The organism is Aminipila sp., from assembly GCF_032051575.1.
Lineage (GTDB): Bacteria > Bacillota > Clostridia > Peptostreptococcales > Anaerovoracaceae > Aminipila.
Genome location: NZ_DAMBYD010000010.1, coordinates 1 through 115343, shown reverse-complemented (window position 1 = coordinate 115343; position 115343 = coordinate 1). Strand labels below are relative to the sequence as shown.

Sequence of the window (115343 nt, the reverse complement as noted above, 5' to 3'; positions counted from 1 at the left end):
GAAAGATTGCTTGTATATCTAGAAAATAGATTCCGTAAGTTTGAAAGAGGTGTTTAGATGATTGAAATAAAAAACCTAAATAAATATTACAAAAATAATCACGTTTTAAAAGATATTAATCTTAAGGTTGAAGAAGGGAGCACAGTAGCATTAATTGGGCCTAGTGGCTCAGGAAAGTCTACTTTGCTTCGTTGTATTAATCTATTAGAAACACCAACAGACGGAGAAATCTATTTAGATGATATTGTGGTTAATGCACATAAAATAACAAAGCAGAGTATACATGAGGTTCAACAAAATACAGGAATGGTTTTTCAAAATTATAATTTATTTGCTAATAAAACTGCACTTGAAAATATAGCAGAAGCCTTAATTGTTGTAAAAAAGATACCTAAGAAAGAAGCATTTAAACGAAGTGAATTATTGTTAGAAAAGGTAGGACTCTCTGATAGAGCAGATCATTTTCCATCTGGATTATCTGGAGGACAACAGCAGCGTGTAGCTATTGCAAGAGCGCTAGCAATTAACCCAAAGGTCATATTATTTGACGAACCAACTTCTGCATTAGATCCAGAGCTCGTAGATGAAGTACTACAGGTTATAAAGAATGTTGCAAAAGAAAAAATTACCATGATAATTGTAACTCATGAGCTTGAATTTGCAAGGGATGTAGCTGATAAGATTATTTTTCTAGCAGATGGAGTAATTATTGAAGAAAATAACTCAAAAGATTTTTTTAATAATCCTAAAGAAGAACGAACAAAACAGTTTCTAGAAAGATTTAGAAGAGTATAAATCTCCTCATATTTACACTATCCTTTAATTGAATTAAATTTATAAGCTGATAAAGTAATTTAAGATATCAATTGTCAGCTTTTTTATTTAATTGGAAAATTTTCAATTTTCTATTATTCTATTAACAGGAACCAATAATGTTATGCCCAAGCTTATCTGGATTATAATGAATATACTCATGTTGCTATTTCTTTAGATAAAGAACTTAATTATATGTAATCATATAAAACTTACATAAGTTCTTCACATTTTTATCATATATTACATTATGATTATGTAACGTAATAAATTGAAAGGTAAATTAAGATGTTAAGTAAAATGACACTATGGGATAAAATATTAATTTTCTCATTAATAGTAATAAGTTTTGCGTGGTTAGGATTAGCTTTTTTATTTAATTCAAAAGAAGGAACTAAAATTGTTGAAATTAAAGTATATGGAAATTTGGTAGAAAAATTAACTTTAACTGAAAATACTAAAGATATTTACAGCTTTGAGTTTGCAGAAAACACTGGTTATATAGAAGTTAAAGATGGAGCAGTGAGGATGCTGGAAATGGATAAAGACATATGTCCTGATGGTATATGTTCAAAAACAGGATGGGTAAAGGAAGCGTATGAAGTTATTGTTTGTATGCCTAATGGAATTACTGTTAACATAAAAAATAATGAAAATAATAAAGAAAAAGATAACGACATAGATATGGTTGCATAAAAATAAGACCTCTTAGGTCTTATTTTTTCATTGGTTATATCTTTACGGGGGACTAAATTGCTTAATAATCATAACAATTCGAAATCCTTAATATAATTGTACATATTAATTATGGAGAACTTATGAAGAAAAAACACATTAAACATATAAATTTTCTTCACAATAACTACATGATTTATTATTAAAATAATGGTGTATAATATAACCAAATATAATATAATTTTGGTAGTATTAAATATTAGATAAAAAAGAAAGTTAATAAGGTGAAAAAAATGAATGAGAAAATATTAGTTGTTGATGATGAGATTAACCTTTTAAATGTCATAAAAGATTATCTTTTGCGAGAAACCTATGAAGTTTTTACTGCAAGCCGAGGAAATAAGGCTATAGAGCTATTTCATGAAATAGAACCTGATTTTATAATTCTTGATTTAATGCTTCCGGATATTTCAGGAGAGGAAATATGCAAACTAATCAGAAAGGAATCAGATGTACCTATTTTAATGCTAACAGCAAAAAGTAGTGAAGATGATAAGGTTACAGGTTTATATATAGGCGCAGATGATTATTTAACAAAACCATTCAGTCCTAGAGAGCTAGTTGGCAGGGTAAGAGCAATTCTCAGGAGAACTAAAGGCAATTCTGAATTGACTGATGCTTTAGAATTTAATAATAAAGATTTGTTTATTGATATACCTAAACATATTGTTAAGAAGGCAGGACAAGAAGTAAGTTTAACACCAAATGAATTTAAGGTATTATTAACTCTGGCACAGAATCCGCACAAGGTTTTTACCAGAAGTCATTTAGTGAGTCTGGCTTTTGGTTATGATTTTGATGGATACGATCGTACTGTGGACACTCATATTAAAAATTTGCGACAAAAAATTGAGGGTAATGTTAAAGAACCTAAATATATTGTAACTGTGTATGGTGTCGGATATAAGTTTGAAGGAGAATAAGATGATAAAAATAAGCGAACAATTACGAAAGTATTTTGTAATAATTTCAATATTGTCAATTGCATTTATTACAATTACTTCAAATATAAGTATAAATTATTTTTTTTCAGATTATATTAGGGATTCAAGAAGCAGAGATGATTTAAAAGTAGTTCAGTATGTGGAACGTGTCTACAGCGATTATAAAGAATTAAATTCCCATTCTTTAATGAATATAATGCATTATGCTTTCAGTGAAGATGTTGTAATTCAAATAAGGGACAAGAATAATAATATAAGTTGGAACAGTAGTACATTTGGAATAATGTATGGGATGGTAGATGAATACAGCAGTGATGAAGGTAAATTTTCGTTTAGAAGTTATCCTTTGACATACAATAACTCACAAATAGGAACTATAGATGTTGGACGACCAAAAAGCATTATATCTAATATAGAAGATGAAAAGTTTTTAATTACAATAAACAGTATTTTTGCAATTGCATCAATTTTGACATTGATTATTGCTTTTCGTTCAAGTAATAGTATATCTAAGAAGTTTTTAAATCCTATATATGTTATTAAGGAAAATGCAAAACTAATTGAACAAGGAAAATATAAAAACCTAAAGGAAGTAGAAACAAACACTGTTGAGTTATATGAATTATCCATATCAGTTAAAGAACTTGCAGAAAGGTTGAATAGCCAAGAATCTCTAAGAAAAAGAATGACTACAGATATAGCTCATGAGCTGAGAACACCTTTGGCTGCAATTCAAAGTCATATAGAAGCTTTTCTGGATGGAGTATGGGAACCTAATGATGAAAAGCTATCTGTTATTCATGGAGAAATAATAAGGTTAACAAAATTAATTAATGAATTATCTGAATTATCAATTGTGGAAGATGATGAGATAAACCTGAAATTAAGCAATGTAGATATATCTTCAACATTGAATAATATAATAGAAAGCTATGAGCCTATGTTTTTAGATAAAAATATTAATATAGATAAAAATATTCAAAATGATGTTAATTTTATGGGAGACATTGATTATCTAAAACGTATTTTCGTTAATATTATTTCTAATGCAATTAAGTATACAAATGAAAATGGGTCTGTCAGTGTTTCTTTAGAGCAAATAAAAGATAAAATTAAAATAATTGTAAAGGACACAGGTATTGGAATCCCAAAAGAAGATTTAAAATATATTTTTGAAAGGTTTTATAGAAGCGATTTATCAAGGAATCGTCATACCGGGGGAACTGGTATTGGACTTACAATTACAAAGGCATTGGTAGAAGCACATGGAGGAACTATTAAAATCGATAGTGAAGTTGGAAAGGGAACTAACGTAATAGTGGAATTTAATAGATAAATTATAACCCCTTATACTAATAAATCAAAATTAGTTATAAGGGGTATTTTTTTAGCCCGATGTATTATTGTTTGTATTTTATTCCAGTATTTTTGCTATATTATTAAACAAACTGTTATCATAAAATTCAATTAATCCATTATCAACAGCTAAAGCTATTTTATGGTCAATTGGAAGCTTTGCCAAAACCTTTATATCATGCTTATTAGCAATTTCTTCAATATGACTTTCTCCAAAAATATGATATTCTTTATTGCAATCAGGACATTTGAAATATGACATATTCTCAATTAAGCCAATGATTGGAACATCCATCATTTTTGCCATCTTAACTGCTTTAGATACAATCATTGAAACTAGTTCCTGTGGGGAGGTAACAATTATAATTCCATCTAAGGGTATAGATTGGAATACTGTAAGCGGAACATCTCCGGTTCCAGGAGGCATATCTATGAACATATAATCAATATCTTGCCAAATTACCTCTTTCCAAAATTGCTTAACAACATTATTTAAGACGGGTCCTCTCCAAATAACTGGATCCGTGTCGTTTTCCAATATTAAATTAATAGACATTATATCAATACCGGTTTTGCTTGTGACAGGCAATAGTCCATTTTCATTTGCCACTGCTTTTGTATTAATTCCAAAAGCTTTAGGTATTGAAGGACCGGTTATATCAGCATCGAGTATTGCTGTGTTATGACCTCTTTTGTTCATGGTTACAGCCATCATAGATGTCACAAGAGATTTGCCAACACCGCCTTTACCGCTTACTATACCAATTACTTTTTTGATACTGCTTAGTTCGTGAGGCTTTTCGGTAAAATCTATTTTTTTATTATTTACACTCATAACTTACTTGTATGATGTATTTAGTAATAAATACATCAATACTCTCCTTTCTTTCTCAACTTTGATATAATCAATATTAACACTGTGGACTTTTTATAACTAACTATAGCTTAGACTATTCGAAGGAGTGTATTGCCACAGTTTTATCTGAATTTTTTATAGTTGGATAAGCCTCTGAGCTTTTATGTCACGCAAGTTTATTATGATAAAACTAGGTGGAACATCCACAGTGAATAATATTAAAGGAGATGATCTCTTATGATCTATGTTGGCATTGATATTGCCAAACTAAACCATGTTGTATCAGCAATGAGTGCTGATGGTGAAATCATATTTGAACCCTTCGGTTTCACTAATGATAATTCTGGTTTTCAAAAATTACTTGATAATCTTTCTTCTTTAGATAAAGAAGAAATGTTGATTGGTATGGAATCAACCGCTCATTATGCTGAAAATCTTACATGCTTTCTTTTCTCTAGAGGATTTAATATCTGTATCATTAATCCGATTCAGACAGCTGCTCTTAGAAAAACAAACATTCGTAAAACAAAAAATGACCGTGTTGATACTTACTTAATTATCAAAGCACTAATTATGAATCAGTATCGTCTGTTCACTCAACGTGAATTGCAATCTTTAAAATTAAAAAACCTTTGTCGCTTTCGTCAGAAACTTATGAAGGCAAGAACAAAGGTTAAAATTCAACTTGTTACCTATGTGGATCAACTCTTCCCGGAGTTGCAATACTTCTTTAAATCCGGTATTCACATTAAATCATGCTATGCTTTGCTTAAGGAATGTTCTAATCCCGACAGAATTGCTAATATGCATCTCACAAGGTTAGCGAACCTTCTTTACAAGACCTCTAGGGGCCACTTCAATAAGCAATCAGCCATTGCTTTAAAAGAGCTTGCATGTAATTCTGTCGGTACCAAAAATGATACACTATCTTTACAAATTACGCAATCAATAATTCAAATTGAATTATTTACAGAACAGCTTGACGAAGTAGAAAACACTATTAATGACATTATGGATTCAATGGATTCTGTTATTAAAACTATCCCTGGTATCGGTAACCTTAACGGTGGAATGATTATCGGTGAAATTGGTGATATCCATCGCTTTGAGAGCCCTTGCAAGCTGCTGGCATACGCAGGACTTGATCCTTCTGTTTACCAGTCTGGCAAGTTTAATGCCTCTCATACTCAAATGTCTAAACGTGGTTCTAAACTTCTTCGCTATGCTCTTATTAATGCTGCATGGCAATTAACTTTAAACAACAAGACCTTCAAAGATTACTACGATTTGAAAATTTCTCAGGGTCGTGGTCATTACAATGCTTTAGGTCATGTTGCTCATAAATTGGTTCGTGTTATTCATAAAATCATGATTGATAACGTTGAGTTTAATTTAGCTTAGTCCAGCCTACTACTATATTCAATTTTTTTAAGCATCCCATTGATGCTTTGTTTGCTATACACTTTTTTAGTCTAACTTTTTTTGAAAAAGTCCTATTTTTCTATTGACAATTCATAGTTGGTCTCCTTATTTTTGATATTTTTGTACCTATATTTATAAATAACATAAAATTATGTTATTTATATGGAGAAGTAAAACTTATAAAGATATATATATATATTTTTTAATAATCTTGATACAATCTTCATAATTGTTTGCTAGTATTTAAATATCACCGCAGAGGTGGGGTGGTAAAGGAGGTTTTATATTGAATACTATTCATACGGTTAAATTAAAACAAAGTAATATGCTTTGTAACAGGTGTTTAACAAATGTAGTTAAAGCTCTCAGCCTTATAGAAGGTATACAAGAATTAAATGTAAATCTTGATAAAAAATTGGTTAAGATTACTTATGAAAATGATAAATTATCAAAAAAAGTAATTCGAGAAATTATAAATGATTCAATAGTACACGGGAAAGTTGACAAAAAAATATATATTGATAATAGAGCTTATAGAGAAAGTTAGGGTATACATTATGGATTATAGAAATGGAAACCTGAATCTGTAGTTACTGCATGGATGAATTCTGAAGGTCATAGAGCAAATATTATGTCCCCTGACTTTTCCAGAATAGGTGTGGGTTATGTTACAAATTCCAGCGGAACACCTTATTGGACACAAGTATTTGCTGACTAATATTAACAATGCTAAGATTTAAGTTGTAATAATAAAAATGAATTTATAGTTCGTTTGATATGCTCCTCTTAAGATAAACAGTTGAACTAATATGTTTATTTAAGGAGGGGCATTTTTAAATAAACAGCATTGTAAACAAAACTTTTTATTTACATATATTAAATTAGAACTTAAGGAAAGGAGGTTTAATAAATTGAAATGATTGATGCAACTAAACCTTACAGAGCTAGAAATAATATAATTAAAAAGTTAGAAACAAATAATGAAGCTGTTGTGACTGGATTTTTAGAAGTTATTGTTTTGGAAGATGAAAGCGGCATTCCAATAGGTGGTGCAGAAGTAAGTGTATATAGATTTAGTATAAGGGGTATTAATGTAACTGCAGGTGAAGAAGTTTTAATTGTAACTCATACTACAGATGAAAATGGTAAAATTCAGATCATAGAGCTACCTGTATTACATGGACCAGATATTAGTAATGAATCAGATTTTGTACACCTGCAATATCATATGACTGTTAATGCCTTTGGATATTATCCTATTACTGTTATTAATATTGAAATTTTTCCTGATATAACAACTCTTTTTCGTGTAAATATGTCTCCAATAACAACAAGACAACCTCGAAGTGAATTTATTATAATTCCTGAAAAACACCAAATTTAACTTAACATGATTGCTTAAAAATATAAAAAAGTAATGTCTATGGTGTTGATTGTCAAGTAAAATTGGCCAATAGGGTCTATGGTAATCTTGCGATTATGTTCGAAGGAAGGATTTAATATTCAAAAAAGGGGCTTCATTCATATTGCAACAGCCCCTTTACATGCGATAAATCTAAGCAAATAATGCTTTGGCTTTACTTGCATATGCTCTAGAAATTATCGTAGAAAGTGATTTTACAGAGATTATTCAACAATCTTAATCTTAAAAATTTTAATAATAGCAAAATTAAAATTTACGTTTAATTTTATTCATTATAAAACCACTTTCAGGTAATGTAGGCATTTTTGTCAAACTAAAACTTAAATCTTGTTTAGGAACTTCGTACTCAATTTTATTGATAGTATTATTAAAGATGTAAGATCTAATAAGCTTCATGTTGAAGAGAATACAGCACTTTATTCTTTTGCATATTATAAGGATATTGACGGTAAACAATTGAGCGACAATTTGGCAGCAATTGAACTTATTAATGTTCTAAGACCTATTATAGCAATTTCCACTTATATTACATTTACAGCTTTAAATAAAAGAAACTATAGAGATATATAGCTAAGTAATATAAAATCTATAAAAGGAAGGCGTATAAAATGAGTATTTTTAATAGAATCAGCAATATATTAAAGGGTTATGCGAATAATGCTTTGGATTCCTTAGAAGATCCCAAAGTAATAGTAGAACAAGCTATAAGGGACTTAGAGGAAGTAAGAAAGGAAACTACTGATGCAGTTGCAAGCTGCATGGCAGAAGAAAAAAGGTTAGAAGCATTGCTGGAAGAAGCAAACAATAAAACAGCATTGTGGCATAATCGAGCTGTTAATGCTTTGAAGTCAGGTAATGAAGAAGATGCTAAAAATGCATTAGATGAAAGAAATAACTTTAAAGCTCAAGTAGAAAGACTTACATCTTCTTATATTGAGCAAAAGGAACAAGTTGAAATACTGAGAGAAAGTCTTGATGAAATAAATGACAGAATTGAAGAAGCAAAGAGAAGAAAAGAAAATATTATTGCACAAGACAGAATTAATGAAGCTAATATTAATGTAAATAAAGTTTTAACTAAAACTTCTAAAAATAATGTATTTGAACAATTGGATAAAATGGAGGAAAAAGTAAATTCTCAAAAATATAAAATTGACTCTCTAAGGGAATTAGAAAAAAAAGATAAAGATAAGGATTATTCAAAATACGATAATATATCATCAAATGATAATTTAGCTTCATTAAAAAAAGAGATATTTGGTGAAGAGGTTAATTCTGATTTAGAAAAACTGAAAAAAGAAGTTGAAGGATAATCATGAATAATATCTATGTTGAAGAATATATAACAGATGAAGAAAGAGACAGAGCATATGAATTTATAAGGATGCTTCTCAAAGCCCTTCCCATAAAAAGTGATATAAAAAAAGGTGAGGTAGAAGGCGTAAATGTTATGCTTAAATATCATAAGACAAAAATGAAAAATGAAGCTAATTTTTATATTGATATAAACGGTGAATTTTACACCGCTAAATATATTCATTCAAAATTAAACCATTACAAAACTTCAATAACCAATAGATTAGCAGCATTTATATTAAATAACAAAGATGCTGTTGAAGAATTTATAATGAATTAATAAAGGGAACATGTTATAAAGGAGGGAATATATCCCTCTTTTATAGATAGAGTCCATTATTGCCGGAGGTAGAAATGAAATATATAATTATTATAATTGCAATATTAGTTATTTGGCTAATTACAATGTACAACGGTCTTATAAGAAAGAAAAACTATATCAAAGAAGCATGGGCAACAATTGATGTTCAATTAAAAAGAAAAACAAATATACTTACAAATTTAGTCGATACAATAAAAATGCAAACAAAGTACGAAAGTGAGACATTGGAAAAGATAGTTTCTATGAGAGTTAAAATGGTGTCATCATCTAAGGATGAGGCAATGACAGCCAATGACAAGGTTTCAAAAATGATTCCTTCAATTATGGCTATTTCAGAAAGTTATCCGGAATTAAAATCAAATCAGTCTTTTTTACATTTAATGGAGGATGTGAAGAATGTAGAAGATAAAATTGCATACGCAAGAACAAGGTATAATACAACTGTTACAATCTTTAATACAGCAATTCAATCATTTCCTACTTCAATTTTAGCAAATATGTTAGGTTTCACTTCAGAAAAAACATATGAAATAAGTGATGTAGAAAGGGAATATTCAGATAACTTAAGAATCAGTGAATTATAAAATATATAAGAAATAGTAGAAGTAAAAGAATTAAAAGAGTAGAAGGAGATATTATGTCAGAAATAAAAAGGCCTGTTATTATATATGAGCAGGTTAGAAAAAATCAAATAAAAACAGTCCTTTTAATTGCCTTTTATATAATAATTATACTTGTTATGTCATACACCATAGGATACTATGCAGATAATATGGCTTTTGGAATTGGTATAGGTGTTTTTATAGTATGTATTCTAATGCCTGTTCAAATTTTTACAGGTACAAAAATGGTAGGTTCCCGTACAAATTGGAAGGAAGCGAATATGTCAAACCCTAATGAAAGCCGAATAGCTAATTTAGTTGAAGGTTTGTCTATTGCAGCTGGTATAAAGGATACTCCTAAGTTATATATTATACCAGCGAATATACCAAATGCATTCGCAGGTGGATTATCCCTCAAAAATGCTTATATAGGAGTGACAACAGGTCTAATTGAAATACTTGATGAACCAGAAATGGAAGGTGTTCTGGCTCATGAAATGTCACACATAATTCAAAGAGATATACTCGTTTCAACAGTGTCAGTTTACCTTATGAGTGCAGCAATAGTATTAGGAACTATATTGTATAGAATATCCAGATATAATATAGTTTATGGTGGAAGAAATAGTTCAAGATCAAGTGACTCAAGAGATAATGAAAATTCAGCAGAAACTTTAGCGTTGATAGCTTTGGCAGGAATGTTTTTATCTTATATTATAAGGTTTGTAGCACAGATTATAAATCTTGCAATATCAAGAAAAAGGGAATATATTGCTGATGCAAACGCAGTTAGGCTTTGCGGATATTCTGAAGGTATAGCTAATGCATTAGAAAAAATACAAAGTCATTCACCTGAATATTCTAAAGAACAGGTTGATAATTTAGGCGGAGATGAGATGCTCGGTCTTTATATATTTAATCCTAAACATTGGATATTGCCACTATTTTCAACACACCCCCCAATAGAAGAACGAATAAGAATTTTGAGAAACATTTATTAGATATACTAGTGACAATTATTACATTTATCGACATTTTTCACGTTCTAATATTAGTTTCATATTATAGTATATAATAAATATTAAAGAAGTAAATAATTTTACAAATAGTCAAACATATAAAAATTTGAGCAGCTTTCATACATTTGCATTAGTTTAAATTTTTTGCAAATTAAAAATATAATAAAATAATGTATAAATTCTATAGATATTCAAATAATAAATATGTAAATTATTTAAAAATTAAAGGAGAAATATCTATGGGTATTGTTACAAATAAGAATAATAATATGCAAGCATGCATAGATGCTTGTACAAAATGTTCACAAGCATGTTATGAGTGTTTCGATGCATGTTTAAATGAACCTGATCTTAATGCGAGAAAAAATTGTGTAAGTATGCTGGTTGAATGCGCTATGATGTGTCAAATGTCAGTTGCGACAATGTCAATGGGTGGTCATTTTTCTCATGAACACTGTCAAATATGCGCTAAAGTCTGTGATAAATGTGCAGAAGAATGTGATATGTTCAAAGATGAACATTGCAAAAAATGTGCAGACATTTGCCGTATGTGTGCAGAAGAATGTAGAAAAATGGCTAGTGCTATGTCTATGAGATAGAACAGTCTTGCATGCTCCTGGTTAATAATATCAGGAGCTGTTTTTATATTTATCACTAAAATTAGGAAGAATTTCAGTGATAAAATGTTAATAGGAGAGCAATATGATTGAATTAAAAGAAAAAAGTAAATTAATTATAAATACGGATAAAATATTTTATAGGTCTTTTTTGAAAAATATTTTCCACATTCCATTTGAAATAAGATTTTGGGATGGTGAGGAAGAAAAATATGGAGAAGGGGACAGTAAGTTTAAGTTGATTTTTAACTGCCCATTATCAAAAACAAAATTATTAAATGATCCATCTTTGGCATTAGGCGAGGCTTATATGACAAATGAGATAGATATAGATGGTGATTTACAAAATATTATAGAGTATTTATATCAAAATAAAAAATCCGTTTTACATAACGATTCTGATAAACATATAAGAAATAATATAAAAAATAGTAAAGATAATGTCCATTATCATTATGATATTGGAAATGAATTCTATAAATTATGGTTAGATGATACCATGACTTATTCTTGCGGATATTTTAAGTCTCCATGGGATTCATTATACGATGCTCAAAAAAATAAAACAAGTCATATTTTAAGGAAGCTAAATATAAGTAAAGGTCAAACACTATTAGATATAGGCTGTGGATGGGGAGAATTAATTTTAACAGCAGCTAAAGAGTATAACGTTAAGGCAATGGGAATAACATTAAGCTCTGAACAATTTAACAAAGTTAAAGAAAGAATTAGAACGGAAGGGTTAGAGAATCTTGTAGAAGTTGAATTGCTGGATTATAGAGAGATAAAAAATAAAAAATTTGACAGGATTGTAAGTGTAGGTATGATTGAGCATGTTGGCAAGGAATTATTACCTGAATACTTTTCAAAAGTTAAAAATTTATTAGATGAAGATGGAATATCTTTACTTCATTGTATAACTGGTATTAATGGTGATGGTGTGAATTCTTGGATAAATAAATATATATTTCCCGGTGGATATATACCTACAATTAAAGAATTAATTACATATATGGCAGATGAAGAATTTTATTTGTTAGATGTTGAAAGTTTAAGAAGACATTATGGAAGAACATTGGAGCACTGGTCGAGGAACTTTGAAATTGCATTGCCTGAAGTAATGAAGAAGTATGATGATAAGTTTATTAGAATGTGGCGCTTATATTTGAACGGATGTGCTGCATCTTTTAACAGCGGTAATATAGATATCCATCAATTTTTGTTTACTAAAGGTGCTAATAATAACTTGCCCTGGACTAGAGAGTATATATATTTATAATAATTATATTTCAAATATGATTCTCTTATAAAACTTATTTATTTAAACCTATATGATATTGTGCATCATGGCGAAGAGTGGTTCTTTAAAATGGAATAAATAGTGATTTTTATAATAATTCAATATAACTTCATAATTGTATAGTACAGTTATGAAGTGTTTTTTTATTTTAGTTTATAAAAATGGTTATTCCATACATTGAGAGTTGTTCATCATTGAATAAATAATTTTATGATGTATCATAACTTCTCCATAATTGAATGATATATTTATTAAAACTTAGAACTAGTGCTCTAGTTCTTTTTATAATAATTTAATGGAGGTTTATATGAGTAACATTATTCATATTGATTTTAAATCAAAAAAGACAATCTATTTATACTTTTCTGTATTTTTGACAACAATGGCTCTTTTTATATATGAGACGCTACTTACAAGGTTATTTTCAACACTATTATCACCAGGGCTAGTTTTTATTATAGTATCCATGGCTATTCTTGGCAGTGGTATTGGAGCTATTTTAACATATAAGTATATAAATGAAAATAATTCTATAAAGTTGTTAACAGGCACTTCGATTTTATTGCCTATAATATTTATTGGAGTTATATCTATTATGTATTTTTTGCCCTTTAATCCAACGGCATCAATTTATTTACCGGCTTCAATTTTACCATTCATAACAGGTGGTATTATAACTTCAATTGTATTTAAGGAAATGGCTAGCCAAAGCAATAAATTATATTTATTGGATTTACTTGGAGCAGGGTTGGGAAGCTTGCTTGTTATAAAAATTATGAATTCATTTGGATTTGTTCTAAGTGTTATTATTGTCTGCATAATAGCAGCAATATCTGCAGTAAGTATCAGCTTATATTGTAAAAAAAAAAACCATTAATAATATCTTCAGTTTTTTTGATTTTAATGAGTGTACTATTTATTAATAACAGTCTTATAGAAGACATTGAAAATAAATTTTATGCTTACTACACAAATCCTGAGAAACTAGTAGGAAGCTATAAAGAAACTGCTGGAAACACTGAAATTATCTTTTCTAATTGGGATGCCTTATCTAGAACAGATGTTATTAAGGTTGAAGGAAGAGATGAATTGTTAATTGCCACAGATGGGGGTGCAGCAGCACCTATAATTAAATTTAACGGAGATTTAAAATCAGTTGAACATTTGAAATATGATGTAAATTATATTCCATTTGCATTTGGAAAAAATGATAAATCCCTTGTTATTGGTTCAGGTGGAGGAAATGACGTACTTTATTCGCTACTTGGAGGTAATAAAAAAATTGATGCAGTAGAAATAAATCCATCAACTATAGAAGCGGTCAATAAATTCAAAGAATTTAATGGGGATATATATAATTATCCAGGAGTTAACTTATATATCCAGGATGGAAGATATTTTATTGAAAACATCAACGAAAAATACGATAATATATATCTTTCAAAGGTGATGACAAATTCTATTGAAAATACAATGTATTCGCTGGCAGAGTACTATATATATACAGAGGAAGCAGTAAATCAGTATTTTGATCATTTAACTGAAAACGGTAAATTGACATTCGTAGCTCACAATACATTAGATTTAACCAAGATTGTTAATACCGGCATTAAAGTATTACTAGACAAAGGCATCAAAGAAGAAGATGTAAATAATTATATTACTATAATTAATGGTGCAAGGATAGGACAAAACAGTGCCCACGGCAGTATATCAATGCCAGTTGTAATTTTTAAAAATGCACCTTTCAGCTCTGCGGAATTAAATTCTATTATAACAGTGGCAGAATCTCAAAACAGGGATATAATTCAAATGCCTGGTTATGAAATTGAACCGTATAAGTCATTAAGGGAAGGAAAGATTAATTTTGAACAGCTATTAAGCGGTTTTGGACATAATGCAAATCCTATTACGGATGATAAACCATTTTTTTACAACTATACTAAGTTAATTCCTTTAGAAATGATTTTAATATTAGTAATAATATTAGCATTTGCATTATACATTAAAAAGAAATATATAACAGAGTTAGAAACTAAAAAAGCTTCAATATATTTTGGAGCATTGGGCATAGCGTATATGTTAGTAGAGATTCCGCTGATACAAAAGACAGTATTGTACTTTGGAAGCTCATCTATTGCTTTTAGTTTTATATTATTTAGTTTATTAATCAGCAGCGGCATTGGCAGTTTGGCAAGCGGTAGTAAAATAATTGAAAAGTTAACAAAGAAATTACCTTATTTCATTCTTTTATCAGGTGTTTCGATTTTATTAATTCAAGTAAAACTAAGTGATGTTTTACTCCTAACAAATAATTTGAGTTTAACCTATAAACTATTAATTATATTTATATATTTATTCCCTATGGGATTTTTCATGGGAATGGGATATCCTACAGGGATTAAAAAAGTGAACAGTCTAGATAAACAAGAAAGTTTAGTTCCTCTTATGATTGCGATAAACGGAATTTTTTCTGTATTTGGGTCTACATTAGCAGTAGCTCTTTCAATGATGTTTGGTTTTAGTGTTACAGTCTTTATTGGTGCAGCTATCTATATAATTTTATATTTTTTAAATCCTTTAAAAGTGATAACAACTCATTAATTTAGAAGATAATATATAATTATCTATATTTACAAATTAAATAGACATTATAAAAGAAAAATGGTTTAGAATTATTTGAAGGGTATAAAATTATTCATGAAATTTAAAATGGACTTAAAAGTCCTAAGTAGTAAATGTTCATAAAATAATATATAAGAATCTAAGGAGAATATTATGAAAAAAATGCAGATATTTGAACCAGCAATGTGCTGTTCTACAGGTGTGTGTGGAGTGAATGTTGATCCAGAACTGATTAGAATATCAACTGTTCTTAATACATTAAATAAAAAAGGAATGGAAGTAGAAAGATTTAATTTATCAAATGCACCACAAGAATTTATTAAAAATACTGTAATAAATAAATTAATTAATGAAAAAGGCATTGATGTGCTTCCTGCAGCGCTATTAGATGGAGAATTAGTTATAATAGGAAGATATCCAACCAATGATGAAATGGCAAATTTTTTTGATTTATCTGTAAAAGAATTTGGTTTTCAGCCAAAGGTTTTAAGAGCAAGCAGAAAAAAATCGGGCGATTACGGTTGTGATGGGGGAGATTGTTGTTAGGAGAAATTATATGGAAATTTTCAATCTTAAAAATATAAAACTGACTAAATATTTATTTTACACCGGCAAAGGCGGTGTTGGAAAAACTTCTACCGCTTGTGCAACTGCTGTAACTTTAGCGGATATGGGTAAAATGGTATTATTAATAAGCACTGATCCAGCATCTAATTTACAAGATTTGTTTAAAACAGAATTAAATAACAAAGGTGTACAAATTAATGAAGTTCCAAATCTTACAGTTGCTAATCTTGATCCAGTGCAAGCAGCTGCAGAATATCGTGAAAGTGTAATAGCACCATATCGAGGATTGATGCCTGAATCAGTTTTAAAAAATATGGAAGAACAGTTATCAGGTTCTTGTACTATGGAAATAGCAGCATTTAATGAATTTTCAAATTTCATTACAGATGAAAAAACAAAGCAGGAATATGATTATATAATATTTGATACTGCTCCTACAGGTCATACTTTAAGGATGCTGCAGCTACCATCTGCATGGAGTAACTTCATAAGTGAGAGCACTCATGGGGCATCATGTTTAGGACAGCTTTCAGGACTTGAAGAAAAAAAGGATGTTTATAAAAAAGCAGTTGAAACTTTATCGGATGGAAACTTAACAACTCTAATATTAGTTACTAGACCTGAAGTTGGACCCATAGCAGAAGCTAAAAGAGCTTCAATGGAGCTATCTGAAATAGGTGTAAAAAATCAATCATTGGTGATTAATGGGTTATTTACTGAGTATGATGATGAAATATCAGAAAGTTTTTATAATAAGCAGCAAAAAGCATTGTCAGAAATGCCAGAGGAATTTAAAAATATAACAACCTATGTTATACCGCTTAGGGCTTATAATATTAGTGGTGTGGAATATGTAAGATCATTTTTAGAAGAAGATAAATTTAAATTAAACGAAGAAAAAATAAATGCTGAGTCTTTAAAAGGATTAAGAGATATAATAGATGAATTATATAATAGAAACAAAAAAGTTATTTTCACTATGGGAAAAGGTGGAGTAGGTAAGACTACAACAGCTGCAGCAATTGCATTAGGATTGGCTAAGAAAGGAAAGAAGGTTCATTTAACGACAACTGATCCTGCTGCGCACCTTGATTTTGTTATCAAAGAACAAAGCGGTATCACTATGAGTCACATAGATGAAAAAGAAGTGCTTAAAAAATATCAAGATGAGGTTTTATATAAAGCGAACGAGACATTGTCGGAAAATGATATTGCGTATGTAGAGGAAGATTTGCGTTCGCCTTGTACGCAAGAAATTGCAGTATTTAGGGCATTTGCAGATATAGTTGAAAAAGCTGAAGACGAAGTTGTAGTAATAGATACTGCACCAACAGGTCACACATTGCTTTTATTAGAATCAACCCAAATTTACAATCAAGAAATAACACGTTCTCAAGGTTACATTCCGGAATCAGCAAAAAAATTATTACCAAGGCTTAAAAACTCTAGTGAAACTGAGGTAATAATTGTTGCTTTACCAGAAGCAACTCCTGTTTACGAAGCATTGAGGTTAGAAGAGGATTTAAAGCGTGCAGGCATATGTACAAATTGGTGGGTTATAAATTCTTCCCTTTATAAATCAAAGACTACAAATAAATTGCTATCTGAAAGAGCAAGTAACGAAATAGAGTGGATAAATAAGGTTGGGGAACACTCAAAAGGAAAATTTGCTGTTATCGGTTGGAGTTCTGACGAAATTAAAGGTGAAAAATTAAATGATTTAATTAAGTGAATTTTAATTGTGTAGTTTATTAGAAAAGTAAGGTGCAGAAAACAGCGAAAGAATGTACGATGTTTAAAGATGACCATTGTAAAAAATGTGCAGACATTTGCCGTATGTGTGCAGATGAATGTAGAAAAATGGATGGTGCAATGGTTTAAATAGTATTAGTACCATTTTTATTTATACGGCTCTTGATAATGTTTTTATCAAGAGCCTTTTATTAACATACAAACTTACTGATTTAGAATAGTTTGATTATAAAATTAATTAATGGGTAATATTAAAATAAATTAAATTTTACTAGTTTAGAAAAGTTAGGAGGGATTGTATGCATAATCATAATAACAATGATAAAAGCAATAATGAGGTTTTAGTCCATAGTAATATGAAACATACGCAAGATAGAAATATGGAACAGAACCATATGAATCATGAACATAATGAACGTGAACATTTGAACCATGGAAGCCATGAACATCATAAAAGTCATCATGAAAGTAATCATGAAAACAATGAAAACCAAGAAAACCATCATGACCATCATGCTATGATGGTTCAGGACTTTAAAAAAAGGTTCTTTATATCTTTAGTATTAACCGTTCCTATCTTGATTCTTTCACCTATGATACAAATGTTTATGGGGGTAAATTGGAGATTCAACGGTGATCCTTATGTATTGTTTGCTCTTTCAACTATACTATTTTTTTATGGAGGTAAGCCGTTTTTTGAAGGTGCTAAAGATGAATTAAAACAAAAATCACCTGCAATGATGACCTTAATAGCACTTGCAATAATAGTTGCATATGTTTACAGTTCATTGACGGTATTTATATTAAAGGGCAATGATTTCTTTTGGGAATTAGCTACTTTGATAGTAATTATGCTTTTAGGACATTGGATTGAAATGAAGTCAGTAATGGGTGCTTCAAAGGCTTTGGAGGAATTAGTAAAATTAATGCCAGAGACAGCACATCTTATTAAAGACAACGGTGATATTGTTGATGTTGTTGTGAAACAATTAAAAGAAGGGAATACAGTATTAGTTAAGCCTGGTGAGAAAATTCCAATAGATGGGATAGTTTATGACGGAAATTCTGATGTTAATGAATCAATGATTACTGGAGAATCGGTACCAGTAGAAAAAAAGGCAGGAGATGAGATAATCGGCGGTTCTATTAATGGTGAAGGATTATTAAAATTTAAAGTTAGTAGAGTTGGAGATCAAACCTTCCTGTCACAAGTTATTAAACTTGTTCGTGAGGCACAGGCTTCAAAGTCAAAGACTCAAACCTTAGCTGATATTGCTGCTAAGTGGTTGTTCTATATAGCTGTTACAGCAGGAACTATAACTTTTGTTGCATGGATGATAATTAGTGGAGATTTAAGCTTTGCGATTGAAAGAGCAGTAACGGTAGTGATTATTTCTTGCCCGCATGCACTTGGCTTAGCTACACCGCTTGTTACTTCAATGTCTACAAGCATTGGAGCTAAAAGAGGATTGTTAATTAGGGACAGAGCAGCTTTTGAAAATGCAAGAAAATTAGATGCTGTAGTTTTTGACAAGACGGGTACTTTGACAGAAGGCGAATTTGGTGTTACTGATGTTTTTGAAATAGGAATACCTAAGAATGAATTATTATCAATAGCATATTCCCTTGAGTCAAATTCAGAACATCCAATTGCTAAAGGAATTGTAAGAGAAGGTAAAAAATTAAACCTTGAAATAAAAGAAGTCAAGGATTATCAAAATATTACAGGACAAGGATTAAAAGCAACGGTTGACAACAGAAATATTATGATAGCAAGCCCTGGTTATATGAGAAGAGAAGGTGTATCATTTGATGAAAGTCAATATGAAAAACTTGCCGGAGAAGGAAAGACAGTAGTATTTGTAATAGAAAATAAAAAACTTATCGGTTATATTGCCTTATCAGATATTATAAGAGAAACTTCCAAAGAAGCTATTGATACTTTAAAAGTTATGAATATTGAATCTATAATGCTTACGGGAGATAATCAAAAAGCGGCTTCTTATGTTGGAAAGAAGCTTAATTTAGACAAAGTAATTGCAGAAGTTTTACCTCAGGATAAATCAAATAAAGTAGATGAGCTGCATAACGAAGGAAAAATGGTAGCCATGACCGGTGACGGAGTTAACGATGCACCAGCATTGGCCAAAGCAGATTTAGGAATAGCAATTGGTGCTGGTACGGATGTAGCAATTGAAACTGCAGATATTATTCTTGTTAAAAGTAATCCACTGGATGTAGTAAATATTTTAAAATTATCTAAAGCTACATATTCAAAAATGATTCAAAACTTGGTATGGGCGACTGCTTATAATGTGGTCGCGCTACCTTTAGCAGCAGGTATATTGTATAATCAGGGAATAGTTATAAGTCCTGCCTTGGGAGCAGTATTAATGTCTTTAAGTACAATCATTGTAGCTATAAATGCAAGGCTGTTAAAAATTGATTAAATTTGATTTTAAACCTATTAATGAAAATGATATTTAAAGAATTCATATAATAAAAAATAAGTGAAATAAAAAAATCAATAATACGAGTGATATTAGGTTTTATTGATTTTTTTATGGAAAAATGCATCATGATACTATATAATATTTAAATAAGAGCTAACAAATAATAGTATTTGGAGGAATATCATGAAGATAAAAGTCTGTGTAGGTTCATGCTGTACATTGCTGGGTTCAATGGGAATTTTAGATCAGATTGATGACTTAAAGGATATTATCAATAATGATGCAGACAACTATAGCGATGAAGAATTGGAAGTAGAAGTAATTAAGTGTTTAGGATTTTGCAAAGATGAGATAGAACAGGCAGCACCTGTAGTAGTTATAGATGACGAGACTATGTTTCATGCAACAGGTCAGACTGTCATGGAGAAGATTGTTAATAAAATGAGAAAGTGACAGAAAGAAACTTGGAGGACTAATTTTTATGAAAGAAAGCTATGTTAATCTAATTAACATTAGGAGACAAGTATTTACAAAAATTGCCAAAATGGCATATGATGAAACTGATTTAAGCGAATTGGAAAAATTATCATTTGATATTTTACCTGGAGAGGTAGCTATATATAGAGATAGTATATTTAGAGAAAGAGCAATAGTAGATGAACGACTAAGGTTGACATTGGGGTTAGATGTAAGAAAACCAACGGAGTATCATCGTGTTACTGATGGAATTTCTGAAGCAAATGTTGATGAAACTCAATTTATTGAGCCCTTAGTAAATGTCATTACCTTTGCGTGTGAGGCATGCCCGACTAAGTCTTTTTATGTTACGGACAATTGTAGAAAGTGCCTAGCCCATCCTTGCACTAATGTATGTCCAACAAATGCAGTTTCTATTGGTAAGGAAAGAGCAATTATTGATCAGGATAAGTGCATTAAATGTGGTAGGTGTAAGGAAACCTGTCCATATAGCGCAATTGTAAAGTATGAGAGACCTTGTGCTGAAGCATGTGGTGTTAATGCAATTGATAGTGATTATTTAGGTAGAGCTCAAATTAATGCAGCTAGATGTGTATCTTGTGGGAATTGTATTATTCAGTGTCCATATGGAGCTATTTCAGATAAGTCCCAAATATACCAGCTTGTAAAAGCGTTGAAGAAAAATAATCATATGTATGCAATTATTGCTCCGTCATTTTTGGCTCAGTTTGGACCATTAGCGTCTCCAATTCAAATATTCGAGGGTATTAAGCAACTAGGATTTAAAGATGTAGTTGAGGTTAGCCTTGGAGCAGATATTACAACTCTACGGGAAGCAAAAGAATTTCTTGAAAGAGTACCTAGCGAAAATCCTTATATGGGAACAAGTTGCTGCAATTCTTGGACAATAATGGTTAAGAAGTTGTTTCCGGATCAATACCAATATATATCAGATTCTTCTTCTCCAATGGTAGAGACCGCTAAGTATATTAAGAATAAGGATCCTGAAGCAAAAATTACATTTATAGGTCCTTGTATTTCTAAGAAGTTAGAAGCATTACGAGAAGATGTTAAAGATTATGTATATTTTGTAATAACCTTTGAGGAACTTATGGGTATGTTTGTTGCTAAGGGAATAGAATTATCAGAAATAGAGGTATCAAAAGAAATACAGGATGCTTCTACACTCGGTCGTGGCTATGCCATAGCAGGTGGAGTAGCTGAAGCAGTAAAAAATACCGCTCAAAAAATTGACCCTTTTAGAGAGATAAATGTTGAAGGTGCATCTACTTTGCATGAGTGTGTAAAACTTATGAGGTTGGCAAAGGCAGGGAAAAAGAACGGATATTTACTTGAGGGTATGGCGTGTTTTGGTGGATGTATCGGCGGACCGGGAACAATAGCTTCATTAAATAGAGTCAAAAAGGCAGTAACTGAGTTTAAAAATCAGTCAGAATATAAAACTCCATTTGATAATGATATTATTGATGGTAAATTAAGGGATAAATAAGATGAAAAAGTAAAGATATCTTTATTAATTAATAAAATATAATTATAAACAAAAAAACAGTATCCAAATAAATTTTGAATACTGTTTAAATATATATTTTTTTCAATTCTACTGTTTATAAAACTGTCTTTGTTTCTTCAAATTCATCATTACCATTATTTCTATTATTTCCATGGCAGCCACCGGCTCCACCCATGGCATTATGCATTTCTATCATTTGTTCTCTTCCAATGCCTTCCATCATATCTGCCATTCCAGGATTTGTTTCTCTCATTAAATCAATCATTTTTTGATAATCCTCTTCAGTTAAAGTATTCATAAAATCATCCATCGCCTTGTAATCACCGTTTTCCAAATCATCTGCTATATCACTGAAGCCATTATTTCTCATTGTTTCAATCATATCATATTTACTATATGAACTATTATTTGTTGTAACAGATGTTTGTGCATATACTGGATTGCTTATTATTTTTTCTACACCTATTTTTGCAAGTGAAACAGAAGCTAACCCTAAGACAACTACTACAGCAGCAGTTAAACCTAATACTTTTTTAAACATATCTATCTCTCCTTTTTTTAATTTCTATGGGTACAGTATAAATTTAAATTATGAAGTTGTTGTGGAGATAAAAAATAATTTTCTCCATAGAAACTCCATAATATTTTGATATCTTTGTCATTATTTGTAGAATACATAATTTATTTGACAGGGAGAATACGTATGTTTAAGAAATCTATAATTTTAAGCTTGAGCATAATATTTGCCATTGAAAGTTTTACACCATTAAATGCCGGAGGAAGCATTAATGATTTGCAAAACAAACAAGCAAGTATACAAAGCCAAATATTAGAATATAGGAATGAAGCGAATGCTTTGAAAAATGAAAAAAATAGTATGCAAGCAGATATAGACAGTTTACAGCTGGAGATTAATGCACTTAATTTAGAATTACAAAATTACGAACTTCAAAAACAAGAATTAAATATGAAAATTAATTTAAAGGAAGAAGAAATTATCAAATTAAATAAAGATATAGAAGAAAATAACAAATTGCTTGGAGAAAGACTAAGAGCTATGTACAAAAGTGGTACTTCTGGTTACATTGAGTTAATACTTAATGCAGAAAATTTAACCGATGCAATGACACGTGTTGATATGGTACAACTTATTGTTGAAAGCGACGTAGAATTGCTAAAAAGTATAGAAGAACAAAAGAAAAAGGTTGAAGAAGTTAAATTAAGCCTTGAAAATGAGAAGCTTGAATTAGCGGATGTAATAAAAGAATTAAGTGATAAGAAAGAAAGTGTTGAGACAGCCTCTAAAGCTAAAGACGATTATATTTCAAGCCTTGAGCAGGATATTAAGTCCCTTGAATTATTAATGGTTGCCGAAGAAGCCCAATCAAGTCAAATTGAAAGAGACATTTTATCTTTACAGGGAGCAGGTGAATTTTCTGGAGGTGGAATGTCTTGGCCTTTACCGGGGTACAGCAGAATATCATCTTACTTTGGTGGAAGAGCTGATCCGATAACCGGAGCATGGTCAAATCATCGTGGGATTGATATACCAGGTCCATATGGACAGCCAATCGTATCTTCTAATGATGGAATTGTTATTTTTTCTGGTTACCATTGGTCTTACGGCAATTATGTAATTATAGATCATGGAGGAGGAATTTCAACTCTTTATTCTCATGCATCTAAATTACTGGTTGGTAAAGGACAAGCGGTTTCTAAAGGAGAAACAATTGCTTTAGTAGGTTCTACAGGTTATTCAACAGGAAATCATGTTCATTTTGAATACAGAATCAATGGTGTACCGCAAAATCCTCTGAATTATGTAAAATAATGCTTACCACTTAACCAAATTATTAATTAGATAGGAATATAAATGTTAGATTTAAATTTTAAGTTTTCAATAGAATTAGCAGTGTGATAAAATAGCGAGGTGTTTATAATGAAAGAGTTATTTAGTATTGGTCCATTTCATATATATTTTTTTGGAGTGGCGGTAGCAGTAGGTATTGCTATAGGAACAATTTTTGCCATAAATGAAGCAAAAAAAAGGGATATTAGTTCAGAAATAATAACAGATTTAGTTTTAATTACAATTATATCAGGTATAGTTGGAGCAAGATTATTCTATATATTATTCTATAATCCATCAATTTATTTTAATAATCCTGTTGAGATTTTTAAAATTTATGAAGGGGGATTATCAATCCATGGAGGTATTTTTACAGCTATAGTCGCTGGCTATATTTATACTGTCAAAAAGAAAAAATCATTTTTAAAGCTAGCTGATATTATTGTTACTGCATTACCGTTAGCACAAGGAATTGGAAGAGTGGGTTGTGATGTTTTCGGAAAAACTATGAGTGATATTATGCCATGGGGAATTAATTATGGGGGGCAGATATTACATCCTGCACAAGTCTATGAATTTATTTTGGATTATATATTATTTATATTTCTATGGAGAAGAAGTTATCATAAAAAATTTGACGGAGAATTATTTGCAATTTATTTGATCTCATTCCCTATTATTAGAGGAATTGTTGAATTCTTTAGAATAAATCCAATAATATGGGGTCCGTTTTCAATTTCTCATTTATTGAGCTTGATTTTAGTAATCATAGGAATTGTAGTTTACAAGATACTTTCAAAAAATAGTGCTGAATATAATAATGATTTGGTTAATAAAGAAATTAAATTAAGCACTTCAATATTATATTTAATTGTGTTAATTGCAGTATCAGTATTTGTTTTTTATTATGTGCAAGGTTGAAAATACTAATAAATCATAAGAACTAGTATATAAATTGACTAGTTCTTTTTTAGAAGCTAAATTATTTAGTTTTAAAATTCAACTATTGATTTTATATAAATTTAAAATTCAATAGTTACTTCATAATTATAAGTTAATGTATAAACATATAAAATATGAATGATAAAATTAGGATAAGGTGTGCTATGAAAAAAAGTATTAAATTAATTATTATATGCGCAGTTGGATTATTGATATTGTATGTAACTCTTAAGGGGTATAATCCTTTACTTGAGAAAAATGAACAACCAAAAACAAATGAACAGGAGCAAGTTTCAGATATAAAAGGCAATATTGATGAAAGCTCTAATGAAATTTCCAATGAACAAGAAGAAAAAATATATGGTGAAGCACAAAACAGCATATTTTCAAAGTATATTACTTTTAGCAATGAGGGAAATATAGACATTATAGTGGATTATTTAAGCCCTAGAAATGGAGACATTGAAAATCTTGTATTTAATGTATCACTTGGAACGCATTCCATAGAGTTATCATCATATCAAGAGATTAGTAAGTATATAGAGCTTCGTACAGATAAAGGAATTATTATAAATGACGGATTTGAATGGGAATTAAAAAACAATGATATTCATCACATAAACGGAGTTTTAACAATTAAGAATGAGTTTAATGGCAATAAAATCATAAATTCTGAAACTGAATTTTTTTCTTTAGTATTTAGTGATGTAGGGAATTCAGGTGAAAGAGTACATTTTTATAATGATGATAAATTATATTAAATAAAAAACTTTAATCTCCACAAAAACTTCATAAGTATTATTTATTATTATACTAGAAAATAATATCAGGAGGAAAAAATTATGGAATTTGTATTGCAGAACGGTTTATATTTTCTTTTAATAGGTGCAATGGGATTTATGATGTTTAAAGGGGGAGGATGTTGCGGCGGACATTCTCATAGCGGACATAGTGATGAAGGTCATGTGCATGCAGGAAAAACTGGTAATGGCAGGATAGATAGCAACCAAGTTGAAATGGTTATTGACCCAGTATGTGGCATGTATGTTAATCCTGAAACAGCAATAAAACAAAATCTAAATGGAAAAACTTATTATTTTTGCAGTGAATCATGCAGAAGAAGTTTTGTAGAAAATCCTGAATCGTCTCAGAATGTTTCATCTGTAGTATAATTCAACTGTGGTAATAAAAAAGCATCTGTTCATCAATTGACAGATGCTTTTTGTCGCTTGTAATTTAAAAATAAATATATCAATTTTTTATAATATATTCCAAGTTTGAATCTGTTGGTTTGTTACTTGAATTGCCTGTATTGTCATTATCTATCAGCTCATCAACAATATCTGAAATAGTGTCTTTCAAGTTATTATCAATTTTATTGTCGTTAGTAGAATTTTTCTGGATAATCCATTGCTCATAGTGCCATTTTGTATGATACGTACAAGTTTTAGTAGGTATTTGATATGGATAATCTTCTACAATTGAGTTAGAAGAACTCAAATTTTCAACAGAAACTCCTAAAACATGAGTTAATTTGTTATTATCATCCCAGGTAGCTTGGCTTATATATATTTGTTTTAATTCATCTAACGAAAAGGTTATTGAATCTTCAAGTATTTGGCGGTAAAGCTTTTTAGTTTCATAATTATCTGTTCTAGCATCCGGATCATATAATGGATCTCTAGTAAAGAAAACTTTAGTTTCTACTAAATCTTCAGGACAATACTGTGACTTAAGCAAATTATGATCTGTACATACTTCTGCTTTTATATGAATATCACATTTCTCAGTTGGTTGTGTACCTGGTACAAAATATTCTGTAATTATATGGTTGTTTCTTGTCTCTAATTGACATAATTCAGACGGTAATTGACCTGAAAAACTGCAAACCTGAACAGGAATCAAATTAGGATTACGTTCAATTTTTGTAGGAGGCAGTCCCTTATGAATAGGAGTCATTATAGCACTCCATAATCTTGCATTGGCACCACTGTCTCCTGAAAGCTTCATTTGTACATTGTCATTTCCAACCCATATACCGCCTACATAATAAGGAGAAAAACCTATAAACCAGAAGTCTCCATTTGCTTGAGTTGTTCCCGTCTTACCAGCTACTTCAATTCCCATTTCAGCAGGGAGCTTAGCTCTGTATGAAAGACCAGGATTAACAGTTGTTCTTAATATATCCTTCATAAGTGAAGCAATCTCAGGACTTACGACAACATGTGTTTCAGGAACTTTTTCCAATATAGTTTCGCCGTTGCTGTTTACTACCTTTGTATATGCTATTGGTTCAATATAAACACCATCATTTGCTATTGCTCCATATGCAGCTGTCATATCTAGAGGAGTGAATCCTTTTGTTAAGCCTCCTAGTGCAAGAGAAGCCAGATTAACATCATTGTATGAAGGATTTTCTGATGGAGAAACAAATGTGTCATTTTCAGGATTGTTCATATCTATTAATCCTAATTTTACTAATGAGTTCATAGCAGCATCTGTTCCTATTGTTTCAAGCATTGTAACAGCATTAGTATTGATTGATTGTTCTATGGATCTACGAAGGGTCTGAATACCCCAGTATTTAATATCTTTGTATTCATACCAGTTTTTAGGCCATCTATCGTTACTGCCTTCTTTGTATCTTGGTAGGTCATCTATTGGATAAGCAGCTGAATATCCTAAATCAAGTGCAGGCAAATAGACTGATAAGGGTTTGATTGTAGAGCCAGGCTGTCTTGTTGCTTCAGTTGCACGGTTAAACAATTTGCTTCCTTCAATATTTCTTCCGCCAATCATAGCTTTTATTTTACCTGTTTTATAATCCATTATGACTGTTGCTGACTGTGGCTGTACTATTCCTTTTTCCTGGAAGTAGAAATATCCTTCAGGAATTCTTAAGTAATTATCACTTCCAACCAGGAACATTTCAGTATTCTTATCAACGTAGCTCTTAGGTATTCTAAATGTACCCTTTAATCTTTTTTGCTCAAGAACTTCATAGTTGTTGCCAATGTTTAAAGTTCCTATTTGATGAGAAACAAAATTCAACTTTTCATCAACTGTGTAAGCATCTACTATATCAATAGAGGAACCATAAATATCAAATTTCTTTGAGCTTATTACTAAATTTCCATTATCATCATAGTAATACTCATCAGGAGTTAAATAAACGTTGTTTTCTGCATTCATTATATTGTCTTTTGCAAAATAAATGATCTGACCATTTTCGTTTAAAATGTTTAGTGCTGAATCCAAGGTTCCTGTGCCTTCACCATTTGACCATTTGAAGTATCTCCAGTCCTGGGCAATTGGTTTGTCACCTGAAGGCTCTGCTCCCAAGAACAAGGCTGAAAAGTTTGCATATGAATCTTCAAGGGATCTTTGCATTTTTACATCAATTGTAGTAGTTATTGTCAAACCGCCCTTGTATAAATAATTTTCAGCTTCTTCATAGGACAATACTTGTGTTTCAATTAAATCCTCAATAACTTTTTCTTTTACATAATCCATTGGTGTGGAAGAAATACCTTCGACCTTGGTTTGACCAGGGTTTAATGCTGCACGCATATCTTCTTGAACGGCAGAGTCATATTCTTCTTGTGTTACATAACCTAATTCAAGCATTTTGTTTAATATAACTTGTTGTCTATTAATTGCATTTTGATTATAAACACATGCGTATTGCACTGAACCGATATAGACGTAACCTACGATATCCTCTTTAGGAATATAAGTTATGTCATCCAATTTATATCTGTTAAAAGGTGCATAGTGAACAGTACTTTTAGCAGCCCCTGCTAATAGTGCGCTTTCTGCAAGTGTAAGGTCGCTTACATCTTTTGAAAAATAAGTGTAAGCTGCAGTTTGAACACCATAGGAGCTTTGACCTAAAGGAATGGTGTTAAGATAGTTTTCAAGTATTTGATCCTTTGAAAGCTTTCTTTCAACCTGTATTGCCAAATATATCTCCTTTATTTTGCGTTCCCAGGACTTTTCATTTGTTAGGTATAAATTTTTGACTAGCTGCTGAGTTATTGTACTTGCACCTTGAGCTGTAGGGTCACCAACCTTAACATTGTGAAGCAATGAACCGATTATACGTCTTATATCTATACCAAAATGATCTTCAAAACGCTGATCTTCTATAGAGATAAATGTATTTTGCAAGTATTCTGGAATATCACTTAATTTTACTATTTCCCTGTTTTCATTAGGATCATGAATCTGCTCAATAATATTTCCATTTTCATCAATTATTACGGAACTTTCTGAAAGTGTATTAAGCACTTTCGTAGGATCTATTTCAGGTACGCTTTTAACTATTGTAATTACAGTTTTTAATACTGATGCACCTGCAATAATTATTGCAATTAATATTAATAGCAGTATAATACACATAATTTTATATTTCTTTTTCTTCTTTAGCTTTTTTGTTTTATAACCACCTTCTTTGTTTTTAGTTAATTCATAATCTTCAGACATAGCCACCTCCGTCTATAAGTTAAAATTACAATATACTTAAAACTCATAAATAACATAAAATTATGTAGTTTATGTGGAGAATTAAGAAATTATTATTTAAGGTTTATTTAAAAATTCATAACTTCTCCATATTTAAATGATATAAGAAAATACAGAAGACATTTTCAGTAGGAGGGTTTATGAGAAATAGAGGAAGGTTTTTCACCATTGGATTAATTATAATATTGTTTCTATTAATTAATTCCTTTGGCAGTGCAATTAAATTTTCAACAGATTACTTATGGTTTAAGGAAGTAGGATATACAGAGACTTTTTTAACTAAAATAAAAGCTCAATTTGTCATAGGTGTTCCTGTTTTTGTAATTTTGAATTTTTTATTGTACATATTTATCAAGAAATTAAAAAAGAAATATGATTTAGAATCTGAAATTGTGGATACACAGACCAATAAAAAGGTCAACTTGTGGATAAGATTAATTTCCGTAGCAATAAGTTTCTTATTTACTGCAAATATTGTATCAAGCATGTGGTTTGAAATATTGCAGTTTATTAATAGTGAAAGCTTTGGTATAACAGACCCTATATTTAACAATGACATTGGCTTTTATATTTTTAAACTGCCTTTAATTAATACTGCAGTTGATTTTATTATAAACATATTGTTCCTTCTTATTGTTGTAAAAGTTTTGTTTTATGCATACCTAGCAATTAAGGACAGTATCAAAAATGTATCTGAACAATTTGAGGAAATGAGATTAAATAATCAACAATTTGATTTAAGTGCAGTGTTAAATAAAAATTTTGCATCTAGAATTATTAATGAATTGTCCATTATAGGAATATTTGTATTTGTATTTTTAGCTGTTAGATTTGTGTTAAGAAGCTATGATTTATTGTATTCTCAATTAGGAAGAGTGTTTGGAGCTGGTTATACAGATGTTATTATAACATTGAATTTGTATAAAGTTTTAGCAGTGGGATGCTTAATTGCCGCAGTTACATTTTTTATTGGTGCAAGAAAGAAAAATTTAAAATTTGCTTTGACAGTTCCAGCTACATTAATAATTATTACTATAGTAGGAACAGGGCTTGCTGGTATAGTTGAAAATTTCATAGTTGAACCTGACCAGCTTTCAAAGGAAACAAAATATATGGAATACAGCATCGAAAGCACTCAAACAGCTTATTCCTTAAATGATGTAATTGATGTAGAGTTTCCAGTAAACAATAATTTAACTATCGAAGATATAAACAATAACCAGGAGGTTATTGATAACATAAGAATTAATGACCAGGAACCATTGATTCAGGTTTACAATCAATTGCAGGGTATAAGACCATATTATGTTTTTAATGATGTGGACGTGGATAGATATGTAATTGATGGCGATTACAAGCAGGTTTTCCTATCAGCAAGAGAATTAGACCAAAATCGCTTAAATGAGCAGGCAAGAACATGGGTTAACCAATATTTGAAATATACTCATGGTTATGGAGTAACATTATCACAGGTTAACGAGGTTACAGCTCAAGGGCAACCTGAAATGCTTGTAAAAAATATTCCACCAACAACAAATATCGATTTTAAAATCACAAGACCAGAAATTTATTTTGGCGAAAAAACTGATGAATACATAATAGTTAATACAGATGAAAAGGAATTTGACTATCCTTCAGGCTCAGATAATGTTGAAACACTGTATGGAGGAGAAGCAGGAATAAGACTATCATTTGTTAATAAGCTGTTGTTTAGCTTGAGAGAAGGAAGCTATAGAATGTTAATTTCCAATAACATAGATTCTAACAGTAAAATATTAATAAACAGAAATATAATAGAGAGAGTTTATGAAATAGCTCCATTTATGTATTTTGATCCGGATGCCTATATTGTTGTAAACCAAGAAGATGGAAAGCTTTACTGGATAATTGAAGGATTCACTGCTAGTGATAGATTCCCTTATTCACAGCCTACAGATAAATTTATTGAAGGCTGGAATGTAAATTACATCAGAAATTCAGTAAAAGTAGTTGTAGATGCATATGATGGTTCAATTGATTTTTATATAGCTGATGAGACTGATCCAATAATTAAGTCATATGATAAAATATTTACTGATTTATTTAAACCTATGAATGAAATGCCAAAAGGTTTAAGAGATCATGTGAGATATTCACAGATTTACTTTGATGTGCAGTCAGATATGTATAGATTATATCATATAGAGAATCCTACAGTATTCTTCGGAAGAGAAGATTATTGGGATATTGCAAATGAAAAATATATGGATAGAGGCGAGGATCCTGTAGATTCAAGCTATGTAATGTTCAAACTGCCAGAGGAAGATAATGTTGAATTTCTTTTAACAACACAATACACACCTCAAAGCAAAGATAATATGATTGCAATGTTGGCTGCAAGAAATGATGGAGAAAATTATGGTGAGCTTGTATTGTATAAATTTCCAAAAACCAAGACAATACCAGGACCTAACATGATTGAAACAAAAATTGACCAGGATACTGTAATTTCATCACAACTTACATTGTGGAGCCAGGTTGGATCAACTGTTTTAAGGGGTAACACACTAGTAGTACCAATAGAAGATTCATTGCTTTATATAGAGCCTATTTATCTTAAGTCAGATACAGAAAGCAACTTCCCTGAAATGAAAATGGTGGTTGTTTCCTATGGCGATAGAATTGTAATGGAGCCTACGTTAGACCAGGCTATTGAAAGAATATTTGGTATTTATACTGAACCAGAACCAGAAAAACCTATTAATGAAGAATATGACAATACAAATATTAATGTTTTAATAGAACAAGCAACTTTGATTTTCAATGAAGCAACAGAAGCTCAAAAGAATGGAAACTGGGCTGAGTACGGAGAAAGATTAGAAGAGTTAAAAGACATATTGAATCAATTGAATTTATTAACTGATGGAATGTGACAATGGGACACCAGACTGCGAATTATGTTTTGCGCAGTCTGACGGTTTTCATTTTTAAAATACACGGAGAATTATATGCAATTAATTCGATTTCATTTCCCATAATTAGAGGAGTGTTGAATTCTTTAGAGTAAATCCAATAATATGGGAGCAATTTTTTATTTAGAAAAACGAAAAAATATTTTTTAAATCTTCACAATTTCTCCATAACCTTTTGTTATTATACACATAAGAAAACACCCCCCGGGGGTATAGAGTTTATCAAAATCTGTATATATCACACAAATAGGCAAATAATTAATATATGAGGAGGAGATTCTATTGAATAAAGAGAAGGAAAATGCTGTAGCATCTTTAAAGACAGCTAAAGGACAAATTGAAGGCATAATTAAGATGTTGGAAGATGACAGATATTGTGTTGATATATCTAATCAAATAATAGCAGCACAATCACTATTAAAAAAATCAAATGTATTGATTTTAAAACAACATATTCATCATTGTGTAAAAGAAGCCATTATAAAAGATAAAAGTGATGAAAAAGTTGATGAAATAATTAATATATTAGAAAAAATTATACAAAAATAAAAAGGAGTGGTATAAATGTTTAAATTTATTAAAAACTGGCTAGACAGATTGGCTAAAGAGAATGAAAAAACTTTTGGTACAGGTAGAATGGATTGCTGTGATTTAAATAAACCAAAACCAAAAACACAAGCTACTACTAGTAATACAAATAAGAAATGAGGTGTAATGATTGGAGAAGAGTCTTAAAATTCAAGGAATGACCTGTGCGTCCTGCGCTAAGACAGTTGAAAAAGCTACTAAGAAAGTACAGGGTGTTACAGATGCAAGTGTAAACTTTGCAACTGAAAAGTTAAATGTAACCTTTGACGATTCAAAGGTTACTGTAAAAGATATACAAGCTGCTGTAGAAAAAGCAGGATATAAAGCTTTATCTGAAGCAGTGTCAAAAACAATGAAAATTGAAGGAATGACCTGTGCTTCATGTGCTAAAAATGTAGAAAAAGCTACCAGAAAGTTAAATGGTGTTACAGAAGCAAATGTAAATTTTGCTACAGAAAAATTAACCATAAGTTATGAACCTACGTTAGTAAAGGTTTCAGAAATAAAAAAGGCAGTTGAAAAAGCAGGATATAAAGCTATTGAAGAAGATACATCAGTAGACGCAGACAAGGAAAGAAAAGAAAAAGAAATAAAATCTTTATGGAGAAGATTTGTAATATCAGCAATTTTCACGGCACCGCTTTTGTATATGGCTATGGGTCATATGTTTGGAGAAATGTTTGGAATAAAATTACCTGAAATTATAGATCCAATGATGAATCCTTGGAACTTTGCAATTGTACAGTTAATTTTGGTAACACCTACTATGATTGTGGGATACAAATATTTCACTATAGGTTTCAAATCATTGTTTAAGGGAAGTCCTAATATGGATTCTCTTATAGCAATAGGTACAGCTGCAGCTTTCATATATGGAATTTATGCCATTGTACAAATATATAACGGAAATGGTGACTATGCAAATGAATTATATTTTGAAGCAGGTGGTGTAATATTAACACTTATTACATTGGGTAAATATTTAGAATCAGTAACTAAAGGAAAAACATCCGAAGCAATAAAGAAATTAATGGGTCTTGCTCCAAAAACAGCAATAATAATTAGAGATGGCAAGGAAGTAGAAATTTCTATAGAAGATGTTGAAGTAGGCGATGTTATTGTTGTTAAACCAGGAGAAAAAATGCCTGTTGACGGTGAAGTTATAGAAGGTACAACTGCAGTTGATGAATCTATGTTAACTGGAGAAAGCATTCCAGTAGAAAAAAATATCGGAGATAATATTATTGGCGCAAGTATAAATAAAAACGGGTCAATAAAATATAAGGCTACAAAGGTTGGTAAAGATACAGCACTGGCGCAAATTATAAAATTAGTTGAAGATGCACAAGGTTCAAAGGCACCGATTGCGAAATTAGCTGATGTAATTTCAGGTTACTTTGTACCGGTCGTAATAGTTCTTTCAATAGTTGCAGCGTTAGCTTGGTACTTCTTTGGAGGACAATCAACAGTATTTGCTTTAACAATATTCATATCAGTACTTGTAATAGCATGCCCATGTGCATTAGGATTAGCAACTCCTACAGCTATAATGGTTGGAACAGGTAAAGGAGCTGAAAACGGAGTATTGATTAAAAGTGGTGTTGCTCTGGAAACAACTCATAAAATTAAAACAATCGTATTTGATAAAACAGGAACAATAACTGAAGGAAAACCAAAGGTAACTGATATAATAACATCAAATGGCATAAAAGAAAATGACTTGCTTCAATTAACAGCATCAGCTGAAAAGGGTTCAGAACATCCTCTTGGAGAAGCTATCGTAAAAGGTGCAGAAGACAAAGGATTAGAGTTTAAGAAGTTAGATTCATTCAATGCAATACCTGGTCATGGAATTGAAGTTACGATTGAAGGGAAAAATATATTGGCTGGTAACAGAAAGCTTATGGTTGAACGTAATATTTCATTGGAAAATTTGGAATCAACATCTAACAAGCTTGCAGAAGAGGGAAAAACTCCTATGTATGTTGCAATAGACAATAAAATAGCAGGTATCATAGCAGTTGCAGATACAGTAAAGGAAAACAGCAAGAGAGCCATAGAAAAGCTTCATCAAATGGGTATTGAAGTAGCTATGATAACCGGAGATAACAGAAGAACAGCAGAAGCAATTGCAAAACAGGTAGGAATAGACAGAACATTAGCAGAAGTATTGCCTCAGGATAAAGCAAATGAAGTTAAAAAACTTCAATCAGAAGGCAAAAAAGTAGCGATGGTTGGTGACGGTATAAACGATGCTCCTGCATTAGCACAAGCAGATATTGGAATAGCAATTGGTTCAGGTACAGATGTAGCAATGGAATCGGCAGATATAGTACTGATGAGAAGTGACTTGATGGATGTGCCGACTGCTATACAATTAAGTAAGAGCACAATTAGAAATATTAAACAAAATCTTTTCTGGGCATTTGCTTACAATACATTAGGTATACCTGTTGCAATGGGAGTATTATTTATCTTTGGTGGTCCACTGTTAAATCCAATGTTTGCAGCAGCAGCAATGAGTTTAAGCTCAGTGTCAGTATTAGCTAATGCATTAAGATTAAAGAGATTTAAGCCAGTTAGATAATTATAAATAATTATTTAATATATATAATAAAAAAATAATGGAGGAAATTAAATGAAGAAGAAAATATTAATAGAAGGAATGAGCTGTCAACATTGCGTAGGTCATGTGACAGAAGCTTTAGGAGAAATTTGCGGAGTAAAATCCGTAAATGTAGATTTAGATAATAAGAATGCTGTTGTAGATTTAGCACATCCGGTTGACGATGTAAAGTTTAAGGAAGCTATTGATGAAGCAGGATATGAGGTAGTTGGAATAGAAGAAATATAAAGATATTGGAGCTTTAATAATCATATTTGGTTATTAAAGCTCATTACTTTTGCAAATCTTTAATATGCCAAATTTCTGATTATAGTTTTTACAAGTATTTTAAGGTGTTTTCAATGACTTATTCTCCATAACATCTCCATAATCTTTAGTTATAATACTTTATATAGAAATACCAATATGAAATATAATGAAAATGGAGTGATAATATGTTTAAATTTATAAAAAGTTATTTATTAAACTTAGCAGAAGAAAATATAGAAGCTTTTAAAAGTGGTGAACTCGATAGCTCTAATATAAAACCTACAAAAGCTTTTAATCAAAATTTTGATTATAAATAGTTGCATAAAACAACCTGATGTTTAATATCAGGTTGTTTTTTTGCACAAACACTTTAACAGAAAGCCATTTTCATTATGCCTAATATGTTCTAGCTATTTAATGCTCCATTTTAGATTGGATATCCGTTATTTTTTCAATTTCAACTTGAGTATCATGGGATATATCATAAAAGCTACCTAAAATATAAGCATGCATATATGGTGGCATGTCAGGCATTTCTTTGTCAGGGTTTACGCTTATTACATAGTTTTTAACAACGTCAGGTAGATTATTGCTGTTTACCAGTAACAGAGGTGTATGTTTACCTAAATGGGCAAAAAGTACACTTGAGATGATATGGTACCATTTGTTTAGTTCACTGTACGAAAATGCCCATCCGTCTTTCTTGTTATGTTTCCATCCAAAACTATCCACAGAGCTTTCATATTTAGCAAAGTTTACTGAAATTGTAAAAGGGTCATAGCCGTTTATTCTAGACACATTGCCTTGTATCATATTCCTGATTTGTGATTCGATAATTTCACTAATTGTATAAGTGGACCCTACTATATAATAATTCTTGTTTCGGTTTCTTGAAATAAAAGTTTGAATTGGCAGAGGTATGTCATTTTGTCTGACTATGATAATTGGAGTGCCTTTATGTGCTGCATAAAAGGATGAAATAATACCTTCAGCATAATTTTCTCCTGATATTACTATTACATCATTATTTCCTTCTTCTGATGTAGGCGGAACTACATTAAGCCTGAAGTCTGCCATTTCGGTGCATGCACTGAATATATCTTCTGAGCTTGTAATTCTGTATGTTGTCAATCCAAATGTTCGTATATAATCTTCTACCCCCTTTGATACCGGTCCGGCAATCAATACTTTTGCAGGAACATCTTCACCTGAAGGATTCAACCTCAATATTTCATTTATTATCACAGGAGGCATGTAATTTCTTTCTGTGAACAACACTGGTCCATTAACAGGAAAGTGAACAATACTTGAGGCACAGGTTCCATATTGCCACATATCAGATGGCACGAGAATTATAGCATGTGGTCGCCAATTAATATTTTGACTGGGGTATATGATATTTGATACAGCAACATTGTAGTAATACATATCATCATAATTTACTCTTGTAGTGTTGACAGTCGCAGAAATATTTGTATAAAATGGTATAGGGTTTTGTTGCAATGGGATATTGTTTAACGTAAACATCAAATTCACCTGCTTTCTATGTTTAATATATGATTAATTTTAGGATTTGATATTACATTGTAATTGATAAAAAATTAAAGCTCCTGAATTACCAACAGGTATGATTAAAATAAATTTTATTGTATTTTAATTATATAAATGTTAATATAAGTCAAAAGTAAAAAAAATTATACTTAAAGAAGGTATTGATGTGAAACTAACTTTTAAATCAAGTTTATTAATCTGTATGCTTTCACTTGGCGCTGGCTACGGGTTATTATATCATTTTATAATTATGCCTTTAATTGGAAGTGAGCTGGTTCATTGTTTAGGTCAAGGTGTTATTTTTGGATTAATAAATTATCTTATGTCAATTGGCTTATATAAAAGATATCACACATTAAAAAATTCTAATAAATTATTAAAGAAGAAACTTGACATTGACAAGTTAACAGGGCTTTTAAACAGAGGAGCATTTGACAATGATATCATGGGATTATCATTAGATGAAAGTTATTCTATTATATTTATAGATATTGATAATTTTAGAAAATTTAATAATGAGTTTGGACATCAAGTAGGTGATTTAGTTTTACAAAAAGTTAGTCGTGAAATAAGAAATTCTATAAGAGTAAGTGATAAAGCCTATAGGTACGGTGGTGAAGAAATTGTTATTTTGTTAAAAGATTGTAACAGAAGAAAAACATTAGAAATTGCTGAAAAAGTAAGGCTTAATATCAATGAATTAAATAATAATCCTTATCCTTCAATAACAATTTCATTAGGAGTAGCTAGTTACCCTGATGATGGTAAGCATGCTGATGAGATAATCAAAGCAAGTGACAATGCCCTTTTAACGGCAAAAAGATTAGGCAAAAATCAAGTTTCTAGTTGCGCAGTATAAAAAGTATAAACACTTCGATATAAATAGGCAATCAGATATTCTTGAAATAAACTGGTATAATAAAAGGGGTTATATAAAAAGCAGTATTCAATTATTGAATACTGCTTTTCAGTTACATACATTATTTTATGATTTGATATTTCTTTAAGTTAATCCTATAAAAAATATAATGTAAACCTATGGTATTAATAATTAACATTTCATGACTTCTCCTTGTATAAGAAATTATATTAATTCCATTATATTATTTTCCTCTTTTGATTATTTTCTATGTAATCTTTTATAGACACGTGGATTAATTCATCCACCTTGTTTGAGTAATAACATTAAATCCTTAGAATTCTCCATAATAACTCCACAAAGTTCTAATATGCTAAATAATATTTAAATTTATAAAAAGGAGCTTTAATTTATCAAGACTTAATACAATTGAATTAACTGTTAGGATTAGTTTTATGTGTACAATAAACAGCTAATACAATCAAGTAAAATGTTATAAGGGAGGAATATTACATATGAAACTATCATTTAAATCCAGTTTATTAATAAGCATGATCTTACTTGGCTCTGGTTACGGATTATTATATCATTTTATTTTAATGCCTTTAATCCGAAATACTAATGGACTAATAGGTTGTATAATACAAGGCGTTATATTTGGCTTAATTAATTATTTTATGTCAATAGGCCTTTATGAAAAATATCATAAATTGCAAAATTCTAATAGAATATTAAAAGAAGACCTTAAGATTGACAAATTAACTGGACTTTTAAATAGAAGAGCATTTGATGAAGATATATGTAAGTTACACTTGCATGAAAATTATTCAATAATTTTTATAGATATAGATAATTTTAGAGAGTTTAATAATAGGTTCGGACATCAAACAGGCGATTGTGTCTTGCAAAAAGTTTGTTATGAAATAAATGATTCTGTAAGAGCAAGTGATAATGTGTATAGATATGGTGGAGAAGAAGTTGTTATCTTGCTAAAAGATTGTAATAAAAATAGGGCATTAGAAGTTGCCGAAAAAGTAAGGCTTAACATTAATAAATTAGATAATAATCCTTATCCTACAATAACGATATCATTAGGGGTAGCAAGTTACCCAGAAGATGGTACGGAAGTTGAAGAGATAATAAAATCTAGTGATAATGCCCTTTTAATGGCTAAAGGGTTAGGTAAGAATCAAGTTTATGATTTCTACACATTGTCTCCATAATTTAATGTTAATATTTACAAGTAATGGTGAAATATATGTTTTAGATCATTATATACTTTGATTTTTGGAGGACAAAATGTTTAATACAATTCAAAAGAAACTTATAGCAGGATTTTCTCTAATTTTATTAATTTTAATTTCAAGCACAGCTTATAATCAAAAAATTTACAATGATGATAAAATGCACATCATGGAAATTAAAGAAAAAGCTATTACAAGTTTTATTTATGCTACTGAAATAAAAAATAATGTAATTCAAGTTAGTCAATTTTTTACAGATGTAAGTGCTACAAAAAATACAGCACATTTAAAAGAAGCTGAAGAACAATATAACCTTTATAAAAGTAATTCAAAGGAACTTTCAAGTATAAATCCGGAATATAAAAAACAGTTAGATGAAATAAATATAGAGTTAAATAATTTATATTTTTATGGTAAGGAAATGGCTAATATGTATATAACAAACGGTCATGAAAATGGAAATATAATGATGGATGAATTTGATAAAATGGCAGATAACATTAACTCGAAAGTCAGTGACATACAAAAGAAAATGGAATCATCACTAAATGATGATCTGATGACGTTACAAATGCATTTGGAAATGAACCAAAAAATGTCCATTTATCTAGCAGCAATAAATGTAGTTTTATCAATAATTATTGTTGTTTTACTTTCAAGGGTAATTACTAAACCAATTCTGAATTTTTTAAATATATTTAAGGATCTTGAGAAAGGAGAAGGGGATTTAACAAAAAGAATATATGTAAGAACGAAAGATGAAATGTTAAAATTAGCACTTTCTTTTAATAATTTTATGGAAAATCTTGAGGAAATGGTACTTAACATAAAAATAAATTCTGATATAATTTCAAAAGGCTCTATGTTATTGAATGAAAGCGGTATACAAGCTGCCGAAAGTATAAATATGATAAAAAATAATACTAACAGAACAGCAGAAGATACCCAAAAAATAAACATGTCAATCAATCAGATAACCGACAGTATATTTATGATTGCACAAGCATCTCAGACTTTTGCTTCAGATGCACAGCATATAAATATTGAAATTGACAGTATAAACAATCTAACACAAGAAAGTGAACAGAAAGCTTTAAATTCAAAATTTGAAATGGAAAAAACAAAAAAAATATCTTTAAATACAATTAATATAACAGAAAAGCTTGGAAGTCAGGCTGATGAAATTGGAAAAATTATTGATACAATTAAATCAATAACTGTACAAACACATGTGCTTGCTTTAAATGCATCAATTGAGGCTGCAAGAGCCGGACAGTCAGGCAAAGCATTTGGAGTTGTAGCTGATGAAATTCGAAATCTTGCAGAAAGTAATAATAAATCAGCTGAAAATATTGAAAATATTATATTAAATATTCAGGATATGATTAAACAAACAACCGAAGCAACTTCTGAAGTTGGTGAAAATATTGAAAAGGGCAGTGTAATGGTTGAAAATGTTCATACACAGCTTCAAAATATAATCAATAAGGTAAGCAATATTAATGATAAGGTACAAAATATCGTAGCAACTGCTGAGGAACAAAGTGCTTCCACAGAAGAATTATCAGCGACAATGGAAGCTATTAAAGAAAGTAATATGACCATCACAGCAAGTATGCAGGAAGCAGCTGCTACTATATCTGAACAAAACGTCACAATTTCAAATTTAAGCGTAATTGCTTCAGATTTAAATAAATCGTCAGAACATTTAAAGGGATTAATAAGCAAATTTAAGCTACAAGAAGATTAAAGGTATTTTTTTATGGATAATAATGAAAATTTGTTTAATAATTTTATAGTTAAAAGTTTAGTTATATTTATTTTTATGTCGGGGATTTTAATTGTTGTAGTAAATTTTCACATTAATAATTTCATAACAAATGAAATAGGGATACAGTCTGGTAATATAAATTCTCATATAAAACAGATACCAATAGAAATAACTATAATAGTAACTTTAGGGCTGATTTTATTATATGTTTCTTTGGCGAGGATTGTATATAGTAGCTCTAAAACCTTGTCATTTCAAAACATAGAATTAATTAAGCAAAGAAATGAAATAGAATCTGCATACATAAAACTTAACGATTCTTATAAAAATATAATAATTGCATTATCTAATTCTATTGATGCAAAAGATACTTATACAGCAGGTCATTCAAGCAGAGTTGCAAACATTTCTTTAAAGATAGGTAGGCAACTAAAATTAGATGAGGAAAAACTTAATACATTATATACGGCAGCATTACTTCATGATATAGGAAAGATAGGTATACCTGATGAAATTCTTAAAAAGAAAGATAAACTGAATGATTTTGAGTACACTAAAATAAAGGAGCATTCAGCTATTGGTGCAGATATGTTAAAAGATGTAATGCCTCTTAATAACATTATTCCAATTATTTTATATCATCATGAAAGGGTTGACGGTACGGGATATCCGTATGGTTTAAATAGCAAAAATATACCTATAGAAGCTTTGATAATAGCTGTCGCAGACTCCTATGATGCAATGACATCAAACCGTCCATATAGGAAAGCCCTTTCGAGGGACACAGCTATAAATGAAATAATAAAGTTTAAAGGAACTCAATATGATTGTATTGTTGTAGATGCGTTTCTAAATTGTATTAAAGAAAATGTTACATGATGATATCATAGGATTATATAGTAAAGATAAGTGAAAAATGTATAAGTACATGTTATATTAATGATAACGGTGCTTCACAAGTTCTTCATAGTTATATTGTAAACTCTTTATACAATAAACCTTTCTGTTAAAGAAAGTACAATGGAGGAATTAAAATGAGTTGTCATGGAAATAATAAAGAAAATAATAAAGAAAATAAAGGAACACACAATCATAGTCCAATAAAACATATGCTTCATATGATACTTTGCTGCGGTTTGCCAATATTAATTTTTGCAGCATTGCCATTTATATCAAGGGTTAGCCCTGGTACCAGTAGAATATTGGCAGTAATTGCACCATTTATTTGTCCACTTATGATGATAGGAATGATACCTATGATGTTAGGTGGAGGAAAAAATAATAAAAAATCAAGTTGCTGTGAAAGCAAAGAAAATAATTCCAGTGTGCAACTTGAATTAAATAAACCAATAGAATAAAAAAGTTTAAGAATAATATCCATTAAATTTCAAATAATATTTATATATCAAGATTATTTAAAGAAAAGGAGAAATTACAATGGGTATAGTATCAAATAATCATATGCAATCATGCATAGATGCTTGCAATAAATGTGCACAGGCTTGCTTTGAGTGCTTTAATGCATGTTTAAATGAACCGGATTTGAATGCTAGAAAGAATTGTGTAAAAATGCTGGTGGAATGTGCAATGATGTGTCAAATGTCAGCTGCAACTATGTCAATGGGAGGCAGCTTTTCAGTAGAACATTGCAAGATGTGTGCTAAAGTTTGTGACAAATGTGCAGAGGAATGTGCAATGTTTAAAGATGAACATTGCAAGAAATGTGCAGATATTTGCCGTATGTGTGCAGATGAATGCAAAAAAATGGCTGGTGCAATGGTTTAGAAGATAAATAATAAAAGCTGAATTAATTCAGTATCAGTACCATTTTTATTTAAGAATGCTCTTGATAATAATATTATTTATCAAGAGCTTTTTATATTAATTATATTTTGGGAGCTTTTAAATTGGATATTAATGAAAAAATTCGAAAAAGATACGACAGAGCTTCAAGCCTATATGATATTTTAGAGCAGCCTATGGAAATAATGACATTGAAAAGGTGGAGAACCGAGGTTATGAAGGAATTGCAAGGAGATGTTCTTGAAATTGGCGTAGGAACAGGGAAAAATATACAGTACTATCCAGATAATATAAATGTAACAGCAATAGATTTTAGTGAAAAGATGTTAGAAAAGGCAAGAGAAAAGTCAGATATATATAATAAAAAAGTGAAACTGATTCATATGGATGCTCAAAATATGGAGTTTCCTGATAATAGTTTTGACTGTGTATTTACAACATGTGTTTTTTGTTCAGTTCCGGATCCGGTTAAGGGATTAAAGGAGATAAAACGAGTTTGTAAGGGTGACGGTAAAATTATCATGATTGAACATGAGAGAAGTGAAAATAGGGCAATTGGACTTCTGATGGATATATTTAATCCGCTAACACTAAATTTATATGGTGCAAATATAAACAGAAGAACGGTAGATAATATTAAAAAGGCCGGATTTACAAAAATCGACGTTACTAATTTAAAAAGTGATATTTTAAAGAAAATAGTTATTCATAATTTTAAGAACTGATATTAAGTTTAAAAACAATAATAAAATGGAGGTAATATTATGATGGGTTATGGATATGGAATGATGGGCTATGGATGGGGCTGGTTCATGATGATAGGTGTTGTTGTTTTAACAGTATTAGGAATTGTAGCTCTGATTAATTACCTGCAGCTATCATCTAAGACTAATGAACGTTCAAATAATAATGCTTTAAATATTTTAAATGAAAGATATGCCAGTGGAGAAATTACAGAAGAAGAATACAATCAGAAAAAATCACAATTAAAAAAATAATATAATTTATTAGTGTATCAAAAATTAATGCCAACAATAAAGGCATTTCTTTTTTGTTGAATTAAAATGTAAGAGGTTATTTATGAAAAAATTTTTATCTAACAGATTTAATATTTTATTTTTAATATTTACTTTATTAATAGGGGTTTTAGGTTACAGAATGGCTGTACTGACAATTGTTGAAGGAGCTAGCTACCGAGAAGTAGCAGATGTTAAAAAAATTAAGGACATACCTATCAAGGCTCCAAGAGGAAAAATATATGACAGAAACGGAGTTGTTTTAGCAGACAACCTATCCAGCTTTACGGTTCAAATGTATACGGATCAAATAAATGAAGATGATGATTTTAATCAAATATCCTATACTTTGGCTAAAATACTAGATATGAATGCGGAAAATCCAATTGATGAATTTCCAATACTTTTAGATACATTTGAATATGTAGATAGCGAAAAATCAAATGACGAAAAATTGGACAAAACAGCTCATGAAGAAGTAATAGATTTAGTAAAAGACAATATATACGAATGGTTTAATTATGAAACAGTTATATATGAAGAAAATTTTAATCCTAAAGAGTTAATATTAAAAACAATAAAAAATGATTTAAATGATTTTAATATTGAGCTAGTTGATGGACAATATATATTAGTTGATAATGATAAAGAACAAGACGAAACAGGCGAAACTGTTGTGGCAAATAATAAAAGCCCTAATGAAATAGTAATTGAAAAATTATTAAATGAAAATAAATATATAAAGAAGCTTTTTTCTAATTCTAAAATCAGAAAATTCTCTTATGAATTTTTAAAATCCAAGGGATTAGTAAACAATATTGAATTAATGAAATTTTCATTTTCTTATGATAATGAGTTTAAAGATATAAAAAGAAATTTATCTTTAAATAATGAGGAAGTTACTGAAAGGACAACTGCAAAAGATGATTTTGTAATTCTTACTTTAAAAAATTCTCTTGATAATTTGTTACTTACAAATTATGAATCTGACAGTGGAATTGTCATGCCAGGAAAAAAAATTATAGATAAATTAAGAGAAATCTATCCTGATCTACCTGTTGAATATTATGAAAATGGACAAACAGGTGTTTTTGAATTTACAGATGAGAAAACAAAACAAAAGTATATAAATCAATATAATCTAAATGATGAAATAAAACCTATAGATTTTATTAAGGAAATGGCTGCCAAAAATTATAATGCTCTATATGAATTTATAACAAATGATGAAATAAAATATTTTGCTCAAACTGAATTGCTTAAGTATTTAAATCCAAATATATCAATAGATAATTGGGAATACACTTCAATTAGGAACAAGAGAATTTGGATAAGCAATAATGTGGATAAAGATAAAAATTCTAGTGATTATACTGCTGAAGAAGTGTTTAACATACTTAGAAAGTCATTAGGCATGAATCCTGACATAAGTGACCATGATTTTAGAAATATGCTTGTGTTAAGAGAAAGGTACAATAAGACAAGTTACCTTTCGTATCATCCAGTTGATATAGCTTATGGAATTTCAGAGAAATCAGTTGCTATGATTGCAGAGAGGTCACATGAATTAAAGGGAATTAATGTTGAAGTAGAACCACTCCGAAGCTACCCTGAAAAAGAATCCGCTGCTCATATATTAGGTTACCTGGGCAAGATTTCGCAGGAAAATGAAATTAAAGAATATATTAATGATAATGGTTACAGTCCTGATGATATAATTGGTAAAACTGGTGTTGAAGAAAAGTTTGAACACTATTTAAGAGGAGAAAAAGGAAAGAAAACAGTTGAAGTAAATAATGTTGGTGAAACAATAAAGTCTGTTTCAAGTCAAACACCTGTTCCAGGTAATGACTTATATCTAACAATAGATACAAATTTGCAAAAAAAGGCTGAAGAATCGCTGAAAAAGGGCCTTGAACAAATACAAAAGGGTGGTGTCTTTGAAAGTGAATGGGGAAATTTCAAATTTAGAGACAGCTATGAAAATGCAACCTCAGGCTCATTAGTAGCATTAGATGTTAAAACAGGCGAAGTCTTAGCCATGGCAAATTATCCTTCCTATGATTTAAACTTGTTTTCAACAGGTATTTCTACTGAAGACTGGAATAGCCTGCAAAATGATTCTAGGAACCCGCTGGCTCCTAAACCGCTATATAACATTGCAATGCTTACTTCTATTCAGCCAGGCTCAACTTTTAAAATGATAACTGCATTGGCAGCACTCGAGAAAGGTGTTGACCCTCTAACGGAAATATTCTGTCCTGGAACTATAAAGGTCGGAGAAAGAAACTTTAGCTGTTGGACATATACTCTTTATGGCTATGGCCACGGATGGCAGAACATGTATGAAGCAATACAAAATTCATGCAATGTATATTTCTTTGTAACAATGTTAGGAGTAAATCCTGCTACAGAACAAAGACATACGGTAAAAGTAGATGTTAATGATATAATTGAAACATCAAAAAAGTTAGGGTTAGACAGTAAAACAGGTATTGAAATTGATATTCCAAGAGAATCTACAGGTGGAGTACCTAGTATTGATGGAAAAAAATCTAGTATCAGAGTATATTTAAGAATTTTTCTGGAGTCTAATTTAGAACATTATTTGAAAGACGATACTAAATTAGATGAAGGAATGAAAAATGAAATAATAGAAGAAATAGTAAGTTGGGTTGACAGAGAAGAAACTATGACAAGAACAGAGGTATACAAAGGTTTAAATTTGTTGGGATTAAATCCTGATAAAACAAATGACAGCAATGTGCCTTTAGTTGATAATATAAAATATTCTTACATTAATCAGGCTCATTGGACTGCAGGTGATAATTTAAATATAGCAATTGGACAAGGTTCGAATTCATACACAGTTCTTCAAATGGCAAATTATGTTGCGACAATAGCTAATGGTGGATACAAAAGAAACGTAAGTGTTATTAAGGACATTAAGACCTATGACGGAAAAAAAACAGATTATGAACCTATTCGTGAAACAGAAAGGATTGAGCTTACAGATTATAATCATTTAGAAATATTAAAGGAAGGAATGAGGCGTGTTTCATTAGATGACAGCGCTAAGCCATACGCAAATTTTCCGGTAGAAGTAGGAAGTAAAACCGGTACTGCGCAAAAAGGAGGTATAAACCCTGAAACAGGTGAGCCATATGATGAATTTGCATGGTATGTAGCATTTGCGCCTTATGATGATCCGCAAATAGCAGTAGCTGTTGTTTTATTTCAAGGAGGTTCTGGAAGATACCCTACACCTATTGCAAGAGAGGTAATCGGTGAATATTTAAAAATAAAAGGAATTAATTAAAACTAAACAGTTTATGACAAATCAAAAGGCTCATGCATTTTCATACATGAGCTTTTCTTATTTAACAGTTATTATGCTGCTTATCATACCCATCCAGCAAGTATAGGTTATAGTGCCTGATTTTGTTGGAGTAAATTCAATTATGTTTTCGCCTAACTCAAGTTTTTGTTGCAATCCATATTCTGGTATAATAATTTCATTATTACAACCATTTAATGTTCCTTTTTCAGCCACAATAGTCCATCTTAAGGGAACCCCGGCATATACGCTAATTGGCTGGTACTTACCTGATTCAAGTTTTGTTGTAACAGTCTGGTAGCCATCTTTAATGATTGAGCTTGCTGTTTTGCCGTCTTGTGCTAAATTTATCCCTAAAGGTGATAGCACTGCATCAGTAATATTAATTCCTGCCAGAGAAAGACCTCTGTTTCCCATTACAACCCCTAAAATAATAACTAAAATCGCACTTATTTTCATCATCTGTTTAGTAAATCTGGAGCTTAGTATAGAGCTGAATGCACCAAATGCAAACATTACAGGAACAGTTCCTAAACTGAATAAAAGCATGGATAATGCTCCGGTTATAAAGCTTCCTGTTCCAAGCGCATACAGCTGCATAGCCTGCAACGGTCCACATGGCATAAATCCATTAAGCAATCCTACAATAAAAGGTCCTTTGTCGGTTTTCTTGCTGTCAATTTTATCAGTTAAAACTTTAGGCAAATGAGGCATAATTTTTCTTAAAACAGGCGTGATGCCTAACAGATTAATGCCCATGGCAATCATGAAAACACCGGCTAAAAGAGAAATTATTGATTTTCCTTTAAGTGATAAGCTAAAAACTGAACCAAGAGCGCCAACTAATCCACCTAGAATTGTGTAGGATGTTACTCTACCAAGATTATATAAAAAACTTGGCTTAAGTTTTCCGGATAATTTGTTGTTTTCACATCCGTTGCAACCTGCGCATTGAGATAAATTTAAACCTCCACACATTGCAATGCAATGAACTGATGTAAAAAGTCCTGCCACGAACAACATCCCATAGCCCATGCTTTGAGTTATTTGCGGAAAGATGTTAAAACCAACAGTATTATTAATTATTACATATAAACCTGCAATAATAAGAAAAATTAATAAAGTGGTAATATTAGATGAATCTTCTTCTGGTGAATCATCATGTTCATAAATAACATCATATCCTGCTTTTTCAATTGTGTCATAGATTATTTCTATATCTATTTTTTCTGTATTGTATATTATATCTGCTGTTGATGAAGCATAGCTTACTTTAACGTCATTAACTCCTTCGAGCTTTTTTAATGCTTTTTCTATTTTATGTTCACAAGCTGTACAGGTAACACCGCCCAGTTTAATTGATTTTTTCTCTGATAATTTCTGCATAGTTTCTAAACCATCTTTTATTTCCAATTTGCAAAGATACCTTCTGCTTCAGCAAATAATTCCTTAGGAATTGTAATTGTAGTATCTGTCACTTCTTTCATTTCTTTAAATATTGGAACTGGGTTACATCCACCTCGTGCTACTTCAACCTCATCCATTTTAAATCTGTTACCGCAGTTTTGGCAAACCAAGACGTCGCCTTCTTGGATATAATATCCTCTGCCGGAGGAATAACAAACCTGGCAAGTATTAAAAGCAGTTCTTACTGTTCCGTCTGATGCCTTTACAGCCAATACTTCCATATAAGTGTCTAATTGATCATATGCGTAGAAATTTGCTGTTTCCGTTACATCTGCTACATTAATAACCATATTACCATTTTCGTCTGTTGCTGATATGGCAGTTGATTTTGTTTGCTCTGCTAAGTCATTTTTATCATTTCCTGAATTTAAAAAAGTGAATGCTGCTATACCAATCACTATAACAGCTACAACTCCAAGAATTAAATTATTATTTTTCTTTGAAGTTTTATTACCTTTCTTGTTTTTTTGATTACCCTTCATATTATAATTTCCTTTCGATATTATTAAACTCAAAAAATATCATAATAAAACTTTGTGAAGATTTTGTGGAGATAGGTTAATTGAATTATGTCAAATTTCAACAAAATACGCCGATTTTCTAAATACTGATAATTGTATTTAGAACTTGAGAATTGTTTTCTTAACGTAATACTTAATGCTAGAAGTATCAAGGGCAAGGGTAGAAGCAAGGACGGAATTAAAAGGAATTGGTACAATTATAAAAACTCAAAAAAATTTTAGTGGAAACAATTGACAGTGAGATAGAAGTTAATTGTGAAAAATTGATAATTGCTTCAGGATCTGAACCGTTAATACCAAGTATAGAAGGTATTAATTCAGCAGGAGTAATAACCAGCACTGATGCCTTAAGGTTGAATAAATTGCCGGGGAGTATGGCAATTATAGGAGGTGGGGCTATTGGACTTGAATTTGCCACAATGTTCAATTCGGTTGGTGTTAAAACAACAATATTTTAATGGTTTTGATGGCACTTCAAACTTGGGAGATATATGATTTTATACCAGCTACATACCTTATTGGTAAAAATACTAAAAAAGGGTACATGGGAGCATTTATACCCGGAATTTTAGGAGGAATATTTTCATCACCTTGTGCAACACCTGTGCTTGTAGTTTTGCTGGCCATAGTTGCAAGTGAAGGAAGTGTTATATGGGGTGTATTTTTGCTGCTGTTATATTCTTTAGGGCATAGCATTTTAGTAATTATAGCTGGAACATCGATGGGATTTGTTCAAAGACTAACATCAAATGATAAGTATGGTGCAGTGAGTAAATACTTAAAAATAGTAATGGGAGGTATTATTTTACTGATTGCCTTATATATGTTTTACTTAGGATTTAAAAAAATGTAAAATACAAATTCAATGGTTATTTGTTCATTAAGGAGTCTGTTATGGATGGATTTTTTTATAGAACCAACAAATTTATGCAATTTGATGTGTCAAACATACTTCTAAGTGCAAATTTATAAAAGAAAGGTGTACTTTTATCAGATGGGATGGAATGGCTATACATGTGCAAGCTGCGAGTTGCATGAAGAAAATAAAGAGGATTGCTTTGGAAACACATTTCCAACATGCAGGTGATGCTTGTGGGGACAAGGTATTATTCAGTGCCCATAAATCGAATTTATAATTAATTGAAATAAAGGTCAATTAGTATCGCTAATATGGCCTTTTGTTATAAGGCTTTCTATATGTTATGATTAATTAATTCTTGTTTTACATAAACTTTACACAATACTTACCAATTTAATATTGACGTATCAGCATATCATGATATATAATCCAAACATGAAGTTGATGGACGTTATGTTCATAAAAAATATTAATAAAACTAAGGAGTAATAAAATGAAGTTAGTTAAATCAAAAATGTCAATATTATTTATATTATTAATGGTTACAATGTTTGCGTTAATTGGTTGCAGCAGTAATTCAAACAATGGACAACCAACACAAAACGAACCAGCTAAAGAAGATACAAAATTAGCAGGAGAAATCAAAATTGATGGATCTTCAACAGTATTTCCTATAACAGAAGCAGTTGCTGAAGAATTTTCAATAGAAAATCCTGATGTAAAAGTTCCTGTAGGAGTTTCCGGTACAGGCGGTGGATTTGAGAAATTCATAGCAAAAGAGACAGATATTAACGATGCATCCAGACCAATTAAAGAAAAAGAAGCTACAGCAGCTAAGGATGCAGGTGTAGAATATATTGAATTAAAAGTGGCATTTGACGGATTATCAGTATTAGTGAACCCGGAAAACAATTGGGTTGACAGTCTTACAGTAGAAGAATTGACAAAGATTTGGGCTCCAGACAGCACTGTGAAAACTTGGAGTGATGTAAGACCTGAATGGCCAAACGAAGAAATTAAATTCTACGCACCAGGAACTGATTCAGGAACATTTGATTACTTTACTGAAGAAATAAATGGTGAAAGTGGAGCTATTAGACCAGATTTTACAGGCAGTGAGGATGACAATGTATTGGTACAAGGTATTTCAGGAGATAAAAATGCATTAGGATTCTTCGGATATGCGTATTATGAAGGAAATAAAGACAAGCTTAAGATTGTGCCTATAGATAATGGAAATGGTCCTGTTACACCAACTTTTGATACAATAAAAGACGGAAGTTATGCACCACTTTCAAGACCGTTGTTTATATATGTAAATAAAGAATCTTTAAATAAATCTGAAGTAAAAGAATTCGTAACATTCTATTTAGAAATTGCTAAAGACATTGTTCCGGATGTTGGATATGTAGCTCTTCCAGATGAAGAATATACAAAGGGATTAGATTTAATAAAATAAGGTTAATAACAATTTATTGTTTTTTCATTTAATTAGAGACGCACTCCTTTAATAAAGCGTCTCTTTCTCCATTAAAAATATTTAAATACTAATTTAAATGCTTTTAATGGTTAATGAAAAATTGTTTAAATAAATTAATGAGGAGTTATTATGAGAAAATATAAATCTAAAAAATTTAAATTAAATGAATTCATAATTGAAAAATTGTTGTTGCTATTTGCAGGTATAACTATTTTAACTACTATAGCAATAATATATTCTTTATTTAAAGAATCCTTTGTGTTTTTTAAAGAAGTATCAATTGTTGAATTCTTTACAAGTACCAAATGGACACCTACTCTGAAACCTCAAAACTTTGGAGTTTTACCATTGCTTACCGGTACATTGATGATTGCAGTTGGAGCAAGTATAATTTCTCTTCCTTTAGGGTTAGGAAGTGCAATATATCTAAGTGAATATGCGCCGAAAAAAGCACGAAAAATCATTAAACCCATTTTAGAAATTTTAGCGGGTATTCCTTCTATCGTTTATGGATATTTTGCATTAAATTTCATTACTCCTTTATTGAGAGATATACTTCCGCAAACGCAAGTTTTTAATGCAGCAAGTGCAAGTATTGCTGTCGGAATAATGACTTTGCCTATGGTTGCATCATTATGTGAGGATGCTATGATGGCTGTACCTGATTCTATAAGACAAGGTGCATATGCATTAGGATCAACCAGGATGGAGGTAGCTACAAAGGTTATTGTACCCGCTACACTGTCAAGCACTGCAGCGGCTTTTCTGCTTGCAATTTCACGTGCTATTGGTGAAACAATGATTGTTGCAATAGCTGCAGGACAAAGCCCGATTTTAACATTAAATCCACTTGAGAGCATTCAAACAATGACTGGATTTATGGCGAATATAAGCATGGGTGACATTCAATATGGGACTATAGAATATAATACTGTATTTGCAGTTGGAGCATTGTTGTTTGTTATCACATTTATTATGAATTTAATTGCTAAAGTAGTAATTAATAAAAGAAAGGAGCAATATTGATGGATTTTAGTATAGAAAATAAAATTGACTTGGATAATAATTTAGATAAACATTTAAAAACAAGAAAGCTTAAAAACACAATCTTTCATTTATTACTGTTATTAACAATTGCATTCTCCATCATTATGTTGGCATTGTTGCTTTTACAGGTATTAAGTACAGGACTAAAATATCTTGATTGGGATTTCATAACAAGCATGCCTTCCAGATTTCCTGAAAAAGCCGGAATCTTATCTGCTTTAGTTGGGAGCATATGGACTATAGGTTTAACAGCATTAATTGCACTGCCATTAGGCGTTGGTACAGCAATATATCTTGAAGAGTACATTAATAAAAAAACTTTATTTAATAAAATTTTGCTTATAAATATTTCTAATTTATCAGGAGTTCCTTCAATCGTATATGGTATGTTAGGTCTTGCTGTGTTTGTTAGGTTGTTTGAATTTGAAAGAAGCATATTATCTGGAGCATTAACAATGGCACTTCTTATATTGCCTACTATTATTGTATCTTCTCAAGAAGCAATAAAAAGCGTCCCAAACAGTTTGAAGGAAGGTTCCTATGCACTTGGAATGACAAAATGGCAGACTATAACAGGAGTAGTTTTACCATATTCTTTGCCGGGTATTCTTACAGGATCAATATTGGCAATATCAAGAGCAATGGGGGAGGCAGCACCGTTAATAATGGTAGGAGCAGCAGGATTTATAGGATTCTTACCTGACGGACCGATGGATTCCTTTACTGTATTGCCTATACAAATTTATAATTGGACATCAAGACCACAAGCTGAATTTCAGAATATTGCAGCAGCCGGAATTATTGTCTTAATGTTGTTATTGTTGTCAGCAAATGCTGTAGCTATTATATTAAGAAATAAATATCAGAACAGAATGGATTAATTGTGGTGAAAAACATGAATACAAAGATGAAAGTAGAAAGTTTGAACTTTTACTATGGAAAAGTTCAAGCATTGAAAAATATTAACATGGATATAGAAGAGAAGAAAATTACAGCGCTTATTGGTCCTTCTGGTTGCGGTAAATCTACCTTTATCAGAACTTTGAATAGAATGAATGATTTAATTGATGGTACTAAAGCAGAAGGTAAAATAATATTTGATGGTAAAAATATTTTAAGTGATGATATAGATATTGCTGAGTTAAGGAAAAAAATCGGCATGGTTTTTCAAAAACCTAATCCGTTTCCAAAATCAATTTATGAAAATGTAATTTATGGTCCTAAAAGACATGAAAAATTAAAGAAATCTCAATTAGATGAAATTGTTGAAGAAAGTCTGACTAAGGCTGCACTTTGGAATGAAGTTAAAGACAAACTAAATAAGTCTGGTTTTGAATTATCGGGTGGTCAGCAACAAAGATTGTGCATTGCAAGGAGCTTAGCAATGCAACCTGAGGTAATATTGATGGATGAGCCTACATCAGCATTGGATCCTATAGCAACATTAAAAATTGAAGAACTTTTAATCGATTTAAAGAAAGATTACACAGTGGTTATTGTAACACACTCTATGGGGCAAGCAACAAGAATATCTGATAATACGGGATTTTTCTTAAACGGTGATTTAATAGAATTTCAAGACACCGTAAATTTATTTTCAAATCCAATAGATAAAAGAACAAGCGGTTATATAACAGGAAGATTTGGTTAATATTGTATAAAAACTGTGTAGTAATTGTAAAATCTAAAAGTGGTTGAAAGTATTTGTTTTGTGGTATAGAATATAACATAATATGATGATAAGTAATTATGTAATATGTTAATTCTAAGGGAGTGAACTTACGTGGAAGTACAAATTAATAATGAAGATATTACAAGATTAAAGTTAATAAGCAAATTTTTTAAAGGTTTTGCAGATTATAGCAGGCTTTGCATTTTTGAAAGTCTAATGGATGGGGAAAAAACTGTAACTGAAATTACAGATTATACAGGTTTTAGTCAATCAAAGATTTCTAACCACCTTAAATGTTTGAGGGAAAGTGATCTGGTAGATGCTAATCAAGATGGAAAATATATATTTTACAAAATTAAAGATGAAAAAATTAAGTCTATTTTGTCAATTGCAAAAGATATTTTAAAAGATACATCAGAAGAAAAATACAATTGTATGAAATATTAAAATAAATTAAATATCAATCTTGGAGTGATTTCATATGTCAACAAAACTTGTTTTTATTTCTGATATCCATGGAAATATTGAAGCCTTAGAAAGCGTAATTAAAGATATAAAAGATAAGCAAATCAGCTTGGAAAATATTTATTGTCTTGGTGATTTAGTTGGTTATGGGCCAAAACCTAATGAGGTAATAGAATTAATAAGAAAATACAATATAAAAACTATTTTAGGAAATTATGATGAAGCAGTTGGATTTTATTTGCCAACTTGCGGTTGCAATATAGATACGCCAAGTGACAAAATTAAAACTCAAAATTCTCTTAATTGGACAGGACAACATACATCTGATAATAACAAAGAATTTTTAAGGGATTTAGAAGAGCAAATAACACTGGAAATTGACTGCTATAAGTTATTGTTAACTCATGCCAGTCCTTATTCAATAAATGATTATGTTTATGAAATTGACACTGAAAAGCAAGAGGAAATAGCAGATAATTTAGAAGAAGATATAATTGTTTTTGGACATACGCACTATCCATATAATAAAAAAATAAATGATAAACTGTTCATTAATACAGGCAGTGTGGGAAGACCAAAAGACGGAGACAACAGGGCTTGTTATTGTATTGTTGAAATAGGGTCAGATGTTGATATAAAATTCATTAGAGTTCCATATGATATTGAAAAGGTAGCCAAAGAAATCGAGGAAACAGAACTGCTTGATGAATTTGCAGAACTTTTAAGATGCGGCAAGGAAATAAAAGATAAGTAAAAAGGGGAATGAAGAGATGATTAAAGTATTATTTATTTGTGTTCATAATTCAGCACGAAGTCAAATAGCAGAAGCATTTTTAAATCGATTGGGTAAAGTAAAATTTATAGCTGAAAGTGCCGGCTTAGAACCTGCTCCATTAAATCCATATGCTGTAAAGGTAATGGATGAAATAGGATATGACATTTCCCAAAATACTTCAAACTCTGTATTTAATTATTACAAAGAAGGAAGACTCTATTACATGATTGTAAAGGTATGTGATCAAATAAATGGTCAAAGATGTCCTATATTTCCTGAGACACAAAGAGTTTTAGATTGGAATATAGAAGATCCTGCAGCACTTACCGGAACGGATGATGAAATATTAGCAAGAACTCGTGAAATACGTGATATTATAAAAGAAAAAGTAGAACTATTAATATGTGAATATGAAGATATTGCTGATAATATAAATGACTGGTATGACACATCAAATAAAAATAAGGAGAGAAATTAATATGAACAATAATAAACCTAAGGTAGCATTTATCTGTGTGCATAATTCATGCAGAAGCCAAATGGCGGAAGCACTTGGAAAGCATTTAGCAAGTGATGTATTTGAAAGTTATTCAGCTGGAACAGAAACTAAACCACAGATTAATCAGGACGCTGTAAGACTGATGAAAAAGATTTATAATATAGATATGGAAGAAACACAATACTCAAAATTGATAACAGAACTTCCTGAAATAGACATAAAGATAACTATGGGCTGCAATGTTATTTGTCCGTTTGTTGACAGCAAGTATGAAGAGGATTGGGGTTTAGATGATCCTACAGGAAAAGGTGATGAGGAATTTGAAAAAATAATTGTACAAATTGAAAAGAAAATTAAAGAACTTGCTGCTGAAATTTCAAATCAAAAGTTATATTGATCAATAAAAAACATATTGACAATTATCTATTTGGTGATACAATTTAAATATAGTAAAATAATATTTACCTAAAAGCCATTGTAACAAATGGCTTTTAATAGGCATACAATATGCGTATATGCTCATATGTAATTATGATTATATATGTTATTAATAAATTAATGTTAATAAAGAGATGGAGGATATAAATGAAAAAGTTGCAAATATTTGAACCAGCTATGTGCTGTTCAACCGGAGTCTGTGGTGTTGGAGTGGATCCTGAACTAATAAGAATTTCTACAACACTTAATACATTAAAGAAAAATGGAATTGAAATAGATAGATTTAACCTATCTAATGCACCTCAAGAATTTTTAAATAATAAAGCAGTAAATACAATAATAAACGAAAAGGGTGTTGATGAATTACCGGTAACAGTTTTAGAAGGTGAAGTTGTTTTAACAGGCAGATATCCAACTAATGAAGAAATAGTAAAAATGATGGATATTCCTGTTAGCAGTCTAAGTTCACAACCCAAAATTGTCAAAGCTACCAAAGGAAAATCAGGTGGTTGTGGCTGTTCTGGCGGAGACTGCTGTTAAATTAATTGATGATATGAAAAGTTGCAGGGAGTACATCCCTGCAATTTACAGAATGATTAATGAGTATATGCTCATATAATTATAATACATTAGTTTGATAATAAAGGAGATGATTAATTGTTAGATATATTAAAGGCATTGGCTGATGAGACAAGATTACGAATCATATCTCAAATTCTTAAATCAGAGATGTGTGTTTGTGAAATAGAAGAGTGTTTGGGACTTACACAGTCAAATGCTTCGAGGCATCTTACGGTACTTAAAAAAGCAGGAGTCTTAGACAGTTATAAGAATGCGCAGTGGACATATTATAAGGTCAGTGATGAATTTCTTAGAGAAAATAAGGAATTATATGATTATCTTATAAAAAAAATCAGTAAATTGCCCTGCTATATAAATGATTGTGATAAGTTTAATGAATGTAAAATAAAAGGATTATGCGATTTTAAAAATTAAAAAATTTGGAGGATTATTATGAGTAATGAAAATAAATCTGGAATTAGTTTTTTTGAAAAATACCTGACTGTATGGGTGCTTTTATGTATGGCAGCAGGGATCTTAATAGGTAAGTATATACCTGCAATACCTGATTTTCTTGAGAAGCTTCAGTATGCACAGCAAAATATTCCTATAGCAATCTTAATATGGATAATGATATATCCAATGATGATGAAAATTGATTTTAAATCTATAAAAAATGTAGGAAAAAATCCTACGGGAATTATAATTTCAAGCGCCACAAGCTGGCTAATTAAACCATTTTTAATGTTCGGTCTTGCTTCATTTTTCTTCTATGTAGTATTTAAAGCATTTATACCGACTGAATTAGCGCAAAGCTATGTTACAGGTGCGGTTCTCTTAGGTGCTGCTCCATGTACAGCAATGGTATTTGTTTGGAGTAATTTAACGCACGGCGATCCTGCACATACACTTGTTCAGGTTTCAATCAATGACTTGTTGATACTTGTATTATTTGTTCCAATAGTTTCATTATTGCTTGGTATGAACAACATTTTTATTCCTTGGGATACACTTTTGTTTTCTATAGCACTGTTTGTTGTTGTTCCTCTGGTTGCCGGTTATTTTACACGAAAATTTATGATACAGAAACACGGAGAAAAGTATTTCAACGAAAACTTTGTTACTAAATTTGATGGAATAACAACCTTTGGATTGCTTTTAACATTGGTTATAATCTTTACCTTCCAAGGAGATGTTATATTAGATAATCCATTTCACGTATTGCTGATTGCAGTGCCGCTTATTTTACAAAATGTAATAACAGCACTTTTAGCATATTTTACTTGTCAAAAATGCAAGCAACCTCATAACATAGCATCACCGGCTGCACTTATTGGAGCATCTGACTTCTTTGAATTATCAGTAGCAGTAGCTATTTCGCTTTTCGGTCCTGACTCACCGGTAGTTCTTGTTACAACCGTTGGAGTTCTAACTGAAGTACCTACTATGCTGGCACTTGTTAAGTTTGTTAATAAAACTAAGCATTGGTTTCCAGAACCAAAAAATAATTAAATATATAAATAAGAAATGCTTTGTAAGTTAGTTATACAATAATTAATTATTGATGGAATAGTTATGACAGATGAATCATTAAGTTAAATAACAAAACAGGAAGTTAAACCAATTCTAATTTCAGCAAGTGGAGCATTTGATTTATTCAAACATATAAAAATTAAGGAGATAATTTACTATGGAATTTTTTAATCCTCAAAATATAAAATTGACAAAATATTTATTTTATACAGGCAAGGGAGGTGTTGGTAAGACATCTACAGCATGTGCAACTGCTGTTACATTAGCAGACAGCGGTAAAAAAGTATTATTAGTAAGTACAGACCCTGCATCAAATTTACAAGATGTATTTGATACAGAGTTAAATAATAAAGGAGTTCCAATAAAAGATGTTCCAAATCTGGTTGTGGCGAATCTTGATCCTGTTCAAGCAGCCACAGAATACCGTGAGAGTGTAATTGCTCCATATAGGGGTTTGATGCCGGATTCAGTTTTGAACAATATGGAAGAACAGCTATCAGGTTCTTGTACCGTTGAAATCGCGTCATTTAATGAATTTTCTAACTTTCTAACTGATGAAAAAGCTCAGAAAGAATATGATTATATAATATTTGATACAGCACCTACAGGCCATACATTGAGAATGTTACAACTTCCATCTGCATGGAGCAACTTTATAAGTGAAAGCACCCATGGAGCATCATGTCTTGGTCAGCTTTCAGGACTTGAAAGTAAAAAAGAAATATATAAAAAGGCAGTTGAAACTTTAGCAGATGGTAAATTAACAACTCTAATTTTAGTTTCTAGACCGGAAGCAGGTCCTCTTACTGAAGCTGAAAGAGCTTCTAAAGAACTTTCAGAAATAGGCGTTAACAATCAAACTTTAGTTATCAATGGAGTGTTGGAATCTTATGATGATGATATATCTGAAAGCTTTTATAGCAAGCAACAAAAAGCTTTGTCAGAAATACCAGAGAGACTAAAAAATACAACAACTTATCTTATTCCACTCAGAGCCTATAATATTACCGGAATAGAAAATGTAAGATCGTTTTTAACAGAAGATAAATATAAAATAAGAGAAGAAAAAATAAATGCACAACATATGCCTAAGCTAAAAGACGTTATAGATGACTTATATAACAGCGGTAAAAAAGTAATATTTACAATGGGTAAAGGTGGAGTAGGGAAGACTACAATAGCTGCAGCAATTGCTTTAGGCTTAGCAAATAAAGGCAAAAACGTACATTTAACAACTACTGACCCAGCCGCTCACCTCAAATATGTAATTAAGGAAAACAGCGGTATAACAATGAGCCATATAGATGAAGAGGAAGAACTTAAAAAATATCAGAATGAAGTGCTTTCAAAAGCAAAGGAAACAATGTCTGAAGAAGATGTTGCTTATGTAGAAGAAGATTTGCGCTCACCATGTACTCAAGAAATAGCTGTATTCAGAGCTTTTGCTGAAATTGTAGAAAAGGCAGAGGATCAGGTAGTTGTTATTGATACAGCACCAACAGGTCATACATTATTACTGTTAGAATCAACACAAAGCTATAACAAAGAAATATCACGTTCGCAGGGAGATATTCCTGAATCGGCTAAGAAACTTTTGCCAAGGTTAAAAAATCCTGCTGAAACTGAAGTTATAATTGTAACTTTACCGGAAACTACACCTGTATATGAAGCAATGCGACTTGAAGAAGATTTAAAACGTGCAAATATTAATACAAAATGGTGGGTTATCAATTCATCATTGTATAGCACAAAGACAACAAACAAAATGTTGTCAGCAAAGGCCAGCAATGAAATTGAGTGGATAAACAAGGTAGATGCACACGCAAATGGTAAATTTGCTGTAATTAATTGGAACGCCGATGAAATTAAAGGTGATAAATTAAATGAGTTATTAATGTAAAAAAAATTATAATAATTAAGTCAAATAATGGAGGATGAAAAAGTGATTATTACCAATGAAGCAAAAACTATGCTTATGAAATCTTTAGCATCTAATGAAAATGACTGTTTGAAGGCAAGGTTACAAAAATCATGCTGCGGTACATCTTTATATTTTTCGTTAGCTAAGTTACATGATGGTGACGATCCTGTTACAATAAATGGAATTCCAGTACTTATGGATAGTCAAACACAAGAAAGGGCAGAATCTGTTACATTAGCTGTTAAAGATGGCAAGTTAGTTATTGAAGATGAAGCATCATCTTGCTGCTAATAGTTTTAATGATGTTGATACTGAAGGATAACCATATAGCCTAGTAAGATTTGTCGTTTTACTAAATTGAAGCCTTGGGAGGCTGATGTTACTCTCAAGGCTTTTTTGATATGAAGTTACCATTTTGCCCTTAGGTATTGTTGATATAGCTCTCAGGGTAATTCATTCAACTAATATAACATGAGTTGATGAAATTGTCATAAGAATGGCACACTCTTTTTTAGTATAATTAATTTTCATGAGTTTATAAATATGCATAACATTAAGTAATTTGACTATAAATTTAACTAGTGATAATCTAAGATTGATATAAAATGAAGTAGTTTAGTTATTTTAATATTTATCAAGATTATTAGATAAAAGGACGTGGAGAAATGGTAGATAAAATTAATATTAGCAAAATTAAAAAAACAGCTGAGAATTATTATAAGAATGGAGATTTTTTTTGCTCTGAGGCTGTGTTAAAAACAATTATCGATGAATTTCAAGTTGATATTTCAGATGATGTAATAAAATTGTCATCAGGATTTCCGGTAGGTATGGGGAATTCAGGATGTACTTGTGGTGCAATTTCCGGTGGCATAATGGCAATAGGTTTGTTTTTTGGGAGAAAGATTCCGAAGGATCCATCTGTAAACGAAGCAATGTCTTTAAGCGCAGAATTACATAATATATTTAAAGCAAAACAAAAGAGTACATGCTGCAGAGTACTTACAAGAAATATGGAGCTTGGCTCCGAAAAACATATGGAGCAGTGTGTACGATTTACAGGAGAAATGGCAGAAGAAACAGCGAAACTAATTGCTGATAAATTAAATATAATAATTATATAACTAAATTAATATATATAATAATTAACACAAGTTTAATATGTATTAAAGTATTGTTGAATATGTATATATGAGATGCCTCTAGATGTATTGAAAAATTATCTTAGAGGCAAATTTTATTTTGTATGGTATATAAATTTATCATTTCAGGCCAAAAATAAAAATGAAAATATCTTTCATAAATGTTGAAATATTATTTTGATCGAATATACGGCACTTAAAAAGGTAAATGAAAATAAAGACATGACAATCCTATCAATCGGCAATGAACTAAACATCACTAAAAGCGGAGCTAGCAAAATTGTAAATAGATTAGAAAAAAAGGGCTATATCATTAGGATTCAATCACCTTTGGATGGTAGAGTATGCTGTGTACAAATTTCCGAACAAGCAAAACCAGTCATTAATAAAATTGAACAAAAGTATGTTGGATATTTAGAAAACATGTTTAAAGATCTTGATCCTGAAAAAGTCGACAATATCAAAGAATCATTGGATATTCTAGTAGATTTGGTACATACGCAAGGATTTATATAGTATAAAAACAAAAATTAGGGGGTAACTTAATTGAACACTTTTATAGAAACAATTAAATACTTCAGGGTGCTGTGGAAGCCAAGCAGAGATAAAAATCGAGAGAAAACAAATTGTAATTGATTTTTTATTTCTTGACTTGAGTGTTTGTACAAGATGCCAAGGAGCTGAAAACAGTTTGGATGAGGCGCTGAAGGATGTATCTAATGTTCTTGAAGCAACAGGAACAGATGTAGTAATAAATAAAGTTAATGTTAACACTGAAGAACTGGCTGTTAAGTACAAATTCCTTACTTCACCTACATTTCGTGTAAATGGACAGGATATTCAAATGGATTACAAAGAAAGTTTGTGTGAATCCTGCGGAGATTTGTGCGGTGACGAAGTTGACTGCAGAGTTTGGATTTATCAGGGAAATGAATATACTGAGCCTCCTAAAGCCATGATTATAGAAGGAATTCTCAAGACAGTTTATGGTGGAGACTTAAGTGAAAATATAGAAGAGTCGGAATATGTTATCCCGGAAAATCTAGTGCATTTCTACAATGGTATGAAAGAGAAGAAGTAAGAATTTTATACCCGAATAAAAAAAAGTATTAAAGTTATAAAAAATGGTATCTAATTGATGCTGTTTTTTATAACTTTATATTTCTGACATGTTTATAAATACCTGCTCCAAATACCGAAGTTGTATAATAGACTCTCTTATTTTGCAGATACATCTCTAAAGAAATTAATACAGGGACGGTATGGTACATTAAAGTCAAATCCCATCTTATTCATTTCTTGCATTTTTATTAAGAGCAAATTAATGTTAGAATTGAGAGTGCTTGCAATCTGAGCAACATCATAACCGTCTCTTACAAAATTAAGTACTTCTTCATTTTTCAGAAGAATATGTGCTGCGAACGCATTAGCTTCATATTCTGTAATGTTTTTTAGATTAAACAGAGCAAACTCTTTTAAGCCTTCACTTGCCAAATCTTTATGAAAAATATCATGACCAATTTCATGTGCAAGAACCATCTGCAACATATGATCTTCTAAATTATTGTTTAAAAAGATCATTCGATGTTTCCACTTGCAAGTATACATACCAAGTAAATTATCGTAGTTTCCATAATAAAGTTTAACCCCAAGGTCGCTTGCAATTTGCAGAACATTGTTTGTGGCAGATTTTTGTACAAGTTGTTCTGCCTTTCTATATATTCCAAAAGAATCAATCAAATCATAACCTCCCCATAAATCAACACTTATTCCGTATTCCCCATATAAATTGTATTAAATCAAAGGTCTTATAAATAGTATAGTTATTTTTTGTACTTCTTAGGCGTGTACTTTTTATTATCTTCTTTAGCATCCCAATAAGCCTGCTGAAGGGAACGCATAATGGCATCTTTATCAGACTCTGATAATTCACCACCGGCAAATAAGCCACCGATTTCGGCAACTAATTCAGCAGCCTGTTTTGCACCACGACTTCCATACTTTTCTTTTGCCTCAGTAATAAATACTTCGTCTTCAGTAAGGAGAAAGTTTATATCAATATCAAAATAATTTGCTAACTTTGAGTAAATTTCTCTTTTCTTGGGATAACTCTTCCCAGTTTCATAGCTTATAATCGTACGTAGTGATACACCGATTTCTTTGCCAAGCTCTGTCTGATTTATTCCTTTTTCTTTTCTCAAGTATCTGAGTTTATCGCCGAATTTCATAGTAGCCTCCTCCTGTGTGCAGATTAAGTGCACAAATCATATTTTTATTCTATTGACAAATGCAATATATCTTCGTATAATATTAAATATGAAGAATAACTACATATGATATTAATTCAATCTTCACATTTTGTCAACAGAAAAGTACGGTGTGTAAAAAATTTAAATATCTAAATATGACTCAATAAAATTAACGGAGGACTATTATGAGAATGACAAAAGCAATGAAAAGCATTTCTCTTATGTATGATGGAATGCACTTTGATGAAGAGCAAGTTTTTCACAAATCAAAACTACTTCTTGAAATTTACAGAGATGTTGTATGGAAAACAATACAAGAAGTTGATTATGTGAGAGAAGTATGTGAATCCTACTATAGCCAAAATTTGAATTTAGCACTAACTTATTTAAATGATTTTGCGCCAACTGAGCAAAAAGAAGAATTTAAAAATAAAATGTCCTGTGTTTTTGAAACCTCTTGGATTATAGAATTAATAGATACAGCGATGTTAAAGATTTATGAGTATCACACAAATGGGAAACTTTATCATGAAATTTTGTCTAAATGTTATGTCAATGCAATTTCAATGAATGAGCAGGAGATATTAGAATGCCTTTCTTTAGAGAGGACAAGTTTTTACATGAGAAAAAAAGAAGCAATCAAATTATTTGGCATAGCATTATGGGGATATGCGCTTCCCAAATATAAGACTATTTTTATTGAAAGCGGTGAAAATGTTTTCGATAATACATTTTGCGAAGCAAATCCAGTCTAAGTGTGAACATAATGTAAACAAAATGCGAACCAAGTACGGATAAATCGTGTACGGACATTCAACACTTAATACTCTATAATATCTAATATGGGGTAGCTATAAAATAAAAAATATCAAGAAATTAGCTTCGACGTTATTTAATGTCGGGGCTATTTTTATGCCCTTTTTTAATGATAAGGCAATTAAGCCGCGAGTAACAGAAATGTTACATCCGGCTTTTTCTTTGCCTATTTTTTGGAGGAAAGATGAGAAAGTTGGTGCAAGGTCTAAAAATCAAGTGCAGATCTCCTCCTTTTCTGATGTTGAAACAAATGAAATTCAAACATCAGAAAACGGAGGAAATGCCACATGGCTAAAGAAAGAAGAATACCAAATTACAGAAAGATGTACCCGGAAGCAAGTGAAGAAGTAATTGCTTTATTAAGACAGGGAGAAAGAAAGCTTCTTTATCACGAATATGATCTTAAAGTAGAGAAATTTATAGTTGATGAAGAAAAACAGAAAGTCTTTTTTATTCAAAGCAAAGAGGACTCCCTAGAACGTCTCATTGAAGCAGATGTTCAATTTTACGATGAAGATACCAATGTTGAAGAAATAGCAATTAAGGCTGTTATGATTAATAAACTTCTTGAGGGCTTAAAACATCTGACTAAGGAAGAACATGAACTGATTACGGCTCTCTTTTACGAAGGAATGACAGAAAGAGAATATGCGGAATTTAAAGGAGTATATCACAATGCAATTCATAAAAGGAAAATAAGAATATTAAAAAAGTTAGAAAATTTTTTGAAAAAATAAAATTCTAAGGTGTGCAACCCTCTCGCTTAACGTGGAAGTAAGTGAGGGGGTATTTTTATCCACTCAAAAGTACTTTGAAAATTGTATATCCAATTTCATAAATACGTTAGCTGATGAGCCTGAAAAAGGGCAAGCGACAAAGGTAGATGCGCCAAGACCACCTGTAAAATCAGAACCTGAATCCATGCAATTGGGTTTTTTCTCTTCTGATTTTATAAAAGCGGCAAGTTAAGGTACGAGCGGACCCATCTGACCTTAAAACAATATTGCTGTAACTAATTTTAAAAAGTTCGATTGTTTCGCAACGACCTCATCAGTCTACAATGATACTTCTGCCCAGCCACAGACATCGCAATGGGGGCAGCCTGCGGAGATCCCGGAGGAGGTGAGAGTCCTATGATGAAGTTTAACTTGCTTCAGTTTATGAAATTGCCCTATGTTTTGTTTATACAAGACTTTGTACTTGGGAAGTAGTGTCAAATAAAGTACAAACAAAAATGAAGAAAACTGACTTAATGTCAGAAGCAATGGGGATTACTTTGCTTTATCTGGTTTTCGCTTTAGCGGATAATCCAGTAAGGTAATCCCTATTTTTGTGAGATTAAGTATGAATATAGATATAAGGAGTCTGAAAAATGGGATTTGATATATATAAAATTGGAGCAGAAGCTTCGAAAGAGTATGAGATGACAAAGGAGCAAACTAAGCAGGAAGTTCAATATAAGATGGCTCAGAAGATGTTGAAAATACTACTTTACAAAGGTATTGTCACAGAAGTTGAATATGAAAAAATAGATGATTTGAATATACAAACTTTTTCTCCTCTTCTTGCAAAAGTATATGTGTAAAAACACTTGCTTTCTCATGATGTTTGGAGTATTGTGTGTTGCTAACAAGGGAATTAATTCCCGGAAAGGAGAAGAAATCATATGGCTAAAAAGGTAATGAAAATAGAGCCTGTAAGACAGAAAGTATTACAGGAATTAAGGCCTAAGAAAAGGGTATGCGCCTACTGCAGAGTTAGTACTGATTCTAATAAACAACATACTTCCTATGTTGCTCAGGTTGAATATTATAAGTCCTTTATTGAAAAACGAGAAGAATGGGAATTTATAGGCATTTTTGCTGATGAAGCTAGAAGTGGTACACAGGTTAAAAAACGTGATGAATTTATACGAATGATGAAAGAATGCGAAAATGGAAATATTGATATCATCATCACTAAATCTGTTACCAGATTTGCAAGAAATACTATTGACAGTATTGAAGCCATAAGAAAATTAAAATCTCTTGGCATCACCGTATATTTTGAGAAAGAAAACATCAATACAATGTCAGAACAAAGTGAGCAAATGTTAACCATTTTAAGCTCTCTAGCACAAGGTGAATCAGAAAATATATCGACAAACAGCCGCTGGGGAATTCAAAAAAGATTTATAGACGGAACATTTAGACTTCCAAGTGTAGCCTTTGGATATAACAGAGACGATGAAGGCGAATTAAATATTAATGAAAATGAGGCAGCAATTGTTCAAAGGATTTTTCATGAATATTTAAGTGGTAAAGGAGTTTATGCAATTGCAAGAGATTTAACAGAAGATAATGTACCAACTATTAGAAGTGCTGAAAAATGGAATGATAATGTAATAAATCAAATCATAAAAAATCCAATATATGAGGGTGACTTGATTTTACAAAAAACTTATACAACTGATGGCCTTCCTTTCACGAGAAAAACTAATCGTGGGGAGAGGCCTCAATTTTTAATAAGAGATAACCATGAACCAATTATCACCAGAGAACAAGGTGAAATGGTGCGAGAAATCTACGAATACAGAAGAAATCAAATGGGGATGGATTACAAAGGTAAATACCAAAATAGGTATGAATTCAGCAGTAAAATTATATGTAAAGAATGTGATGGAATTTTTCGAAGACAAAAAATATATATAGGAGAACCCTTTGAGAAAGTACAGTGGAGCTGCAAAACACACATTGAAAATAGTAAAATATGTAAGACAAAGCCAATAAGGGAAGATATCATCAAAGATGCATATCTTGCGATGTGGAATAAACTTGTAAGCAATTACACTTTTATCCTGACTCCTTTACTCGAATCTCTTAAAAATTTAAGAACCAACAAGGAACAGGAAGTAGAAATAGAAAAATTAAATAACAAAATCATGGAATTAACAGAGCAGAGCCATATCCTCAGCAGAGTAGTGCAAAAAGGATATATGGACTCTGCTATTTTTATAGAAAAACAAAATGCAATTAATATTGAAATTGAAGAAACCAAGAAAAAGCGAAACAGCTTGCTTGACAGTAATGGTTTTGAAAAAGAAATTGCAGGAACAGAACAGATACTAGAAATTATAAGGTACAATCCTGATTTGCTGGATGATTATGATGAAAATTTATTTACAAATACGGTAGATAAAGTATTAATCGGAAGTGATCGAACAATTACATTTAGACTCATTAATAACCTTGAGCTTACAGAGTATACAGATAAAGGCGGTGAAATAGATAATGCAAAGTCATATGCCGCTAGGATATAAAATGATAAATGGCAACATTGAAATTGATGATAAACAAGCAAAAACCGTAAAGGCAATCTTTGAAGAGTATATAAAAGGAAAATCCATGCTGGCAATAGCAAAGGAACTTACTGAAAAGGGAATTCTTAATGCTAATAAAAAGACAAATTGGAATCATGGCTCAGTAGGAAAGATACTGCAAAATGTCAAATACATGGGAGAAACATATTATCCAAAGCTTATAGATGAATCAGATTTTGAAAAGGTACAGATACAAAGAAAAGAACGAGAAATTAAGCTTGGAAGAACAACGCTTCAAAATACTATGAAAAAACAATCAGTTTTTAACAGAAAAATATTCTGTGGTGAATGCGGAGCTTATTATAAGGTTTATGCAGAACATGCCGGAAAGAAATCAGAAAAGAAAAAATGGAAGTGTAAAAAGTATCTTATAAATAACAAAGTTAACTGCAGAAACCTATTTTACACCAATGAAGAGTTGAAAGATATTTTTATAGATGCAGTAAATGAACTGATACAAAAAAAGTGGATGCTTGAAAAAAATGAGAAAAAAGAACCACTAAAAATGAGCTTTGAATTAAGGCAGACAGAAAGCCGGATAAAAGAACTTGAACAGGAAGAAGAATATTCATCTACAGAACTTGCATTACTAATTTTTAAAAGAGCAGAGCTCATGTATAACTGCTTAAAGGTAGATGATTATAAAAATAATACAGAAAAAATAAAAGTGGCATTACAAGATAAGAAAATAATATCTGAATTTGATGAAGAACTCTTTGAAACCATAATAAAACATATCACCGTGTATCAAGATGCAAAAGTAGAGGTTGAATTTATAAACGGAATTATAATAAAAATGGAATTAGAATACAAGCGAAAGGATGAAAAAGATGGCAGTAGCAAAAAAGACGGTAGCAATCATACCGCCACAAATTAAATATGATAAGCATGTAAGAGTAGAACAAAAAAAATTAAGGGTAGCAGCTTATTGTAGAGTTAGTACATTACTTGAACAGCAAGAAGGCAGCTATGAGGCACAAGTAGATTATTATACTGAAAAGATAAACAGTAATCCAAACTGGAAATGTGCCGGAATATTTGCAGACGATGGAAAGAGTGCAACTCAAACTAAAAAGCGTGATGATTTTAATGCCATGATAGATGCTTGTATGGCGGGGAAAGTAGACTTATTGCTAACAAAATCCGTCAGTAGATTTGCAAGAAATACCGTAGATGCTCTCCAATATATCCGTAAACTGAAAGAAAAGAATATACCCGTTATTTTTGAAAAAGAGGGTGTAAATACAATGGAAAGCGGAGGAGAACTACTTATAACCATCCTCAGCAGTCAAGCCCAAGAAGAAAGTAGAAACATCAGTGAAAATACAAGATGGGGATTAACAAGAAGATTTGAAAATGGAATAATATCCGTAAATCATAAAAAGTTTTTAGGCTATACAAAAGATGAAGATGGAAACCTTATAGTAGTACCTGAAGAAGCAGTAATCGTAAAAAGAATTTTCCGAGAATACCTGGAAGGTAGCAGCATTTTACAAATTGCCAAAGGGTTAGAAGCTGATGGAATTAAGACCGTAACTGGATTAGAACATTGGCATCCCGGAACAATAAATAATATGCTCTCAAATGAAAAGTTCTGCGGAGATGTATGTATGCAAAAGACTTATACCATAGATTTCCTTACTAAGAAGAAAGTAAAGAATGAAGGGTATGCACCTCAATACTATATAGAAGATAATCATGAAGCTATTATTCCCAAAGAATTATTTCACCAAGTACAAGTAGAAAAAGCAAGACGGGCGAGTCTTAATAAAGCTGCCGTTACAAGGAAGACAAATAAATCTAAAAAGGAAAAAAGTAAATACAGTTCCAAGTATGTACTTACTGACCTTATGGTATGTGCAGAATGTGGTCATGCTTATCGCAGACAGACCTGGTCAAAATACGGAAAAAAATCAGCAGTATGGCGATGTGAAGACAGGCTAAAAAATGGTACAAGTTCAAAATGTAAAAATTCTCCCACTTTAAAGGAAGAGCAACTTCACGATGCCATAATGAATGCTATCAACGATGTAGTAGAAAATAGTGGCGATTTTATAGAAGCATTCAGAGAAAATGTCATTAGAGTTATAGGAAATTATAGTACTGAAGGGATTACAACCGAGTATGATGACCAAATTGATGTGCTACAAAAACAAATGCTAAAGCTTATCGAAGATAACGCAAAACAAGGAGCTGTAAGCGAAGATTTTGATGAAGCCTACAGATACATATCAGAACAGATTAATGAGCTTAAAAAAGCAAAAATAAGGCTTGTACAGGCGAAAAAAGAAGCAGAGAACTATAAGCAGCGGGTAGAGGCATTAGACAAAGCTATGTCCACGGTAAACCCAAAGGTAAGAGAATTTGATCAGGAACTTGTTAAAAGGCTTATACAAAGCATCCGAGTGCATAAAGGGATGAAGGTAGAAATACAATTTCACTCTGGAATAGTAATGATGCAGGAAGTGGATTATTACGAAGATTAATATAAAGGCGAACAAGTTAGTATTTTATAGGAATTACAATACCGTAATTGTTATATCAACGGTTGCGGTTTTTCTATATATAATTAACAGAATCTCGTATGTAAATGGGTATCATTTTCTAATTTATTATAAATAAATATGAATACCGCTTTTTTATATATCTAAATTCTGATATTATTATATCGAGGTGATCATGTGACAAAAAGAGGGAAAAGCAAACATAAACGTATACTTAAGGTTAAACGTATAGAAAAATTAAAAGTTGGTAAATTAGTTAGATTTGATTTACAAAATTCGCCTAAGAGTTATAAAGGAATTAAAAATAAATATTGTTATCAAACTAATATTCATAACTTAATATATAAAGGTACTGCATTTGAAAATGTAAGATATCAAGCATCAAATATTACAAAATGCAATTATAGAGATGCTTCTTTGACTGGGGTTGATTTTTGCAATTCTAATTTAAAAAACAGCGATTTTAGAAATTCAAAACTAAAAAATGTTATCTTTTTTAATTGTAATTTAAAAAATTGTAATTTTGAAGGAACTAAAATGGAAGATGTATATTTTATTTGTACAAATATTAATTCTGCAATAAATTTGATATTAAATTCTAAATGTGAAGTTATAGCATCATACCCAAAACTTAATTTGTCCAAAAGAATGAATGAAAATATCAATGCATTAGCAAAAATTCACAATATATTTAAACCTCATGTCATACATGTTACTGAAAATAAACCTAATTTATGGATTATAAAAATATTATTAGATTATGTTGATGAAAGTAATTTGGAAAGATGTTTTTATGCCTTGCAAAAGAGGAAAGATACAAGAAACTTCTGCTCCGTGTTTGCATATAAGCAATTTATTGACAGCTATTTAAAAAGGTAGTAAAATAATCAAGTACTGCCCTGGAACAAAGAAATTTGTGAAATTCTACTCGGAGAATGGGTACAAGTTATGGTAGATAGTATTCGAGGAGGGATGCCTATGATTAATGACGTATTAACAGTAATTGCATTTGTTGGATTTTTGTTAGAAATTGTTTTGAATAGCAACATTCCATCCCGATTACTCGGGGTTGTATAATTTAATATAGACAATAATTATTGGATAGTAGAATACTCTACTGTCTTTTTTTATGTTTGTAAGTACCCAACTATAGCAATAAATAAATTATATAAGTACAATAAACTGGAAACCTATGATATGGTTGTATTTATTAAAAAAGATGATAACAGAATGCATACAGATTGGATGTTTTCAATGATTGAATAAAATGTTGTAAACTTTATTGCAAAACATACTTTTCTTGCAGATAAGATTATTATGACATATATGCTGTTAAAGGTAAATCTTTGAATCTTGTTATGGCGGTTTTATCAAAAATTGACCATTTCAGAATTTCTGCTGAGAAATTCCACTTCTAGCATCTATTCAGTAAGTTGAAGCATAACCAAAAGATTTATATGTTGCAACCATAAAGAAAATGTAAGCAATTTGGAATATCGAAATAGCATAGGTAATGCAAGTTAATAGGATAAAATTTTTTTATAAATACATTGTTTTTAAAGAATAAACATGAATAGGATGTGTTTCCTACTCCAGATTATATAAATATAAATCTAATTATTTTGTAAATATGTGTCTAAAATATTGAATTGATGTTGTAAACTAATAGGAAAAGTTATACAATAAAAATAACAATGTTGTTTATATCGTTATTCTATTTTGGAGGTACACATATGTCGAATGTTAATGACCTAATAGAAATAGCTAAAACTGAAATAAAAAAGTTAAATTTGAGAAAAATATTATTGGTAAAAAACTTGTTTAAGGAAAATGAGTGGATCAGGATTTCTAGAATTGATAGGATTTTACTTGAAACATTATTTCTTAATTATACTAATACAACATATAACGGAATAACTCCTAAAGAAAAAACTTTAACTTCCTCCAGTCATCAAAAACATAAGAAAATTACAGATCAGATTCCTAATAATGAGGTGGTGTTTCTCATATGAATGTTATTCCACTACCAATTAATGAAACTCCAAAAGATGCAAGTAGAATTTTTGATTTAACAATTGATCCAATAGTTCGTCTGCGAACCATCGAGTCAGGAGAATTTGAAGATATTGCTTGTGAGTGGGCATCAGGATATCTAACTCATTTTGAGAATTACAAAAATGTAGCCCAAATTGGAGGATCAAAAGATTCAGGGAGAGATATTGTTGCTTATCTTGATGAATCTTTGCAAAAATTTGATATTTTTCAGTGCAAACGATATAAAGAACCATTAACTCCTTCAGTATATATGTCTGAATTTGGAAAACTTTGTTACTACACAATGACTGGAAAGTATAATAAACCAAGAAAATATATTATTGTAGCAAGTAACGGTGTAGGACAAGACTTAAGAGAATTAATAGAACATCCAAAAAAAATAAATCAGCAGTTGATTGACAGTTGGGATAAATATTGCAAACCTAAAAAGAAAATTATATCAGAGGGGCTTCCTTTATCGGATAAATTGAAAGAATATATTATGCAATTCGACTTTAGCATTGTATCAGAGATTTCTCCTCAAACTTTACTGGAACAGTTTTCTAAAACAAGTTGGTATAAATATCACTTTGGTGGTGGCTTAAAGCAACGTCCACGAGTGAAAAAACCGCAAGAAGTTCTTGATAATGAAGAAATAAAAATGGAATATGTTCATCAATTACTACAGGTATATTCAAATCATGAAAATGTGGAAATAAAAGACGTTGAAAGCCTTAAATCGAAGAAAAAATTACATAATCATTTTAAACGTCAAAGAGAATGTTTCCATAATGCACGAGCATTAGAGAGATTTGCTAGGGATGAATTGATAATTGATGATGTTTATGATCACTTAAAAAATCAAGTGTATCATGGAATTGTTGCTACTTGTGAAGCAAATTATGATGATGATTTAAAAAGAGTAGATGAAACAGTCTCAAGGTCTCAAGTTCTTTCTATTAAGACAACAGAATTGGGCGAAATTAATATTTTGGAAAAGAGTGGGATTTGTCATGACTTAGTAAATGATGGGGAGATGAGTTGGATAGATGACAAAAACGAAGATTAAAATATTTAACTCACCTGAGGAAGTTGGAGTGAGAATTCTTTTTATTTTGCATGTATGTGGAAAAAGGATGAGTTCCCAAAGAATTATGTATTATGACTATTTTTCATTACACTTAAATGATATATCTGATGCATATGAAAGTTTACACCCTGATAATCCAAATCATTCTTCAGAGATTGCTGTTCGTAGGGTAATGGTAAACCATGGCCTAAATCTTATGATTTCAAAAGGATTAATTAGCATTAAATACTCAAAAACAGGAATTTACTATGAAAAAAATCAACTAACTACTTCCTTTGTTACTTTATTTCAAAATGGGTATGTTGATAAATTAAAGAAAAATATCAAAACTGTAGATGAGAAGTTTTACAACTATTCGGATAAACAAATTTATAAATATATTGATAAAAATATCGGTTCTTGGGTTGGTGAGTTTGAAAAAGACTTTTATAGTAGGTGGTAAAATGAATAGCTTTGGATTTGAGTTAAAGAAGTTGGTATTGCAAGGCGTAGCAAAACAAGATGCTATATTGAGTTTTGCAACTGGTTTGAATGTTGTAGCAGGAGCCTCAGATACTGGTAAATCATTTGCATATGAATGTATAAACTATATTTTGGGATCAACGGATATTCCAGAAAAACCAAATGAAGCGATAGGATATGACTGTGTTTTATTAGAGATTTTAGAGAAGATATCACAACAAACAATTACTATAAAAAGAAGTTTTAATGAAAGTGAAAAAACAAATATATATTATATTTATTCAGATATAGAGCATATACCCGAAGCAGATTATAATGTTCTTTCAAGCGACTCTAAATCAAAAAAAAGTTTGTCATCTAAATTAATGGGAGTATGCAATTGTTCTTATAAGAATATTTTAAAGAAACCCTCAAATGGAGAAACAGAAGCTTTCACATTTAGGAAATTTGCTTATCTGTCGATGATGAATGAATCACGTATTGTACAGAAGAATTCTCCTATTTTCATGGGCGATACTAGACGTGATAAAAATTCATCAAAAGAAGTAGCATCGTTTTTTACGGTTTTATCAGGTTTAGATTATCAGAAATATGTTAAAACTGAAAGTGCAGAAGTTAAGAAAGCTCAACTTAAAGGCGCGATAGATGAATTATCACTTATTTGTAACGATTTAAGACTTGAAACGACTAAAATGGAAAACTTTATTCAAGGTTATAATTTTGATGAAATAAATAAAAGAATTATGAGTTTAGAGTCATTGATTAATAAACAGAAAATAGAGATTGAAAAGCAAGAAGATAAGCGGAATCAATCAGTAGAGAAGCTTAATGTCATTATAAATGAAAAAGAGAGAATCAAGAATAATTTATTAAAATTTAAATTACTTAAAAAAAACTATCAATCTGATATAGAAAGACTGGAATTTATTGAGCAATCACATGATCTTACGGGACAGTTAGCAGATATAAAATGTCCAATATGTAATACTCCGATGAGAAGCGAAGAACCTAAGATTAATAAGGAAATATATTTTATAGCAATTGATAAGGAAAAGTTAAAGCTTAAAACTCATTTGATTGATTTACAGGAAACAATAGAGGACTTTGAAGAGGATTTATCTAAATATGAGAAAGCTATAGAAAATGAACAGAAGAATATTGAATATGTCAATAGGCTGTTAGAAGAACAAGCCGCTAGTATTTCAAAAACATTATTAGACTATGAAAACTATTTAAAAATAAGAGATAAAGTAGTTGAAATTCAGAGAAATCAAAAAAAGTTATTTGACACTACTGCTCGTATTAATGAGCTTACTGAGCGAATCGAAAATACTAAAGTTGAAACCAACAAGGTTGAAATCAAGAAATTAACAGATGAATTACTGTTAGAATTTTGTGATTTAATAAAAGATTTCCTTGAAAATTGGAGATTTATACAAAAAGATAATATATCAAAAGTTACTTTTGATACAAAATCAAATGATGTTGTGGTTTGTAATAAAGCCAAGGCTTCATATGGTAAAGGTGCTCGAGCAATTATAAATTCAGCATTTATTATATCTATTATGAAATACTGTATAGAGCGAGGACTTTCGCATCCTGGATTTGTTGTTTTAGATTCTCCATTAACTACGTATAAAGAAAAAGATAGAAATAAGAATGAAAAGAATGAAGAAGTAAGTAAGAGTGTAAAAGACTCATTTTTTCATAATTTGGCGGAAGAATCCAATGGCTGTCAAATTATTGTTTTTGATAATGAAGTGCCTCCAAAAGACTTGATTGGCATTACATATCATCACTTTACAGGAAATCCTGAAATAGATCGTACCGGATTTATTCCTAATTAAGGAGTACTATAATGGATTTTCTTTCGATTTAAAATATATGCGGTAGTACAAAATTGTTTTTCTAAATTGCTACTCACTGCATGACCTATTAAATAAAATATATTATCTGATACTTCTTAAAGTTGAAGATAATATACAAATGTATATAGTTTTTTTGTAGTTACAGATCCTGCAGAAGTGAATTATTCATATAAATAAGTAACTGAACGTTAAGTTGGATTATAATTGTGCCGAATAAAGCTTTCAAGTAAGGCACGATTATTTGAAAGTTTTATTGAGTACAATTTAACACTAAGCTGTATACTACACGAAGCAAATAAGCGTGTTTGAGAATGTAAAAATCCTGTATTTTGTTAAATGGGGGGATTTTTCAGAAAGACAACTTACCGCCAAGGAACTACTAGATAACTACGACATCATTATTGTCTACTCAAGGCATGTTGAGACCGTAATTTTGATGTATAAGGTAAAGCTATAAGGCGAGAGAAAGTCTTTGGTTAGTCATATATGGAATAGCAAAGTAAAACAGATGCCTAAATACTCTGTCTTAGAAGTTTGTACAGAAGATGTTATCAATTTTGACAAGAAAGATGAAATGACAGCAAGAATACTTGATAAAGCAGTTGAATTATATATTAAAACAGAAGAGTATCCAAGAGAAAAAGAACAGACAAATTTTTGCACAAAAAGTCGGGAAGGCAAACTCCTAATATTCTATAATTGAATACACGGGCAGGAGGTGATTGATATGAGATGGACAGAATGCATCAGTGATGCCATAAGCTTTATTGAAGAAAATATTACTGAAGAAATCACAATAGAAGATATAGCAAGAAAAGTGCATATTTCACCTTTTTATTTTCAAAAGGGTTTTGCTATGCTATGTGATTTTACGGTGGGTGATTATATGAGATATCGCAGGTTGGCTCTTGCGGGCAGTGAAATTGCTGCAAACGATGATAAAATCATAGATATTGCACTAAAATACGGTTATGATTCTCCTGATAGTTTCACAAAAGCATTTGTTCGTTTTCATGGATGCACACCGTCCGCTGTGCGAAAAGACGGAGCGAGTATTAAATCCTTTGCTCCTCTTTCGATCAAATTTACTTTAAAAGGAGGCTATTCTATGGATTACAAGATTGCAGAAAAAGACGGGTTCACCGTAGTTGGATTAAAAAGAACGTTCAAATACGAGAACGCAATGCAGGACGTACCAAAACTTTGGGGTGAGTTTCATCAGATGTCAGCGGGCAAGGCAATATGCCCAATGTACGGCATTAATGCTGATGAATCTATGCAGGGTAATGAGTTTGAGTATCTTATAGCGGATAAATATAATCCCGCTATGGATATTCCGGATGGATTTGTAACCAAGGTTATTCCAAAATTTACATGGGCAGTATTTTCCTGCAAAGGTGCAATGCCACAAGTAATGCAGGACGTGAACAAAAAGATTTACTCAGAGTGGTTACCAAATTGCAAGGATTACGAAATTGCAGCGGGATACTGTATCGAGATGTATGAAGATCCTGCTAAGTACGAATGTGGAGTGCAGGACGAGAACTATTACAGTGAACTGTGGATTCCTGTAAAGAAAAAGTAAGCGCTTTGGGAGAGTGTACAACACTATGATAGACACCCTGTAAAAATGCAGGGTGTCTATTTTTCTCTCAAACGCATTAAAAAATTCAAAAATAGAGGTATAATAGATCATCTGATATGGATTAGAATTAGTCAACTATCAAACAGGAGATTTGAGTATGTTGAAAAATAATATAGAAGTTGATGCTAAGGTAAAATGTATAGAGAATAAAGTCACACAGGCACAGCTTGCAGAAAAGATTGGAGCAATGGGACAATATGTGAACCGCATCATCAAAACTAATGAAAATTTAAAGTAGTTCCGTGCAACCCCTTACAAAACCGGATTAGAGTCAGGGTGTTTATTTTTTTGCTACATTGACAGATAAATTTATATTGAATCCATTCGTAATAGCGTATATAATTAGAACAAACCTTCATGATACGAGGAGCGTTTCAATGGATTTCATTACTGTGCGGGAAACGGCTGTTAAGTGGAATATCTCTCAAAGGCGAGTGCAAAAACTTTGCGAAGAAGGTCGCATCCAAGGCGTGTTTCGTTTCGGAAAATCATGGATGATTCAAAGTGATGCAAAAAAGCCTGCCGACCCGCGAAAAATTCGTAAAAAGGAGTTCATAGCATATGATGACGAACTATGAAGATAATCAAAATGGCTTGGGGTACTCCTTCCAATCCTTTTTTAACTCTGATAAGGAAGCGTTACTTGCCAAGGCAATTGAGTTGTTTCCCTATATGATTCACGTTTTTGCCTCTGACGGAACCACTGTGTTTGTCAATGAGGCCGTGCGCAGGCAATACGGAATCACGAGGGAAGTGCTTGAAGAAACCATCATTGGAAAGTATAATGTCTTAAAAGACCCTGCCGTTACCTCCAATATTCCGCTTAGCGTGCTGCAGCGGGCATTTCGGGGGGAGACCATTTATTGCCCAGATATTAAGATTCCTCTGAGTGTTCTGGCCGAGCGTTTTGGCGTGCAGGACTACGATATGGAAGCCATGTATCAAGACATCACAAACTTCCCTATCCTTGATGATGCGGGACAGGTCGCCTATGTTGTTGGCATTCAGACTGTCAGAAGGGTCTACCGTGGCAAGGAGGAAATCGAGAAAGCGAAGGAGTACATAGAAACCCACTGGCTGGGCACCTTTGATATCAACGAAGCGGCGAAAGCGGCGTGTCTGAGCCGAACCCACTTCTCAAGGCTCTTTAAGAAACATACAGGGATGACGCCTCACGATTACTACATCAACTTTAAGGTCAGCCGGCTCAAAGATAAATTATTGGATTCAAACTTGTCCATATCCCAGGTATTCGCTGCCTGTGGCTTGGATTACAATGGTCATTTTGCAAAAGTATTTAAGGAAAAAACGGGACTTTCTCCGTCTCAATATCGAAAAAATGCACAACAGAGCTGAATGCTCCGGCAGTGATAGAAACCAGGCCTTCGGAATTTCCGAAGGTCTGGTTTTCATTTTGTACCGAATGGTCCTTTTCTTACTAAACTGGGTCGGATAGCGTCTATCTAATTCGAAAATTTTCCATTAACATGAACATAAATAAAGGTGGAAAGGAGGATATGCTCCATGGGTGAGAAAACGAAAGAACAACTGCTGTCGGAACTGCTGGAGATTCAAAAGGAGCTGGAGGAGAAGGTACAATATCACGATCAGATGATCCGGCGGTTCCAGATGCTTACTGCAAACGAAGGTCTGTTTTCACAAATCATTGATTTCTGTCCATACCCCATTGCGGTATTTATGCCGCAGGGAATTCTGGAGACGGTCAACAATGCCTTTGCCGCAGAAACCGGGGCAAACCCGGAAGACCTTGGGGCTGGCAGGCTCAACATTTATCACTGCATCTCCGATAATATTGCGCTGACGAGCGCCATCCGGCAAGCCTTCGCCGGGGAAACCTGTTTTCTGGATGACCTGAAGAATCCGCTTCTTAGATTTCCGGAACAAAAGAGAAAAAAGGATTCAACACCAAAAAACTATCGTAAAGCAATTGTATTTCCGATTTCAGCCGAGGACGGCTTGGTGATACACAGCGTAGCTGTTTTTACCATTTGAATAGGGAGGGAACTAAGATGAAAGAGCAAAACAACAAATTAGAACATGAAAATAAGGAGGCAGCCAAAGAAACGCCTCAAGGAAAGGACAATAGCTATATGCCAGAAGACATTGAAAAGGGAAAAACTATGGCCGGTCTTTCCTATCTGCTCTTCTTCCTGCCGCTCATTGTCTGCCCCTAATCGGAACATTCAATATCTTAAAATAATTGGGAGGAGAGAGGAAGATGAAGAAACTTTTAATCGGGCTGTTGGCTCTTTTGCTGACCCTATCGCTTGCCGGATGCGGGGCAAAAGAAAAAGCAGAGGAAAAGGCAGGAGAAGCGCTTGCGGAAAAAATTCTTGAGGACGCCGGTGTGGATGCAGACATTGATGGCGACAAGGTGGTCGTCAAGGGTGAGGACGGTCAGGAGTTGACTATTGGAGCTGGCGAATGGCCCACATCGGGTCTGGTAGGCCATATTCCCGTATTCGAGGGCGGTAAGATTGTCTCGGTGATGGAAGCTGAAGATTCGCTGTTTATTATGATAGAGGATACCTCAGACGAAGATTTTTCGGCTTATCTGGAAGAAATCAAGGCAGCCTTTACCGGAGAAAATTATGAGATGAGCACCGGCACCGGCATGATTTATACAGCGGTAAATGACAGCGATATCAGCGTGATGATCACCTACGAAAAAGACGCAGGGTTCAGTATCACGCTCTCAAAAGCGGAGCCGGAAGAAGACTAAAATCGTATATAGGAGAGATTATTATGCTTAAATATCAAAGAAAAGGGCTTTACAAAGCTCTTTCCATGCTATTGGCAGCAGTCATGTTTATGGCGGCACCAATAGGTACTACGCAGGCTTATGCGCTGGAGGGCGAACAGCCCACGGTGACAAACGTTCAAAATGAACAGCCGCTTGGCGTGAGCGAAGGGACGGCGACAGATGAGATGTTGGACAGCGGCATGCCGCTTGAGGAGCCATCCCCTCCGGCAGACAGCGATGCACCGGAAGCCACGCCCTCAGATGAAGAGGAAACCGGGCTGGAGCACAATCCTGCTACGCCTTCCGATGCAAATGAGATTCAGAACAGAGGTATGCTATATGGCTTGTCTGCAGAAATCGGAGTCGGGACAGCGGTAGAGTTGGAGGATGCGATAAATAAACTGGTAGACGGCGACACCATCAAGCTGACGGCAAATATCGATTATAATAAGGGGATTGTCATTGATGGTATCACCATGACATTTGATGTGGGGCAATACAAATTAAATATAACAAATTCAGATACTTCAGGTACCGGATGTGGACTTGAGGCGAAAAACGGCGGTACGGCTACGCTGCTTTACACCACGGGCGAACTCAATGCTTCCGGGCATTATTATGGGGTGAGAGCAAACGGCTCATCCACAGCTATGCTTACCAATGCCACCGCCACCGGTGAAAACGGATACGGCGCATTTGCTGTAGACAACTCTGAGATTACTGTTTTAGGTGATGTCGAGGCTGTTAAAAATGGCAGCGATGGCGTTGTGGCATGGCAGAGTAGCAACATAACGGTAAGGGGAGATGCTACAGGTAACTCGCTTGCGGCTAAAACTGAATCTTACAGTACCATTCATATTGAGGGGGATGCCACCACGAACGGCACCGAAACCGGCGATGTCGGCGTATTTGCGAGCAGCAATGGCAAAATTACCGTTGACGGTGTAATCAGCGTAGTAAAACCAGAAAACTACGTTAGAGTGAATGGGGCAAATTTTAAGATTGACCAAAAAATACTGCCCACCACACAGTCAGGTTACCACACATATATGCACCCGTCTTACACCGCCCCCGAAGACAGCGTTGTTTGGGTCAAGCAGGCGGACACACCGTCTACCGTCATTGAGGTCAGCACTCCTGATGAGCTGAAGGATGCGTTGGATGCCTTATCAGACGGTGATACCATTAAGCTAATGGCAAATATCGACTATAACGATAGTATTACCATTTCCAAGGAAGTCACATTCAATGTGGGGCAATATACACTGAATATAATAGCAACCGAATATAATTATCTGACCGGTCTTGAAGTAACCGGAAGTGTCAGTTTAATTTCTACTACAGGTGAGCTTAATGTCACCGGTAGTCGTATTGGAGTGATGGTGGGGAATGGCGAAGCCGTTTCCGCCACCGTGACCAATGCCACAGCAACCCAGCCGCATGGCATCGGAATTCACGCCACAAGTGTCCAACCAAAAACATCGAGCGTTGTTGTGCAAGGGAATGTGAATGCACCACATACAGGGATTTATGCTTTTGGAAGCGGAAGCACCGTTACGGTTCGCGGCAACGTTAATGCGACAGACGTTGGGGCGGAAGCTGAAAGTGACGCAAATATTGTGGTATATGGCGATATTAAAGCTGAATCATGCGGTGCAAAAATTGTAACCGAAGGTAGGATTGTCGTCCAAAAAGACATCACCACAACCGGAGCAGATAGTACCGGCGCATGGATCAAGGAAGCCGGAAGTGTGAGAATTGATGGTGATATAACGGCAGTAAATTATATCAAGCTCGGCAGTACGATTAAACTCAAGAGTGATGGTGTTGCGGACCCCGACCTTTCCGGTTACACCAAATATACCGACGATAACGACCGTGTAGTCCGGGTCAAGGGAGTGGTCGTACCATCCGGCAAGGTCTGCGAAATAGGTGAAAAACAATATGCCACACTGGATGCTGCGCTGACGGCGGTGAAAACCGCCGAGACCATAAAGCTGCTGCAAAGCATCACGCATCATGAACCCGTGGTGATTAACGGCAAGAGCATCACCTTTGCACTGGGCGGCTTTGATTTGACCATAGACACCAGTGGAATATCCAATTCTACCGGGCTGTGGGTGCTTGACGACGGAAAGGTGAGCTGCACCGGCAGCGGCAAGCTCAATGTAGTGGGTTCCGACTACGGAGTAAGGGCATCGGGAGGCAGCGAGCTTCATATCAGCGGCAATGTTACAGCAAGGCAATATGCGGTAATGGCTGGCAGCGCCTCGGGCATCGGCACTCCCAAGGTAACCGTAGAGGGTGATGTCACTGTAACGGGTCAGGACGTGAACGCTTGGAGCGAAGTGGAGGCAGTCAGCGTAGGCGGCTATGCCAATGTCACAATAGGCGGCAATGTGACGGCAAATCGGACAGATGCAATGCAAATGGTTACAGCCGTTTATAGCAATGCAAGCAATATTACTATAGGAAAGAATGTGACTACCCAAGGCAGCGGTGTTAATGCCCAAAACGGCGGCAATGTCACCATCGGGGGGGCTTTGCATTACAATCCGACAGGCTCTGGTGACCAAGCGTATATCAAGGTTGGATATCCTGTAGTTCCCAAAACCGCAGATGACTTTGAACCCACCAGCATCAAGCCCGAATACAAGGAGTACAGAAATGGCGATAATATTGTTTGGATCAAAGAAGCATCTGCTATCTGCACGATTGGTGCTCAGAAGTTTACCTCTTTGGATGCTGCGATTGCCTCTGTGCCTGCTGGCGGTCGTGCCACAATCACAATGCTGCAAAGCATCACCCATACCAAGCACATCAGGGTGGAAAAAAAGACAATCAACCTCGACTTGAGGGATCATAACCTTCTGCTTGACACAAGCGCCGATGGCTCGTACACTCCCGCGCTCATGGTGATCGATGGCGGCAAGCTAAATCTGATCGGCTCAGGAACAGGCGAATTTAACATAAAGAGCCATATGACAGCCATATCCGCCGTTGGCATGAACACCAAAGCCACTGTCCACAATGTGGTGGCTGGTGACAGCACCGGTGTGAATATGGTTGGCAGCGGCGATTATTTGGACAGCAGCAGCACTGTCACCGTACTCGGCAGCATCACCGTGGGCAATGGCAACGGCGTTGAAGTTAATGCAAAGAACGGCAAGGTCATTGTCGGCGGTAACATAACGGCGGGCAGAATCGGTGTGGACGTTTGGTCAAACCCCGGCACCCAGGTTACCGTAAACGGTGATATCACTGTCGACGGCGATAGCTCTATTGCTGGACTCCGGGCGTATGGTGCAACAACCGTTGCTGTTACCGGCAATATAACCGTTCGGGGAACCAACTGTCTTGGCATTCATGCGTCCGGCAGCACGATTAAAGTAGACGGCAACGTGGTGTCATCCGGCAAGGGGGCGCAGAGTGATACAAATGGCAAGGTGGAAATTACCGGCAGTCTTACAGCGGGAACTCCATTCATTGTTGTAGGAAGCACCGATATGACTGCCGACCAAGGAACCGAAACAAGCGGAGGCTCACTCCTCTACACCGATGGCCCAAACACCGTCCAAATCGGGAGCGTAGGTGTTTCTGCACCTGCTTATACCATCACCGTGCAGAATGACGGTCACGGCACAGGAAGTGCAAGTCCATCCTCAGCTGAAGCAGGCACCGAAATCACCCTGACCGCCACCCCAGACAGCGGATATGACTTTGATAAATGGATTGTTAAGTCAGGCACTGTAAACCTTGCAAACAGCAGGAGCAGAACCACCACCTTCACCATGCTGGCAGAAGCAGTTACTGTTGAAGCTACCTATATAAAGGAAAGCTCCGGCAGCAGCAGCGGAGGCAGCAGTGTGAAAACCGATGGGTCTATCACACCGAAGGCAGCGGAATTTGATAAAAATACAGAGGGTGCTGAAAATGAGGATATTAAGGTAACCCTGAGCTCAGGCAGCTATACCCTTTCAGACATAAAGCTGAAGAGCAGGGCTCTTGTGAAGGGTATCGACTATACCATCAGCAGAAGCACTGTTACCATTAAAAAAGAATTTTTAGTTGAATTGGATAAGGGAGAGCATACCTTCACCTTTGATATGAACGGAGGAAAGGATCCGGTACTTAAGCTTACTGTTTCTAAATCAGATACCAAAGAACAAGAAACAAAAGCAGATATTCCATTTGCAGATGTTAAAGAAAACGACTGGTTTGCAGACAGTGTTACGTGGACTTATGAAAAGGGTCTGATGTCAGGTACAAGTACAGAGACAATGCAGTTTTCGCCTTGTGGAGATACCACAAGAGGAATGATAGTTACAATACTATACCGTCTTGAGGGAGAGCCTGCAGCATTTGGAAATCCATTTGACGATGTGTTTGCCGATGCCTATTATGCAGATGCTGTACGCTGGACATATGCCGAAAAGATCGTAAATGGCTACGGAGGAGGAAAGTTCGGTCCCAATGATGCAATCACCCGTGAGCAGTTAGCGGTAATTCTGATGAATTACGCTAAGCTAAAGGGCTATGATGTGTCAGCAGTAACCTCTCTTGCAAAATACAGCGATGCTGATACGGTTTCAGACTGGGCTCTTGAGGCTATAACCTGGGCAAATGCAGAAAGATTGATTAACGGGGACAGCATCAAACTCATGCCAAGAGACAATGCGCAGCGTGCTCAAACAGCAGCAATTCTTCAGCGCTTTATAGAAATGTATATGAAATAAGCCGGATAAAAAATTGACCGCAGAAGTAGAAGAAGGATATAGAAAACAAAAGATCGGAGTGCAGGACGAGAACTATTACAGTGAACTGTGGATTCCTGTAAAGAAAAAGTAAGCGATTTGGAAGAGTGTACAGGGGGCTTGTCCGCCCCCTATATTTTATTATGCCTTTTTCAACTATCTGCGGATAATTGGCTGCTTTCAACAATAAAGAAGGTTACTTGTGAATTTGGTGTAATTAATGCCGTTAATTATAATGGAGAGATGTTAGAAGAATATAGTCCGTATTTTGGCCGTGTAATAATAAAATATAAGAAAACTCATCAAACACAAGTTGTCCACTTAAAAAATGTTATTGATGAGTTAGAGATAGCACAGATTCTGCCAAATGTATTTGATGGAATAGATTTTCCGGGATATGATAAAGTTAGGTTATCTTATGGACAGTTATCAACTATAGTGCAAAGACAAAAGCAAGATTGGGTTGCTGCATTAAAAAATCAAAAGGCAGTGTATCTGATAGTTGACAAAGAAAGCGGCAGTCAATATGTAGGATCAGCATACGGTGAAAATGGCATGTTGCTGCAGCGCTGGACAAGCTATATAAATGATGGTCATGGAGGGAATAAACTGCTTAGATTAATTGTCGATAAGCTTGGGATTGACTATGTTAAGAAGAATTTTCAATATTCAATTTTGGAAAACTACAATGCAAGGACAGACAAGAATATTATATTGGCACGTGAATCTTGGTGGAAAGAAACTTTAGGGAGCAGGGCATTTGGATTAAATGCAAATTAAGGTAAAAAAAGCCCTTTGTGTCATATTCCGAAGTAGTACATAACTTTATCGATGATGTGTATGCTTTCGAAGAAAACAACAAAGAAATTGGTCTTAACTGTTATGGAGATATTCTCAGAGACAATAATATTGAATGGGGTACTGAATCTATGAAAAATGCCAATGTTTCAGACTTGAATGCACAGTGTGTACTGGCACTTATTATGGGTGCTGTCAGGGCTGAACGTTTTAGTGATGGAGTATTACTGGATTTCTTTCAAAGTGGTTGCATATTAAAGTGGCTTGAAAGATTAAACAGTATTGAATAAAGGAGGACAGGATTTGGATATCAATAAAATGAAGGCGCTATCATATGATGAACTGCGCACTCTATAAAATTGTTTTTGACTCCAAGAAAATTATAAATCGATATGAAATATACATAAATAGAGGGAGGCTTGAGGTTATGCAAGAGCAGAGATTTACAAAAAGGGACTGGACGCTTTTTAAAAATAAAATTGCTGATTGGCAGGAATCATATATGGACAGGCTCAATAAGGAGTATATAGAATTACTAAGTGAAGACACTAATCCATCAGAAAAGTTTTGGAGGCTGGACAAGAGAATAAAGGAAGATAGGAAGAAGACTGGCGTTCAACTGGAAATGAGTCGATCGAATCTTATTAATAACATTATTTCCCTTATAAATGATGGTGCAATCAGTTTTGAAAATCTCGAAGAATTCAGTGATGAGTTGAAGGAAACGGTAAATGTCTTTATTGATAGATAGTTTAGAGTATATTAAGTTTTGAATGACTTAGAAGCAGAATGTGCGCATAATATATAGAAGTTGGAAAAGCTATAAATCGCGATAATATCAATAAACAGTCATAAAAACAGGAGGAGTTATGAATCATAAATTATTTATTGAAAAATCAGATGAAATGCTTAACGGTATGACTATAGATGAATTAAAAAGTTGCTTACATAATATTGCAAGGAAGACACCTAAAAACAAGAGAGAAGCTTTTATTCAGCTTCTTAATGACTGCTGCTGTAAAAATGAAAAAAGTAGCAGTCATGTTAAGAGTGGTTATAAAAAACTTATATCTGATGAAAAAGTGAAAAACAAGATGACGGAAATAATTAATACTTTTGAAAAAATAGAAAATGGCGAACTGTGTTTTTCGGCTCGGGGATATGAAGATTATACTTACGGATATTGGGAAAGTGACTGGATATGGGAATACGAGGATGAAGAAGGAATTGGAAGTATAATTGAGGATGCTGCGTTATTTGCACATGATTGTGTGAATGATTGCAGATACGAGGAGGCTGTATTGGTTTATAAATTAATTATGGATACGACTTACCTTGCTGAAGACGAGGATGGCGGTGATTGCATAGAGCTTGACCTTGAAGAAATAATCGGGGAAAGATTAACCGGTATTAATTTAAAAACAGTTGCCTTAGAGGTGTTATATTCAGAGTATCAGATTAAACCTGCAGAAGAACGGGCAAGAAGTTTGTATGTGTATTTTAGCTATCCGTATTTTGATGAAATTCGTATTGAAGATATTTTCAGCAAGGGCAGAGAAGAACTGAAGGACACTGACATGTTCTTGCAATCCTGGATAGATTTTCTTTTGCAGCAGAAAGGAGACACTGCTTCACGCCTTTTAAAAGAGGGCATGCTCTATTACAAGGGTGCTGATGGATTGGTTGAAATTGCAAGAAAAGGTTATAAGGAGCACCCTTCTGTATATCTGGCAGCACTTGTAGAATGTGAGAAAACTCATAATTATGAGCGAATGAAAGAAATTGGAAAGGAAGCTCTTGATAGATTAGACAATGATTTGAAAATACGTGGAGAAATTGCAATTAAAACCTCACAGGCTTCCTGGGGTGTCAGCGATTTTGAATATATGAGAGAATGCTGGTATGAAGCATTTTGCTCGGACTCAACAATTGCTAACTATTTGAGGATTTTTGCAGATAAAGAAGCCACAATCAAATATAAAAAGTCTATCGAAAAAACAATAGAAGAATTGACTATGACTGACCGGTACTATTACGAAAAAAGTTCTGAAACAGATATAAATAATATATATGAAATTGACTACAAGCTTTTAAATTTTTTCTCAGGTCATTTTAGTGAGGTTAAGAACTGGTGCATGAAGCAGAAAAACCCACTGGGATGGAGCGGTAAATTTATAGTCTATGGTGTTGATGCTATGCTTTTGTACTTATATGCAGATACGGATTTGAGAAAAGCGTGTAAAAATATTGCTGAATATTTTTCTGCCCATGCGTGTTCGTTTACCGGTAAAAATCTTATATTTATGACGGAAAACTCTGCATTTGAAACTGAGACGAGTACACAAAAAAGCGGAGAGGTTTTTTGGCATGTATTTAATATGTGGAAATCTAATTATAATATGCCTGAAGATGAAGCAAGTTCCTATATTAAGTGGCTTGAATCCTTAATAAATAAAAGAGTAGATGCAATAGTAAGCGGACAACACAGAAAAAGTTATGGCAAAGCCGCTTTACTGGTGGCTGCTTTGGGTGAAGTTAAGGAATCCATGGGGATTCAATCGGCAAAGAGAATTATTATTGATAATTATTTGAAAAAATACCCGCGCCACACCGCATTTAGGGGAGAATTAAAAGAATACATGTAAAAACATGGACATTTTAGGGACGACATTTTAGGGACGGACCTTAAAATGATTTAAGAAAGTATAATTGTAATCACAATCAGATAAATGTTAAAGGTCAATCCCCGCAAGCCATTTGTGAACCATCAGCAGTTAAATGTATTAATGCCTGCAATTTATTTCTGCATCAGCCAAGCGGCAATATCAATAATCTTTATACCCTCGTACTGATATTCTTCATGTCGTGTTCTTGCTATCAGCATCTTAGGGTAAGCATCTTTTATTTTTAACAAAGGACTTACTTCTCGTTCAAAAGTCTTTTCATCACTAATATTATCTGAAACCTGAATATATATTTTCTCGTTTCTTTTTACTGCTACAAAGTCAATCTCTTTCTTATAAAGAACACCAATATAGACTTCATACCCTTTGCGCAGAAGTTCAATAGCGACAATGTTTTCAAGTACACGACCATAATCCAAGTTCTTTGTACCAAGTTTCGCATAACGGAAAGTGTGATCGCTCAAATAAAATTTATCGTTAGAGGAAAGATATCTTTTACCTCTGATGTCATATCGTCTGAACTTGTAAAAAGCAAAAGCATTACACAAGTATTCCAGATAGCTTCCCACAGTCTTATGATTGATTTTCTCTTTATTTTTAGTGAGAGAATCTGCAATATTTCTTGCTGACGTCAGATTGGAAACATTATCCATCAAGAATTCTGATATTCTATCCATCAGGACAGTGTTCCTGATTTTATATTTCTGACGAATATCTCGCACGATGAGAGTATCAAAAACATCTGCAATATAATCGAATTTAGCTTCAGGCTCTTTATACAAGTAAGAACCTGCCATACCACCCTCTTTGATATATCGGTCAAAAGCAGAATCTAAATCTGTTAATGAATAATATTGCACAAATTCTTTAAATGAAAACGGATATACCTTTATATCAAAGGTCCTTCCTGTAAAGAGTGTTGCCAGATCAGAACTCAATAAAAAGGCATTTGAACCGGTGATGTATATATCATATTTCTCCATAGCATGCAGGCTGTTGATTGTCAATTCAAACTGAGGACACATCTGTACTTCATCAATAAATATGAAATTTTCCTTTTCTTTTTCGTAAGCATATTCAATGTAATTTTCCAATGCGTGATACTCTTTCAATTCTTCAAACCTTGTAAGGTTAAAGTTTATTTGAATAATATTGGCATCGGATATATTATCCAAGATATATTCTTTAAAAGCCTCTAATAGTTTTGACTTTCCACTACGCCGAACACCGGTAATAACTTTAATATCAGGTGTACCAATTACATTTATAAGTTTATTAAGATAATCTTGCCTATCAATTAACTTCATATTTATCACCTCAATTATATTATATACTTTCTATTTCCCAAAATCAATATTTTATTCAAAATGGGAATTATCTTTTTCGTTAAGGCAAAACAAAGACTCTTTTTTAAAACAGGTGAGGATTTTCAGATTATGCCAATGGTAAGGGTTTTATTCCTTGACAAGAAATATATGTCAGCATATAATGTACGTAAGACGTGAATTATAATTCACGAGGATGGAGGTGTAAAAATTGGCTTACAATGGATTTGCAATTAATAATTACCTTGATGCGGAAAAGGTTACCAAGCAGCTTGATGAGTTGATTCAAAAGCCCGTGTATTCGATTCGGAAAACATTTTTGCATGATTACGTCGAAAACTATTTCAATAAAAAATGCACTGAATCTAAGGCAATGATTGATGAAGCCAGGCAGATAATACCCGGAGGTGTGCAGCACAATCTTGCATTTAATTATCCCTTTCCCATCGTTATAACCAAGGCGGAGGGAGCTAGACTGTACGATGCCGACGGAAACTGGTATTATGATCTGCTGCAGGCAGGAGGACCTACAATTTTAGGGAGTAATCCGGATGCTGTCAGAGAACAGGTAATCGAACTTTTAAATACATGCGGACCCTCGACCGGTCTTTTTCATGAATATGAATACAAGCTTGCCAAAAAAATATCTGAGATGGTGCCTTCTGTGGATATGTTCCGTATGCTGGGCTCGGGAACGGAAGCATGTATGTGTGCGGCGCGTATTGCCCGGTTGAAAACGGGAAAGAAGAATATTTTGAAAATGGGAGGAGCTTATCACGGATGGTCTGATCAGCTTGCCTATGGTATGCGTGTACCCGGCACCAAGGGTATGATGTCAAAGGGTGTGCCGAACTTCGTATTCAAGCACACGGACGAATTTTTCCCAAATGATCTGGATGACCTTGAAAGAAAGCTGAGAAAAAATAAGCTGTACGGCGGAACCGCAGCGGTATATATTGAGCCCATGGGACCGGAGAGCGGTACTCGTCCTGTTTCCAGGGAGTTTATACAGGGAGCGGAAAGATTGGCGCATCAGTATGGGGCACTTTTGATTTTTGACGAGGTTGTGACAGGCTTTCGTATCGGACCGAGCGGCGCTCAGGGATATTTTGGCGTAGACCCGGATCTGACGGTTTTCGGAAAGATAATTGCGGGAGGCTATCCCGGTGCAGGAGGTGTGGGCGGACACAAGGACTGTATGGCTCATTTAGGCGCAGGTCTTGATTCGTCCGGCAAGAAAATCCCCAAGGCTATGTGCGGAGGTACAATGGCGGCAACACCCATATCCTGCGTAGCAGGCTATTACACTCTGTGCGAAATTGAAAGAACAAATGCCTGTGAGGCTGCGGGACGCATGGGAGACCGCCTGACTGAGGGCTTGCAGGAAATAATCAGGAAATATGAGCTGCCCTTTGTGGCATTTAATCAGGGCTCGATTTGTCACCTGGATAATGCGGGAACCATGCATTTTTCCGTGGATTGGAAAAGACCGTGGAAGATACCTGATATTTTAAAGGAAACAAGTATACGTCAGAAGGAAATGGAGCACATGGGAGCCGCATATATGGCAGAAGGAATTGTAACATTAGCCGGTTCAAGATTGTATACAAGTGCCGCATACACGGAGGAAATGATAGACGATGTGTTGTCAAGGTTTGACCGTGTTTTATCCAAATGCGGACCTTTGGATTTATCCTGACAGTGTAAGGAATGGAGTCAATTATGAAGTATTCAATTGAAGAAGCAAAAGAGCTTGTGATACGCGGAGGAAAAATATTGGCGGAAAGCGGTCTTATTGCAAGGACATGGGGCAATATCAGCGCCCGTATTTCCGACGACAAATTTGTCATAACCCCCAGCGGTCTTGCGTATGAAACACTTACAACTGAGCAGATAGTGGAGGTCAATATTGCCGATTGTTCCTATGAGGGAGATATAAAGCCCTCCAGCGAAAAGGGAATACATGCGGACACCTACAGTCTGCGCCCGGATATAAATTATATAATTCATACACATCAGCAGATGGCCTCTGTCCTCAGTATTGAGGGGAAAGACATTGTGCCGGTCAATGATGAGTATAAACAGATATTAGGAGATATTGTCCCATGTGCGGCTTATGGGATGTCATCCACGGGGAAGCTGCGGAGAAATGTTGTCAATTCACTTCGCGTCAATCCCGGGTGTAAGGCTGTCTTGATGAAGTATCACGGAACAATCTGCATGGGCGAGGATCTTGATAATTCTTTTGAAATTGCACAGACTCTCGAAAAAATGTCAAAGGATATATATGAGCAGTCATGCGGCAAAAATAAAAGCGGTAAAAATATAAAAAATGCGGAGCGAATCCGCGATTACGGAAGCAGCTGCCGTGAAGGAAACAAGTTTATTCTTCAATGCAACGGCAAATCTTCAGAATATCTGATAGAAAAACTGCCGGAAGCGGCACCTGAGGCAGCAGTCCTTCATGCCGAAATTTATAAATCCTGCAATGCTCTTTATATTATACATTCAACTGACGATGAGATAGTGGAAGTCAGCAGCAGCGGACGGGAGTTAAGACCCTTTATGGATGACCTTGTGCAGATCGTGGGTGTGAATATAAGGACAGTAAAAAACGTCCTGCTGAATCCAAGGGCTATAGCAAAGGAATTAAGGAACAAAAATGCTGTTTTGTTAGAGAATGAAGGTGCTCTTTGCACAGGAAAAACCGAAAGCGACGCAAAAGCGGTCGCCATGATTCTGAGGAAGGGATGTGCTGCCGATTTGTATGCTGCGGCGATAAACAAAACAGATTATTTAAGTACTATGGATGCCCATATACAACGATTTGTCTATAAAAATAAATATTCTAAGATGAAAGAACAACGAGGTTAAATATGTTAAAAAAACTGACAGAGGAAAAACTTTCAGAACTGCTTGAAACCGGAATAGCGGAATTTGCCGAAAAGGGACCGGAGGGCGCAAATGTCAACACAATTGCAAAAAAGGCAGGGATAAGCGTCGGAGTTCTTTATAAATATTATGAAAATAAGGAAGAATTTTTCCATGCCTGCCTGAGAAAAAGCCTCGATATACTGAAATCCGTATTGAATGAGGTAACACAAAGCAACGATAAGCTTTTAGTGCGGGCTGAAAGAATGATACGTGCGGTGCAGGACTACTCAAGGGAATACGGTGTTTATATCAAAATGTACAATAGGATTGCTTCGGAAAACGGCAGGAAATATGTGTCCATGTATGCTGCCGAGATAGAAAGCATGACCGCAAGGGTGTATACGGAATTTATCGAAAGAGCCATAAAGGATGGAGACATAAGGAAGGATATTAACCCGAGACTCTTTGCATTTTTCTTTGATAATCTGCTGACCATGCTGCAGTTTTCCTACTGCTGTGATTATTATACCGAAAGAGCAAGGGTATATTGCAAGGAAGATTTTGATAATGATGAAATGATGGTTTCAGAGCTGTTGAAATTTATCGAATCTGCATTTACCTTCAGCCGGTCTGAGATTGTTCATAGAGATCAGATGTGATGAGCACAAAGAAAAGGATATGGATATGATATATGTAATTGCTTATGATATAGGAACTACCGGTGTTAAAACCTGCCTTTTCGGCATAGGTGAAAAAATAGAGCTCATAGCAGGCGTGCATGAGGGATACGGCCTTTACATGGTTGAAAATGGCGGGGCGGAGCAGGATGAAAATGAATGGTGGAATGCCATGTGCTCCACCACAAGGAAGCTGTTTGACTCTGCAGATGTAAAACCATCCGATATAAAGGGTATATCTTTTTGTTCGCAAATGCAGGGACTTGTATTGGTTGACGAAAGCGGCTCCGCTGTCAGAAGCCCCATGAGCTACATGGATCAGCGTGCCGTCAGGGAAATGAAGGAAGGTATCTCACATGGGATTCAGGTCGCGGGAGCCAATGTATTCAAGCTTGTAAAAAGTCTGATTATAACGGGGGCTGCCTCCATTAGCGTAAAGGATCCGGTCTGGAAATATAAATGGGTGGAGCGCAATGAGCCGCAAAACTTCAAAAGAATTCATAAATGGCTGGATGTAAAGGAATATCTCATTTGCAGATGTACCGGGAAATTTGTAATGACGGAGGATTCTGCATTTGCAACGCTATTGTATGATACCAGAGAGGTCAAAAGAGGCTGGAGCAAAACACTCTGCCAAATGTACGGAGTCAGGCCGGAGCATCTTCCCGATGTGATTAAATCAACAGACGTAGCAGGATATCTTACCCGGGGAGCATCCGAAGCATTGGGTCTTGCACACGATATACCTGTGTTCGGAGGCGGAGGCGATGCCTCTCTCATAGGAATAGGAGCAGGCTGTGTTGAGACGGGAGATACTCACATATACTTAGGAACATCCGGATGGGTGTCGACAATTGTGGACAGACAAAAAGTTGATGTATCAAAAATGATTGCTGCGATTGTCGGAGCGCAAAGTGAGCATTACAACTATTTTGCGGAAATGGAAACCGCAGGGAAGTGTCTCGAATGGGTGAAGGATCACCTTGCCCTGGACGAAATAGACATATATTTGGAAAAAAGACACGTGGCTGAAAGCAAGGAAACTCTGTATACAAGCCTGTACGACTATCTGATGGAAACCATAAGTAAAATAGAACCGGGAGCAGGGGGAGTGGTTTTTACCCCGTGGCTTCACGGAAACAGATGTCCCTTTGAGGACCCTGATGCTTCAGGGATATTTTTCAACATTACCCTCGATACGGGCAAGACTGAGCTTATACGTGCTGTGGTGGAGGGTGTATGCTACCATCTGAAATGGATGCTTGAGTGCCAGAAGGGAAAAATAGATGTTTCTGATACTATACGGTTTGTAGGCGGTGGAGCTCTTTCTCCCGTTACGGCACAAATGCTGGCTGATATAACGGGACACAGGGTTGATGTGACCGCAAATCCACAGAATGTGGGTTCAGTAGGTGCGGCGGCGGTTATGGGTACAGGTCTTGGAATTATCCAAAAGCTTGAGACGGTAAAGGAATATGTTTCCGTTGAGCAGTCCTTTATACCGGATGAAAAAACAAGAGCAGTATATGAAAGAAACTACCAGGTGTTCAAAAGACTCTACAAGTGCAATAAGAAAAACTTTAAATATTTACATACGAAGGTTGAGGTGTCAGGAAATGAATTTTCACAGCTTAGTTGAAAGGCAAAGAGAATATTTTCGGGAGGGCGGTACAAGAAGTTTTGAATTCAGGATATCAATGCTCCGTAAATTACAAGATGCCATAAAAGATAATGAAAATATATTTAACGAAGCAATGAAAAAGGATATGAACAAATGCCCTTCGGAAGTGTATATGACAGAGGTTGGAATAGTCTTAGAGGAGCTGCGCTTCCATATTAAGCATTTGTCCGGATGGATGAGGGATAAAAAGGTTCCCACACCTCTGTCTCATTTTCCTGCCAGATCGTTTATATCACCTCAGCCCTATGGGGTTGTTTTGATTATGGCTCCATGGAACTACCCGATACAATTGTGTCTTGAGCCGCTTATCGGAGCCATTTCCGCAGGATGCACGGCTGTTGTAAAGCCGTCGGCATATGCTCCTGCTGCCAGCCATGCCATTGCACAAATGCTCGGGTCGGTTTATCCCGAAGAATATATAGCCGTTGTAGAAGGAGGCAGACAGGAAAACACCATGCTGCTGGAGGAAAAATTTGATTATATATTTTTTACGGGAAGCCCGGCGGCAGGTCGTCAGGTAATGGAAAATGCCGCAAGGAATCTTACGCCTGTGACCCTGGAGCTTGGAGGAAAAAGCCCGGTTATTGTAGACAAAACGGCAGATTTGAAGCTTGCCGCAAAGCGTATTGCCTTCGGCAAGGTACTGAATGCGGGTCAGACCTGTGTGGCTCCGGATTATCTTTTCATTCACAGAGAAATAAAAGATGAATTTATAATTCTTTATAAGCATGCTTTGGAGACATTTTTTCCCGGACATGAAATGGACGATATGAACACAATTATAAACGAAAAGCATTTCGAACGCATAACAAGACTGCTTGACAGCGGTAAAATTGTTGAGGGCGGAAATACAGACACAGCACGCAGATTTATACAGCCAACGCTGCTGGATGATGTAAAGCCGGACTCTCCGATTATGCAGGAGGAAATATTCGCTCCGATTCTGCCCGTTATCACCTATGAGGATATCAACGAATGTATTGACTATATCGTAAAACAACCGAAGCCGTTGGCTTTGTACCTGTTTACTAAGGATTCCCGCATTGAAAAACAGGTGCTCGACAAGTGTTCCTTCGGAGGAGGATGTATCAATGACACCATTGTTCACATTGCAACTCCCCATATGGGCTTCGGAGGTGTGGGAAGCTCCGGCATGGGGAGCTATCACGGGAAAAAGAGCTTTGACACATTTACTCATTACAGGAGTATTTTAAAAAAAGCAAACTGGTTTGACATCCCCATCCGTTACAGACCATACTCCCATAAGAGAGATAAGCTTATGAGATTTTTCTTAAAATAATATATTGCCGGATATGAAATAACAGTCAATGGAGGATATTATGAACGCAGTACCTGAAAAAGAAGATGAATACAATGACGAATATAATGAAATTGCAAAAAATCAAACTGTAAAAAAAGAAGTAGTTCGCGGTATTAAATTTGCACTTTTCTCTGCTTCCGCAGGAGTAATAGAGATAACTGCTTTTTCCCTGCTCAATGAGCTGACAAATTTGCGTTACTGGTTGTGCTATTTAATAGCACTGGTCATGTCCGTATTGTGGAATTTCACCTTAAACCGCAGATACACATTTCGCTCTGCAGACAATGTATCCTCTGCCATGCTGAAAACCTTCGGCTTCTACTGCGTGTTCACCCCGGCATCAACTCTCCTGGGAAACCACCTGGCCGACACCTTGCTCTGGAACGAGTACCTGGTCACAATAATTATCATGCTGTCAAATTTTGTCCTCGAATTCCTGTACGACCGCTTTTACGTATTCCGAAATACAATTGATACAAATAATTTGGCAAGGAAGAAAAAATAAATCATTGCACCGACTATCTCACTTTGACAGGTCGCCGGGCAGAATGTTTTCCGTTTTTTGTTTTATCACCTGCTATTTTCGCAGATCTTTAGGTAAAATTCCGAATATTTTTGAAGGATTCTGAAAAATTGCCGACATTTGTGTCTCACGGCTGGTACTGTCCGGCTCACGTTGTAATCCTCATGGAGCAGGAGAGAAAAAGTTTTTTCCATGAGTTGTTATGGATATATAAAATTGTCCTGTTTTTTATGTCTCAAAAGCTGTATAATATTATCGAATATAGTAAGCATGGCAGCTGTATAATGTTGCATAGATAAATTTCAAAAGGAGCAGCAAAAATGTTAACTAAAATATATCTGTACTTTATTATATATGCCTTTTTAGGGTGGTGTACCGAGGTTGTGTATGCTGCCTTGAAGGAAGGAAAATTTGTAAACAGAGGATTTCTGAACGGACCATACTGTCCGATTTATGGATTTGGGGTTATTACAGTTGTAGGGCTGCTGTCACCCATTCATGGAAATCCATTTTTGTTGTTTCTGGGATCGGTATTTGTAACAAGCTTGCTTGAACTTATTACGGGCTTTATATTGGAGAAGATATTCAAGCAGAGATGGTGGGATTATTCGGAGGTGCCGTTTAATATAGGAGGATATATCTGCCCTCTTTTTTCACTGATGTGGGGTTTGGCATGTCTCATCGTTGTGGACAGCATTCATCCAATGATATCAAGGCTTGTGGATATTATTCCTCATGTGCCTGTATTAATCATCATGATTGTCTTTACTGCTGCCTATATAGTTGATATTATTGCAACAGTCAATACGATTTTCAAGCTGAACAGAAGGATGGAGCGTATAGAAGAACTGTCTGCCAGAATTAAGAAATCCTCAGATGAACTGGGAGAGAGTCTGGCGGCAGGTACCATAACTCTTGTTGCTAAAAAGGAATTGATTGAAGAAAAAATAAATCAGGAAAAAGAAAAGCTTGAGGAAAAAATCGAGCAGACGAAGCAGGAAATGGAGTCTGAATGGACCAATATGGTACAAAGACGCAGAGAGGTACTGGAGGAGATGAAAAAATCACTTAATAAAGAACTCCTTGAAGCGGATATCTTCGGTTTAAAACGTCTGATGAAGGCCTTTCCCGGATGGAAGACAAAACGCAACAAGGAAGCTTTTAATGTGTTGAGAGAGTTTTTTAATAAAAAGTCACCAAAAAAGAAGCTGTAATACTCTTTGTCCCTGAATCCACACTTCCTTTATATCAGAGGATTCTGACAGCATCAGTATTTTATGAAGCAGATCCTCCGGACTTTGTATTAATTTTTTAAATTTGCATTAAACAGTGGTATAATAGTTTATACAATACATCACTTGCAGTCTGAGAACAGGCTTATTTGTCTCTTGGACGCAGGATGTTTGCTCATTTATACAAATGAGCCGGAAGGAGAATGTTATGAAGAAACTTACAGTTTTATTTTTAGCCTTATTGCTCATAGTAGTACCTGTATCTGCGGTTCAAGCTTCTGAGGGTGATATATCCAGAAGTGGTTTTATAAAAACTATAAATGAAACCTTCCATATTTATACGGTACTGGATACAGACGAAGTATTTTCGGATATTGATTTGAAAAATGAGGATTATCTTGGTTCAAATGCCTTTGAAGACATTTTTTCAACTGTAAGGAATTTACAGATATCTGGCAAATAGCGGATATAGGGTGTAAAACTTTAGTCTCATGGGGTGAAGATCGGATAAATTAAAATTTGTGAGGTATTACAATTTGGAGTTAACAAAAAATGATGTACAGAAAATCATGAAATGCGATATGCTGAACATAGAAGCTTTAGGAAACGTTAAAGGTGCAACCGCGGTAATTCATAAAGGAAAAGTCTTTTATGTTTGGAAAAATGAGAATACTATATTTTTTCAAGGAAAGTGGATTTGGAGTAAAATATACAAATTTGAAATTTTCTCTGTAATATTATAAGTATACCAAGAAGCTCTCTCAGCTTGAAGACAAAAGACATTTAGAACACAAAACCTAAATGTCTTTTTCTTATATAATTTAATAAAAAATTGCCCAGTGAAAAATTGAGAAAAACGGAGAAAGAAAAGGCTCCAAAAGCCCATGTTTTTTCTTCCTGTGAGATTTCCTCATGAAACGGCTTGGGTTTGTATACCGTGGGGCGAAGGCTGTTATCATAAATTTAAATCAGTCATCCCTCTTTTAATATGATAGTACATTGCTAAGGCAGCACCGTCAGCATCTCTGTTTTTAATAAAGTCGGCTATCATACGGTGATATATTATTGCGTTTTCGACAGCTAACTTATAATTACCGGTATAAAAGGCGGTATCTATAGCATCTTTTATAGCGGCTCCAAGCGTCGGCAGCATTGATTCAATAACATTATTATGCGTTGCTTTTGCTATAGCTGCGTGAAATTTCTGGTCGGCTGTTTGAAAAGGCCTGTTATTTGTAGCTTCTGTAAATGCTTCCTGCTCATATTTTATGATTTCTTCAATATCGCTTTCGGTTGCTCTTTCAATTGCCAGTTTCACTACAGCGGGTTCAAACATCAGACGCATTTCAAACCAGTTCAGTACTAACTTTTTTTTATCTTCTAAGTAAGATATTCCAAAGGGATCATTCTGAGAATTCGGGTTAGCTGTGACAAAAGTGCCGCGCCCTCTCTCAATTGTCAATACTCCGTTTGCAACAAGCATTTTAATTGCTTCTCTTAATGATGTCCGGCTGACGCCAAGTTCATCCGACAGTATTTTTTCGCTGGGCAATTTATCACCCGGCACGTATTTCTTTTCAATAAAAATCATATCACTTATTCTATTTGCAATAATTCTTGAGACGGGAACAAAATTATCTATCATAATCATCTCCGGTATTTGAAAAATTCTATACTATTATTATATTATATTTTTGTTATAAAGTAAAGAAGAGGTAGTATGTCTTTTTGACGAAGAGGTACTACCTCTTTTCGTTAAAAAATTATTTTTTAGCGTATTGACAGCAATTTTTATATAGATTATAATGAGAAATATATAAATTAAGAATTTTTTTGAAAAAGACATCATACAAGTTTTGCCGAATATATATTAAAAGAAAATAAGGTTAGCTTATTGCAACAACCTTAAAAGCAGGAGGAAAACAAAAAAATGAGAAGTGATTCAGTAACAAAAGGTGTTCAGCAAGCACCGCATCGTTCATTGTTTAATGCATTGGGACTTACCAAGGAGGAGCTGGACAGACCCTTAATAGGTATTGTAAGCTCATACAATGAAATAGTTCCCGGGCATATGAACCTTGATAAAATTGTTGAGGCGGTAAAAATGGGAGTTGCCATGGCCGGAGGAACACCGGTGGTATTTCCTGCCATAGCAGTATGCGACGGTATCGCAATGGGACATGTAGGAATGAAATATTCACTTGCTACGAGAGAGTTAATAACAGATTCTACAGAGGCAATGTCAATGGCCCATGCTTTTGACGGTCTTGTAATGGTTCCGAATTGTGATAAAAATGTACCGGGCTTATTAATGGCAGCTGCAAGAATTAATATTCCGGCTATATTCGTAAGCGGCGGACCGATGCTTGCCGGAAGAGTAAAGGGTGAGAAAACAAGTCTTTCAAGTATGTTTGAAGCAGTCGGAGCTTATAATGCGGGAAAAATGACATTGGAAGAGGTAGAAGAATATGAAAACAAAGCATGTCCTACATGCGGTTCATGTTCAGGTATGTATACGGCAAACAGTATGAATTGTCTCACTGAAGCTTTAGGAATGGGGTTAAAAGGAAACGGTACAATCCCGGCTGTTTATTCAGAAAGAATAAGACTTGCAAAACACGCAGGTATGCAGATCATGGAATTAATAAAAAATAATATAAAACCCAGAGACATAATGACTGAGGATGCATTTCTCAACGCGCTTGCAGTAGACATGGCATTAGGCTGCAGCACAAACAGCATGCTTCATTTACCGGCTATAGCACATGAAGCTAAAGTAGAATTAAATCTTGATATAGCTAATGAAATCAGTGCAAAAACACCAAATCTTTGTCACTTAGCGCCGGCAGGACATACTTATATTGAAGATTTAAATGAGGCCGGCGGTGTTTATGCAGTTATGAATGAATTAAATAAAAAAGACCTGTTAAAAACTGATTTAATAACCTGCACGGGAAAAACAGTAGCAGAAAATATTGAAGGCTGTGTTAATAAAAATCATGATGTTATCAGACCAATTGAAAATCCTTATAGCGAAATAGGCGGAATTGCCGTATTGAAAGGTAACTTGGCTCCTGATTCCTGCGTTGTAAAAAGATCAGCCGTCGCACCTGAAATGATGGTTCATGAAGGACCTGCAAAAGTGTTTGATTGCGAAGAGGATGCGATTGAAGCAATCAACTCAGGGAAGATTGTGGCAGGAGATGTTGTTGTCATTCGCTACGAAGGACCTAAGGGCGGACCTGGTATGAGAGAAATGCTGAGCCCTACATCAGCAATTGTGGGGAGAGGATTAGGAAGCAGCGTTGCACTTATAACTGACGGACGTTTCTCGGGAGCAACAAGAGGTGCAGCCATAGGTCATGTTTCACCGGAAGCTGCGGTAGGAGGAAATATAGCCTTGGTTGAAGAAGGAGATATTATAAAAATTGATATAAATAGCAATAAAATAGATTTCGTGGTTACAGATGAAGAATTAGAAAGAAGAAGAGCGGAGTGGAAGCCGAGAGAGCCAAGAATTACAACAGGCTATTTATCAAGATATGCCGCTTTGGTTACTTCGGGAAACAGGGGAGCAGTATTAGAAGTCAAAAATAGTTAATGTCTTAGAAATTGAAATTAAAATTATATTAATAGGAGAGGATATTAAAATGAAGGCATTAGAAAGATTAAGTAATTTTGTAGGGAAGTACATGGCATATATAGTTATAGTAATAGCTGCAGCAGCGTTATTTGTGCCGACAACATTTTCTTGGTTAAAGGCATCCTATATTAATCCATTATTAATGATTGTAATGTTTGGTATGGGACTGACTTTAAAATTAGACGATTTTAAATTAGTATTAAGCAGACCTTTAGAAGTATTGATAGGATTTGTGGCACAGTTTGCCATTATGCCGTTAATTGCTTTATCATTGGTTAAAATATTTAATCTGCCGCCGGAATTAGCTGTAGGTGTTGTGCTGGTAGGTACATGTCCCGGCGGAACATCTTCAAATGTTATGACTTTTTTAGCAAAAGGTGATGTGGCATTATCAGTAACAATAACAAGCTTTTCAACTTTATTTGCACCGGTTTTAACCCCATTTATAACTAAGCTTCTTATAGGAGCAACTGTAGAAGTAGATGTTATGAGCATGTTTATTTCTATAGTTCAGGTTGTAATTGTACCGATTGCTTTAGGTTTTGTAATCAACAAGTTCTTTGGAAAAATAACGGAAAAGTTAGTTAAGATTCTACCGCTTGTTTCTGTAACGGCAATTGTGGCCATAGTTGCTACTGTAGTTTCATTAAATTCAGCGAAATTAATGACCAGCGGACTTTTAATTATAGCAATTGTAATATTACACAACAGCTTTGGATACTTATTAGGCTTCTTTACAGCTAGAGTATTAGGTTTAAATTTATCAAAACAAAAGACAATAGCTATCGAAGTTGGTATGCAAAATTCGGGTTTAGCAACATCTTTGGCTGCAACAGCATTTGCTCAGTACCCTCTGGCGACAATCCCGGGTGCAATATTCAGTGTATGGCATAATATTTCAGGAGCGATAATTGCCAATTTCTTTGCCACAATGAAAGACGAGAAAGAACAAATCAAGAATTCATGATTACTTTATCTGTATTTCAAGCAACTATGCTGTGACCAAGCAAGTGGTTCAGAAATGAAATGTGATACTTTTTAATTGTTATGTAAATTTATATCGGTTGAGCTGGAAAAATTACAGCTCAACCGATTTTTGTTATAAATGCAAATAAAAATTATGTATTTTCATTTGGGGCATAAAAATGCAAATAAATTAATTTAATTTTCAATTCAACTATTGAAATGCAAATAAAAATAATATATAATCATTTTGAAGTTAAAAATGAGGAGTGATTTTGTGAAAAACAGAGCAGGACGAAAAATTAAAGCAGGAAGCGGCAATGCTGAGTATAATTGTTTTATACCTGCACCTATGCCGCCGCAAAACCCATCAATACAATATGATGATGAAATGATTTATTTAATATCTGAAGCAAACAGATATATTGGAAGACTTGATGAAGTGACAGATACACTCATTTCGCCCAGATATTTTGTATATATGTATGCACGCAAGGAAGCAGCCTTGTCTTCGCAAATTGAAGGTACACAAGCAACTTTTTCTGATCTGATAAAAGCAGAAGCGGGCATGGCGGATGAAGTTCCTAATGATGTAAAAGAGATTGAAAACTATGTAAAAGCTACAACTTACGGATTTGACAGGTTGGAAACCTTGCCGCTGTCTTTAAGGCTTATCAGAGAAATACATGGCATTCTTATGGAAGGTGTCAGAGGGGAAAATAAAACACTGGGAGAATTCAGAAGATCACAGAACTGGATTGGAGGATATTCTGTAAGTACAGCAAGCTATATTCCACCCTCAGCAGATTACTTAAATGGCTGCTTAGATAATTTCGAAAAGTTCATGCATGAGGATGACATGATGTCACCACTTGTCAAAGCAGCACTTATTCATAGTCAATTTGAAATGATTCATCCGTTCTTGGACGGTAATGGCAGAGTTGGAAGGCTTTTGATTGCATTTTATTTAGCGGCAAATGATATTCTGCACAAGCCAACGCTTTATATTTCAAAATTCATCAAGCGCAATCAACAAGCGTATTATGATTGTCTTTACAGTATTCATTCAAAAGGAGATTATGAGACCTGGATAAAGTTTTTTCTGACCGGAGTTATTGAAACAGCTCAGGAAGCAGTTGATATTGCAAGAAGTATCACTACTCTCAGAGAAGAGGATTTGAAAAAGATAAATGCTATGGGACGTACCAGTGAGAATGCTATGATTATTTATGAAGGCTTATTTGACAAACCTACCATTAGTATTGAAGAAGCCGCAACTAAATTAAATGTGAGTGTTGCAACAAGCGGACGCTTGCTTGAAAGACTTTTTGAAGAGGGAATATTAAATAATCTTGACAATCGTAAACGTAAGAAAATATTTGTTTATAAAAGATATATTGATATTTTTAATAAGGAATAAAGCCTGAAAAACACTGTCTATACGATTTGTAATACCGGTTACAGCGGGAGGTTATACCCCCGCTGTAACATCCTTTCTTTCCCTTAAGCCGTTAAACTCCTTTTTAACCATCATCATTGTCCACAGGACGATAATAGCATCAATTGCCAGGGAGCCGTAATATACGCCGCCAACGCCGATGAATCCGGGCAGAAGCAGCATCACAGGGATATAAAATACAAACTGCCGTGCCATACCTATAATCATAGCGGGCTTGCCCTTGTCAACGGACGGAAACAATGTCATTGCCATGAAAATGAAGGACAGTGCCGGCAGAATTGCCATGTATATTCTGAAATATACAAATTGTGTATTGGTAAATGCCTGATCCTTCAGCATCATACCAAGTATGGAGCCCGGAGCTGAAAGGGAAATTACCCAAAATGGAAGAGTGAGCAAGAGAGCTGCGGCGGCAAAGACCTTGTAGGAGCTGATAACCCTGTCGTATTGCTTTGCACCGTAATTGATGCCGATGACAGGCTGGAGTGCACGCATCAGACCAAAAATAGGAGTCAGCAGGAATTGAAATATCCTGTAAACCACTCCGTAAAAGGCGATATCCGCTGTTGTGCCATACCGTGCAAGTGCATTGAACACCACCAGCCCCTGAATAAGACTCATGACAGACATAATCAGTGATGACATGCCCAGTCGCAAAATAGAGGTTGTTATCTTTTTGTCGCCTTTAAATGAAAGTAATTTTGCCTTGAATGTAGCCTTTCCGCGTCCGAAATAAAGCCATCCTATCAATGTGTAAACAAACATACCCACGTTTGTGCCCCAGGCTGCGCCCTCCACGCCCATATCAAAAATTGCCATAAAAATATAGTTGAATACGGCATTGACGATTAAGCCTGAACCCATCATCCATGCTGCTGTTTTCATCCTTCCCTCCGCACGGATAATCATATTGCCCGCAAGTCCGTAAATCCAGAAAAAAGCGCCCGCTGTGCACATACGGAAGTAGCTGACACCATAATCAAGAGCTTCACCCGTCCCGCCCATCATTTCAATGAGAGGTCCCGCAAAAGTAAATGCAACTGCCATGTAGAGGATGGCACAAATTACAGACAGGCGGTTCACCACGCCCATCAGATTATTCTGAGTTTTTACGTCCTTTGCACCTATGGCAATGCTCAGCACCGAGCCGGCACCCACACCTATGAGTGATCCAAAGGCAACGCTTATCTGCGAAAGAGGATAAGCAAGGGATACCCCTGCCAGGGCAGTGTCATTTACGAACTGCCCCACAAAAATTGCGTCCAGCACGGTGTTGAAGCCGTACAGCACCATAGCCACCACCGCGGGCCATGAAAGCTGTACCATTACCTTCCATAGCCCCCCTGTTAATATAAACTGTTTTTGTTTCTCTTTTTCTGCAATTGTATTATCCATGATATGCTCCTTCTGTGTTCACAGCAGCCTTATTGCTCCTGTTTCTGCTCCACCCCTTGCTGTTTTCTCTGGCGGTTACAAAGTGATTGTAGATGCCGCCTGACTGCATCAGCTCCTCATGGGTGCCCTGCTCTGCAATTCTTCCGTCAGCTATGACCAATATTTTGTCGGCGTGACGGATAGTATTCAGCCTGTGGGCTATAACAAGCAGTGTCTTACCCTTACAAAGCTCACTTATTGCCTGCTGGATATAACTTTCATTATCGGCATCCACGCTGGCAGTAGCTTCATCCAGGATTACTATGGGTGCGTCCTTTAAAATACAGCGTGCAATTGAAATACGCTGCTGCTCACCTCCGGAAAGGCTTGCGCCGCCTTCGCCGACAACTGTTTCAAAGCCATCAGGCAGTGCCATGATAAAGTCGTAGCAACGGGCTTTCTTAGCCGCCTCAATAACTTCTTCACGGCCGGCACTTGGTCTGCCCATAATGATGTTGTTGTATATGGTGTCCTGAAACAGATATACCCGCTGGAACACCATGCTGATATGATCCATCAGATTACTGAGCGGAACACTCCGCACATCCTGACCTCGCAACAGAATCCTTCCGGATTTCACGTCCCAGAAGCGTGCCAGCAGACTTGCGATTGTGGATTTTCCTCCGCCGGACGGACCTACGAGAGCAAGCATTTGGTTCTTTTCAAGACTGAAGGATATATTGTTCAACACGTTTTTTTCTCCATATGCAAAGCTTACATTTTCAAACTGCACCTCCGGTGATGAAGTATTTTCCGGAATGGTATATACACCCTTGTCCGGCAGCTCCTTCTGTGCAAAAACCTCCTCGATACGGTCCATACAGCTGTTCATAACCGTCAGCCTTGCACTCTGTCCGTACAATGCCTTAAGAGGTCCGAAAAGGTCAAACACAAAGAGCATTATACCAATCAGGTATGTTACATCCATAGTCCCTTTAAAATACAGGAATGCGGAAAGCGCAATCACGGCGGCTACACCGAGACTGTAAATCAGATTAAGCCCGCGCTGCCACGGAGTATGATTTTCTTCAAATTCTATGCTGGTTCGGCAAACATCCTTAAAGCTTTCGGTCAGGGTTTTGGATTTCTCTCCCAGCATGTTATAGCTCTTAATTATACCGATGCCCTCTGTAAAATCTAAAACTGCATCAGTCAGGATACCAAGCTGCTCCTGCCTGATGGCGGAATCCTCAATAGCCTCTTTCTTTAATCCTCTTCCTAACAGAAGAATCATAAAGGTTACAGCCAATCCCGCCATGCCGATCCACGGGTTGAAGAAAAACAGAAACACAATCAGAATAATTTGTGAAAAGATATAGTTCATCATGTCAGCAAGGACAGTCATGCAATTTTCCTCGATAAACACCATGTCGGTTGACAGCACAGAGCTGATTTTACCGATGTTGCCCTCCGTAAAATAACCCATGGGCATCTTCCTCAGATGAGCTCCCAGCTCCATGCGCTTGTCGGCAAAAAGCAGGTAGCCTGCCGCAGATTGCAGCCTGTCTGCAATATTCTGGAACAGAATCTGAAGCAGTATAATAATAACCAGAGCAATACCAATCTGCACAGACATCTCGGTCGTGGCAGTTCCGCTGTAAAATGCCGCCAGTGCAAAAAATGCCAAGGCTATGGGCATATTTTTCAAAATACCCTTTAAAAAAGAAAACACAAAAGCCCAGGCAATTCTGCCCTTATATTTTCCGGAAGCCATAAAAATACGTTTCATTAAAGCTGTCATATAGATTCCACCTCCTCTTTAGTCTCTTCGGTTTCTTCTGTGCTGACCTTCCACTGAGCACTGCTCTCGGCAGCCTGCCAGAGCTTCTGATAGGTCGGGCAGTTTGCAAGCAATTCATCATGGGTTCCGGCAGCCATTAAATTTCCTGCATCCAAAACACAAATCTGGTCGGCATTCACTATGGAATGAAGACGGTGTGCGATAACGATAACCGTCTTGCCCCGGATAACCTCTGCAATGGCGTCGTTCATCTTTTCCTCATTCTCAGGGTCCATAAATGCAGTTGCTTCATCCAGAACTACAATGGGAGCACTTTTCAGTATGGCACGAGCCAAAGAGATACGCTGACGTTCACCGCCTGAAAGCTGCTTGCCTCCGTCACCGGCCATGGTGCAGATGCCCTTTTCCAGTCTTGCTAAAAATTCGCCGCACTGTGCCTTTTCTGCGGCTGCCATAACCTCCTCATCCGTGGCATCCGGCTTACCCAGTCTGATATTTTCCAAAAGGCTTATGTTGAAAAGAAACTGCTCCTGTGCCACATAAGAAATTTGATTGTTAAGGGATTCAAGACTCATGCGGCGGATATCCTGCCCGCCTATTTTGACAGCGCCGCCTGTTACATCGTAAAAATGCACCAGCAGCTTGGCAAGGGTGCTTTTACCGCTGCCTGACTCTCCGACCAGAGCCGTCAGACTGCCCTCCGGTATGCTCAGATTAATTCCGTGGAGCACCTGAGCTTCCTTGTAGGCAAAGCGCACATCCTCGAACTGTATCCTGTAATCCTTACCTGTAAAGGGTGCTGTGGACTGCTGAACAGGCGGCTCGCTCATCATCTTTTCCAGATTGGATACTGTATAGTTAATACGCACCATGGTGGGGAAAAAGTTCATTACCTTGAGAAGAGGTGCACTGATACCGAAGGACATGCACAGTGCCAATGCTAAATTTGGAAGAGTGGAATATCCCTGTAATACAAAATATGATCCAACAGGCAGTACAAAAAGTGCCACGCAGGGTACAATGCTGTAATAAATCGCCATCCACGGCCAGCAAACCCTGTACCACGCCAAAGTGAAATCCCGATAGCTTTTAACGTCATTTTCATAGCGCTTGTAGGATTCTCCGTCCCTGTTGAATACCTTGACTACCTCCATGCCGTTTATATACTCTACAATAGTTTTGTTCATCTTCTGTGCCGACTTGTAGTAGTCATCCATCTTGCCGGTGCCGGCTTTGTACATTATCATCATGGCCAGCATACCGAAAGGAAGAGATGCTAAAGCTAAGAGCGCCATGCGCCAGTCGGCGATAAACATGCCGATGAACACCAGCACGGGAATGGTAATATTGGCAATTCCCTCCGGGATGGCGTGAGCCAATGGCAGTTCAATGGTTTCAATGTCGTCGATAAACATTTTTTTGATAGAACCGACACCCTTTTCCTGAATGATACCTAAAGGCAAGTTTTCAAGCTTGCCCTGCAGAGATATACGCAGGTTTTTGAGAGTGTTGTAGGCTGCATTATGAGACAGAGAAAGCCCCCATATATACAGCACCGCATACAGTGCCGAGCATACAGCAATTGCGGCAATATTGAAGATAACATACCCGTATGTAATGGGCTGGCGCATCAGCAGCGGCCGGATAATCTGGTAGATAAACCAGAACGGAAGCACCTGCATGACCATTCCTGCAAGCATTGCCGCAACGGCGGCATAAGTAGTTTTCCGGTGTTCACCGGTATATTCCAATACTGTTTTAAACAAAATAACCCTCCTTGTTTTATAAATTGTGGAGGGGACATTCCTCCTGTCCCGCAGAGATTCGCTCTGTTAAAAAGAGGTGTGTCGCCCTTCCTTATATAAATTGAATTTTTGTATTTATCACTTTGACGTTAGTTTTAACTAACCACAGGTTAAATAAAAATCCCCGAATGGGGAAGTGGGTACTTATTCACTTGCCATGAACAAACCCATATTGTTCGCTTTTGTCAGAAATCTCAGCTTTTAAATCCCAATACTTTCTCCCAGTTAAACAGCTTGCAGATAATTTCAGAATGTGCTTCCATCTGCTCCCATGTATAGCCATGAATGAAAGGCTCATAGACTGTCGTCCAGAATGCGGAAAGCAGGATATGCATTTCTTCCATAGAGATATCCGCATGAGTCAGACCCCGCCTTTTTGCCTCCATAAAATATTCATGAGTTTTAATTGCCATTGTCTCTGCAAAGTCATGCTGAAAATCGGCATATCTGGTTCCTGCAGCACATGAAATCAGAAGAATAAATCCGTCGCGATACCGGTACAGGTACTCAAGCCATGGCAGCATGCTTTCGTCCATTTCCCATGCCTTTATGAGAGCCTCATCAGTCAGTTCGCTCACATCAGCAGAACTGCGCATTTCCACAAAATCGTTCAATGCATTAACTGTTTCCTCTGCTACGGCACAGAATAATTCTTCCTTTCCCTTATATCTTTTGTACAGCGCGCCTGTGGTAACTCCCGCATCCTCACATATTGCTTTCAACGAAGCCTTTTCAAACCCGTGGGCAAGAAATTCTTTTTTTGCGCTCTCCATTATACGCGGGTCAATGGAGAGATCCGGTTTGGACATTTATTTAACCTCCAGAAAAAAGTGTAAGGTGATAATTGAAATATTGATAATTCAATTATCACTTTATCAAACTGTTTAAAATTTGTCAATAATTATTTTTTGTAATTTAGAGTTGATTTTATCTAAGCTTCGTATCCGAAAACCGTAATCTGATTTTTACCTGCCATACATATTTCAATTTCTATAGCATCTAACTGCACGGTGTTTCCAAGACCCAGACCGGTATGCGTTCCGACAAAGGATGTTTGTAAATTATTGATTACCTCCCAAGGGTCGGATGCTCCACGTACCATATCGGTGATATCATGTTCTATAGGGTTGGTTAAATAGTCTGCAGATCCTATGATAGACAGACTTATTTGTTGTAATTCAATCCAATCCACATTGGTATCCGGCCGCCAATAAAGAATCATGGAACTGACACCTACAGCAAGAGTCAGGTTAAGACGGCAATAATATTTTATTATAACCTGTTCAATCTCTAAATACTTGTATTGTGCCGGCAGCAGGCTGTATCCCAGGACAAGTCTTCCGCGGGTCTGATTAAGCAGGGCTGAGTTCAGAGAAGCCAGCGTCCCGTTGGAAAGTCCGATTGCATTATTAACATTAGTAAAATCACTTCTGCCGTTATAGGCAGCTTGAACAGCGGTTACGGCACCTGAAGTATTACAAGATATTTCTTCATCAGAAGTACTCATCATAAGAGGATTACCGGCTGTAAGCTTGTATTCTGAAGGAAAGGTCCGGCTTACAGTACCAAAGGGCTGGGTTATCCTCAGAGATAAAAAATTCATATCATCATCGCTGAATAAAATGGATGCTGCCAACGGACCGGATACCTGAACAGAGGTGAGATAAATACTTTTTTGAGGCTCCGGTGTCCAGAGAATTGTCTTTGAAGGTTGCATACCCAAGCTGTAATAATTGATTACATCAGAGCTTTCCTTTATAGTTAACAATATTTGTTCCATTATATCTCTCCTTTAGTTGCATGTTAATGCATCAAAGCTCATAGCCCAAAAGGGTAATATTGACTGTTCCCGCACTGCCTGTTGTAATGGAGATTACCTCATCGGGATTAAATTCAACCGGGGATGGAAAGCTTAGACCATAGGTGGCGAGAGTAGTGGTAAGAGCTATCGACATAAAGGTGTCATTATTTCCTCTGCTTAACTGGACAACCATCGGGGCAGGAGCAGAAGACTGCAGTGCAGTGAGATAAATGCTTTTACCGGCATCGGGTGTCCATATAGGTGTATTTGTCTGAAGTGTGGTAAAGGTTCGGAACAAGACAATATCAGACGGATATTCTCTTGTTAATAATGGATCTTCTAAATTAAAAACGATACTCATAAGTTTTGTATTAACGCCCATAGATAAAACTCCTATAAATATATTTTATACCCAACATATTTTACACCCAACCCCTGAGGCAATACCAAGATCAGCCGGTTCGTTCCGGCAGAAGCAGCCTGTGATATCCAACACAAGAACTGCGGTATCTGATTTTCTCAGCACATCAATTTTCCAGAGGATTTCACCGCATGATATTTCTGCTGCTCCATGAGAAATATGGATGACTTTTATACATTTGATATAATCAATGAATAAAAGATATTTTATCAGAACACAAGACATGGTATTGACATCTGGATCAGATATTCTTATTTCCACCCTCCATGTATTGATTTCATAAGCAGCTGCGTTTACAGGGCCTGAGATTATATTTTGAGCAGGCTTTAACCTCTGGACGGCATTGTCTGCACAGACTGGACAACCGCCGGGAATTATGAAGGAAGGAGGGGGTACTTCAAAAATAATAAAGGAAATAATAATGGGAGAATCCTTTATAGGGACATCCTCAGTTTTAAGAGTAAGAATGCCTTTTTGAATTTCATAATTAACCCTCGGCTGCAGCACTCCGTTAATAAATAATTCGTAATAGGAGACATCATCGGGATCAAGAATGCCCCTGCTGCCATATTTGATTAATTCATCATCATTTGTATAAACTTTTTTGACTCCGTCGGACAGAGTATTATATTGATAGATATCTGCTTTTAATATATTTTTTTTCCGGTTTAAGGAATGCATGCTATCTTCAATCATAGTGACCACCTCAAAAAATTACATATTTTATTATAAGAAAGGGAATGTGCAATTACAGCACATCCCGAATTTGATAATTAAGTTGTTACTGTTGTGTCAGAATCAGAGATTGGTGCAAAATTAGTTACAATCAGAGTAATCGGTGCTTGTACCGGTATTGTTTCCGCATCAGTAACAGTAACCTGAGAACCGTCACCACTAACGGTATACAGACTGGATTGCTGCAATACACCATTTACAAACAACATATAATATCCATTGTCTTCAACAGCAGTTGTAAGATTACCGGTCATGATATCGCCGGCATCGTCTACAAACTTAGTTGCCGGGATAACAAGAGTATCGTCTGTTCTGTCCACTTCTTCTAACAGGTAGAAATACCTTATAATTTCCGGATTGATTTCAACATCAGTTATAGTTGCAGCATCAATTGCAAGTTTAAATAATTGTATAGCCATTTTCCGCGCGCCCTTCTATTTTATTTGTAAATTGCTTTACACCTTAGTATATTGTACAAGGTATCGATTTGTTACAAATTTCGACAAATATAACAAAAGACATGCACTAATTTAAGAAACCGGTACATATGCCCCTGATTTCCGGCCGATAGATTTTCGCGACATGAGGTTGCCGCCGTAAGTTGACAACTAATCATTTTTTGTGTATAATTTTTAAATTGTAGAGAAAAAGGAGTAGTCACTTATGTTGCATAGCATTCGCATTAGAAAATAAGGCAATAAAAAAGCAGTTTCCCATTTTAACGTGGGCCTCTTGTCATGCCTGTTTTGTGAATGTATGCACAGCAAACATGTGACTTTAAGACATAGCTTATAAAACTATGCCTTAGTTTTGTTGTATTATTACTCGCATTATATATGCAGGTCAATGCTCACGTTGAGAACAGACCTGCATTTTTTATTGCTTTTTTATTATTAATCGACCGGAGAAATTGATAAGGAAGTGAAATAAAAAATGAAAAAATCAAACAAATATACTCCTATTGATATATGGAATGATCCATATAGATTTACCTACAAAGAAATAATGGAAGTCATTGGCGAAAGTGAAGCGAAAGCCTTATACTCGTCACTATATAAGCATTCACCAAAAAAGAAATACATGACTATGTCGCTGAAAACAGTATACAAGGACTGTGATACCGAAAAATATGTTTTTGAACTGTCAGATGGCAAGTGTATCGAAACGGTTTTTATTAAACGGCGGGATGGCGGAACAGCATGTGTGAGTACACAAGTCGGTTGTTCTGTGGGTTGTATCTTCTGCGAGTCCGGGCGGAACGGTTTTGTGCGTAACCTTACACCGTCAGAAATCGTGCAGCAGGTTGTATTACTGCGGCGAAAAGTAAATCGTATAGTTTTTATGGGTATGGGAGAGCCGTTATTCAACTACAACAACTTTATAAAGGCAATTCACATTCTGAGGGACAGAAACGGTATGAACTTTCCCACAGACGGTATAACTGTATCAACCGTCGGTCCGGCTGAACAGCTGAAAAAATTGCGTGAGGAACATCTTAAAATTCAATTGACCATATCCCTTCACGCAGCAACACAGGCTGCAAGAAACCGTATTATTCCCAATATGCACATACACGATATTAACGATGTTGTCAATGGAGCATTGTCTTATGCCGAACGGCACAACCGGAAAGTCGTATTCGCGTATTTGCTTTTGCAGGGAATAAATGACAAGCCCTCTGATGTGCGCCAACTGGTAAAGTGGTTCGGCGGAAAAAATGTCATGCTCAATCTGCTTGAATATAATCCTACAAGCAATACGCAGATTAAAAAGCCTGCAAAACATGAAATGGCTGCATTCAAGCAGCAACTGGAACGAGCCGGACTTGAAGTTACAATGAGAATTTCCCATGGCAGTAAGATTAAAGCTGCGTGCGGACAGCTGGCTAATAAATACAATAAAATAATTGAATAAACAGTGCCGGTCACAAAATTGCAGAGCCGATAACTATGAGTAAAATCACGGTTATCGGCTCTTTATAATGATTATTTTTTATGCTCCTAATTTCCATCCGATGGACTTTTCACGCATGCTTACAAAATCAGCATAGATACCTCCGGACTTCATCAATTCCTGATGAGTGCCCCTCTGAATTATTTTACCCTGATCCAGCACCAGTATCTGGTCGGCATTCTGCACCGTCTTGAGCCTGTGAGCAATCATGATGATGGTCTTGCCTCTGGTAAGCTGTGAGATGGCGTTCTGGAGCAGTGATTCATTTTCCGGGTCCACATTTGCAGTTGCCTCGTCCAGAATAATAATGGGAGCATCCTTTAATAAAGCTCTGGCGATGGATATACGCTGCTTTTCTCCGCCTGAAATGGTTGCGCCTCCTTCACCTACGACAGTGTCATATCCCTGAGGCAGGGCACTGATGAAGTCGTGGCAGCACGCCCTTTTAGCTGCTTCCGCCACCTCTGCCATGGTGGCGGTTGGATTACCGAATTTTATATTGTTGGCAATGGTGTCGTTAAACAGATACACATTCTGAAATACCATGCTGAAGTTTGCAAGCAGACTGTCCAGAGTGTAATCACGCACATCCATATTTCCCAGTGTGATATTGCCGCTGTCCACATCCCAGAAGCGCGCCATGAGGTTGGTGAGGGTTGTCTTGCCTCCGCCTGACGGTCCCACGATGGCAGTCGTAGTACCCTCGGGTATTACAAAGGAGACATCATCTATTACCTTCTTGTTTTCATATCGGAAGTCTACATTCTCTCCCTTTATGGTGCATGACTCAGGCCTTATTGCCTTACCGTCTATATCCATGACAGGAGTTTCAAACACCTTGTTTATTTTGTCCATGGAGAGATCCAGCA

General features: G+C 34.4%; 116 protein-coding genes and 1 pseudogene (1 of these 117 running past the window's edge). 98 read left to right on the top strand and 19 right to left on the bottom strand.

What is annotated here, in order from left to right:
• The 5 genes from RTW14_RS14280 to RTW14_RS14260 all read left to right on the top strand — a co-directional run.
• Positions 1–57 carry the end of an amino acid ABC transporter permease gene (locus RTW14_RS14280; protein WP_312652586.1) on the top strand. The gene continues 654 nt to the left of window position 1, outside the view, so only the last 57 of its 711 coding nucleotides appear in the window; its start codon lies off the left edge, out of view; the stop codon is at positions 55–57.
• Positions 58–795, top strand: a complete 738-nt coding sequence (locus tag RTW14_RS14275) for an amino acid ABC transporter ATP-binding protein (RefSeq protein WP_312578860.1) — start codon at positions 58–60, stop codon at positions 793–795.
• A gap of 306 nt (positions 796–1101) precedes the next feature.
• Positions 1102–1509: a NusG domain II-containing protein gene (locus RTW14_RS14270; protein ID WP_312652583.1), complete on the top strand. Its 408-nt coding sequence runs from the start codon at positions 1102–1104 to the stop codon at positions 1507–1509.
• A 272-nt stretch (positions 1510–1781) separates the two neighbouring features.
• Positions 1782–2471, top strand: coding sequence for a response regulator transcription factor (locus tag RTW14_RS14265; RefSeq protein ID WP_312652581.1), 690 nt, complete (start codon positions 1782–1784; stop codon positions 2469–2471).
• A gap of 1 nt (position 2472) precedes the next feature.
• Complete coding sequence (locus RTW14_RS14260) at positions 2473–3828, top strand: sensor histidine kinase (protein ID WP_312652580.1); 1356 nt, start codon at positions 2473–2475, stop codon at positions 3826–3828.
• Between the two features lie 78 nt (positions 3829–3906).
• Here the strand turns inward: RTW14_RS14260 and RTW14_RS14255 are convergent, their stop codons facing one another.
• Positions 3907–4683 carry an Mrp/NBP35 family ATP-binding protein gene (locus tag RTW14_RS14255; protein ID WP_312652578.1) on the bottom strand — a complete coding sequence of 259 codons (777 nt, stop codon included), beginning with the start codon at positions 4681–4683 and terminating at the stop codon, positions 3907–3909.
• A gap of 258 nt (positions 4684–4941) precedes the next feature.
• On the opposite strand from RTW14_RS14255, the gene RTW14_RS14250 reads away from it, so the two are divergent.
• From RTW14_RS14250 to RTW14_RS14165, 18 genes and pseudogenes are all read left to right on the top strand, one after another.
• A complete protein-coding gene (locus RTW14_RS14250; RefSeq protein WP_312652576.1) occupies positions 4942–6105 on the top strand; it encodes an IS110 family transposase in 1164 nt (387 codons plus the stop codon).
• Positions 6106–6412: 307 nt separating this feature from the next.
• Positions 6413–6673 (top strand): heavy-metal-associated domain-containing protein, encoded by a 261-nt coding sequence (locus tag RTW14_RS14245; protein ID WP_312652574.1) that lies wholly within the window; start codon positions 6413–6415, stop codon positions 6671–6673.
• Between the two features lie 36 nt (positions 6674–6709).
• Positions 6710–6844: pseudogene (locus RTW14_RS18875) on the top strand (CAP domain-containing protein); the annotation flags it as partial.
• Between the two features lie 198 nt (positions 6845–7042).
• A complete protein-coding gene (locus RTW14_RS14235) occupies positions 7043–7510 on the top strand; it encodes a carboxypeptidase-like regulatory domain-containing protein (RefSeq protein ID WP_312652572.1) in 468 nt (155 codons plus the stop codon).
• A gap of 647 nt (positions 7511–8157) precedes the next feature.
• On the top strand, positions 8158–8862 hold the full coding sequence (locus RTW14_RS14230; protein ID WP_312652570.1) for a PspA/IM30 family protein: 705 nt from the start codon (positions 8158–8160) through the stop codon (positions 8860–8862).
• A gap of 2 nt (positions 8863–8864) precedes the next feature.
• Positions 8865–9185, top strand: a complete 321-nt coding sequence (locus RTW14_RS14225; protein ID WP_312652568.1) for a hypothetical protein — start codon at positions 8865–8867, stop codon at positions 9183–9185.
• Between the two features lie 74 nt (positions 9186–9259).
• Entirely contained in the window at positions 9260–9811 is a 552-nt protein-coding gene (locus RTW14_RS14220) for a LemA family protein (protein WP_312652567.1), read from the top strand.
• 53 nt (positions 9812–9864) lie between these two features.
• Complete coding sequence (locus RTW14_RS14215) at positions 9865–10830, top strand: M48 family metalloprotease (protein ID WP_312652565.1); 966 nt, start codon at positions 9865–9867, stop codon at positions 10828–10830.
• A gap of 257 nt (positions 10831–11087) precedes the next feature.
• Entirely contained in the window at positions 11088–11447 is a 360-nt protein-coding gene (locus RTW14_RS14210; protein ID WP_312652562.1) for a four-helix bundle copper-binding protein, read from the top strand.
• Positions 11448–11550: 103 nt separating this feature from the next.
• Positions 11551–12744, top strand: coding sequence for a cyclopropane-fatty-acyl-phospholipid synthase family protein (locus tag RTW14_RS14205; RefSeq protein ID WP_312652560.1), 1194 nt, complete (start codon positions 11551–11553; stop codon positions 12742–12744).
• Between the two features lie 328 nt (positions 12745–13072).
• Entirely contained in the window at positions 13073–13642 is a 570-nt protein-coding gene (locus tag RTW14_RS14200) for a hypothetical protein (protein WP_312652558.1), read from the top strand.
• 26 nt (positions 13643–13668) lie between these two features.
• On the top strand, positions 13669–15369 hold the full coding sequence (locus tag RTW14_RS14195; RefSeq protein ID WP_312652556.1) for a hypothetical protein: 1701 nt from the start codon (positions 13669–13671) through the stop codon (positions 15367–15369).
• A gap of 174 nt (positions 15370–15543) precedes the next feature.
• Positions 15544–15936, top strand: a complete 393-nt coding sequence (gene arsD, locus RTW14_RS14190) for an arsenite efflux transporter metallochaperone ArsD (protein ID WP_312652554.1) — start codon at positions 15544–15546, stop codon at positions 15934–15936.
• 10 nt (positions 15937–15946) lie between these two features.
• Positions 15947–17689 (top strand): arsenical pump-driving ATPase, encoded by a 1743-nt coding sequence (gene arsA / locus RTW14_RS14185; RefSeq protein WP_312652552.1) that lies wholly within the window; start codon positions 15947–15949, stop codon positions 17687–17689.
• Positions 17690–17721: 32 nt separating this feature from the next.
• On the top strand, positions 17722–17838 hold the full coding sequence (locus RTW14_RS14180) for a four-helix bundle copper-binding protein (protein WP_312652550.1): 117 nt from the start codon (positions 17722–17724) through the stop codon (positions 17836–17838).
• Between the two features lie 170 nt (positions 17839–18008).
• Positions 18009–20159 (top strand): copper-translocating P-type ATPase, encoded by a 2151-nt coding sequence (locus tag RTW14_RS14175; protein WP_312652548.1) that lies wholly within the window; start codon positions 18009–18011, stop codon positions 20157–20159.
• A 186-nt stretch (positions 20160–20345) separates the two neighbouring features.
• Positions 20346–20615 (top strand): NAD(P)H-dependent oxidoreductase subunit E, encoded by a 270-nt coding sequence (locus tag RTW14_RS14170; RefSeq protein ID WP_312652547.1) that lies wholly within the window; start codon positions 20346–20348, stop codon positions 20613–20615.
• 28 nt (positions 20616–20643) lie between these two features.
• Positions 20644–22149 carry a 4Fe-4S dicluster domain-containing protein gene (locus RTW14_RS14165; protein WP_312652545.1) on the top strand — a complete coding sequence of 502 codons (1506 nt, stop codon included), beginning with the start codon at positions 20644–20646 and terminating at the stop codon, positions 22147–22149.
• 115 nt (positions 22150–22264) lie between these two features.
• On the opposite strand, the gene RTW14_RS14160 is transcribed toward RTW14_RS14165, so the two are convergent.
• Positions 22265–22711, bottom strand: a complete 447-nt coding sequence (locus RTW14_RS14160) for a hypothetical protein (RefSeq protein ID WP_312652543.1) — start codon at positions 22709–22711, stop codon at positions 22265–22267.
• A 162-nt stretch (positions 22712–22873) separates the two neighbouring features.
• On the opposite strand from RTW14_RS14160, the gene RTW14_RS14155 reads away from it, so the two are divergent.
• The 4 genes from RTW14_RS14155 to RTW14_RS14140 all read left to right on the top strand — a co-directional run bounded on the left by RTW14_RS14155 (position 22874) and on the right by RTW14_RS14140 (position 26133).
• On the top strand, positions 22874–24001 hold the full coding sequence (locus RTW14_RS14155) for a murein hydrolase activator EnvC family protein (RefSeq protein WP_312652541.1): 1128 nt from the start codon (positions 22874–22876) through the stop codon (positions 23999–24001).
• Positions 24002–24109: 108 nt separating this feature from the next.
• Positions 24110–24940, top strand: a complete 831-nt coding sequence (gene lgt, locus RTW14_RS14150; RefSeq protein ID WP_312652539.1) for a prolipoprotein diacylglyceryl transferase — start codon at positions 24110–24112, stop codon at positions 24938–24940.
• A gap of 185 nt (positions 24941–25125) precedes the next feature.
• Entirely contained in the window at positions 25126–25722 is a 597-nt protein-coding gene (locus RTW14_RS14145) for a hypothetical protein (protein ID WP_312652537.1), read from the top strand.
• Between the two features lie 81 nt (positions 25723–25803).
• A complete protein-coding gene (locus RTW14_RS14140) occupies positions 25804–26133 on the top strand; it encodes a YHS domain-containing protein (protein ID WP_312652535.1) in 330 nt (109 codons plus the stop codon).
• Positions 26134–26212: 79 nt separating this feature from the next.
• Here the strand turns inward: RTW14_RS14140 and RTW14_RS14135 are convergent, their stop codons facing one another.
• Positions 26213–29446 (bottom strand): transglycosylase domain-containing protein, encoded by a 3234-nt coding sequence (locus RTW14_RS14135; RefSeq protein WP_312652532.1) that lies wholly within the window; start codon positions 29444–29446, stop codon positions 26213–26215.
• 179 nt (positions 29447–29625) lie between these two features.
• Between RTW14_RS14135 and RTW14_RS14130 the strand changes: the two genes are divergently transcribed.
• The 6 genes from RTW14_RS14130 (at position 29626) to RTW14_RS14105 (ending at position 36216) form a co-directional block, all read left to right on the top strand.
• Positions 29626–32397, top strand: coding sequence for a UPF0182 family membrane protein (locus RTW14_RS14130; RefSeq protein WP_312652530.1), 2772 nt, complete (start codon positions 29626–29628; stop codon positions 32395–32397).
• A gap of 321 nt (positions 32398–32718) precedes the next feature.
• Complete coding sequence (locus RTW14_RS14125) at positions 32719–32985, top strand: metal-sensing transcriptional repressor (protein WP_312652528.1); 267 nt, start codon at positions 32719–32721, stop codon at positions 32983–32985.
• Positions 32986–33000: 15 nt separating this feature from the next.
• The gene (locus tag RTW14_RS14120; RefSeq protein ID WP_312578891.1) at positions 33001–33144 is read left to right on the top strand and encodes an LDCC motif putative metal-binding protein; all 144 of its coding nucleotides are present in this window, start codon (positions 33001–33003) and stop codon (positions 33142–33144) included.
• A gap of 10 nt (positions 33145–33154) precedes the next feature.
• Positions 33155–35611, top strand: coding sequence for a heavy metal translocating P-type ATPase (locus tag RTW14_RS14115; protein WP_312652525.1), 2457 nt, complete (start codon positions 33155–33157; stop codon positions 35609–35611).
• Positions 35612–35662: 51 nt separating this feature from the next.
• Positions 35663–35878: a heavy-metal-associated domain-containing protein gene (locus RTW14_RS14110; RefSeq protein WP_312652523.1), complete on the top strand. Its 216-nt coding sequence runs from the start codon at positions 35663–35665 to the stop codon at positions 35876–35878.
• Positions 35879–36084: 206 nt separating this feature from the next.
• Positions 36085–36216: a hypothetical protein gene (locus tag RTW14_RS14105; protein ID WP_312652521.1), complete on the top strand. Its 132-nt coding sequence runs from the start codon at positions 36085–36087 to the stop codon at positions 36214–36216.
• 97 nt (positions 36217–36313) lie between these two features.
• On the opposite strand, the gene RTW14_RS14100 is transcribed toward RTW14_RS14105, so the two are convergent.
• On the bottom strand, positions 36314–37426 hold the full coding sequence (locus RTW14_RS14100; RefSeq protein ID WP_312652519.1) for a cell wall-binding repeat-containing protein: 1113 nt from the start codon (positions 37424–37426) through the stop codon (positions 36314–36316).
• Positions 37427–37616: 190 nt separating this feature from the next.
• Here RTW14_RS14100 and RTW14_RS14095 point away from each other — a divergent pair, with 190 nt between their 5' ends.
• The 9 genes from RTW14_RS14095 to RTW14_RS14055 all read left to right on the top strand — a co-directional run bounded on the left by RTW14_RS14095 (position 37617) and on the right by RTW14_RS14055 (position 47462).
• Positions 37617–38309: a GGDEF domain-containing protein gene (locus RTW14_RS14095; RefSeq protein ID WP_312652517.1), complete on the top strand. Its 693-nt coding sequence runs from the start codon at positions 37617–37619 to the stop codon at positions 38307–38309.
• A gap of 515 nt (positions 38310–38824) precedes the next feature.
• Complete coding sequence (locus tag RTW14_RS14090) at positions 38825–39532, top strand: GGDEF domain-containing protein (protein ID WP_312652515.1); 708 nt, start codon at positions 38825–38827, stop codon at positions 39530–39532.
• A gap of 76 nt (positions 39533–39608) precedes the next feature.
• Positions 39609–41303, top strand: coding sequence for a methyl-accepting chemotaxis protein (locus tag RTW14_RS14085; protein WP_312652513.1), 1695 nt, complete (start codon positions 39609–39611; stop codon positions 41301–41303).
• A gap of 12 nt (positions 41304–41315) precedes the next feature.
• Positions 41316–42203: an HD-GYP domain-containing protein gene (locus RTW14_RS14080; RefSeq protein ID WP_312652511.1), complete on the top strand. Its 888-nt coding sequence runs from the start codon at positions 41316–41318 to the stop codon at positions 42201–42203.
• 155 nt (positions 42204–42358) lie between these two features.
• Entirely contained in the window at positions 42359–42682 is a 324-nt protein-coding gene (locus tag RTW14_RS14075) for a hypothetical protein (protein WP_312652509.1), read from the top strand.
• Between the two features lie 79 nt (positions 42683–42761).
• Positions 42762–43109, top strand: a complete 348-nt coding sequence (locus RTW14_RS14070; protein ID WP_312652507.1) for a four-helix bundle copper-binding protein — start codon at positions 42762–42764, stop codon at positions 43107–43109.
• A 122-nt stretch (positions 43110–43231) separates the two neighbouring features.
• Positions 43232–43852 (top strand): class I SAM-dependent methyltransferase, encoded by a 621-nt coding sequence (locus tag RTW14_RS14065; RefSeq protein ID WP_312652505.1) that lies wholly within the window; start codon positions 43232–43234, stop codon positions 43850–43852.
• 39 nt (positions 43853–43891) lie between these two features.
• Positions 43892–44125 carry an SHOCT domain-containing protein gene (locus tag RTW14_RS14060; RefSeq protein WP_312652503.1) on the top strand — a complete coding sequence of 78 codons (234 nt, stop codon included), beginning with the start codon at positions 43892–43894 and terminating at the stop codon, positions 44123–44125.
• An 82-nt stretch (positions 44126–44207) separates the two neighbouring features.
• On the top strand, positions 44208–47462 hold the full coding sequence (locus tag RTW14_RS14055; RefSeq protein ID WP_312652501.1) for a penicillin-binding transpeptidase domain-containing protein: 3255 nt from the start codon (positions 44208–44210) through the stop codon (positions 47460–47462).
• Positions 47463–47519: 57 nt separating this feature from the next.
• Here RTW14_RS14055 and RTW14_RS14050 read toward each other — a convergent pair whose 3' ends face one another.
• Entirely contained in the window at positions 47520–48893 is a 1374-nt protein-coding gene (locus RTW14_RS14050) for an urease accessory protein UreH domain-containing protein (protein WP_312652499.1), read from the bottom strand.
• On the bottom strand, positions 48884–49429 hold the full coding sequence (locus RTW14_RS14045; protein WP_312578905.1) for a DUF2318 domain-containing protein: 546 nt from the start codon (positions 49427–49429) through the stop codon (positions 48884–48886). Before RTW14_RS14045 ends, RTW14_RS14050 begins: the two co-directional genes overlap by 10 nt.
• A gap of 260 nt (positions 49430–49689) precedes the next feature.
• Between RTW14_RS14045 and RTW14_RS14040 the strand changes: the two genes are divergently transcribed.
• From RTW14_RS14040 to RTW14_RS13955, 18 genes are all read left to right on the top strand, one after another.
• On the top strand, positions 49690–49926 hold the full coding sequence (locus RTW14_RS14040; protein ID WP_312652497.1) for an FAD-dependent oxidoreductase: 237 nt from the start codon (positions 49690–49692) through the stop codon (positions 49924–49926).
• Between the two features lie 8 nt (positions 49927–49934).
• Positions 49935–50321 (top strand): cytochrome c biogenesis protein CcdA, encoded by a 387-nt coding sequence (locus RTW14_RS14035; protein WP_312652495.1) that lies wholly within the window; start codon positions 49935–49937, stop codon positions 50319–50321.
• Between the two features lie 499 nt (positions 50322–50820).
• Entirely contained in the window at positions 50821–51786 is a 966-nt protein-coding gene (locus RTW14_RS14030; protein ID WP_312652492.1) for a PstS family phosphate ABC transporter substrate-binding protein, read from the top strand.
• 150 nt (positions 51787–51936) lie between these two features.
• Positions 51937–52833, top strand: coding sequence for a phosphate ABC transporter permease subunit PstC (gene pstC / locus RTW14_RS14025; protein ID WP_312652490.1), 897 nt, complete (start codon positions 51937–51939; stop codon positions 52831–52833).
• Complete coding sequence (gene pstA / locus RTW14_RS14020) at positions 52833–53735, top strand: phosphate ABC transporter permease PstA (RefSeq protein ID WP_312652488.1); 903 nt, start codon at positions 52833–52835, stop codon at positions 53733–53735. Before pstC ends, pstA begins: the two co-directional genes overlap by 1 nt.
• 14 nt (positions 53736–53749) lie before the next feature.
• Complete coding sequence (gene pstB, locus RTW14_RS14015) at positions 53750–54505, top strand: phosphate ABC transporter ATP-binding protein PstB (protein ID WP_312652486.1); 756 nt, start codon at positions 53750–53752, stop codon at positions 54503–54505.
• Positions 54506–54637: 132 nt separating this feature from the next.
• Entirely contained in the window at positions 54638–54973 is a 336-nt protein-coding gene (locus tag RTW14_RS14010) for an ArsR/SmtB family transcription factor (protein WP_312652484.1), read from the top strand.
• Positions 54974–55007: 34 nt separating this feature from the next.
• Entirely contained in the window at positions 55008–55745 is a 738-nt protein-coding gene (locus RTW14_RS14005; RefSeq protein WP_312652482.1) for a metallophosphoesterase family protein, read from the top strand.
• A gap of 16 nt (positions 55746–55761) precedes the next feature.
• Complete coding sequence (locus RTW14_RS14000; RefSeq protein WP_312652480.1) at positions 55762–56244, top strand: arsenate reductase ArsC; 483 nt, start codon at positions 55762–55764, stop codon at positions 56242–56244.
• Position 56245: 1 nt separating this feature from the next.
• Entirely contained in the window at positions 56246–56662 is a 417-nt protein-coding gene (locus RTW14_RS13995; protein ID WP_312652477.1) for an arsenate reductase ArsC, read from the top strand.
• 188 nt (positions 56663–56850) lie between these two features.
• Positions 56851–57243, top strand: coding sequence for an arsenite efflux transporter metallochaperone ArsD (gene arsD / locus RTW14_RS13990; RefSeq protein ID WP_312652475.1), 393 nt, complete (start codon positions 56851–56853; stop codon positions 57241–57243).
• A gap of 117 nt (positions 57244–57360) precedes the next feature.
• Positions 57361–57699, top strand: coding sequence for an ArsR/SmtB family transcription factor (locus RTW14_RS13985; RefSeq protein WP_312652472.1), 339 nt, complete (start codon positions 57361–57363; stop codon positions 57697–57699).
• Between the two features lie 18 nt (positions 57700–57717).
• Entirely contained in the window at positions 57718–58776 is a 1059-nt protein-coding gene (gene arsB / locus RTW14_RS13980) for an ACR3 family arsenite efflux transporter (RefSeq protein WP_312652470.1), read from the top strand.
• 178 nt (positions 58777–58954) lie between these two features.
• Positions 58955–60697 (top strand): arsenical pump-driving ATPase, encoded by a 1743-nt coding sequence (gene arsA, locus RTW14_RS13975; protein ID WP_312652468.1) that lies wholly within the window; start codon positions 58955–58957, stop codon positions 60695–60697.
• 42 nt (positions 60698–60739) lie between these two features.
• Positions 60740–61009, top strand: coding sequence for a hypothetical protein (locus RTW14_RS13970; protein WP_312652466.1), 270 nt, complete (start codon positions 60740–60742; stop codon positions 61007–61009).
• Positions 61010–61383: 374 nt separating this feature from the next.
• Positions 61384–61842, top strand: a complete 459-nt coding sequence (locus tag RTW14_RS13965; RefSeq protein WP_312652464.1) for a C-GCAxxG-C-C family protein — start codon at positions 61384–61386, stop codon at positions 61840–61842.
• Between the two features lie 195 nt (positions 61843–62037).
• Positions 62038–62376, top strand: coding sequence for a MarR family winged helix-turn-helix transcriptional regulator (locus RTW14_RS13960; protein WP_312652460.1), 339 nt, complete (start codon positions 62038–62040; stop codon positions 62374–62376).
• An 88-nt stretch (positions 62377–62464) separates the two neighbouring features.
• Positions 62465–62941, top strand: coding sequence for a DUF2703 domain-containing protein (locus RTW14_RS13955; RefSeq protein WP_312652750.1), 477 nt, complete (start codon positions 62465–62467; stop codon positions 62939–62941).
• A gap of 137 nt (positions 62942–63078) precedes the next feature.
• Here the strand turns inward: RTW14_RS13955 and RTW14_RS13950 are convergent, their stop codons facing one another.
• Both RTW14_RS13950 and RTW14_RS13945 read right to left on the bottom strand, forming a co-directional pair.
• On the bottom strand, positions 63079–63600 hold the full coding sequence (locus RTW14_RS13950) for an ImmA/IrrE family metallo-endopeptidase (protein WP_312652458.1): 522 nt from the start codon (positions 63598–63600) through the stop codon (positions 63079–63081).
• 83 nt (positions 63601–63683) lie between these two features.
• A complete protein-coding gene (locus RTW14_RS13945) occupies positions 63684–64088 on the bottom strand; it encodes a helix-turn-helix transcriptional regulator (protein WP_312652456.1) in 405 nt (134 codons plus the stop codon).
• A 206-nt stretch (positions 64089–64294) separates the two neighbouring features.
• Between RTW14_RS13945 and RTW14_RS13940 the strand changes: the two genes are divergently transcribed.
• From RTW14_RS13940 to RTW14_RS13820, 25 genes are all read left to right on the top strand, one after another.
• Positions 64295–64864: a hypothetical protein gene (locus tag RTW14_RS13940; protein ID WP_312652454.1), complete on the top strand. Its 570-nt coding sequence runs from the start codon at positions 64295–64297 to the stop codon at positions 64862–64864.
• A 157-nt stretch (positions 64865–65021) separates the two neighbouring features.
• Positions 65022–65276: a hypothetical protein gene (locus tag RTW14_RS13935; RefSeq protein ID WP_312652452.1), complete on the top strand. Its 255-nt coding sequence runs from the start codon at positions 65022–65024 to the stop codon at positions 65274–65276.
• Complete coding sequence (locus RTW14_RS13930; RefSeq protein ID WP_312652450.1) at positions 65213–65662, top strand: sigma-70 family RNA polymerase sigma factor; 450 nt, start codon at positions 65213–65215, stop codon at positions 65660–65662. Before RTW14_RS13935 ends, RTW14_RS13930 begins: the two co-directional genes overlap by 64 nt.
• Positions 65663–66297: 635 nt before the next feature.
• The gene (locus RTW14_RS13925; protein WP_312652448.1) at positions 66298–66510 is read left to right on the top strand and encodes an SHOCT domain-containing protein; all 213 of its coding nucleotides are present in this window, start codon (positions 66298–66300) and stop codon (positions 66508–66510) included.
• Between the two features lie 81 nt (positions 66511–66591).
• Positions 66592–68223 (top strand): recombinase family protein, encoded by a 1632-nt coding sequence (locus tag RTW14_RS13920; protein ID WP_312652446.1) that lies wholly within the window; start codon positions 66592–66594, stop codon positions 68221–68223.
• Positions 68195–69160, top strand: coding sequence for a recombinase family protein (locus tag RTW14_RS13915; RefSeq protein WP_312652444.1), 966 nt, complete (start codon positions 68195–68197; stop codon positions 69158–69160). Before RTW14_RS13920 ends, RTW14_RS13915 begins: the two co-directional genes overlap by 29 nt.
• Positions 69114–70769 (top strand): recombinase family protein, encoded by a 1656-nt coding sequence (locus RTW14_RS13910; RefSeq protein ID WP_312652442.1) that lies wholly within the window; start codon positions 69114–69116, stop codon positions 70767–70769. The genes RTW14_RS13915 and RTW14_RS13910 overlap by 47 nt, the downstream gene beginning before the upstream one ends.
• Before the next feature lie 195 nt (positions 70770–70964).
• Positions 70965–71666 (top strand): pentapeptide repeat-containing protein, encoded by a 702-nt coding sequence (locus RTW14_RS13905; RefSeq protein WP_312652440.1) that lies wholly within the window; start codon positions 70965–70967, stop codon positions 71664–71666.
• Between the two features lie 854 nt (positions 71667–72520).
• Positions 72521–72799 carry a DUF1413 domain-containing protein gene (locus RTW14_RS13900; protein ID WP_312652438.1) on the top strand — a complete coding sequence of 93 codons (279 nt, stop codon included), beginning with the start codon at positions 72521–72523 and terminating at the stop codon, positions 72797–72799.
• Complete coding sequence (locus RTW14_RS13895; RefSeq protein ID WP_312652436.1) at positions 72796–73890, top strand: ABC-three component system protein; 1095 nt, start codon at positions 72796–72798, stop codon at positions 73888–73890. The genes RTW14_RS13900 and RTW14_RS13895 overlap by 4 nt, the downstream gene beginning before the upstream one ends.
• Positions 73871–74353, top strand: a complete 483-nt coding sequence (locus RTW14_RS13890) for an ABC-three component system middle component 2 (RefSeq protein WP_312652434.1) — start codon at positions 73871–73873, stop codon at positions 74351–74353. Before RTW14_RS13895 ends, RTW14_RS13890 begins: the two co-directional genes overlap by 20 nt.
• 1 nt (position 74354) lies before the next feature.
• A complete protein-coding gene (locus RTW14_RS13885; protein ID WP_312652432.1) occupies positions 74355–76220 on the top strand; it encodes a hypothetical protein in 1866 nt (621 codons plus the stop codon).
• A 493-nt stretch (positions 76221–76713) separates the two neighbouring features.
• Positions 76714–76944, top strand: a complete 231-nt coding sequence (locus RTW14_RS13880; RefSeq protein WP_312652429.1) for a hypothetical protein — start codon at positions 76714–76716, stop codon at positions 76942–76944.
• Positions 76945–76968: 24 nt separating this feature from the next.
• On the top strand, positions 76969–77826 hold the full coding sequence (locus RTW14_RS13875; protein WP_312652428.1) for an AraC family transcriptional regulator: 858 nt from the start codon (positions 76969–76971) through the stop codon (positions 77824–77826).
• 157 nt (positions 77827–77983) lie between these two features.
• The gene (locus RTW14_RS13870) at positions 77984–78124 is read left to right on the top strand and encodes a hypothetical protein (RefSeq protein ID WP_331654462.1); all 141 of its coding nucleotides are present in this window, start codon (positions 77984–77986) and stop codon (positions 78122–78124) included.
• Positions 78125–78263: 139 nt separating this feature from the next.
• Positions 78264–78464 (top strand): helix-turn-helix domain-containing protein, encoded by a 201-nt coding sequence (locus tag RTW14_RS13865; RefSeq protein WP_312652426.1) that lies wholly within the window; start codon positions 78264–78266, stop codon positions 78462–78464.
• A complete protein-coding gene (locus RTW14_RS13860; protein ID WP_312652424.1) occupies positions 78448–79242 on the top strand; it encodes a helix-turn-helix domain-containing protein in 795 nt (264 codons plus the stop codon). The genes RTW14_RS13865 and RTW14_RS13860 overlap by 17 nt, the downstream gene beginning before the upstream one ends.
• Positions 79243–79410: 168 nt before the next feature.
• Entirely contained in the window at positions 79411–79899 is a 489-nt protein-coding gene (locus RTW14_RS13855) for a hypothetical protein (protein WP_312652422.1), read from the top strand.
• A 17-nt stretch (positions 79900–79916) separates the two neighbouring features.
• Entirely contained in the window at positions 79917–80081 is a 165-nt protein-coding gene (locus RTW14_RS13850) for a hypothetical protein (RefSeq protein ID WP_312652420.1), read from the top strand.
• Positions 80082–80125: 44 nt separating this feature from the next.
• Positions 80126–80629, top strand: a complete 504-nt coding sequence (locus RTW14_RS13845) for a DUF6591 domain-containing protein (protein WP_312652418.1) — start codon at positions 80126–80128, stop codon at positions 80627–80629.
• Positions 80630–80652: 23 nt separating this feature from the next.
• A complete protein-coding gene (locus RTW14_RS13840; protein WP_312652417.1) occupies positions 80653–85386 on the top strand; it encodes an S-layer homology domain-containing protein in 4734 nt (1577 codons plus the stop codon).
• Positions 85387–85503: 117 nt separating this feature from the next.
• Positions 85504–86184: a GIY-YIG nuclease family protein gene (locus tag RTW14_RS13835; RefSeq protein WP_312652415.1), complete on the top strand. Its 681-nt coding sequence runs from the start codon at positions 85504–85506 to the stop codon at positions 86182–86184.
• A 17-nt stretch (positions 86185–86201) separates the two neighbouring features.
• Complete coding sequence (locus tag RTW14_RS13830; RefSeq protein ID WP_312652413.1) at positions 86202–86492, top strand: DUF6508 domain-containing protein; 291 nt, start codon at positions 86202–86204, stop codon at positions 86490–86492.
• A 137-nt stretch (positions 86493–86629) separates the two neighbouring features.
• Positions 86630–86953, top strand: a complete 324-nt coding sequence (locus RTW14_RS13825; RefSeq protein WP_312652411.1) for a multidrug transporter — start codon at positions 86630–86632, stop codon at positions 86951–86953.
• A gap of 118 nt (positions 86954–87071) precedes the next feature.
• Entirely contained in the window at positions 87072–88847 is a 1776-nt protein-coding gene (locus RTW14_RS13820) for a hypothetical protein (protein ID WP_312652409.1), read from the top strand.
• Positions 88848–88999: 152 nt separating this feature from the next.
• Here the strand turns inward: RTW14_RS13820 and RTW14_RS13815 are convergent, their stop codons facing one another.
• Positions 89000–90193, bottom strand: coding sequence for an ATP-binding protein (locus RTW14_RS13815; RefSeq protein ID WP_312652407.1), 1194 nt, complete (start codon positions 90191–90193; stop codon positions 89000–89002).
• A 229-nt stretch (positions 90194–90422) separates the two neighbouring features.
• Here RTW14_RS13815 and RTW14_RS13810 point away from each other — a divergent pair, with 229 nt between their 5' ends.
• The 9 genes from RTW14_RS13810 (at position 90423) to RTW14_RS13770 (ending at position 99262) form a co-directional block, all read left to right on the top strand.
• Positions 90423–91910 (top strand): aspartate aminotransferase family protein, encoded by a 1488-nt coding sequence (locus tag RTW14_RS13810; protein WP_312652405.1) that lies wholly within the window; start codon positions 90423–90425, stop codon positions 91908–91910.
• An 11-nt stretch (positions 91911–91921) separates the two neighbouring features.
• On the top strand, positions 91922–93085 hold the full coding sequence (locus RTW14_RS13805) for a class II aldolase/adducin family protein (RefSeq protein ID WP_312652403.1): 1164 nt from the start codon (positions 91922–91924) through the stop codon (positions 93083–93085).
• A 2-nt stretch (positions 93086–93087) separates the two neighbouring features.
• The gene (locus RTW14_RS13800; protein ID WP_312652401.1) at positions 93088–93744 is read left to right on the top strand and encodes a TetR/AcrR family transcriptional regulator; all 657 of its coding nucleotides are present in this window, start codon (positions 93088–93090) and stop codon (positions 93742–93744) included.
• A 25-nt stretch (positions 93745–93769) separates the two neighbouring features.
• Positions 93770–95401, top strand: a complete 1632-nt coding sequence (locus RTW14_RS13795; RefSeq protein WP_312652399.1) for a xylulokinase — start codon at positions 93770–93772, stop codon at positions 95399–95401.
• Positions 95379–96743, top strand: a complete 1365-nt coding sequence (locus RTW14_RS13790) for an aldehyde dehydrogenase (RefSeq protein WP_312652397.1) — start codon at positions 95379–95381, stop codon at positions 96741–96743. The genes RTW14_RS13795 and RTW14_RS13790 overlap by 23 nt, the downstream gene beginning before the upstream one ends.
• Before the next feature lie 40 nt (positions 96744–96783).
• Positions 96784–97269: a GtrA family protein gene (locus RTW14_RS13785; protein ID WP_312652395.1), complete on the top strand. Its 486-nt coding sequence runs from the start codon at positions 96784–96786 to the stop codon at positions 97267–97269.
• 338 nt (positions 97270–97607) lie between these two features.
• Positions 97608–98501 (top strand): putative ABC transporter permease, encoded by an 894-nt coding sequence (locus tag RTW14_RS13780; protein WP_312652393.1) that lies wholly within the window; start codon positions 97608–97610, stop codon positions 98499–98501.
• A gap of 226 nt (positions 98502–98727) precedes the next feature.
• Entirely contained in the window at positions 98728–98982 is a 255-nt protein-coding gene (locus RTW14_RS13775; RefSeq protein WP_312652391.1) for a hypothetical protein, read from the top strand.
• Between the two features lie 73 nt (positions 98983–99055).
• Complete coding sequence (locus tag RTW14_RS13770; RefSeq protein ID WP_312652389.1) at positions 99056–99262, top strand: hypothetical protein; 207 nt, start codon at positions 99056–99058, stop codon at positions 99260–99262.
• Between the two features lie 212 nt (positions 99263–99474).
• On the opposite strand, the gene RTW14_RS13765 is transcribed toward RTW14_RS13770, so the two are convergent.
• Positions 99475–100164 carry a FadR/GntR family transcriptional regulator gene (locus RTW14_RS13765; RefSeq protein WP_312652387.1) on the bottom strand — a complete coding sequence of 230 codons (690 nt, stop codon included), beginning with the start codon at positions 100162–100164 and terminating at the stop codon, positions 99475–99477.
• Between the two features lie 285 nt (positions 100165–100449).
• Here RTW14_RS13765 and ilvD point away from each other — a divergent pair, with 285 nt between their 5' ends.
• The 3 genes from ilvD (at position 100450) to RTW14_RS13750 (ending at position 104545) form a co-directional block, all read left to right on the top strand.
• Complete coding sequence (gene ilvD / locus RTW14_RS13760) at positions 100450–102120, top strand: dihydroxy-acid dehydratase (RefSeq protein WP_312652385.1); 1671 nt, start codon at positions 100450–100452, stop codon at positions 102118–102120.
• Positions 102121–102169: 49 nt separating this feature from the next.
• Positions 102170–103129 carry a bile acid:sodium symporter family protein gene (locus RTW14_RS13755; protein ID WP_312652383.1) on the top strand — a complete coding sequence of 320 codons (960 nt, stop codon included), beginning with the start codon at positions 102170–102172 and terminating at the stop codon, positions 103127–103129.
• Between the two features lie 273 nt (positions 103130–103402).
• On the top strand, positions 103403–104545 hold the full coding sequence (locus RTW14_RS13750) for a Fic family protein (protein WP_312652381.1): 1143 nt from the start codon (positions 103403–103405) through the stop codon (positions 104543–104545).
• Positions 104546–104596: 51 nt separating this feature from the next.
• On the opposite strand, the gene RTW14_RS13745 is transcribed toward RTW14_RS13750, so the two are convergent.
• From RTW14_RS13745 to RTW14_RS13710, 8 genes are all read right to left on the bottom strand, one after another.
• A complete protein-coding gene (locus tag RTW14_RS13745; protein ID WP_312652379.1) occupies positions 104597–105979 on the bottom strand; it encodes an MATE family efflux transporter in 1383 nt (460 codons plus the stop codon).
• The gene (locus RTW14_RS13740; RefSeq protein ID WP_312652376.1) at positions 105972–107759 is read right to left on the bottom strand and encodes an ABC transporter ATP-binding protein; all 1788 of its coding nucleotides are present in this window, start codon (positions 107757–107759) and stop codon (positions 105972–105974) included. The genes RTW14_RS13745 and RTW14_RS13740 overlap by 8 nt, the downstream gene beginning before the upstream one ends.
• On the bottom strand, positions 107756–109525 hold the full coding sequence (locus RTW14_RS13735) for an ABC transporter ATP-binding protein (RefSeq protein ID WP_312652374.1): 1770 nt from the start codon (positions 109523–109525) through the stop codon (positions 107756–107758). Before RTW14_RS13735 ends, RTW14_RS13740 begins: the two co-directional genes overlap by 4 nt.
• A gap of 233 nt (positions 109526–109758) precedes the next feature.
• Complete coding sequence (locus RTW14_RS13730) at positions 109759–110373, bottom strand: TetR/AcrR family transcriptional regulator (protein ID WP_312652372.1); 615 nt, start codon at positions 110371–110373, stop codon at positions 109759–109761.
• A gap of 122 nt (positions 110374–110495) precedes the next feature.
• Positions 110496–111344, bottom strand: a complete 849-nt coding sequence (locus RTW14_RS13725) for a hypothetical protein (protein WP_312652370.1) — start codon at positions 111342–111344, stop codon at positions 110496–110498.
• Between the two features lie 31 nt (positions 111345–111375).
• Positions 111376–111747 (bottom strand): hypothetical protein, encoded by a 372-nt coding sequence (locus tag RTW14_RS13720; protein ID WP_312652368.1) that lies wholly within the window; start codon positions 111745–111747, stop codon positions 111376–111378.
• Between the two features lie 24 nt (positions 111748–111771).
• Positions 111772–112482, bottom strand: coding sequence for a DUF4183 domain-containing protein (locus RTW14_RS13715; protein WP_312652365.1), 711 nt, complete (start codon positions 112480–112482; stop codon positions 111772–111774).
• A gap of 77 nt (positions 112483–112559) precedes the next feature.
• Positions 112560–112940, bottom strand: coding sequence for a DUF4183 domain-containing protein (locus RTW14_RS13710; RefSeq protein ID WP_312652363.1), 381 nt, complete (start codon positions 112938–112940; stop codon positions 112560–112562).
• Between the two features lie 514 nt (positions 112941–113454).
• Between RTW14_RS13710 and rlmN the strand changes: the two genes are divergently transcribed.
• Positions 113455–114435 (top strand): 23S rRNA (adenine(2503)-C(2))-methyltransferase RlmN, encoded by a 981-nt coding sequence (gene rlmN, locus RTW14_RS13705; protein WP_312652361.1) that lies wholly within the window; start codon positions 113455–113457, stop codon positions 114433–114435.
• 78 nt (positions 114436–114513) lie between these two features.
• On the opposite strand, the gene RTW14_RS13700 is transcribed toward rlmN, so the two are convergent.
• Positions 114514–115343: ABC transporter ATP-binding protein (locus RTW14_RS13700; protein ID WP_312652359.1), on the bottom strand; the 830-nt coding region annotated here is incomplete at its 5' end.

What these genes read in the sequence shown, in the direction of transcription:
- RTW14_RS13890 (WP_312652434.1), top strand. Translation starts at nt 73,871, where the DNA reads ATGACAAAAACGAAGATTAAAATATTTAACTCACCTGAGGAAGTTGGA.
- RTW14_RS13775 (WP_312652391.1), top strand. Translation starts at nt 98,728, where the DNA reads ATGAAGAAACTTACAGTTTTATTTTTAGCCTTATTGCTCATAGTAGTA.
- RTW14_RS14230 (WP_312652570.1), top strand. Translation starts at nt 8,158, where the DNA reads ATGAGTATTTTTAATAGAATCAGCAATATATTAAAGGGTTATGCGAAT.
- RTW14_RS14035 (WP_312652495.1), top strand. Translation starts at nt 49,935, where the DNA reads ATGGCACTTCAAACTTGGGAGATATATGATTTTATACCAGCTACATAC.
- RTW14_RS14275 (WP_312578860.1), top strand. Translation starts at nt 58, where the DNA reads ATGATTGAAATAAAAAACCTAAATAAATATTACAAAAATAATCACGTT.
- RTW14_RS13850 (WP_312652420.1), top strand. Translation starts at nt 79,917, where the DNA reads ATGAAAGAGCAAAACAACAAATTAGAACATGAAAATAAGGAGGCAGCC.
- RTW14_RS13935 (WP_312652452.1), top strand. Translation starts at nt 65,022, where the DNA reads ATGCCCTTTTTTAATGATAAGGCAATTAAGCCGCGAGTAACAGAAATG.
- RTW14_RS14055 (WP_312652501.1), top strand. Translation starts at nt 44,208, where the DNA reads ATGAAAAAATTTTTATCTAACAGATTTAATATTTTATTTTTAATATTT.
- RTW14_RS14060 (WP_312652503.1), top strand. Translation starts at nt 43,892, where the DNA reads ATGATGGGTTATGGATATGGAATGATGGGCTATGGATGGGGCTGGTTC.
- arsA (WP_312652552.1), top strand. Translation starts at nt 15,947, where the DNA reads ATGGAAATTTTCAATCTTAAAAATATAAAACTGACTAAATATTTATTT.
- RTW14_RS14130 (WP_312652530.1), top strand. Translation starts at nt 29,626, where the DNA reads ATGAGAAATAGAGGAAGGTTTTTCACCATTGGATTAATTATAATATTG.
- RTW14_RS14170 (WP_312652547.1), top strand. Translation starts at nt 20,346, where the DNA reads ATGAAGATAAAAGTCTGTGTAGGTTCATGCTGTACATTGCTGGGTTCA.
- RTW14_RS13900 (WP_312652438.1), top strand. Translation starts at nt 72,521, where the DNA reads ATGTCGAATGTTAATGACCTAATAGAAATAGCTAAAACTGAAATAAAA.
- arsD (WP_312652475.1), top strand. Translation starts at nt 56,851, where the DNA reads ATGAAAAAGTTGCAAATATTTGAACCAGCTATGTGCTGTTCAACCGGA.
- RTW14_RS14100 (WP_312652519.1), bottom strand. Translation starts at nt 37,426, where the DNA reads ATGTTTACGTTAAACAATATCCCATTGCAACAAAACCCTATACCATTT.
- rlmN (WP_312652361.1), top strand. Translation starts at nt 113,455, where the DNA reads ATGAAAAAATCAAACAAATATACTCCTATTGATATATGGAATGATCCA.
- RTW14_RS14045 (WP_312578905.1), bottom strand. Translation starts at nt 49,429, where the DNA reads ATGAAGGGTAATCAAAAAAACAAGAAAGGTAATAAAACTTCAAAGAAA.
- RTW14_RS13910 (WP_312652442.1), top strand. Translation starts at nt 69,114, where the DNA reads ATGGCAGTAGCAAAAAAGACGGTAGCAATCATACCGCCACAAATTAAA.
- RTW14_RS13720 (WP_312652368.1), bottom strand. Translation starts at nt 111,747, where the DNA reads ATGGGCGTTAATACAAAACTTATGAGTATCGTTTTTAATTTAGAAGAT.
- RTW14_RS14000 (WP_312652480.1), top strand. Translation starts at nt 55,762, where the DNA reads ATGATTAAAGTATTATTTATTTGTGTTCATAATTCAGCACGAAGTCAA.
- RTW14_RS14250 (WP_312652576.1), top strand. Translation starts at nt 4,942, where the DNA reads ATGATCTATGTTGGCATTGATATTGCCAAACTAAACCATGTTGTATCA.
- RTW14_RS14090 (WP_312652515.1), top strand. Translation starts at nt 38,825, where the DNA reads ATGAAACTATCATTTAAATCCAGTTTATTAATAAGCATGATCTTACTT.
- RTW14_RS13885 (WP_312652432.1), top strand. Translation starts at nt 74,355, where the DNA reads ATGAATAGCTTTGGATTTGAGTTAAAGAAGTTGGTATTGCAAGGCGTA.
- RTW14_RS14080 (WP_312652511.1), top strand. Translation starts at nt 41,316, where the DNA reads ATGGATAATAATGAAAATTTGTTTAATAATTTTATAGTTAAAAGTTTA.
- RTW14_RS13855 (WP_312652422.1), top strand. Translation starts at nt 79,411, where the DNA reads ATGGGTGAGAAAACGAAAGAACAACTGCTGTCGGAACTGCTGGAGATT.
- RTW14_RS13820 (WP_312652409.1), top strand. Translation starts at nt 87,072, where the DNA reads ATGAATCATAAATTATTTATTGAAAAATCAGATGAAATGCTTAACGGT.
- RTW14_RS14215 (WP_312652565.1), top strand. Translation starts at nt 9,865, where the DNA reads ATGTCAGAAATAAAAAGGCCTGTTATTATATATGAGCAGGTTAGAAAA.
- pstA (WP_312652488.1), top strand. Translation starts at nt 52,833, where the DNA reads ATGGATTTTAGTATAGAAAATAAAATTGACTTGGATAATAATTTAGAT.
- RTW14_RS13725 (WP_312652370.1), bottom strand. Translation starts at nt 111,344, where the DNA reads ATGGAACAAATATTGTTAACTATAAAGGAAAGCTCTGATGTAATCAAT.
- RTW14_RS14205 (WP_312652560.1), top strand. Translation starts at nt 11,551, where the DNA reads ATGATTGAATTAAAAGAAAAAAGTAAATTAATTATAAATACGGATAAA.
- RTW14_RS13860 (WP_312652424.1), top strand. Translation starts at nt 78,448, where the DNA reads ATGATGACGAACTATGAAGATAATCAAAATGGCTTGGGGTACTCCTTC.
- RTW14_RS14200 (WP_312652558.1), top strand. Translation starts at nt 13,073, where the DNA reads ATGAGTAACATTATTCATATTGATTTTAAATCAAAAAAGACAATCTAT.
- RTW14_RS14235 (WP_312652572.1), top strand. Translation starts at nt 7,043, where the DNA reads ATGATTGATGCAACTAAACCTTACAGAGCTAGAAATAATATAATTAAA.
- RTW14_RS14140 (WP_312652535.1), top strand. Translation starts at nt 25,804, where the DNA reads ATGGAATTTGTATTGCAGAACGGTTTATATTTTCTTTTAATAGGTGCA.
- RTW14_RS13945 (WP_312652456.1), bottom strand. Translation starts at nt 64,088, where the DNA reads ATGAAATTCGGCGATAAACTCAGATACTTGAGAAAAGAAAAAGGAATA.
- RTW14_RS13940 (WP_312652454.1), top strand. Translation starts at nt 64,295, where the DNA reads ATGAGAATGACAAAAGCAATGAAAAGCATTTCTCTTATGTATGATGGA.
- RTW14_RS13800 (WP_312652401.1), top strand. Translation starts at nt 93,088, where the DNA reads ATGTTAAAAAAACTGACAGAGGAAAAACTTTCAGAACTGCTTGAAACC.
- RTW14_RS14070 (WP_312652507.1), top strand. Translation starts at nt 42,762, where the DNA reads ATGGGTATAGTATCAAATAATCATATGCAATCATGCATAGATGCTTGC.
- RTW14_RS14105 (WP_312652521.1), top strand. Translation starts at nt 36,085, where the DNA reads ATGTTTAAATTTATAAAAAGTTATTTATTAAACTTAGCAGAAGAAAAT.
- RTW14_RS13765 (WP_312652387.1), bottom strand. Translation starts at nt 100,164, where the DNA reads ATGATAGATAATTTTGTTCCCGTCTCAAGAATTATTGCAAATAGAATA.
- RTW14_RS14165 (WP_312652545.1), top strand. Translation starts at nt 20,644, where the DNA reads ATGAAAGAAAGCTATGTTAATCTAATTAACATTAGGAGACAAGTATTT.
- RTW14_RS13790 (WP_312652397.1), top strand. Translation starts at nt 95,379, where the DNA reads ATGAATTTTCACAGCTTAGTTGAAAGGCAAAGAGAATATTTTCGGGAG.
- RTW14_RS14210 (WP_312652562.1), top strand. Translation starts at nt 11,088, where the DNA reads ATGGGTATTGTTACAAATAAGAATAATAATATGCAAGCATGCATAGAT.
- RTW14_RS13895 (WP_312652436.1), top strand. Translation starts at nt 72,796, where the DNA reads ATGAATGTTATTCCACTACCAATTAATGAAACTCCAAAAGATGCAAGT.
- RTW14_RS13795 (WP_312652399.1), top strand. Translation starts at nt 93,770, where the DNA reads ATGATATATGTAATTGCTTATGATATAGGAACTACCGGTGTTAAAACC.
- RTW14_RS14260 (WP_312652580.1), top strand. Translation starts at nt 2,473, where the DNA reads ATGATAAAAATAAGCGAACAATTACGAAAGTATTTTGTAATAATTTCA.
- lgt (WP_312652539.1), top strand. Translation starts at nt 24,110, where the DNA reads ATGAAAGAGTTATTTAGTATTGGTCCATTTCATATATATTTTTTTGGA.
- RTW14_RS13930 (WP_312652450.1), top strand. Translation starts at nt 65,213, where the DNA reads ATGGCTAAAGAAAGAAGAATACCAAATTACAGAAAGATGTACCCGGAA.
- RTW14_RS13715 (WP_312652365.1), bottom strand. Translation starts at nt 112,482, where the DNA reads ATGATTGAAGATAGCATGCATTCCTTAAACCGGAAAAAAAATATATTA.
- RTW14_RS13965 (WP_312652464.1), top strand. Translation starts at nt 61,384, where the DNA reads ATGGTAGATAAAATTAATATTAGCAAAATTAAAAAAACAGCTGAGAAT.
- RTW14_RS14265 (WP_312652581.1), top strand. Translation starts at nt 1,782, where the DNA reads ATGAATGAGAAAATATTAGTTGTTGATGATGAGATTAACCTTTTAAAT.
- RTW14_RS13845 (WP_312652418.1), top strand. Translation starts at nt 80,126, where the DNA reads ATGAAGAAACTTTTAATCGGGCTGTTGGCTCTTTTGCTGACCCTATCG.
- RTW14_RS14155 (WP_312652541.1), top strand. Translation starts at nt 22,874, where the DNA reads ATGTTTAAGAAATCTATAATTTTAAGCTTGAGCATAATATTTGCCATT.
- RTW14_RS13730 (WP_312652372.1), bottom strand. Translation starts at nt 110,373, where the DNA reads ATGTCCAAACCGGATCTCTCCATTGACCCGCGTATAATGGAGAGCGCA.
- ilvD (WP_312652385.1), top strand. Translation starts at nt 100,450, where the DNA reads ATGAGAAGTGATTCAGTAACAAAAGGTGTTCAGCAAGCACCGCATCGT.
- RTW14_RS13875 (WP_312652428.1), top strand. Translation starts at nt 76,969, where the DNA reads ATGAGATGGACAGAATGCATCAGTGATGCCATAAGCTTTATTGAAGAA.
- RTW14_RS13995 (WP_312652477.1), top strand. Translation starts at nt 56,246, where the DNA reads ATGAACAATAATAAACCTAAGGTAGCATTTATCTGTGTGCATAATTCA.
- RTW14_RS14120 (WP_312578891.1), top strand. Translation starts at nt 33,001, where the DNA reads ATGTTTAAATTTATTAAAAACTGGCTAGACAGATTGGCTAAAGAGAAT.
- RTW14_RS13915 (WP_312652444.1), top strand. Translation starts at nt 68,195, where the DNA reads ATGCAAAGTCATATGCCGCTAGGATATAAAATGATAAATGGCAACATT.
- RTW14_RS14075 (WP_312652509.1), top strand. Translation starts at nt 42,359, where the DNA reads ATGAGTTGTCATGGAAATAATAAAGAAAATAATAAAGAAAATAAAGGA.
- RTW14_RS14110 (WP_312652523.1), top strand. Translation starts at nt 35,663, where the DNA reads ATGAAGAAGAAAATATTAATAGAAGGAATGAGCTGTCAACATTGCGTA.
- RTW14_RS13865 (WP_312652426.1), top strand. Translation starts at nt 78,264, where the DNA reads ATGGATTTCATTACTGTGCGGGAAACGGCTGTTAAGTGGAATATCTCT.
- pstB (WP_312652486.1), top strand. Translation starts at nt 53,750, where the DNA reads ATGAATACAAAGATGAAAGTAGAAAGTTTGAACTTTTACTATGGAAAA.
- RTW14_RS13785 (WP_312652395.1), top strand. Translation starts at nt 96,784, where the DNA reads ATGAACGCAGTACCTGAAAAAGAAGATGAATACAATGACGAATATAAT.
- RTW14_RS14005 (WP_312652482.1), top strand. Translation starts at nt 55,008, where the DNA reads ATGTCAACAAAACTTGTTTTTATTTCTGATATCCATGGAAATATTGAA.
- RTW14_RS14220 (WP_312652567.1), top strand. Translation starts at nt 9,260, where the DNA reads ATGAAATATATAATTATTATAATTGCAATATTAGTTATTTGGCTAATT.
- RTW14_RS13925 (WP_312652448.1), top strand. Translation starts at nt 66,298, where the DNA reads ATGGGATTTGATATATATAAAATTGGAGCAGAAGCTTCGAAAGAGTAT.
- RTW14_RS13870 (WP_331654462.1), top strand. Translation starts at nt 77,984, where the DNA reads ATGTTGAAAAATAATATAGAAGTTGATGCTAAGGTAAAATGTATAGAG.
- RTW14_RS14175 (WP_312652548.1), top strand. Translation starts at nt 18,009, where the DNA reads ATGCATAATCATAATAACAATGATAAAAGCAATAATGAGGTTTTAGTC.
- RTW14_RS14160 (WP_312652543.1), bottom strand. Translation starts at nt 22,711, where the DNA reads ATGTTTAAAAAAGTATTAGGTTTAACTGCTGCTGTAGTAGTTGTCTTA.
- RTW14_RS14085 (WP_312652513.1), top strand. Translation starts at nt 39,609, where the DNA reads ATGTTTAATACAATTCAAAAGAAACTTATAGCAGGATTTTCTCTAATT.
- RTW14_RS13920 (WP_312652446.1), top strand. Translation starts at nt 66,592, where the DNA reads ATGGCTAAAAAGGTAATGAAAATAGAGCCTGTAAGACAGAAAGTATTA.
- RTW14_RS13815 (WP_312652407.1), bottom strand. Translation starts at nt 90,193, where the DNA reads ATGAAGTTAATTGATAGGCAAGATTATCTTAATAAACTTATAAATGTA.
- RTW14_RS13740 (WP_312652376.1), bottom strand. Translation starts at nt 107,759, where the DNA reads ATGACAGCTTTAATGAAACGTATTTTTATGGCTTCCGGAAAATATAAG.
- RTW14_RS14030 (WP_312652492.1), top strand. Translation starts at nt 50,821, where the DNA reads ATGAAGTTAGTTAAATCAAAAATGTCAATATTATTTATATTATTAATG.
- RTW14_RS14145 (WP_312652537.1), top strand. Translation starts at nt 25,126, where the DNA reads ATGAAAAAAAGTATTAAATTAATTATTATATGCGCAGTTGGATTATTG.
- arsB (WP_312652470.1), top strand. Translation starts at nt 57,718, where the DNA reads ATGAGTAATGAAAATAAATCTGGAATTAGTTTTTTTGAAAAATACCTG.
- pstC (WP_312652490.1), top strand. Translation starts at nt 51,937, where the DNA reads ATGAGAAAATATAAATCTAAAAAATTTAAATTAAATGAATTCATAATT.
- RTW14_RS13780 (WP_312652393.1), top strand. Translation starts at nt 97,608, where the DNA reads ATGTTAACTAAAATATATCTGTACTTTATTATATATGCCTTTTTAGGG.
- RTW14_RS13755 (WP_312652383.1), top strand. Translation starts at nt 102,170, where the DNA reads ATGAAGGCATTAGAAAGATTAAGTAATTTTGTAGGGAAGTACATGGCA.
- RTW14_RS13805 (WP_312652403.1), top strand. Translation starts at nt 91,922, where the DNA reads ATGGAGTCAATTATGAAGTATTCAATTGAAGAAGCAAAAGAGCTTGTG.
- RTW14_RS14270 (WP_312652583.1), top strand. Translation starts at nt 1,102, where the DNA reads ATGTTAAGTAAAATGACACTATGGGATAAAATATTAATTTTCTCATTA.
- RTW14_RS14135 (WP_312652532.1), bottom strand. Translation starts at nt 29,446, where the DNA reads ATGTCTGAAGATTATGAATTAACTAAAAACAAAGAAGGTGGTTATAAA.
- arsA (WP_312652468.1), top strand. Translation starts at nt 58,955, where the DNA reads ATGGAATTTTTTAATCCTCAAAATATAAAATTGACAAAATATTTATTT.
- arsD (WP_312652554.1), top strand. Translation starts at nt 15,544, where the DNA reads ATGAAAAAAATGCAGATATTTGAACCAGCAATGTGCTGTTCTACAGGT.
- RTW14_RS13840 (WP_312652417.1), top strand. Translation starts at nt 80,653, where the DNA reads ATGCTTAAATATCAAAGAAAAGGGCTTTACAAAGCTCTTTCCATGCTA.
- RTW14_RS13825 (WP_312652411.1), top strand. Translation starts at nt 86,630, where the DNA reads ATGCAAGAGCAGAGATTTACAAAAAGGGACTGGACGCTTTTTAAAAAT.
- RTW14_RS13745 (WP_312652379.1), bottom strand. Translation starts at nt 105,979, where the DNA reads ATGGATAATACAATTGCAGAAAAAGAGAAACAAAAACAGTTTATATTA.
- RTW14_RS14255 (WP_312652578.1), bottom strand. Translation starts at nt 4,683, where the DNA reads ATGAGTGTAAATAATAAAAAAATAGATTTTACCGAAAAGCCTCACGAA.
- RTW14_RS14225 (WP_312652568.1), top strand. Translation starts at nt 8,865, where the DNA reads ATGAATAATATCTATGTTGAAGAATATATAACAGATGAAGAAAGAGAC.
- RTW14_RS13710 (WP_312652363.1), bottom strand. Translation starts at nt 112,940, where the DNA reads ATGGCTATACAATTATTTAAACTTGCAATTGATGCTGCAACTATAACT.
- RTW14_RS14195 (WP_312652556.1), top strand. Translation starts at nt 13,669, where the DNA reads ATGAGTGTACTATTTATTAATAACAGTCTTATAGAAGACATTGAAAAT.